Origin of the sequence: Pseudomonas khavaziana, from assembly GCF_019145205.1 — a bacterium.
GTDB lineage: Bacteria > Pseudomonadota > Gammaproteobacteria > Pseudomonadales > Pseudomonadaceae > Aquipseudomonas > Aquipseudomonas khavaziana.
In genome coordinates, this window is sequence record NZ_JAHSTT010000006.1 from 1 (window position 1) to 115,051 (window position 115,051).

The following is a 115,051-nucleotide window of genomic DNA, read 5'->3' on the forward strand; positions in this document are numbered from 1 at the left end:
GAAAACGCCACAGTCTCCGGTAGTACTCCCCATCATTAAATAACCCACCGCTGGGCAAATCGATACAAAGTGTTTCTACATTTTTGGTATGGTGCAGCACATTTTCACAAGGATTGATCTTTATCCGCAGGAGGCGGCGTCGACCTTTTTCAACGAGATGCTGTAGAAATGCCTGAACCTATACCTATCAAAGATCATGAAAAAGAAAACCGCCTAGTCAACAAGCGCTTGCTCGCCTGTGCGCTGTTGGTGATTGGGATCACCTGTGCCCTGGTAGGGCGCATGTATTTCCTGCAGGTGGTGCAGTACGACTATCACTCCACGATTTCCGAAAACAACCGGGTCCACGTACTTCCCATCACCCCGACTCGGGGCTTGATCTATGACCGCAATGGCGTAGTGCTGGCCGACAACCGTCCGAGTTACAACCTGACCATCACCCGCGAGCGCACCACCGACCTCAAGGGCGAGCTGGATGCAATCGTCAATATGCTGCACCTGCCTGCCGAAGACCGTGCCGTATTTGATAAAGCGCTCAAGCAGGCTCGTCATCCATTTGTTCCCGTCACCTTGTTCTATGAGTTGACCGAAGAACAAATCGCCGTGTTGGCCGTCAACGAGTTCCGTCTACCTGGCGTGGACGTCGAGCCTCAATTCGTCCGCCACTACCCACTGGGCGCGCACTTTGCGCACTCCATTGGCTACGTCGGTCGCATTAACGAAAAAGAATCCAAGACCCTCGATTCCGTGGAGTACCGGGGTACCCAATCCATCGGCAAGACCGGGATCGAGCGCTTCTACGAGTCCGAACTACACGGCCACGTCGGTTACGAAGAGGTCGAGACTAATGCCCAGGGCCGCGTATTGCGGGTGCTCAAGCATACTGACCCGATCCCAGGCAAAAACATCGTCCTGAGCCTCGACGTCAAGCTGCAGGAGGCCGCCGAAGAAGCCTTGGGCGATCGTCGTGGTTCGGTGGTGGCCCTGGATCCGCAAACCGGTGAAGTACTGGCGATGGTCAGCAAGCCGAGTTTCGACCCTAACCTGTTCGTCACTGGCATCAGTTTCAAGGAATACGCTGCGCTGCACGATTCCATCGACCGCCCACTGTTCAACCGCGTACTGCGTGGGCTCTATGCGCCGGGTTCCACCATCAAGCCGGAAGTGGCCATCGCCGGCCTCGACAGTGGCGTTGTCACCCCACAAACCCGGGTGTTCGACCCTGGTTATTACCAGCTGCCCGACTTCGATCACAAATACCGCAACTGGAATCACAGCGGCGACGGCTGGGTGGACATGGACGGGGCTATCATGCGTTCCAACGACACTTACTTTTACGACTTGGCCCACAAGCTGGGCATCGACCGCCTGCACGACTATCTCGCCGAGTTCGGCCTCGGTCAGAAAGTATCCCTGGACATGTTCGAAGAGTCTGCCGGCCTGATGCCTTCCCAGGCCTGGAAGCGTGCGACCCGTCGCCAGCCATGGTTCCCGGGTGAAACCGTGATCCTCGGTATCGGCCAGGGCTATATGCAGGTGACGCCGCTGCAATTGGCCCAGGCCACCGCATTGATCGCCAACAAAGGTGTCTGGAATCGGCCACATCTGGCCAAAACCATCAATGGCGTGCCCCCTGTGGATGAAAATCCGATGCCCAACGTGGTCCTCAAGGATCCGCGTGATTGGGAGCAGGTCAACCACGGCATGCAATTGGTGATGCACGATCCACGCGGTATTGCCCGGGCCGCAGCGCAAGGCGCGCAATATCGCATCGCCGGCAAGAGTGGTACCGCCCAGGTAGTGGCGATCAAGCAGGGTGAGCGCTACAACCGCAACAAGACGTTGGAGCGCCATCGCGATAACGCCTTGTTCGTCGGCTTCGCGCCGGCCGAACATCCGAAAATCGTGATTTCAGTCATGATCGAAAACGGTGAGGCCGGCGGCCGTGTGGCCGGGCCCGTGGTGCGGCAGATCATGGACGCTTGGCTGCTCGACCAGGAAGGTCATCTCAAACCGCAATATGCGACACCCGCCAAGGCGCCAGGCGACCCACGCGTCTGACTCAGGCCTTCCATTCGTCCCAGCGCTCAACGCCGTCATAGGCAAGCCAGGGTACCTCATGGGACGTCCAGATATGCGAGGTGGGCCGGGTGCCTGGGTCATCATCCAGCGTCGCCACCCGCACAATCACGTGAGGCTGATGCCCACGTTCGGCGATCAGATGTGAGCCGCAGCGCGAGCAGAAATGCCGGCGTTTGCCCGGTGAAGATTCAAAGGACGACAGCAGCTCTTCACCCTGCGTCCAGCGAAAATGCTCGCGCATCACCCCTGCCGTGGCGACAAACGCGGCCGCGTGCGCCTTGCGACAGCTTTCGCAGTGGCAGTGACTGATGGGCATGTCCAGGCTGTCCACCTGATAGCGCACCGCTTTGCACAAGCAACTTCCATTCAATGGGTCAGTCATAACCTATGGCCAGGTCAAGGATGGGGTCATCATCATCGCGTACAACTGAAGGTTGCGCATTGGTCGATGTCGCCTACTGTTCAATGGAGGAGGTGACGCATGCACGTATCAGATCGCATCGAACGAAAAGTCCTGCTCAACGCATCACGCAAGCAGGTTTGGGAGGCACTGACGCAGGCTGAGCAATTTGGTCATTGGTTCGGTATCGCGCTCAAGGGCAAAACCTTTGTTGCCGGGGAAACTATCGAAGCGCCGATTACCTACCCAGGCTACGAACATGTGGTATGGAAGGCCAGGGTCGAACGTATCCTGCCGCAAACGCTGTTCTCTTTCTGGTGGCACCCTTACGCGGTAGAAGCGGGCGTCGACTACGATGAGGAGACACCGACCCTTGTTGAGTTCACCATTGAGGATCGTGCGCCGGGCATCTTGTTGCGGGTCGTCGAATCGGGTTTCGATAACGTGCCCATAGCGCGGCGCCAGAAAGCCTTCAAGATGAACTCCCGTGGCTGGGATGAGCAGATGGGCAACATCGAAAACTACCTGAGCGAAACCCCACCGAAGTGATGGGATGCAGGGGGGGAGTTCAGCCCCCCATGTTTTCACACGTTTAGAAATCAATCGTCGCCGACAACTTCGCCACGCGCGGATCACCCTGGCTCAGGAAGCCGCCCTGGGCCGATTCCCAGTACTTCTCGTTGGCGACGTTCTCCACCGTTGCGCCCACTGTCACATCGCGCTCATCCAAAGTGAAGGTGTAGCGCGCACCCAGGTCGAAGCGGTTCCAGGCCGGCAGGCTCAGGTTGTTGGCTGCATCGGCGTACTGGCCGCCGGTGCGCAGCATGCGTCCGCTGAGGGTCACGCCTTGCAGGCCGGGTACATCCCAATCCACGCCGGCGTTTAGCTGGAATGAAGGCACGCCAATGGCACGGTTACCGTCATTGGCGCCGTTGAGGGTGCCCTTGAGTTCGGTCTTCATCAGCGTCACCCCGCCCAGCAAGCGCAGGCCGCTGACCGGTTCGCCGAAAACGTTCAGCTCGACGCCCTTGTTGATCTGCTGGCCTTCACGCACATAACGCGCCGTGGTGGCGTCGATGGCCTCGGCATAACCTGCGCCAGGCTGCTCGATACGGTAGACACCCAGTGTCGCGCCATAGGTGCCCATGTCCACCTTGACGCCTGCTTCGATCTGCTTGGAGCGAGCGGGCGCATAGGCTTGCCCGCCACCGATGACCGTCAGTTCGCCTGATTTGAGCGGCGACGTCGGGCCCTGGGCCAGGCCTTCGATGCGGTTGGCATACAGCGACACATGTTCCCATGGCTTGAACACAATGCCGTACACCGGCGTGGTGATCGATTTGTCATAGTTGGCGGTACGGCTGCCGCTCATGTAGTTGAAACTCTGTACCACCATCTGTTGGCGGCGTGCGCCCAGGGTCACCAGCAGGCGGTCGCCGAAGAAGCCCAGGGTGTCGGACACTGCTGCGCTGCGCACGAAAGTCTTGCCGGTGATGGTTGGATCGCTGAAATCGGTGCCCGGCGTGTTACGCGGGCTGTTCAACGTGGGCGGCGCGCCGGTCACCGGGTTGTAGATATTGGTTGGGGTAGACGTTGCTGCGGCGTTGAACACATAGGCATTGCGCGCTTCTGTCCAGATACCGGCCAGACCGAAGTTGAGTCGATGACTGACGGCGCCGGTCTGGAATTTGCCGTTCAGGCCGCCCATTGCGCTGCGATTGTTCTCTTCATGGGCGATGGTCGAGCGGCTCGCCAGGGCATTGCCGAGATTATCGCTCAGGGTCACTGACGAGTAGCGTCCCATCTCACGGCTGTGCTTGGCACCGGCTGCCGCGTAGGCGGTCCAGTTTTCGTTCAGATCGTACTCGGCGCGCAGCATCCCCAAGGTATCTTCAAGGTTGGTACTGCTCCAGCTCGGCGCATAGTTGGTATCTGCCGATGGCGCATCCGGCACGTGGGTGATCTTGCCGAGGAATACCGAGTTGCGTCCGCCGTTGATACGTTGCTTCTGATACACAAAATCACCGGACAGGCGCAACGCATCGCCGCGGTAGTCGAGGCCGACGGCAAACAGCTTCGAACGCTGGTTTTCATCCTCAATACCGGTATCGCCTTCGCGCTGCGACAGGTTGACCCGTGCGCCAAACTGGTTGTCTTCGCCGAAGCGCTGGCCAATGTCCAAGTGTTCGCCAATCCGACCATCGCTGCTGATATCGGTGCTGAACCGGCGCAGCGGCACATCATCGGCACGCTTGGGTTGCAGGTTGACACCGCCGCCGATCCCCGAGCCAGTGGGGGTGACGCCGTTGATAAAGGCGTTAGGGCCCTTGAACACTTCTACGCGCTCCAGGGCGTCGGTGGAGATGATCTGGCGCGGCAGGATGCCATACAAGCCGTTATAGGAAATGTCGTCGCCATTCAACGGCAGGCCACGGATCATGAAAGTCTGTGACTGGTTCGCATACCCCGAGGCCTGACGCACGGAAGAGTCATTGAGCAACACGTCGCCAACGGTTTCCGCCTGCTGGTCGCGAATCAGTTTCTCGGTGTAGGAGGACATGCTGAAGGGCACATCCATGATGTCCTGGTTGCCCAGTACACCCAATTGGCCACCGCGTGCCACCTGGCCACCTGCAAACTCGGGTGGCAATGCAGTGGGCGCGGGCGCTTCGGCATTGATGCTGGTCGCACCTAGCTCCAGTGCGTTATCCGCACCCGCTGGCGGTGCCGCCTGTGCAGCAAAACTCAGGGAACAGCAAAGGGCGAGCAGGGTAGGGCGAAACGGCACAGCGGGAGCGTTACAGATGGGCATGATCGATCCTGACGGCGAACCGTCAACGGTGAGGGAGTGGACAACGACGTTGCGCTTCCTCACTGCGCGAATACGACTCCGGCGCAGATGATAGTAATTACTATTAACGATCTGCAACAAATTTGTGAGGTGAACGTCTGGATGCGCGTTAACCTGCCGCGTTTGCACGGATGCCGAGTAGAATCACGCCCTTAACGCGATTCCTGAGGTGCGGTACGGTGGATTTACAGCAGGGTTTTGTTTTGACCCGGCATTGGCGCGACACCCCGGCGGGCACGGAGGTCAGTTTCTGGCTGGCCACCGACCATGGGCCTCGTTGCATTCGCCTGCCCGCGCAGACCTCGGTGGTGTTCATCCCCGAGGCGTACCGCAAGCCGCTCGATTGGCTGCTCAAGGGCGAGCGCGATCTTGAACTGCGCCCGTTGCAGCTGTGCGACTTCCACCATCGCCCGGTCTTGGGCCTTTATGCCCGCCAGCACCGCCAGTTGATGGACATCGAAAAGCGCCTGCGCACTGCCGGGGTCGATGTCTACGAAGGCGACATACGCCCACCCGAGCGTTACATGATGGAACGCTTTATCACCGCCCCCGTGTGGTTCGGCGGCACGCCCGACGCGAACGGCACCTTGCTCGACGCGCAGATGAAGCCCGCGCCTGGCTACCGTCCGCAATTGAAGCTGGTGTCCCTGGACATCGAGACCACCGCCCAGGGCGATCTGTATTCCATTGCCCTCGAGGGTTGCGGCGAGCGCCAGGTGTACATGCTCGGCCCGCCGAACAAACCCGACGCGGTGGACTTCAAGCTCGACTACTGTGACACCCGTGCCCAACTGCTCGAGCGCCTCAACCAATGGCTGGCCACTTTCGATCCCGACGCGATCATCGGTTGGAATGTGGTGCAGTTCGACCTGCGCGTGCTCCACGAACATGCCCAGCGCCTGAACGTGCCCCTGCTGCTGGGGCGTGGCGGTGAGGCCATGACCTGGCGCGAACACGGCAGTCGCAACCATTACTTCGCCGCGGCGGCGGGACGGCTGATCATCGACGGCATCGAAGCCTTGCGCTCGGCCACCTGGAGCTTCGAATCCTTCAGCCTGGAAAACGTCGCGCAAACCCTGCTCGGCGAAGGCAAGGACATCTCCACGCCGTACCAGCGCATGGACGAAATCAACCGCATGTTCGCCGAGGACAAGCCGGCCCTGGCGCGCTACAACCTCAAGGACTGCGAACTGGTCACGCGGATTTTCGCGAAAACCGAGCTGCTTAAATTCCTGCTGGAGCGCGCCAGCGTCACCGGATTGCCAGCTGACCGCAGCGGCGGTTCGGTCGCCGCCTTCACCCACCTGTACATGCCGTTGATGCACCGCCAGGGTTTCGTCGCACCGAACCTGGGCGACAAACCGCCTCAAGCCAGCCCAGGCGGGTTTGTCATGGACTCACGTCCGGGCCTCTACGAGTCGGTGTTGGTGCTGGACTATAAAAGTCTCTATCCATCGATCATCCGCAGCTTCCTGATCGACCCTGTGGGCTTAATCGAAGGCCTCAAGTATCCCGACGACAGTGAGTCGGTGGAAGGTTTTCGCGGCGCGCGTTTTTCCCGCACCCGTCATTGTTTGCCGTCGATCGTCACCCGCGTTTCCGAGGGCCGCGAAGTGGCTAAGCGCGAACATAATGCGCCGCTGTCCCAAGCCCTGAAGATCATCATGAACGCTTTCTATGGCGTGCTCGGCTCCAGCGGCTGTCGCTTCTTCGACACGCGGCTGGCGTCCTCGATCACCCTGCGTGGGCACCAGATCATGCGCCAGACCCGCGAGCTGGTGGAGGCCCAGGGTTACGAAGTGATCTACGGCGACACCGACTCCACCTTCGTCTGGCTCGGCAGCGCCCATTCCCCGCAGGACGCCAATCGCATCGGCCTGGCGCTGGTGCAGCACGTCAACGACTGGTGGCGCACCCACCTGAACAATGAATACGGTCTGCAAAGCGCCTTGGAGCTGCAATACGAAACCCACTTCAGCCGCTTCCTGATGCCGACCATCCGTGGCGCGGAGGAGGGCAGCAAAAAGCGCTACGCCGGTTTGGTCGTGCGCGACGATGGCAGCGAAGAGATGGTCTACAAGGGCCTGGAAACCGTGCGCAGCGACTGGTCGCCCCTGGCCCGGCAATTCCAGCAGGAGCTCTACCAGCGCATCTTCCATCGCCTGCCCCATCAGGATTACATCCGCGACTACGTGCGACGTACGTTGAGCGGCGAATTCGACGAATTGCTGATCTACCGCAAGCGCCTGCGCCGGCCTTTGCACGACTACGAACGCAACGTCCCGCCCCATGTACGAGCCGCGCGCCTGGCCGACGAATACAACGACCGCCTGGGGCGCCCGCGCCAGTACCAGCGCGGTGGCTGGATCAGCTATGTGATCAGCGTCAACGGTCCGGAGCCGCTGGAAGTACGGCAGGCACCTATCGATTATGACCATTACGTCACCCGTCAATTGCAGCCAGTGGCCGATGCGATCCTGCCGTTTGTGAATGACGATTTCGGCACCCTGGTGGGCGGGCAGATGGGCTTGTTCTAAACTTGATTCGGGATGGCCGCTAGCCAGGCCTGGCTGGTGCAAATCAAAATGCTGCGATGAGGAGCAAAGGTCCATGTACACACTCTACGGCACTGACGAGTCCGGTTCCTGCATGGTCGAAATTGCCCTGCAGCGTTGCGCGGTGCCCTGGCATCGCGTGGACGCCAGTTCCTGGCAGGAAGGCGAGGGCAGCGACGCGCTCGCACGCATCAATCCGCTGAAACAGATCCCCACCCTGGTCACTCCCGACGGCCACGTACTGACTGAAAGCGCCGCTATCCTGATCCACCTGGGCCTGGAATATCCCGAAGCCGAGCTACTGGCCGGTAATCGCACGCAGATCCTGCGCGGCCTGCTGTACATCGCCGCCAATTGCTATTCGGCAATCGGCATCATCGACTACCCGCAACGCTGGCTGGGCAACGCGGATGAGGCGCTGCAAGCACAATTGATCACGGGCACTCGGCGCTATCTGCACCAGGCGTGGGTGGTGTTCGCCGAGCAGTTCGCCGACCAGCTGTTCACGCCCACCGGTGTGCCGAATGCACTGGGAATCATGGCGGCGGCAGTGTCACGTTGGGATGAGGCGCGTGAGCAGCTCGCGAGGCTGGCGCCGGGCTTTGCCCTGACCCTGGAACGAGTGGACGCCGACCCTGTTGTTGCTCCCGTTTTTGCCCGGCATTGGCCGCATTGGAAGGTCTCGTAACCAGAAGAAACAATGGCCCTGGTCAGCTTCCAAACCCTTGCGTAGCGGGCGTCCTGACCTACGCTACTCAAATTGATGTAGGAATCATCCTTGAATTTGGCTGTCGCAGACATGAAACTCAAGAACCCTGCATGGAATTCAAAGGAGGTGCGCATGCTCATCCGGTCGCTGACCCTGGCAACCTTGATGGCTTTTACGGGGCCGTTGCTGGCCGCTGATGATATCGATCCGCTCAAGCAGGATTTGGGCAAGGCCCGGCCGCTGGTGGTGGTGGAGCTGGACTCCGGCAACGACACTTTGGCGACTATCAGGAAGCAACTGGACGAGCCTGCCACTAAACAGTCCTTCGAAGAGCGCAGCATGGTGTTGTACACCGTGAAGTTCGGCAGCATCGGTGCCGAAGGTGAGAAGTTCGCCAAGGAAGCCAAGGACAACAAGAAACTTACGCCACCGGAAACCAACGCACTGATCCGTGCCCTCAAGCTGGGTGCCGGCAGCGGCACCAAGGTGATCCTGATCGGCAAGGACGGTGAGAAGAAGCTCGAGAAGACGGTGCCACCGGACACCCTCGACCTGAAGGCGTTTTTCAGCGCTATCGACCAGATGCCAATGGCCGAGAAAGAAGCGGCTGCGCCGACCGCGCCCGTTGCGCCAGAACCTGCACCTGGCAAGAACGCTCCCAAAGCGGGTAAGGCAGCCAAGCAGGCTGCTCCTCAACAGCTGGATGACTGAATCTGAGCAGGAGCTGGCTTACCAGCTCCTGCGCAGGCAGTTGCAGCGGTGGTTCTACTTCACGCTTTTCCATGGTTTGAACCACCCGGCCAATCCCCCCAATACCAGTGCACCCGTCAAGGTACTCAAGCCCAGTTGCCAGCCGGCATTGTGCAGCGGGTGCAATATGACGGCTGCAAAGCCCAATAACACTGCACTCAGCCCCCATTGCAGCGGCCAGCCCAGTTGCCCAAGCAATTGCTGGCGTTGCATCAGCAGTAGATTGATGACGACAACCCCGCCCAACGCCGCCAGTGCAATACCCGGCAGACCAAAAAAGTACGGCAACAGCAGCAGGAGTACGGCGTTGATCACACTGCCCAGCAGTTCGCACCGCAACGGCAGACGTGTGTCGCCGCTGGCATAGGCATAGCGGGCAAGCATGGCGTTCCAGGCGCCGAACACCAATGGCGTCGCGAACCAGGCCAGCAGCGCCGGCAATGGGCCGTCGGCGCTTTGGGCGGGCATCAGCAGATGAATCAGCACGGGGCTGGCGCCGACCAGGCCGAGGGCGGCGGGCAGGCTGAGCAGGGTTGCCGCATCGAGGCCCCGGCGCAGCAGAGCCAGGCGCTGCTGGCCTTGTTCGCCGCTCATCATGCCCAGCAGCACCTGGTTGAGGCTCATCAGGGCGATCAAGGGCAGATTGATCAGTTTGCGTGCCAGGTTGACCCAAGTGACTGCGCCTTCCCCCAGGTAACTGGCGATCAATCGCTCGAGCAATGCCAGGCCCTGGCTGGCGACATTGCTGGCCAGCAATGGCCCGATGCGCCCCAGCAATTCGCGGCCTGCCAGGGCGTCGCCAGTGACCTGCCACGGCCGCCAACCGAAGGACCACACCGGCAACAGCAATGGCAGGCACATCAATACACTGCCGGCAAAAAAACTCATGGCCAGTTCGCTGCTGTCGCTTGCGCTGCCACGGATGAACAGGTACAGCACGGGTGGCAGGTTGAACAATAACGAGCCCAGCCCTGGCAGGACAAAACGTTGGCGTGCCTGCAACGGAATACTGAACAAGCCATGCATCACCAGGCCCGGTGCGCAGGCGGCCAGCCAGCGCAAGTTGGCGGCGGCTTCGGCGTGGGCCGCAGCGTCCAGGCCGGGACCGATCAGGCGCACCCACAGCGGCGCGCCCAGCGCCAGCACGGCAAACAGGCCCAGGCCCACGCCCAGCAGGCGTGGAGACAGGCTGGCCAGCCAGGCTTGCTGGCGTTGTGGGTCGCGTTGTTGATAAAGGGGCAGGGCTGCCGCTGCGAGCAAGCCGGCGGCCAGGGTCATGCGCAGCGCTTCGGGCAAAAACACCGCCACCAGAAACCCGTCGCTGCGACTACCGGCGCCCCAGGCCGCCACCAGCAGCCATTCGCGGGCAAAACCGGCCACCAGCCCGGCGAGGGTCGCCAGGGTCAGCCAGAGGGTGCTGCCGAACATCAGTGGAACAGGGTGAACAGGCCCTTGCCACCCACCTTATAGTTCAGATCATGGCAACGTTCACCCATGATTTTGGCGCCTGTACCGCCAATGATTTTGTAGGGGGCCACGGCCTTGGCCACCACGGTATTGGCGCTGATCACCGAGCCATGACCCAGATGGGTGCCGAAACCGATCAAGGCACGGCTGCCGATCCACACGTAATCGTCGATGTAGATTGGCCCGGAAATCGACCAGAACTCCGGCGCCTGCAAATCATGACTGCCAGCGATGATCAGCACGTGAGAGGCAATCGCCACGTGGTTGCCGATCACCAGCCCGGCGCGTGCGTCCACCTGGCAATGCCAACCGATAACCGAATCGTCACCGACCACCAGATTGTGGATGCCCAGCACTTCGGTGTTACGCCATAGGCTTGAGCCCTTGCCGATCTTCGCGCCGCCCAGGCGCAGCCAGGCAATGCGCACATGGTGGCTGGGGATTTTGTTGATCAAGATGTTGTAGGCCATGTCCCAGGCGTTGCGCCAGCGATCCTTGATAGTTGCCCAGTTTTTGCCGTAGCGCGGCAGCAGCTGGCACGGCAGGTCCTGTTTCAGACGGTGGAACAGGCGGCGGGCCACCGGATGCTCAAGGGCGGGTTCCAGATCGATGGAGCTGATCCAGAAGCGCTTGTTCTCGCCTTCGCCGTCTTCAAACACAACGTCGTTGGCCAGGCACCAATCCAGCGCTTCTTCCAGGTCGGGCAGGCTTACGCCGAGTTCACCGGCCAGCATAGGGAGGCGGTCGCGCAAATCGGTAGAGTGAATTATCCGGTGCTTCATGGTTGGTCATCCTTTGGCGCAATAACGGGAACAGTCGCGGTCACGGTGGGGCGCAGTCGCACCTGTTGCAGGCTCATGCCCATCAACAGCCAGAACAGTGCGATCAGTACAAAGGTGAAGCTGAAATAGTGGTCGAAAATCCCCGTCAACAGCGCTGCCAACACGCCACAAATGCATCCCAGCCACAGGGCGTTGTCGGCGGTGACCTTGCGCACCTGCCCCAGGGGCCGTACTTCCCGCCACCACAACACTGTGACGGTGATAAACAACAACATCCCTGGAATGCCGACCTTGTAGATGAAGTTCAGCCACAGGTTGGAGATCCCCAACAGGTTGCTGCCGGGTACGGGCGGGTCGATCTTGAAGCCGATCCCCAGGGGGAATTTCGACATGGCGTCGGGGAACCTGGCGTATTCGTCGAAGCGGATTTCGGTACTGGCGTTGGTGGTCGAGAAGATGGTCATCAAGCGCTCCTGCAGCGGCGGGTAGAACATCACCAGCGCGATGCCAAACGCCAACCCGATACCGATGATGCGCCCGCTGTTAGGCACGCGCTTGTAGGTCAGCCAGATCAAGACCAGCGCCAGGGCCACGATGGCGCCACGGGAAATGCTCAGCAGCAGGCCGGCGCAACCCAGCACCGCCACCGCCAGGCCCAGCGCCCGACGCCAGCCGCTGCGGGTCCAGCCATAGAACAGCGCCAGGGGAATAAACAGCACCAGCACGCCACCGGTCAGGTTGGGGTGCACCCAGGGCGAAGCCATGCGCGTGTAGTTGGCGGAGAAAATATCCTTCACCGCTTCCGGGTGGGCGTACTTGAGGTCGGTGAGGATATCGATCATCGACATCGCGTTGCGTGTCTTCAGGAACATGAAAATCGACAGCAACAGCATCGCCAGGTTACCCAGCAGCAGGGCGACCACGATCTTGTCGCGGTCGGCGTCGGTGCGTAGCAGCAACGGCACGATAAACAGCAACGACAGGTTCATCAGCCAGCGCACCCAGTTCACCGGTCCATTGCCTTCGGCATGGATGATGACCATGCCCCAGATAAACGGAATGGTGCTGAACAGCATCAGCCACATCAGCGCGCGCTCGGTCGGACGCCACAGTATCAAGCCACGGGTCTTGCCGATAAACGACTGCCAGAACACCCCGACCCAGGTCAGCCCCAGCACCGCTTCACTCACGGTGGTGCGGATCCCCAGTTCCAGGGTGGTGTACGGAATGCTGGTGGCCAACACGGCGAAAATCAGCAACCCCCACAGGGGAAAGCGGATCAGGGTCAAGGCCACGCCCATGCCGGCCACGACCAGCAGGACCTTTATCGGCGACAGGGCCAACAGCAAGCCGCCGAAGACCAGGCCCAGGAGCAGACTAACGAATTTTCCTGGCAGCATTAGCGGTCCAATTCCTTGAGCAAAGTGTCCAGACGCGAGCGATAGGCGGGCTCGGAAAATTGCCGGGCCCAGTCGATTTGCGGTTGCGGGTCTAACGTCGCCCCGGGGGCTGCCAGTTGCCGCATGACGTCGTGCAGTTGCCCGGCATTGTGTGGGTCGAAACGCGGGGCGCTGGGCGGCGCGACTTCATCGAGGGCGGAGCCGCGTGCCACCGCTACTGGCGTGCCAACACTCAAGGCCTCCACCACCGGCAGACCAAAGCCCTCGGCATAGGAAGGCTGCCATAGGCATGCGGCATGCCGGTAAAGTGCTTGCAGTTGGCCGTCGGATAAACCGCTGCACCAATGCAGGCCCGGCAGTGCACCGAGGTCCGCCGGTACATCGCTGGCGTGGCCCACCAGTACCATGTCCGGTACATCTGGGTCCGCCGCACGACAGGCCTGCCATTGGCGCAGGAAAAACACCATGTTCTTGCGCGGCTCCCGGGTGCCCACCACCAACCAGTATCGCGCCGGCAGGCTTTCCGGCAGCGGCTCTGGCGCTGCGTTCAATTCGGGTACCAGGTTGCTCAGCACCCGGAACTTCGCCCGGGCCCAGGGGAACACGCGAGCGGCTTCATTGCAGGAAAACTGCGAAGGGCACCACACCCGGTCAGCCTGCCACACCGACCAGGCAATCGACGCGCCGTCGATCAAGCGATAGGCCAGGGCCTTGAGCCTGGAGCGATGAAAGTTACGGTGGGTCAGCTGAAACAGGTCATGCAGCACCAGCACATAGCGGGTGCCGGCGGGTTTGCGGCATAGCGGCAAGCCCATATTGGCGGTGGCGATGTAGAGGTCGATCTGCTGCGCGTGCAAGGCCTTGGGCAAAAACCTGCGCTCGAAACCCAGGCGCACTTGTGGGCGCTGCAGGCCGTCCAGTGGGCTGGCCCAGGCCGGGCAAACGGCGGTCTGGCGTTGCGGGTGGTCCAGGGGGGCTTCGCTGAACAGCAGCACCTCGGTATTGGCCCGTGCGCGCAGGGCGTGCTCCAGGGCCAGGACCTGGCGGGCGATGCCAGACGACGGCGCAACCGTGGCGGGGCGATAGTCCAGGGCTACGCGCATGGCTGCGGTTCCTTAGAAGTGAGCAAGGTGCGGTAGATGTGCTCCAGTTCGTTACCGGCCACCGCCCAGTCGTGATATTGACGCGCATAGACGCGTGCCGCATCGGCCAGTTGCCGGGCCAACGACGGTTCATCCAGCAGGTGCACTATGGCGTCGGCCAGGGCCTCAGCGCTTTCACCCGCCAGGTAATGGGCCTGTGGCTGTACTGCCAAACCGGAGACGCCCTGGGCGGTGCTCACCAGCGGCAAGCCGGCGGCCATCGCCTCCAGCACCTTGAGCTTGGAGCCGCCGCCGTGGCGCAACGCGGCGACAAACCCGGCACAGCGGCGTTGCAAGGCGCACAGGTCGGGAACGAATCCCAGCCACTCGATACGCTCATCCGGCCAGCGGTTGCACCAGTGTTCGGGCAAGCCGTAACCGGCCACCGCCAGGCGCGCGTTCGGGCACTGCCGCCAGACCCTGGGGAAAATCTCCTCGAGCAGCCACTGCACCGCGTCCAGGTTCGGTGCGTATTCGTAGTTGCCGACAAACAACAGGCGCTGGCTTTGCGCGTCGGCATTGACCTCGGCGAAGGCGCGGCTGTCGACTCCATTGACCACCACGCTCACCGGCGACGAGGACAACGGCCGCATGGCCTGGGCATCCGCATCGGTCACGGCGATCACATGGGCGGCGGCCTCGAACGCCTTGCGCTCCCACTGTCGGCAACGCCATTGGTCGTACTGCACGAACGGTTCGGCCCACTTGGGGAAGCGGTCGTAAGTGGCGCCGCCGAGGCTTGATTCCAGATTGTGCTCGGTCAGCACAAACGCGCGCCGACGCTGCTGCAAGGTACGCATGAACGGCTGCAGGCTGTAGCTGTGCTCCACCTGAATCACGTCCCAGTGTTCGGTCAACAGTTGTGCAAATTGCGCCTGCAACGGTGCCGACAAGCCATTGACCGTGGTCAACAGCGGCCACGGCGCGAACACGCCAGCGAGCAGGGTCAGCGGGTGTTTCAGCGGCCGGCGCGGCACCACGATCAAGCGCTCGAGCAATGGCTCAAGGGCTGCACGCGCCGCGTCATCGGCCGGCGTTTTCGATTGCGCCAGCAGCGTGATGCGATGTCCGCGCTCACTCAGGGTGCGCAGCAAATGGTACTGCCGGGTCTTGCCGCCGCTGGTGGTCGGCCACGGCAGATAGGGCACAATCCATAGGATTCTCATGTGTCGTTCTCCATGCCCGGCGCTACCACACCAGTATCTGCAAACTCGGCTTCACCACGGGGCGAATACCGTTGTCGTCACTCAGGGTCTGTCGGGCTCCGGTCAGCGGGTCCAGCAGTTCTGCGCGTTTAATCCCGGGCAGGCGGATGTTGCTGCCTTCGGCACTCCAGTACATCAACAGGCGCTTGCCGTCAGGCCGGGTCCAGGCCACGCTGTAGAAACTGTCCGGTATATCCTTGAGCTGCGGCGTGGCGCCGGGTTGAAGAGTGGGGCCGGTGATCTCGAGGAAGCGGGCGAGGGCGGTGTACACCGGCTTCGGCTCGCCATTGAGGTCCAGCAGGCCGTAATGCTGGTCTCGCGGCGAGGCACGTTCGTCGAGGTCGGAGAGGGCGAACAGGAAAATTTTCTGGTAGTCCTGGGACGCCATCAAGGCCAGGCGGCGCAAGGTGTAATCGGCTTGCCCGTCGATACCGATCAGGTCCTGCATTTCCTTGGGGCCGGCATAGCTGGACCAGCCCCACTCAGTGGCCCATACCTGCTTGATCCCGGCGCCATGCAGCATTGCATTGAGTTGATCGCCGCGCAGCAGCACTTCGTTCTTGCCCGGCTCATCGGTTTCCGGGGTCATCGAATAGGGATGATAGGCCGCGACCATGCCCAGGCTTTGCACACCCAAAGCGCCGAGCGCTTCAAACATCAGGGTTTTGCCACGGGGCGGCATCTGGCTGTAGTACGCCATGCCGCCCATGACTTGCAGTTTACCGGGCGCGGCAATATTCAAGGCCTGGTGACTGGCCAATAACAATTGCCCGTACTCCTTGGCGTTGACTTTAGGGCGCCAGTTGTTCGGCAGGTTCTGTTCGTTCCACACCTGCCAGGCATCAATATTCGGGTAGCGTTTGGCCAGGAGCGCCAGACGCGCTGCGTAGATGCCGGCGTCCCGTGGCCGATACTGGTCCTGGAACGGCGCGCCCTTGGGGGCGGTGGTGATAAAGGGCGCCGAACCCACCAGGTAAAACACCGAGCGGATTTTTTCGGCAGTCAGGGTGCGCTCCAGTTCATCGAAAGTGCTGAGCTGATAACCCTCTTCCTTGGGCTCCAGGCGATCCCAGTGCAGGTCGACCCGCACCCATTGCAATCCAAGCTTCTTATATTGGTTGATCTGCTTGCGGTACTGCTCGGGCTTGAACCACAGAAAATGCGCATTCACGCCAAGAAAGTCCTTCCATGCCACGCTGCGCTCCGGGGCCAGGTTCACCGGTTGCGCATCGACTTTTTCACTCGACAGCAGGGCGCCCCCGACGGCGATTGCCAGCACCAACGGCAGATAGCGCCACATCGGGCGAACGGATGAAATTTTCATCGCAACGGCTCCTCACAAGCATCCCGAAAGAGTTCGGCAAAACGTTGGGCCGTGTTGGCCCACTGGCGTTGGCGGCCGATTTCCCCAGCCTGGGCGGCCCATTGCCGGGCCTGTTGCGGGTCGAGGATCAAGCGGTTCAAGGCGTTGCTCAAGGAATCGATATCGCCCTGCTGATAGGTGATGCCATTGCCGCCGGCCACTTCTTCGGCAAAGGCACGGGCGTTGGAGGTGATCACCCCGCGCCCGCAGGCATTGGCCCACGACAGCGCGCCGCTGGTGCCACGCATCTGCCCCAGAAAACTGAGTTTTTTCGATTCGCGGTAAGGCAATACCATCACATGGTGCGCCTGGATCGTAGCGGGGATCTGCGCCGATGGCAGGTCCAACTGCCAGTCCACCACATCCTCCAGGTGCAGCGCGCTGATCTGTTGGCGCAGGCCATCGAGGTAGTTGCCGGCCGGGTCAAAGGTCATTTCCGGGGCGGTGCCGCCGGCCAGGGTCAGGCGTATTTGGCCTCGGCATTGGGGGTGGGCGGCCAGTGACCGGGCCAGGGCCTGGAGCAGGTCCTCAATGCCCTTGCCGCGATAGATAAAGCCGAAATACAGCAGACGCAACGGTGCAAGTGGCGGCAAGTCCTGAGGCGCGATGGGCAGGTTGCCGTGGGCAATCACCGCCACTTGTTGCGGGCGCAGGCCCATGCGTTCGCGCAGGCAGTCGCCGCCCAGGCGGGTGAGGGTGATCAGCCGGCGCATGCCTTTGGCCAGGCGCCGTTCTTCGCGCAAGGTCAGCGGGTCGGCCAGCAGTGCCGCCGCCTGGGGCAGCGGGTGAGGCAGGCGTTCGAGCAGGGTCAAGGGGAAAAACAGTTTGGCCCGGCGCCAGATCAGACGCTCCGGATCATGCACCGTGGCGGTCAAGGGCAGGTGCGGTTGCGCCCGGCGCAGGTAACCCAGCGCCTGGAATTCACCGAAGCGTCCGCCCCCCAGCTCGGCATGGACCAGGTCCACGCCGCTCCAGTCAAACGCCTGCAGGCGCCGCAATTGTTCAGGCAGGTCCTGGCAGCCCGCCAGCGGGGTCACCACCTCAAGGCCCAGTTCGATCAGCGCGTTACGCAAGTGTGCAGCGTAATCGGCGATCCCGGTCTGCTCCGGTGGCAGCGGTGCCAGCAGCGCGATACGCATCAGGCCGCACCGCGCCAGCTGTTGATTCGTGCCAGGACCTTGGCCGGCACCTCAAAGCGGCGGCGGTTGAGGATCATGCCGTCCACTTTGCCGAACGCGGTGGTCAGCAGCGACACAGCGTTTTCGATGGTCGGCACGGTGCTGGTGCGGGCTTCGATCACCAGCACGATCTGGTCGGCGCGGCGCAGCGTCAGGAAGGCCTGGGGGTTGGACGACAAGGCCGAGGCATCCAGCAACAGCACTTCACCCGGCGTGGGCGCGTTTGCCCCATCGACCGAGACGCGGTGGCCACGCTCCTCCAGCAGACGCTTGAGCTGCTCGACGATAAACGTCACGCCCTCGCCATGTCGCGCTGAGGTCAGGCCCAGGGCAAAGCCTTCACTGGCGATGCGCTCCAGGGGCAGCAGGCTGTACAGGCGATAGAGGCTGGCGGTGACGGCTGCCGGCGTTGCGTCTTGCACATCGGGGATGCTGCTCCACAGCGGCACATGGAACATCTCCTGCAACCGGGTGCCATCGTGAATGCGCTGGTCCAGCAGGTACAGCACATAGATGGTCAACAAGCCCACGGCCACGCCGGCGGGAATGGCGAACAACAGAATCAGCAGGCTCTTGGGAAACACGCGTGACGGGTTCAGGGTGGCGTGTTCGATCAGGGCGATGTTGCTGATCTGGCTGTTGTCCAGTTCGTGGTCGATTCGCGCCTGTTCAAGATTGTCCGAGTACAAGGCGTAGCTTTTTTCGGCGGCGCGCAGTTGTTGGCTCAGCTTGTTGAGTTCCGGCTCATCGGTCATCGCCTTGTCACGCTGGTCGCGCAGCTCGGCGAGGGTCTTGTCGTAGTTCTCGATTTCGCCGGCCAGTTTGCGCTCTTGCAATTGGGCGTCGATCACTTGCTGCTTGATGTTGATCACCAGGCTGTTGGGCGCGGTGTTTTGCGAGCGCTCCAGGCGTGTGGCTTCCTGGGCGCTGAGGGCTTCCATATCGCGGATGTTCTGCTCAATCTGATTGACCTGCGGGGTGCCCGGCAGGTAGGTGCGCAACAGGCGAGCCCGCTCTACTTGCAGCGCATTGAGCTGGCGCTTGAGGTCCAGTTGGGTGGGGTTAAGGCTGGTTTCGCGCATCGTCACCACGTCCGCCGGCTGGTTCTTGATCTGCTGGCTGGCGTTGGCCAGGAGGCTGCGGATCCCCGAGATCTGGTTTTGTGCGCTGACCTTGGCGTCGGTGACGCGGTCGATCTGGCTGGTGAGGTTCTTCAGGCGCGCATCGACACTGATCGAATCGATCTGCTTCAGACGGCCTTGCAGTTGGTCCTTCAGGCTTTGGATATTTTCCGCCACCTTGGCGCGCTCGGTTTCGTAGAAGGTATGCAGGCTTTTGCGCCCGAGGATCCGCGCACGTTCCTCAAGGTAGGCATTGACCCATTCCTCGACGATTTTTTGCGCCACCGCCGGGTCGTCCCAGGTGAAGGAAATCTCGATCACCGAAGAGCCCGGCTCGTGACCGGCTTTGAAGTTCTTCTCCAGCGAGGTCGCCAGGCGCTCAAGCGGGCTTTGTTTCTCGGCAAGGCCTACGAACTGCAGCACGCTGCGCACGCCATTGATCACTTCGCCAACGCCTTTTTTGACGTAGAACTTGGTGATCTTCCAGAAGCCTTGTGGCGGTTCGGATGTCATCGCCATATAGCGCTCGGCAACGATATGCACAATGGGCCGGCCGGTGAGCATTTTTTCCTCGTCGACAATCGGGTCGTGCTGGGTGCTCGGGGCAATCAGCGTCTGGCGGTTGGCGGCTTCGATCGGCAACGTGGTGTTATCCCGCCCCGGCTTGACCAGCAAGCGCGCGTCGGACTCGTAGCGAGCCGGCAACAGGAAGGCACCCAGCACCGCGACGACGATCGTGGTGATCACTGCCAGTTTGAATTCGCGGCGGTAGATGAAAAACAGCCGCAGCAGGTCGCGAAGAGAGCGGATTTCGATCACAGGATTACTCCATTGAAAATTGTTTAACGCTGAATGCGAAAATTGCAGTCAACTCAATCAGGTAACGATCAAGGAGTTGTGCCTTGGGGAAAGACATTTATAGGGCCATTAGTCGTGTTCCCGCTGTTTTTCACGCCGCTGTCATTGAGGTCATAATTCAAACCAATACCAATCCCCTTGTTGATCGGAAACAGCCTTGTGAAGTACATATCCACAGCCTCCACCGTCGCGCCGATGCCCGACTGCGGCACGAAGATCAAATCGCCGCGCTGCAACGCCACCCGCGGGTGATTGGCGTTGGTCAACATGCTTTCCAGGCTGATGAAATACGTCCTGTACTTGCCATCCGGGCCGGTGCGCATCAAGGCCACGTTGGAGGCATCCGCCGAGGGCAATACACCGCCGGAACTGAGCAGCGCCTGCTCGACGCTGACGTTTCCGGCCAGGTCGAAAAACGCCGGGTTGGGCACCGCGCCGCCGATAAACACCTTGTTGCTCGGTGCGCTGGCGATGTTCACCGTCACCGCCGGTTCGCGGTAGATACGCTTGTACTTCTCGGTGATTTCCTTGCCCAGGTCTTCGGGCGTGCGCAGGGCCGCCTTGACCCGGCCAATGTTGGGCACCGAGATCACGCCGTCGGGGCGTACCACGAACACCGTCATGTCATCGGCCGCCGCCGGTTCCTGGGCATCGCGCACGATCCGCAGCGAGTCGCCGCTCTGGATCAGCACCTGCGGCGGCGGCAGGTCGGCCAGGGTCAGCGCTGCTTGATGGCCGGCCTTGAGCGTATTGTCGTCAGGAAGCGGCACCCGCGCGGGGGTCGAACAACCCGCCAGCCAGATTGAGGCACTCAAGAGGCTGAACAGGGTAAGACGGGAACGTCGGTTAATAGTCTTCATGACGGCTCAAGTCCAGTAGGTGGAAAACATGCCCACGCGCCGTTTAAGCGAGTTGGGCAAGTAGCGTTCAAGGTGGCCGAGGCGATAACCCAGCAATTTAAAGGCACTGCGCACCACCACTTCGGGCGCGCGATACAGCGCGTTGGCCTCGCGCAATGCGCGCAGTTCGGCCAGAACATAACGTTTGCCTTCACCGCCGGCGTCGCCAAACGCCTGGCGAATCCACGGCTCGCGGCCGTAGAACACACCGATATCGAAGTAGCGGCGAAACTCTTCCAGCAAGCGGTAATCGTGGGAGTGATACACCTGCGCGCTGGCGGCGTAGCGCACCTGGTAGCCGGCCAGCAACATGCGTGCGGCGACGTAGGCGTCTTCGCTGCCGATCACATCCTGGGGGAAGCCACCCACCGCGCTCAGGGCGCTGCGCCGGTATACCGAAAACGAGTCGGAGCTGAAGCAGGTCTTGATGCCCAGTTGCGCTGCATCGTCCAGGCGTTTGGTGCGGCTGGTCGCCGGGTAATTGAAGTGCCTCGACTGCGCGCCGAGCACGCCGGCGCCGGGGTGCGGCAGTTGTCGGCCATAGGCCACGCCATTGAGCGGGTCCAGTTGCAGCTCGCTGATCAGGTTGGCGAAGGTCTCGGCGGTGGCGGGGATGGCGTCCTGGGTCATCACGATCAAGGCGTCGCCGCCCACCTGTTCACTGGCCCAGCGCCGGGTGCCGCCGTGGTTGAAATCACCGGCATCAATCACTTCCACGCGTGCGCCGAATTCGCGCAAGCGCGCCACGGTGTCATCGCTCGATGCGCTGTCGACCACCAGCATCTCGTCCGGCTGCAAGGTCTGCATGCGCAGCGCTGGCAACAGGCGGTCCAGATGGCTGGCCGCATTGCGGGTGGGGATGATCAGGGAGGTACGCATCAGGGTTTCACTTCAACCGGCGCGCGGCCGTAGATGTCGTCATAGCGCACGATGTCGTCTTCACCCAGGTACTCACCGCTCTGTACCTCGATCATCACCAGGTCGATGATGCCGGGGTTGGTCAGGCGGTGTTTGTGCCCGGCAGGAATGTAGGTGGACTCGTTCATATTGAGCAGGATTTCCCGCTCGCCATTGGTGATCATCGCCGCGCCGCTGACCACCACCCAATGCTCGCTGCGGTGGTGGTGCATTTGCAGGGACAGCGAGCCTTTGGGCTTGACCACGATGCGCTTGATCTTGAACCGCGTGCTTTCTTCCAGCACCGTGTAGGTGCCCCATGGGCGGGTGACGGTGCGATGCAGGCTGAACGCCGGGTGATTCTGGCGCTTGAGTTCGGCGACGATATACCGCACATCCTGGCTGCGATGGGCGTCGGCGATCAGCAGTGCGTCCGGGGTGTCGACGATGATCAGGTCGCGCACGCCCACTGCACCGAGTACGCGCTTGGGCGAATCGATATAGCAGTTATGCACGTCGTGCAGGATCGCCTCGCCATTGATCTGGTTGCCATTGTCGTCACTGGGGGTGAGTTCGCGCAGGGCTTCCCAGGAGCCGATATCGCTCCAGCCAATGTCGCAGGGCACGACCGCGACCTGCGCGGATTTTTCCATCAAGGCCACGTCGATGGAGATGTCCGGCGCGGTGCCGAAACCTTCCGGGCTCAGTTCGCGCTGGCGACTGCTGCTGTTTTGCAGGGTCTGGCTGTGCTCGAGTGCGGCCTTGGCTGCGTCCAGGACTGTCGGTGCGTGGCTGGCCAATTCTTCCAGCAGGCTGGCAGCCTTGAAGCAGAACATGCCGGCATTCCACAGGTGCTTGCCGCCGTCCAGGTAGCCTTGGGCGGTGGCCTGATCGGGCTTTTCGACAAAGCGCTGGACCTGGAACCCAACACCCAGCGGCGCCCCTTGTTCTATATAGCCAAAGCCGGTTTCTGCTCGGTCAGGCTGGATGCCAAAGGTCACCAGGTAACCTGCTTCGGCCAATGCGCGGGCTTTTTCCACCGCCTGGGCAAAGGCGCCTTCATCGAGGACCAGATGATCGGCCGGCATCACCAGCAACTGCGCGTCTGCGCCAAAATGCTCTTGCACGTGCAAGGCGGCCACGGCGATGGCGGCGGCGGTGTTGCGGCCAAACGGCTCCAGCAGCAGGTCGAGGCCCAGGCGCTGGGTGTTCACCGCGCGGTAGTCGTCCAGGGTGCGAAACAGCAGGTCGCGGTTGGTTACCGTCAGGATGCTGTCCACCCCCGGCAAGTGACTGGCCCGCAGGAAGGTCTTCTGCAGCAGGCTCTGGTCGTCACGCATGCGCATGAAGGGCTTGGGCATGTTCTGCCGCGAAACCGGCCACAGCCGCGTGCCCGAACCACCGGAGATGATGCACGGGATCAATCCGTTAAGAGGGTTCATCAATAGACTTCCTTGGTGGAAAGGACGGCCGGAACCGTCATGAAAACGATGTACAGATCCAGCCACACCGACCATTTGGCGATGTATTCCAGATCGTATTCGACCCGCTTCTGGATCTTGAACAGGGTGTCGGTTTCGCCGCGGTAGCCGTTGATCTGCGCCCAGCCGGTGATGCCGGGCTTGACCCGATGGCGCGAGCTGTATTCGCTGACCGCTTGCTCGAACGGAATCCCGGCGGCCTTGGTGGCCGTGGCATGGGGGCGCGGGCCGACCATCGACATATTGCCCAGCAGCACGTTGAACAGCTGTGGCAGCTCATCGATGCTGGTCTTGCGAATGATCCGGCCGACCCGGGTGATGCGCGGGTCCAGGCGCGTAGTCTGGTTCTCGGCATTGAGGTCGGTCTGCTCGACGTACATCGAGCGGAACTTGAACACCCGGATCAGGTTGTCGTTGTAGCCAAAGCGCTTCTGGCGAAACAGCACCGGGCCCTTGGAATCGAGTTTGATCGCGATGGCCGTCACCAGCATCAGCGGTGACAGCAGCAGCAGGCCCAGGCTGGCCAGCAGCAGGTCTTCGCAACGCTTGATAAAGGGCGACCAGCCGCGCAGTGGCAACTGCGACGTGTTGAACATCAGGATGCCGCCCACATCGGTGATGCGGTTATGGCCATAGCGCAAGGCGGCCATGTCCGGCACCAGCATGACGTTCACCGACATCTGCCGCAGGCGCTTGACCAAGCCATTGATGCGCTGTTCGGCGGCCCAGGGCAGGGTGATCATCACCTGGTTGACCTGTTCGGAGCGGATCAGCTTTTCCAGGTCGCGGGTATTACCCAACAACGGCAGGCGGCTCAATTCCTTGGGAATGCGCTCGGTACGGTCGTCGATAAAACCGATCAGGCCGGAACGGATATCACTATTGCGCGACAGGTGTTCGGCCACGTGGACCGCCGTCTCGGTAAAGCCCAGGATCACCGTGCGCTGCAAGAACTTGCCGTTCTTCATCAAATGGCGATACAGGCGCAGCATCAATATCCGCTCCACGCCAAACAGCACCAGGCTCATGGAGAACCAGGCCGCCAGGTTGCGTGGGCTCAACTGCGGGAATAGCAGCAAGATCTGGTACATGAACAGCAGGATGCAGAACGCCGAGACCCAGGCCACCAGCATCACGCGAAAACGCAGGCGATTGCTGAACAGATCCTCGGAGTACACCCCCAGGGCCTGGAATAGAATGATGGTCAGCAGCGCAAAGAACACCAGCAGGCCCAGGTAGTGGTTGCGCATGTGCTCGGCGACAGGTTCCGGATAGAACAACAGGATAATTGCCGGCACCACAGCAGTGAGGCCGTGGATCAGTTTTACAAAGACGACAAAAAACTCAACGAAACCGGGACGAGTCAAAAACAGGCTATCGACCGACGATTTACCGCGCATAGATCAGATCCTCAATACACCACCAGAACGTTCCTGTTCGTTTGCTCATCCATAAGGCAGGTTTGCTTTACAAGTGGTGCAAAATCGAACGACTGCTGTCGCTGGGTAATACGTAACGCCTGTTCGTGCGCAGGAATTTACGGAGTGATGGCTAAATAGTGGCTTCCTTGAGGTTCCGTGTCAATGATTTGGCTTTTTTCGCCGTTGCCGTCAATGGCTCTCATAAGGCCCCCATGATATGACGTTTTATTGACATTGGCGGGAGTCTTTCAGAATAATCGAGAATTGATGCTGGCTTTTTGGAGTGTAGGAACAAACATGGGGATTTGCCTGCCAGCGAAAAAAGCTCTCTGACGATGGTAGGAGGGGGGAGGGCAAGGCTTTTTAGTAGGAGCGAGCTTGCTCGCGAAAAACGTCAACAATAACGCGTGTTTCCTGGATAAACGCGGCGTCCGTGAGTTTTTCGCGAGCAAGCTCGCTCCTACAGCGGGTGATGTGCAGTGCTTAGAAGTTACCTTTGAGGCTCAGCGTCAGGTTGCGCGGCTCTCCGTAGAGATTACCCCAACCCGCTGTGCCCACGGTCTGGTAGTAGTTTTTATCAAACAGGTTGTTGCCGTTGAGCGCCACGGTCCAAGTGTCGTCCACCTGATACGCCAGGCGCGCATTCCACAACGCATATCCAGCTTGTTCAAGCTTGATGGTTTGCAGTCGGTAGTTGCTGCTTTGGGCGTTGACCCCTGCACCGACTGTCCATTTCGACAGCGCACCGTCCAACTGATAGTCGCCCCACAACCTGAGCATATGCCGTGGCACGTAGGTGTTGGATACCGCGCCTTCGGCTGTGCTATCGATGTTTTTCAGGTTCTTGGTCTGCGTGTAGGTATAGCCGCCGAACACTTGCAGGCGTTCGAGCAATTCACCACTGAGCTCGGCCTCCACCCCTTGGGCGCGAACTTTGCCTGTGTCGGTGTAGCAGTAGCCGTCTGAGGAGCTGCCGCAACGGGTCTCGAAGTCGGTTTGGGCGGCATTCTTTTCGATTGCGCGGAACACTGCCAGGGAGCTGTTCAAGCGCCCGTCAAACCACTCACCCTTGATGCCAAGCTCATAGTTCTCGCCCATTTTTGGCTTGAGGGCCGAACCGCTGACCGTGGCGTAGGAGCTTTGCGGCTGGAAAATATCGGCGTAGCTGGCGTACACCGAGAGATTGTCATTGAGGTCATAGATCAACGCGCCAAACGGCGTTACCACGCCGGTTTCCTTGGTGCGTGCGTCTTGATCGGCCCACTCGCCCCACGCCAGGTTCAGGGACTTGCGGCGGTTTTCGTACCAGCTGACGCGACTGCCGAGCACCAGCATCAAGGGCTCGGTCAGGCGCAGGCGCAAGGTGGCGTAGGCGCCGTATTGCGTGGCGGTCTCGTTGACGGTGCCGCCTCGGTACATGTTGGGCCAGAACGTGTCGTCGGCAGGTTCCGGGAAGTGGTGATTGGGGTTGAAAACGCTTTGGCGCTGGGGCAGGTTGCGGATCGCGTAGACATCGTCCTGGGTACCGCGACTGCCGTTGGCGCCGAGGATCAATTCATGTTGCAGGCCAAACGCCTCGAACTGGCCGTCGATATAGGCATCCAGGCCGTAGTCCTTGTGATCGTAGTCCAGCAGTGCGGCGTAGCTGGTGAGGGTGGGCGCCGGGTCGCCATAGTCCACGGTGCTTTCACTGGCGGCGTATTTGATATCTTGCAGGTTGCGGCTATGCACGGCGCTGACTTTGAGCTTCCAGGCGTCATTGAAGTGATGGGTCACATCGGCGAACAACGTGGTGCGCTGGCTTTGCCAGTCGTTCCAGGCCTGGCCCAGGCAGGTGGAGCGGCTCAGGCCGAGGCTTTTGCCGTCGCGGTAGCGCGGCAGGCCGCTCCAGCACGGCGTGGCGTCGACATCCTCATGGCTGGCACCGAAGCCCAGGGTGGTGTCGGGTGTGACATCCATGTCCAGGGCTGCGTAAAACGCTTGGTCCTGGCGCTTGGCAAGGTCCATGTAGGAACCGCGATTCTGTTGGCTGACTGCCGCGCGGCCACGCACCGTGCCGCTGTCGTTCAGCGGGCCGCCAGTGTCGAGTTCGGCTTGGTAGTTATCCCAGGTGCCTGCCGACAACCCGAGGCTGGTGGTGGGAGTGGCCTGGGGCCGCTTGCGCACGAAGTTCACCGCACCACTGGCGGTGCCGGCGCCCTTGAGCATGCCGGCGGCCCCCTTGAGCACTTCCACCCGGTCATAAATCGCCATGTTTGCGCTGAAACTGTCGGCCTGTATGTAATCCTTGCCGATGTCCAGCGGCACGCCATCGAACTGGTACTGGCCGAGCATCTTGAAGCCCCGGGAATAGAAATACTTGCCGCCCATGGGCGATTCGTAGCTGGTGATGCCTGGCGTGCGCTCCAGCAATTGGTCGATGGTGGTGATGTTCTGGTCATCCATCAGCTTGCGGGTCATCACGCTCACCGATTGCGGGGTGCGTCGCAGGCTGTGTTCACCCTTGCCGATGGTCACCGCACCGGTGGTGTAGGAGCCGCTGCCTTCGGTGGTGGCGCCCAGGCGATCGCCGGTGATGGTGGTGGCGCCCAGGTTCAGCGCCGAGCTGTCTTGATGCTGAGGCAACAACAACCAAGCGTTCTGGCCCTGGCTTTGAGCCTGCAACCCCTGGCCCTGAAGCAACCGGCTCAGGGCCGATTGTGGGTCCAGGGTGCCGTTCAGCCCCGGGCTGTTTTTGCCCGCCACGCTGCCCGCGTCATATGAAAGGCTGATACCGGCCTGCCGCGCAAACTGATCAAGGGCGCCGGCCAGAGGGCCAGGGGCAATATCCCAGGCGCGGGCCGGGCGCTCGTTGCCGGGCTCTTGGGCACTAGCGGTATAGGGCAGGGCGCTGGCCGCCACGCTCGCGCCCAGGAGAAGGGCGTTGACGGCGTGTCTGAGAGGTGAACGTTTGGAGGGGAACGCTTGCATGACCGCGGGATGCTCCTGAGGAAAGTGAATGAAACCGGCCTGTTGATCGGCCTTTCCTTACAGGTCGAGCGGCAATGAGAATTCACCTCATTTATTTTCAGTCGGTTAAACCCGAGCGGAGACGGTCACCCAGTAACGGCTGCGGTAGGTCACAGCGACCGGCAACGATTGGGCCACGAGTTTGAATACCTGGTCGGTGTCATCCAGTTGGTAGGTGCCCGAGACCCGCAGCCCGGCCACCGCTTCGCCGCAACGCACCAGCCCGTTGCGGTAACGGCCCAGTTCGGCGAGGAAGTCATCCAGGCGCATGTTGTGGGCGCTGATCACGCCGTCACTCCAGGCCCAGGGGTCGAGGCCATTGGCGGGGGAGGGGTGGACGCCGCTACGGTTGAGCAGCACCTGTTCGCCGGGCTTGATCACTTGGCGTGCAGTGATGTCATGGCTGTCGGAAAATACCGCCACCGCGCCCTGTTGCACGGCCAACAACGTGCCTGCCGGCTCTTCGCGCACCAGCAAGCGCGTGCCTAGGGCGCGCAGGTAACCGTCGCGGGTGTGTACCCAGAACGGGCGGTTGTCGGCGCCGGTATCGACCAGCACCTCTCCCTGGCGCAGGTTCACCAACCGTCGCTCGGCGTTTAACGCGATATCGATGGCGCTGGCGCTGTTGAGCTGGACTTTGCTGCCATCGCCCAATGCCACCCAGCGCCGCTCGCCGGTGGCGGTGCGGTAGTCGGCCAGCAGGGCGGGCAGCGGTGTGTAGTCACGGCCCAGCCAGGCCAGCCCGGCGGCGCCGACACACAACCCCAGCACCTTCAAACCTTCACGCCGACTGATGCGCTGGCGCGCGCCATCGAGTGCATGGCGACTGACATGCGCCGGCAGGTGCTTGAAATCGTCATCCATGGCCGCTACCCGCTGCCAGGCCTGCTGATGTGCGGCACTGCGTTGCAACCACTGCTCAAAGGCCGCAGTGCTGGCGTCGTCGGCGGTGTTGAAACGCAGCTTGATCATCCACTGGATGGCCTGGTCCACCAGGCGCGGGTCAGAGTTCGGCATAGCGCAACCGATAACAGGCGTGCAGCGCCTTGGACAGGTCACGTTCCACCGTGGCCCTGGATACGCCCAGGCGCAGGGCGATCTGCGGGCAGGTCAGGCCGTCCAGTTGCGCCAACAGGAACGCTTCGCGCACTCGCGGCTTGAGTTGGTCGAGCAAACGGTCGATGCGCTCCAGGCTGTCGAGGATCAGCAAGCGGGTTTCTTCGCTCGGCACCTCGACTTGGGGGAAGTGCGCCAGGCTTTCCAGATAGGCGCGCTCCAGCTCGCGGCGCCGGTATTGGTCGATCATCAAGCTGCGCGCAATGCTGCTCAAATAAGCCCGCGGCTGCTGCAAGGTCTGGTGCTTGCGCGCGTTGAGCAGGCGCACGAAGGTTTCCTGCGCCAGATCGGCGGCGTGTTCACGGCAGCCGGTGCGCCGGCTCAACCAGCCGCGCAGCCAGGAGTGGTGGGCCTGGTAAAGCTGGCCGATGGCGGCAGGGTCCAGAGGGTGATCGCTCGACATGGTCATCCCGGCGCAGCAAACTTAATTGATAATGTTTCGCATTCTAGACGTTGATCGTGGCATTCAGCAATCACCTGGTTTTCTGCGCAGCAATGTATCCAGCACAATTTTTTGTGCGCCCTGTATTCGCCGATTAATCTGGGCTTTTCCAGGCGGACGGTTCACCCATGATCAGCCTCGTCACTCTTGCGGTTTTTTCCGGCGCTGTTTTGCTGTTGCTGCTGTCACCGGGGCCAAATATGGCGTTTGTGATCAGCCATGGTGTGACCCATGGCTGGCGTGGGGGCTGTGCGTCGGCCCTGGGCATCGCTGTGGCAGACCTGTTACTGACGGCGTTGACCGCCATGGGAGTGACGGCATTGGTCGCCAGTTGGCCGCCAGCGTTTGACTTGATTCGTTACGCCGGTGTGATCTACCTGCTATGGCTGGTGTTCAAGACCTTGCAGACGCGCTCCGGGCCGGATACTGCGCACGTCGGCCGCGTGGCCCTGGGCCGGGTATTTCTACAGGCCATGCTCAACAGTTTGCTCAACCCCAAGGCGCTGTTGTTTTTCATGGTGTTCCTGCCGCAGTTTGTGCAACCGGAGGCTGGGCCCATCGCCGTTCAATTAATGGTGCTGGGTGGCGTGCTGACGCTGATTGCAGGCGTGTTTCACGCGCTGCTGGGGATGTTTGGCGGTACGCTCCGTCGCTTCTTCGCCAAGCGCTCAAAAAGCGCCTGGCTGCAGAAGTGGGGTCTGGCGACCGTGCTGATGGTGCTGGCTGTGCGTTTGGCGGTGATGTCTCGTCCTGCCTGAAGACACGCTGGACGCCAAGCAAGCTTTTTTGTGGCGAGGGAGCTTGCTCCTGTGACGGCCCGACAGCCGATGCTCATCTACCTGATACCCCACGATCCAACTGTGGGAGCGGGCTTGCCCGCGAAGGCGGCCTGACAGCCGACACAGTTATACCGAGTACATATCCATTCCTGCGGTAACGGATATGTACTCGGTCTGATCCGGCATCTTGGTCGGCCCTGAAGCAGCCATCGGGAGCAAGCCCCCTCCCACAGGTAAAGCGCCATACCAGGAGATGTGTAGATACTGATGCTGAGATGCCCGTCAGTTAAGAAGCAGCGCTGTACCGTGGCGGGGGAGCAAGCTCCCTCGCCACGGATGAACATTCAACCCAACCGCGCAGCCGCTCGGGCCACGATCTCCCCACGCACTCTGCGCGACTCTACCGTGCGCTTGTTGGCTTCCTCCAGCACATGCCTGGGCGCAGTCTCCGGGCTGCCGGAGTCGAACGGCGGCGCCGGCGCATATTCGATCTGCAACTGCACCAGTTGCGCCGCCTCCTCGCTGTACAACTCCGCCGCCAGGGTCAGGGCAAAGTCGATCCCGGCAGTGATCCCGCCACCGGTCAACAGGTTGCCGTCACGTACCACACGCCCTTGTACCGGGATTGCACCGAGCGGCGCGAGCAGGTGATGGTAGGCCCAATGGGTGGTTGCCCTGCGGCCACGCAGCAATCCCGCAGCTCCGAGCACCAGCGAGCCGGTGCACACCGAGGTCATATAGCGCACGGTTTGCGCCTGGGCCTTGAGGAAGTCCAGAGTTTGCGGGTCTTCCATCAGCGCGCCTACGCCTGCACCGCCGGGCACACACAACACATCCAGGGCCGGACAGTCGGCATAGGTCATGGTCGGCGTGAACATCAGGCCGGTGCTCGAGGTAATCGGTGCCAGGTCTTTCCACACCAGGTGCAGCTTCACGTCGGGTAGTGAACCAAGCACGTCATAGGGGCCGGTAAGGTCCAGTTGCTGGATGCCGGGGAACAACAGAAAACCGATGTGCAAGGTCATGAATCAAGCTCCGATAAAGGGGGTGGACGACCTCACTGTAGAAGCCTAGGCTTTGGCGCATACGCCATTGAGCCCACTAATCACGCCAATCATGCCCAGAATCATTAATGTGCTCGCCTTTGAGAATGTCCAGGTGCTCGATGTGACCGGCCCCCTGCAGGTGTTCGCGTCCGCCAATGACCTGGCACGCCAGCGTGGCTTGCCATTGCCCTACGCGGTGAGTGTGATCGCCGCCCAGGCTGACCCGGTAAAGACCTCTGCCGGCCTGGCGCTGCTGGCCGAACCGCTGCCCGCCAACGACACGCCTTGCGACACCCTGGTGATCGCCGGTGGCTGGGGCGTCTACGGCGCAGCCGAAGACCCGGCGCTGGTGCAATGGGTGCGGGAAAAAGCCCGGCACACGCGGCGCATGACTTCGGTGTGCACCGGAGCTTTTCTGTTGGCCGCCAGTGGCTTGCTCGACGGCTGTCGGGTGGCCACGCACTGGACGCGCTGTGAAGAACTGGCGCGCAAGTTTCCCGCGCTGACGGTGGAGGCCAATCCGATTTTCATCCAGCAAGGCGCAGTGTGGACGTCGGCTGGTGTGACCGCCGGGATCGACCTGTGCCTGGCCCTGTTGGAAGAGGATCTGGGGCGTGCCTTTGCCCTGGAAGTAGCGCGTCACCTGGTGGTGTTCCTCAAGCGCCCCGGCGGGCAGGCGCAATTCAGCGTGACGCTGGCCCTGCAAAAGAGCGACAGCCGCTTTGCCGAATTGCACGCCTGGATCGCCGAGCACCTGACACTGGATCTGAACATCGCCACCCTGGCGGCGCAGGCCGGCATGAGTGAGCGCAGTTTTGTGCGTCACTACCGAGCCGAAACCGGCCAAACCCCGGCGCGCGCTGTTGAACTGATCCGTATCGAAAGCGCACGCCGACAGTTGGCAGACAGCACCACCTCGATCAAACGCATTGCCCTGCAATGCGGCTTTGGCTGTGAAGAGACATTGCGCCGCAGCTTCCTGCGCGCCCTGTCGGTGACGCCCCAGGCTTATCGGGAGCGTTTTTCAGCGCTGCAGTAATTCCAGCAAGGCCTCCAGCGTGACCTTGGGCGCTTCCTGGAAAACATTATGGCCCACGCCAGGCAACACGTGCCTTTGATAAAAACCGCTGAAGAGCCCCACATCCTCATCTTCTTGAGAGGGCGGGCCCACGCCATCGTCGGCACCGCACAATGAGATGCTCGGCACCGAGATCACCGGTTGCGGCACCAATGCCTGCTCGATGAATTCCAATGCGGGATCGCCCGGCGCATACATGAATCGATGGCGATAGGAGTGAATCACCACCGCGACAAAATCCGGGTTATCAAACGATGGCGCGGTGTTGGCGTACAGGCTTGGGCCTTCACGCCACGTCGGTGACCAGAGCCGCCATAACAATTCGCAGAGTTCACGGCGGTTGACGGTCAAACCGTCGACCCCGCGCTGGGTATGAAAGTAATACTGGTACCACAAACGATGCTCAGTTTCCGCAGCCCGAGGCGCGAGTGACTTGGCGATGTCCTGGATGTTGTAGCCATCGCCGGTCACCAGGCCGCGTACCCGTTGCGGCCACAGCGCCGCGACAATACACGCGGCGCGCCCACCCCAGTCAAACCCGGCAAGGGTTGCCTGGGGGATTGCCAGGGCATCCATGAAATCCAGCAGGTCCTTGGCCAGCGCCGCCTGTTGGCCGGAGCGCATCACTTGATCATTGATAAATCGCGTCGGGCCATAACCGCGCAGATACGGTACCAACACCCGGTAACCACGCTCGGCCAGCGTTGGCGCGATCTCATCGTAGCCGCGTGGGTCGTAGGGGAAGCCATGCAGCAGGATCACCGGCTCGCCTGCGATGGGACCATGGGTCTCGTAAGCTACATCCAACACGGAGGTGCGCACATAGAGCAATGGGGCAGGGGCATTCAGGGTTGCCATACGGTCTTCTCCCCGCTGAGCTTGCGGTCCAGGAAGGTCGCCGCACTGATCAACGCCAAATGGCTCAAGGCCTGGGGCGTATTGCCCAGGTGCCGGGCCTGGCTGTCGAACTCTTCGGCGTATAACCCCAGGGGGTTGGCGTAACGCAGCAACTGTTCGAATTCCAGATGGGCTTTTTCTACTTGGCCGGCGCGAGCCAGGCATTCGACATACCAGAACGAGCAGGCGGCAAATGCGCCCTCGGTGCCTTGCAGCCCATCGATCTGGCTGTCGTCGTTGCGATAACGGTAGACCATGCCGTCGCGCACCAGGCTTTTCTGGATCGCTTCCAATGTCGACAGCCAGCGCGGGTCGGTCGCTGCGACGAAACGCACCAGCGGCATCAACAGCATCGAACCGTCCAGCGCAGTGCTGCCGATATGCTGCACAAAATGCCCGCGTTCTTCGTTCCAGAAGTTGCTCCAGATGTCGGCGTAGATCGCCTGGCGCGTCTCGTCCCAGCGGGCGAACGGTGCCGGCAGCGAGCGTTTGGACGCCAGGCGAATGGCGCGGTCCAGGGCCACCCAGCACATCAGGCGCGAATGCAGGAAGTGGTGCTGCTCGCCGCGCATTTCCCAGATACCCACGTCCTTGCGGTTCCAGATCTCACACACTTGGTCGACCACTTCCACCGTGTGTTTCCAGCCTTCGTGGGAGATGGCTTCGCCGTATTTGTTGACCAGGTACACCGCGTCCATCAGTTCGCCGTAGATATCCAATTGGATCTGGTCGAACGCTTCATTGCCCACACGCACCGGTTGGGCGCCGCCGTGGCCGCTCAGATGGTCAAGTGCGGTTTCCGGCAGTTCCTGGCGACCGTCGATGCCGTAGAGGATGTTGATCTTGGTCGGCTGCCCGCAGCAGTCGCTGACCCGCCCTCTGAGCCAACGCATATAGGCATTGGCCTCCTCGACAAAACCCAGGCGCATGAACGCGTAGACGGTGAACGAGGCGTCGCGGATCCAGGTGTAGCGGTAATCCCAATTGCGTTCGCCGCCGGGGGTTTCCGGCAGGCCGAAGGTCGCGGCGGCGATGATTGCGCCGTGCTTGCGCGAGGTCAAAAGCTTCAATGCCAAGGCCGAGCGGTTGACCATTTCGCGCCAGCGCCCACGGTAATTGGACTGGGAGATCCAGCCGCGCCAGAACTTCAGGGTGCGCTCCAGGTACAGGTCGGTGCAGTCATTGACCACCCGCGGATCGTCCTGGCCGCCGAGCACGAATTCGGCGCCTTCGTCCTGGGCCAGTGTGAAACGGGTGACGGCTGCATGGTCTTCGAGGGTCAGCGGGTGGCTACCGACCAGGCGTAGGCTTGGCTGGCCGTCGGCGCTGAACAGCACGCCGCTATCGTCAGCTGTGGCCCGAGTCTTGGCACGCGCGTAGTCGTGGCGCACGGCGCAGCGCAGGTGCAGGGTGGCCTGGCCGCTGACCACCCGTACCCGGCGAATCAGCAACGGCAGCTCGTCGACCTCCTCGCTGACCGCCAGCAGGTCGGTAACTTCTACCACCGCCGCATCGCTGAGCCAGCGGGTTTGCAACACGTTGGTGTCGGGCAGGTAGATCTGTTCGCGGCGGGCGTTGGGCAAGTCCGGGGTGAGCTGGAACGTGCCGGCCTCGGGCGTATCGAGCAGCGCGCAGAAGATCGATGGGCTGTCGAATTCGGGCCAACAGAAAAAGTCGATACTGCCCTGGTCGTTCACCAGTGCTGCGCTACGCATGTCGCCGATGATGCCGTGAGCGTCGATGGCGCTTTGGGGTTCGCTTTTCAATTCAACCATTGCCATTAAACTCCGGATAAAGGCTCATGCCACCATCGATAAACAGCGTACTGCCGACGACATAATCAGACGCATCGCTGGCCAGCCACACCACCGCATTGGCCACGTCCTGCACATCACCGACGCGGCCATATGGGATCAACTTGAGTAACTCTTTTTCTGCCGCACCTTCGGTGGCAGCACGATTAATTGCCGTGCGAATGGCCCCCGGCGCAATGCCGTTGACGCGGATGCGCTGCTCACTGACTTCCTGGGCGAGGCTGCGCATCAGCATTTCCACACCGCCCTTGGACGCCGCGTAGTTCACGTGCCCGGCCCACGGAATGAGTTGATGCACCGAGCTCATATGGATGATTTTGCCGGCGGCGCGCGACACACCTTCGCGAACACCCTGGCGATTGAAAATACGCACGGCTTCGCGAGCACAAAGGAACTGCCCGGTGAGGTTGACGCCAATCACGGTGTTCCAGTCCTCAAGGGTCATGTCGACCAGATTGGCGTCTTTTTGCAGCCCGGAGTTGGCCACCAGGATATCCAGGTAGCCGAAGGCGTCGAGCGTCTGGGCAAATAGGCGTTCGACGTCAGCTTCCTTGGACACATCGCCACCGATGGCAAGCGCCCGGCCACCGGCGGCATTGATCTGTGCGGCGAGGGCCTCGGCCGGTGCCGCCTGGGAATTGTAGTTGAGCACCACCGCCGCACCCGCTGCGGCCAGGGCTTTGGCGGCACCGGCGCCAATGCCGGAGCTGGCGCCGGTGACCAGGGCCACTTGTTGCTGCAAGGAAATCTGCATTGCCCACCCACTGTGATTATGAGAGTCCTTTCAGCTGACTGGCGGCGAGCAATGGAAGTTCACCGTTTGGCTCATATGCCCAGGCCGTGGGCAACAACGGTATGCGTGCCGATATACATCTGTCGGCTGACCCTGGCAGCGCTGTCAAACCGGGACAGGTGTTGGAACAGGGGATCGGCCAGGTAGGCATCAATCGCCGAGTCCGGAGCATGAGGGCTGGGAGGAGGTCCTTCGCGGGCGGCCGCCGGCTGATGAATGATTTGCCCCTCGACCATGCCGATTTCGACTGCAGCCCTACCGGCCACCAGGTTCACGAACGTGTGCATGTCATAGAGCAGGATGCCGTTTTGAAGTGACCACATGTCCATGCTGCCGACATTGTGCAAGCCTACCGGGATGATGCGCTCGCATTCGGCCGGTGTGAGCCCGTTGCCGATCAACACCGCCCGAGCCTTCTCATCGTTGCGGGCAACCAGCACCAGGTTTTCCAACTGTCGGACCAGGTTACCCAACCCACTTGCCGGCTCTCTGAGCAGGCTGAGCCATCCCAGTAGACCGCTATGGGAGCGCTTCTTGAGGTGTTTGAGCTGAACGCCATAAATCTGGCCGTGCAGGTTGTCCCGGATGAAAAAATCGACATCCACTTCCACGGCACTGTCTTTTGTATGGTGTTGCAGCAGCTCGAAATCCAGCACTTCAATATGGGCGCAGCGTTTGAGCCGACTCAACAGGTAGGCTTTCTGTGCATCAGAGGTGGCCTTGCCGTGCCAATTGGCGCCGAGCTTTATTTCTGCAAGTTTTTCGGCTGTCTCGATGGCGCCACTCGCCAGGTTGCGCGTTCCCAGGATCAGGCCGCCTCCAGAGAAATCGAACAGCCGGTCAACCACGGGGAGTTGCGCTTGAATCTGACAGACAAGTTCGTAGACCGGCGTGATGCCCTTCTGCGCGGCGTGGCGATGATCGAAGGGTGGGGTTCCAGAATACTGTGCCCCATGGACCGCGTGAATAATCATCAGCAGCAAGGGTTCAAGTTGATCGAATAACAGTCCGGCCACGGGACCGTAGTCTACCGGTAGCCGCCAGTGCTGGGGAAATACAGTCAGTGCCGATACCCTGGCGTTCTGCAGCTGATTTCGTCGAGACGGGTCGGCGGCCACAATGGCAAGGCTCTGGATAGCCAGGGAGGCAGACGCAAGGGATGCCTGCTCCAGGGCTGAACCAAACCACACTCGTCGTAGGTGCATGCGCATGGCGTCTGAGGACGGCGTGATGCTGCAACGGCCGGTCTCATCAAGGGCTGCCCTGGCGATACCCAGTATGACCAGCGCCAGTAGCTCAGAAAGCCAAACGCAGTGGCACGCCAGGCTAACAGTATCCTGCGAGGACGGGGCGCCCTGGGCTTCGCATGGCATGGTCGAGAGTACGGTTTCCAACAGCTGCAGATCGAGCAGCCGCGCTATATCGGTCAGGGTGCCGTCGGGTAAAGGTGCCGTGTCGACGGTGGTGTGTATCTGGGTTTGCTGCAGATGCGCCTCGCGGGATTTCCACAGTGCGCTCGTGCCGGTGAGTGGCAGCTTGGGTGCCAGCAGCGCCTGCATCTGGCACAGTTGCTCGACCAGTCTCTGCACGCCCGGGCACTCATCCATCAGGGAGCTGATGAGTTTTCGATTGGGTTGGCTCAAACAGAACTTGTGCGGGTAAGTGCTGATGTTGCAGGCAAGGCGTAAGGCGTGGTGGCAGCGGGTGTCGATAAAAGGCGTGTGCATAGGTGTAGCGCTCGGCCGGAAGGTGAATGTTATCGTATGGTGCTTAGAATAAAGGGAATGGAGAGGGCACGATGGAATGTGTATGCCGACAGGCACCGCACGCATGAACAAAATACTCATGGTTCTATCAGCAGTATTGTCACTGGCTCAAACGTCGGGGGCCTTGGCAGAAAACATCAATGGCAAGACGCTTTACCTCCAAAGGTGCGCGGTGTGTCATGGGCCCGATATCAGAGCGACCGGGCCATTGGCCAAAAAAAGCAATCCGCCAACGCCAGACCTTACAACCACAGCTTTCAAGCAGCGGCTCAAGGATTATCCGGGTGTTATCGTGTCGTCGATCATCCTTCGTCCCAATGGCGACCTGATTCCAAGGACGTTGCGCGAGAACGGCGTAAAGATAGCGCCGCACGCCTGGAGCATTAAGGATCTACGCGACCTGCATCAATATATGAGTGCGGTTATTTCAAAAACATAAATGCTCTCGGGAACAGAAGTGGCGCACTCGATCAGCAGCAATTGCCCTGCTTAATAGGAAGCATTACTATTCACGCCCCGCCTCCCCAGTGCATCCGCGATGACCCCTCAGCCGCCCCGCAGAACAGGCTTTTTCGAGCACTACGAAGAGTTGATCGGAACCTGGACGCGCCGCCTGAGAAGCCGTCAGCAGGCCGAAGACCTAGCGCATGACACCTTTGTGCGTGTGCTTGAGTCCCGCGCCAGCGAGGTAGTACAACCGCGCGCCTACCTGCATCAAACCGCACGCAATATTGCGGTGGACGCCTACCGCCGCGAAGACCGCCGCGAAGCGCTGACGCTGCGGGTCATGGATCAAAACACGCCCCACGGCGGCGACCCGGAGCATCACATGCATGCGATCCAGTTGGCCGACTCTATCGAGCGCGCCTTGGCTGAGCTGCCGCTCAACTGTCGCAGGATTTTCATCTGGCAGAAAATCGAGGGCCTGACCCAGCAGGAAATCGCCCAGCGCCTGGGGCTGTCTAAAAACATGGTGGAAAAGTATATGATCCGCACCCTGCGGCATCTGCGTGATCGTCTGGATGCGATGGCGCCATGACCCGCTTTGAAACAGGATCTTGCTCGATGGATAACCGTGTCCGTGATGAGGCCGCGCAATGGTTTGTACGCTTGCAAGACGGCCCATTGAATGCCGAGGAGCGGCAACGTTTCGATGCCTGGCGGGCGCAGGCGCCTGAGCACCAGTATGAATTCGATGTGCTGCAAGGGCTGTGGGGTGCCACCGATCTGCTGCCCAGGGCGCGCTTGCAGGCCCTGTGCGATAAGCCGGTCGAGCCTCCAAAACGCCGCGTGGTGTTGCGCTATGCCGCAGCTGCCAGTGTGGTCGCCATTGCAGTGGGGCTGGGGTTACTCGGTGGGCTGGGTCAGCCAACGCTTTACAGTGCCGAGTTCAGTACGCAGGTGGGGGAGCATCGCCAGGTGACCTTGCCCGACGGCTCGGTGATGGACCTCAACAGTCGCAGCCTGGTCGCGGTTCACTACGAAAAGGGCCGCAGGGGAGTGGAGCTCAAGCGCGGCGAGGCGATGTTCAGTGTCGAGCACGACGCGGGACGCCCCTTCGTGGTGGCCGCCGGGTCAGGTCAGGTAACGGTTACCGGCACGCGTTTTGATGTGCGCCGCGATGAAGACCAGACCCGCGTGGCGGTCGAGGCCGGTACGGTCAAGGTGCAGGGACGCATATCGAACCAGACAGTGACGCTCACCGCCGGCCGTGGCACCCATGTCGATACCCAAGGCCAAGTGGCAGCGGCCTACGCGGTGAACCCTGAAGAACTGACAGCGTGGCGTACCGGCAAACTGGTGTTCAACAACGCCACCTTGGGCGAGGTGGCCCGGGAAGTCTCGCGCTACCGTGAGCAACCGCTGCGTGTCAGTACGGCAGCGGTGGGCAAACTGCGTCTGACCAGCGTATTCAAATCCAGTGACACCGACGCCTTGCTCAAAGCCTTGCCACACATCCTCCCCGTGGCCTTGCGCACCTTGCCGGACGGCAGCCAGGAAATTATTTCACGCTGACATTCAGGTTTTTTTTGAGTTGTTCGTCTTCTCCTGCAACTGCAACTGGTTTGCATTAACAACCGCACACTCTTGCGATCACAGGATTAGGTTCGACGTGAAAAAACTCGCCCTCAACAACAATAAAACCTCCCGCTGGGCGCCCCTGGCCCTGGCCATTGCAGTCAGTACCGCGCTGCCTGCCGCGTATGCGGCCGATGGCATACATATCCGCGCCCAATCACTGGGTGCCGCGCTTAGCCAACTGGGCCAACAGACTTCGCTGCAAGTGTTCTTCAGCCCCGACATGGTGGCCGGCAAGCAAGCGCCGGCGGTGGATGGCAACCTCTCGCCCGAACAAGCCCTGCGCCAACTGCTGCAGGGTAGTGGGCTGGATTACCACATCGACGCCGGTTCCGTGACCCTGCGCCCGGTGAGCAACGGTACCGGTGAAGCGGGTTCACCGCTGGAGCTGGGAGTCACCGATATCAAGGTGGTGGGCGACTGGCTCGGCGATGCCGATGCCGCCGTGGTGCAAAACCACCCAGGCGCGCGTACCGTGGTGCGCCGCGAAGCCATGGTGGAGCAGGGCGCGATGAACGTCGGTGACGTACTGCGCCGCGTGCCTGGCGTGCAGGTGCAGGAAGCCAACGGCACCGGCGGCAGCGATATTTCCCTCAACGTCGGTGTACGCGGTTTGACCTCACGCCTGTCGCCGCGCTCCACCGTGCTGATCGACGGGGTACCGGCGGCCTTCGCCCCGTATGGCCAGCCGCAACTGTCGATGGCGCCGATTTCTGCCGGTAACCTTGAAAGCATCGACGTTGTCCGCGGGGCCGGCTCCGTACGTTATGGGCCACAGAATGTGGGGGGTGTGATCAACTTCGTGACCCGCGCAATTCCGGAGAAATTCTCCGGTGAGGTCGGCACTACCCTGCAGACCTCCGCCCATGGTGGCTGGAAGCATGTGGAGAACGCCTTCATTGGTGGCACGGCAGACAACGGCATCGGCGCTGCATTGCTGTACTCCGGAGTCAACGGCAACGGCTATCGCAACAGCAATAATTCCAACGATATCGACGACGTGATCTTCAAGACCCACTGGGCGCCCACCGATCAAGACGACTTTTCGCTGAACTTCCACTACTACGACGCCAGCGCCGACATGCCCGGCGGCTTGACCCAGCAGCAGTTCGACGCCAACCCGTACCAGTCGGTGCGCGACTGGGACAACTTCAGTGGTCGCCGCAAGGATGTGTCCTTCAAATACATCCGCCAGATCGACGATCGCACCCAGGCCGAAGTGCTGACCTACTATTCCGACAGCTTCCGTGGCAGCAATATCGCCAACCGCGATCTGAAAACCCTCAGTTCCTACCCGCGCACCTACTACACCTTTGGTATCGAGCCGCGGGTGTCCCATGTGTTTGATGTGGGTCCGAGCACCCAGGAAGTCAGCGTCGGGTACCGCTACCTGAAGGAAGGCATGCACGAGCAAGCCACCAGCCTGAATCTGGTCAACAACGTACCGACGCCGGGTGGGCAGAGCGATGGTCATGTGTATCAGGATCGCACCGGTGGCACCGAGGCCAATGCCTTCTACATCGACAACAAAATCGATATTGGCAAATGGACCATCACCCCGGGTATCCGCTTTGAAGATATCCGCACCGAATGGCATGACCGTCCCGTCGTGGCCCTGAACGGCAAGCGTACCGAGGAAAAACGCCGCGAGATCCACAACAACGAACCGTTGCCGGCGCTGAGCGTGATGTACCACGTCTCCGACGCCTGGAAACTGTTCGCCAATTACGAAACCTCCTTCGGCAGCCTGCAGTATTTCCAGCTGGGCCAGGGCGGCACCGGCAACCAGACCGCCAATGGCCTTAACCCGGAAAAAGCCAAGACCTACGAGATCGGAACGCGCTACAACGACAGCGTCTGGGGCGGCGAAGTGACGCTGTTCTACATCGACTTCTCGGATGAGCTGCAATACGTCAGCAACGACGTAGGCTGGACCAACCTCGGCGCTACCAAGCATGCCGGTGTCGAAGCCTCGGCGCACTACGACCTGTCCAATCTCGACCCGCGCCTTGACGGGCTGACGGCTAACGTCGGCTTCACCTATACCAAGGCCACCTCCGAAGGTGATGTACCGTTCAAGGGCCGCGACCTGCCCCTGTACTCCCGTGAAGTGGCGACCCTGGGCCTGCGCTACGACGTCAACCACTGGACCCACAACCTTGATATCTATGCGCAATCCAAGCAGCGTGCGCCAGGTACCGGCACCACTTACATCACCCAGGGCACCGACGATGGCCAATATGGCGACATCCCAGGTTATGTCTCCGTCAACCTGCGTAGCGGCTATGACTTTGGCGCGCAACTGTCGAACCTCAAGCTGGGCGTGGGCGTAAAGAACATCTTCGACCAGCAGCATTACACGCGCTCCAGCGACAACAACGCCGGGATATACCTGGGTGAGCCGCGTACGTTCTTCGTCCAGGCGAGCGTCGGGTTCTGATATTCAGTTGATAGGAAAAATCGCAACCCACGGCAGACTGTGTGAAAACCTAGCAATCTGCCGGCCGGTTAAAGAAAATGCCCGTATCGCAAGATACGGGCATTTTGCTTATGCGCTATATCCAAGGTGAAGACCGCTCCCAGAGCGCTCTGTTTCCACTTTCGTTGGACGAACTTATCCCCGATGACCATCTGGTTCGGGTGATCGAGGCCTACATTTCCCTGCTGGACCTTGAGCAGTTGGGTTTCGACAAAGCCAGCCACGGGTTGCGATTTTTTGTTTGCTTGGGCTCGCCGCCGCTTTGCCTGGGCAGCAGCTAAAAGACCATTGCCCGCTCGATCCGTTTCCTACACTGGCTCAGCATATATTGTTGCTGGCACAGGAACTGATTCCGACAAAAAACCACACATGGGAAAGCTGATGGGCTTCGACACTACGTTGGAGCGACAAGCTGAAAATCGCGCCCACTGTAATGGAGAAACGCATGTCGGTACCGATGTTGGATCCATCCCCCGTCCCTACCTCGTCAACCTCTGATCCTTCGCTGGCCAATGCCACCGCCAAGCCGGAGGTCAAAACCACTCGTGAAGCGCCTGCTGCGCCTTCCTTCAATGGTCAGAGCACTGCCAATGTAAATTTTCAATCCGGGGAAAGTAAGGCTGGGCCAGTGTTCGGCAACCATCAGTCGACAAGCACTGGCGCAGATGTGTCTGGCCACCACCACCTTCACCATCATCACGCTCCTGCGATGCAGGATTTCATGAACCAATTCAAACAGTGGATGAGCCAATGGTTTACCGGGCATCGCCCGCATCCCTATCCAGGTTGCGGCGGCCCACCACCAAGGCCGAACCCAGGTTGCGAGGGGCCGCCACCAAGGCCGAATCCTGGAGCAAGCAACCCGCCGCCACGACCAGACCCTACCGAAGGAGGCAGGCCCTATCCGGTCGCACCCGGCAGGCCGGATCCACAATACTCGCTGAAGAACAATGAAGAGTTGGCAGAGCAATTGCGCGACAACTTCCATGCTTTCAGGGACCCCAGGAATCCCGGGTATATCAGTGTTGACAGCATTCTTGCGATGGCGAGAAGAGGGTGGTCGCCTAACCCTGCCATGCGGGAGAACATTCGTTTGGCCAATGAGCTGTTGCGGCGTCCGGAATTGATGGCGGCGCTTGACCGACACACGTCTACCGGTGCGTTGGATAATCTCATCGGCTTTCAGAACGTGAACGCGGTCATCAAGGGCGAAAACTACTTCAAGTACAAGTCTGACAAGGAGTTGGCCGCCGAGATGCTCGAGCACTTTGACGAATTGAAGGGCTGGCCCTGGGGCCCGGACCTGAGAATCCGCGACCTGAAAAATCTCGCCCGCCAGCCTCTCACAGGCGACGCTGAAAAGGACCACCTTATCCAGTTGGCCCAGGCAGTAATCAAGCGAAGTAACCTGCTCAAGCTGATGGATAACCTCGCCAGTACAGACGGAGACGGCAAGATCAATTGGAGAGCATTGGTCCTATTGTCCAAGTGACCAACCTACAGGCGCTGCACGGCGAATGCGGCGCCTGACTCAATGGTTCGAGGAACGGATTACGCTCATTTGCCACATAGCTGATAGCTACAGTAATGATTCACCCGCCGCTTTTCAGATTCCGAGTGAGGGCAAACTCATGACTTCAACCTCGTTTAACTCCCCCCAATCCCATCGCCTTGAACTCTTGCGCAGCGCCCAGGACGCAAATCTTGCGGTATCAGAGGAGGGCGCAGCTACGCGAAGTTTGCACACTCCTGCCAAGGAATATGCGGCCCAAGCCCTGCGCATGAAAGCGTTTGCCGGACAGCGCCAATTCCAGGCGCCCGTTTCGGACGACTTTTCCAGGGGCATGCTTGCGGACGGACAGACCTCGGGAGATGGCGCTGATTCGATAAAAAATGTCGGGCTGATTCATACCCTCGCGGGTTGGTGGCGCAGGCGCAAGTTGGGCTGAGCGTCGTTGGTTGCGGTTTTACATATTGTCATTGGTATTCGTTGCTCCCACGGAACTGCCGGGTTCATCCAGCCACACATGAGGTGCATGTCCGAGTGGAATCCATTCGTTGATTTTGGCCATCACCGAGCCGATCACCAAGCGGATATGCATCTCAAAGAGTTGGAGAAAACCCATGTCAATCGATGGTGTACTACCTCCCGGCCGGTCTCTCGCCCCTGGTGTACCAGTCACGCAACCAATGGCGCCACCATCGGTCGAAAACGCTGGCGCCTGGGGTGAAACGCCCTCCGAGCCCGCGACTGGTGGGCCTCGCAAGCCCTTCTTGCTGCGCGGTGCATTGTCTGCCCTGCGTCATCGAAATTTGCAGAACTTGCCCATGGAGCGGGCGCAGTTTTCCCCGCCGGGCCCGAACTACATGGACAAGCAATTGGCGGGTGCGCTGGAGAAAGCCTTCGGGCTGCTGCACCCGTATCTGAATGATGGGCGCTTGACCTGGTTGTCATTGCAGCGGATTGCCGCTGAACCCACTGGAAAAAACGAGGAGTTGGACGCCGCGATCCAAGTCGTCAGGGAAATTCTCGAGCGCCCGCGGCTAAGCGATACGATCTTCAGTCGTGACGGTGATATCACGCGAGATAGTCTCAGGGCGGCGGCCCGGGCATTGCAGGGCAACAGTTCCCCGAGCGTCTTCAGCCAGGATCCCTTTCATGCCCAGGGCAACGCTGAAGTGGTTGAGGCGCTGCAAGGGCAGTTCGAGCACTTGAGAGATGAAACCAAGGATCGGACTTTTCTTTTCGAACAGCACCAGTACGTTGAAATCGCCAAGCTCAAGGCAGTCATGCAGGATCCGTATGAGGTCGATCAACAGGGTAACCCAGTGCTGGACCCGTTCACCGGGATGCCCCGATCCAAGTACAGCGAACTGTGCGTCTACACGGCGAAGAACATCGTTGAGCGGCCGGGTCTGCTACCTGCGCTGGAGCACGCGAATACCCCACGCCTGTTTGGCCCGCCGCATGTAGAAGGCCACCTGTGCGACAAAAACCTCGAACGTTGGCAGGAGCAGCAAAAAGCTCGCAAAGCACGTTGACGTCGTGGACTACACCTTGAGAATTCTGCCGCTGATAGCGACTGCCGCCAGCAACACCGCAATCAGCACGAAGGCGGTACTCAAGCTGCTGCCATGGGCGATAAAACCGATCATGGCGGGACCGGCGAGAATACCGGCGTACCCCAGGGTGGTGATGGCCGGCACCGCAATATGTTCAGGCATGACCTTTTGTTTACCGACGGCGGTGTACAGCACCGGCACGATATTCGAACACCCGGCACCCACCAATGCGTACCCGAGCAACGCCGTTTCCCAAGCCGGCAATAATGTCGCCAGGAGCAAGCCGGCACACGCCAGCGCGCCACCGATCACGATCACTAGCGTGGCGCCCAGGCGTCGGACAATGGCATCACCGGTCAGGCGCCCAGCGGTCATGGTCAAGGCAAATGCCGCGTAGCCAAGACCGGCGTAGGCCTCATCCAGGCCACGCTCAGCGCTCAGGAATACCGCACTCCAATCCAGCACGGCACCTTCAGCCAGGAACACGATAAAACACAGGCAGCCGATAAACAGCACCACTCCGTGGGGCACTGCAAATGCAGGACCTGAGCTTTCACTGCCATACGGCAACAGGTGCGGCGCGGCCTTGAACAGCGCAACGGCCATGATAATGACCACCACCAGGGTCGCCTGCAGGGGCGACAGGCCCAGCCCCAGCAAACCGGAAACTCCTGCCGCGCCGACAATGCCACCCAGGCTGAAGAGGCCATGAAACCCTGACATCATGGTCTTGCCACTGGCGCGCTCAACGATGACGGCTTGCAGATTCACGGTGGAGTCCACGGTGCCCAGGCCCGCACCAAACAGGAATAACCCGGCGATCAATAATGGGATCGAACTGACAGTGGCCAACATCGGCAGGGCCAGGCAGATCATCAGCGTCCCGGCAGTAAGCACGCGCCGGCAACCGTAGCGAGACGCCAAAGCGCCCGCCGCCGGCATTGCGATGATCGAACCTACCCCCAGGCACAACAACAATAGACCAAGCGTGCCTTCGTTCAGGTTCGCGCGCGCCTTGGCATACGGCACCAAGGGCGCCCACGCGGCAATACCAAAACCGGCGATAAAAAAAGCGATACGGGTCGACATTTGTTCCAACCGCCCGGGAACCACGGGGGCTGGAGTGGGAATGGCAGTCATGAAGAATCCTTGGTTTTGCGTTCAGCAAACGATGTCCGGCGTGACATCCTTGCACATCAGGCCTTTTCGAGCGAGCAGGGTTCCCTTCGCGTGCGGGGTAAAAAGAGAAGGGCGCCAGTGCGTTTGCGGGCGCAGGCTAGGAGCTCGTTGAGTGTCAGTCTGGGTGGGCCACCCGATTAAGAACCTGTACCTGTGAAAACCTCGGGCGGCTTAAAGTAATGTCAGCTGTTTCCTGAATGATTAGTTGTGAAACTGCAATTCAAAGTAAGAACTTACTTGACATTAGCGAAGGCTATTTTTTTTGCAGCATTTTGCATTGTTTAGAAAGATATTTACAGCCGCGATGTACGAAATTTCTCTTTTGTTTTTCAACATCCAAAACGCTGCCGAAATCGCTAAGCTTTAGCGTGTTCAGGTGCTTTTTTCGCAAGCCATAGAAGGTGGCGAGGAAGAGTATTTCAATCGAAAAAGTTGATGGCGGGTAACAACGGATGGTTCACGCGTTTTCTTTCTCACGTTTTAAACTGTTTCTTCCGCAACTTGATGCGGACTTCCAGGTGTTGGCCTTCAACGGTCACGAGGCCCTTGACCAACCGTACTTCATTCACATTCAGTTGGTCAGCGAAGACCCGTCCCATGACTTGGAGGCCTTGCTTCGTCAACCTGCCTACCTGGATTTCGGCGAGGAGGGGAAAGGCCTGCATGGACAGGTCTACGCTATCGGCCGAGATGACCCAGGTATACGACTTACCCGATATCACCTGACGCTGGCCCCCCGCCTTGCATGGCTTGCCCATCGCCGCAACCAGCGGGTTTTCCAGCAGCGCAGCGTGCCGCAGATTATTGCGACGATCCTTGAGCACCACGGCATTCTCGCCGATACCTATACCTTCGAGCTCGGGCCGGTGGTGTATCCCCCGCGGACATTCTGCGTGCAGTACATGGAGTCCGACCTGCACTTCATCCAGCGACTGTGTGAAGAGGAGGGTATTCACTTCCATTTTCGCCACAGTACGGACAATCATCTGCTGGTGTTTGGTGATGACCAGACAGTATTTCGACGGTTACCGGTGCAGCGTTATTGTTCATCGCCTGATCCGGCGCTCGAGACCCGCGTCGTCCAGCGTTTCGACCGGCGCCTGCAAACCCGCAGTCAACGCACCGTACGCCGTGACTTCGACTTTGAGCATCCTTCGCTACACCTGCAAGCCCAGGCCGGAGCCACGGATCCTTTGGAAGACTATGGTTCCCCCGCTGGGTTCACCGGCCGTGCACGAGGTGCTCAACTGGCGCGCCGCGGCCTGGAGCGCCATCAGCGTGATCGTCATCGAGTATTGGGCAAGAGCGATCAACCGGCGTTATGCAGTGGTCACTTTCTCGAGTTGTGCGATCACCCCGATCCAGTCTGCAACGACTTGTGGCTACTGACGTCGGTGCGTCATGAGGGCTACCAACCGCAGGTGTTGGAGGAGGCCGCATTTGAAGTCGACAGGTTTCAAGGCTATCGCAACCGCTTCACTGCGACACCCTGGCGCGCAGTGCATCGACCGCCGCTCAAGCACCCCAAGTCGACGATCAGTGGCAGCCAAACCGCGACGGTGACCGGGCCTGCGGGTGAGGATATCCATTGCGATGCCTATGGCCGTGTGAAGGTGCGCTTTCATTGGGATCGCCTGGACAAACTTGACGATACCAGCAGCTGTTGGCTGCGGGTGGCGTCCGGTTGGGCGGGGGATGGGTTTGGCGCCATGGTCATTCCACGGGTGGGCATGGAAGTGCTCGTGAGCTTCCTGGAGGGCGACCCCGACCAACCCCTGGTCAGCGGTTGCCTGCCCAACGCGCTGCACCTGCCCGCCTACCCCTTACCGCAGCACAAGACGCGCAGCGTTCTGCGTAGCCGCAGTTCTCCCCACGGAGCAGGGGCCAACGAGTTGCACCTTGAAGACAGGCGCGGCGAAGAACTGATCTACCTGCGCGCACAACGCGACCTGGAGCAACAGGTGGGCCGTGACAGCCGCCTGGAAGTCGCCGGGCAGAGGCATGAAATCATCCGAGGGGTGAGCACGCTCCGGCTGGAAAGCGAGGAGCATCGCCACGTCGACGGTGATCGCAAGGTAACGCTCAAGGCGCATGACTACCTCGACGTGCAGGGCGACAGCCTGACCCGAGTGGGCCAGACCCTGGTGATCGAAGCCGGCAAGCAGATTCATCTCCAGGCGGGTGCCAGCCTGGTAATCGACGCGGGTGCGCAACTGATCCTGAAGGCGGGCGGGGAGCACCTGATGATTCAAGCCGGCAGTATTTTCAGCAGCCGTGCGATCAGCCTTGGTGGCACACCGTCGGCAACCCATCCGGTGGGCCCTGTGCGGGTTGACGCGCCAATATCTGCGGTGCAAGGCGTCATCATGGACTTGGCCAAGCAACTGGGCGCGGATTTTTGCCCCCTGTGCGAAGGCTGCCGAGAAGGCGGCTGCGATATCGTGGGGAGGGCGGCTTGATGGACAGCTTGCCCAATCGATGGATGGCTCAACAGCGGCAGAGAGGGTACGCGCTGTGCCTGATGCTGGAGGGCCATAACACGGCTCGCCAACCTCTGTTGGCAGGGCGCGGCCCATTGCACTATTGCGAACTCTACAGCGAGACCGATGCGGCGCAATTGGCGAGCTCAGGCCCGGTCATAGTGTTGCTGGAGCAGATGCAGGAACCTGCATTGGTCGAGCTGCTGCAACACCCCGAGTCGAATTGGGGGTGGATGGGTAGTTTGCCTGCTGCCGATCTGGACGATGTGACGCGACATTGGCGCGCGCGATTGCTGCTGGGCCCCAAGGGCCAGCAGGTGCTTTATCGCATTCACGACAACCGCACCCTAGGCCGTGCCTTGGCCCATTTATCGAAAGCGCATTGGCCGCACTACCTCGGGCCGCTCATCAGCGTGTGCTATTGGCATGAAGGCCGTTGGTGCCAGGCCGAGAATCCCGCACCAGGCGACTACCCGGTACCCGACCCGCCACCCTGGCTGGGCGCACCCAATCCCCAGGCCGAAGCAATCCTGCACGCCAATATCCTGCGCTACCTGTTGGCCGAGCACAGTGAAGACCTGGCCGCATTGGTTGAATTTCAAGACCCGAGGGTCTGGTTGGCCCAGGTATTGGAGCAGGCGTGCACCTGGCAATGGCGCACGCCGGAGCAATTGGAGTTTTTGGTGGTGCGTCGGTTGGAAGAGGCGACCCGCAACAGTTTTGTCCATTGGCAACCGAGGGTAGGCGAGGCGCCAGGGGCGCATTTTGAACGGGTGGTGTGGCAGTGGCGCAGGAAGGACGGGAAGGGTGAATAAATGGATGAAAGTGGGGTTGCTCGTGGTTGCGGTAGCAGGCCTTTCGGGCTGTACGGGGAGGGCCGTGGAGCATTTCACGTTGGAGGTGGATTTGCCGCCGCAATTCGAACTTAAGACGGCAGCTAATTATCGACCTGCAACGGGTGAGATGTGCGCCTTGCCGAGACGCCGAGGCAAGAGACCAGAGCGGAAAGTCTTTTTTACGGACTACAAACCTGTCGCGAGCACGGTGAGTTATGAGTTGCCGCTGACTGAAACGGTAGAGGGGTGTCCGTTGGTGCTACGTAGTCTGGAGTTTGATTTCTATGCGAAGTGGGGAAAGCGGAGTACGGATGTGGGTGGAAACTTTGCAAGTATTTCCATTCAAGATCGTGTGGAAGGTGAGTTGCCTGAGTCGGGCATACAGAAAGTACTGGGGCAATGTAGGTGGCATTTTCGGACGGTGGGGCCGTTGCATGCAATCAGGAAGCTACTGATTTGCAATTCACTGGATTCAATGGGGGCATTGCGAAAGTCGCGGGTGGGGGGCGTTGCGCAACGGTCGCAATTATCAGGGAAAAAGCTGAGGCTGGTGCTATCTGTCAGCAAGGATGAGTTGCCTGCGTTTGATGACAGATGGATACCTGTTCCGGGGGGGTGGAAACGTTGCAGAGGGAAGAGTTTCGAGGACCTATATGGGTATTGCGCAGGTAACTACACGGACTTCAAACCCATAAAAATGCCTGACGGACGCGTATGTGAGGTCTATCCAACGTGCCAATAACAAGGATGAAGTCATGAAGCTAGAGGCATGGAAGCAAGCTTATTTTGATGAACAGATGCCTGCTTGTGCATCGCAAGGTCACTGGGCAAGTTTTCGGTTGGTCGATGAAACGGGCAGTGGAACGGCTTATGGCGGGCTTCAATTCACGGTGCATGACAGTGCTGGGCGACAATACGTCGGCCAATTGAATGGTGACGGGTTCGCCAATCTGCGAGATTTTTACTGCGGGCCTGTCGTTTTGATGCTGGATGATTTGTACGCCGGAGTTGAGGAGCCGTATTACCAGCTTAGAACACGCCAAACGTACAAATTACCTATTACCGAACTTCAAATTCGTGCCGAAGGAACATTTTTTTCTGGCAATCACGCTAGACATGCTAAACGCAGCCCTACACAGCACCAAGGGGACAGGTTTTATCAAGTTGAAGTAAGGGATTTAGTCCGCCATAACGCCCACTTGCCGCCCCTGGCTTCGTCAGCTCACCGCCCCAAGCGGCATGCATTAAAGATGATGGCCGATCTCGGCTTCGGTCCACCTCAACCCTCCTTGTCAGGAGTCGTATTGTTCCCAAATCAACATTCCGTACTTGAGGTGCGTCCGTTGCGTGCCCTACGGCCATTGTTTTCCACTGCTGACCAGTTGTGCGCTTTGAACCTGTACCAGTTGGCTCTGATGTCTGCCCTCAGTTACCTTGATTTTGGCCAGCAGCCTTCTGAGAGTCCCGTTGATCAGGTCATCTTCCCGCAGGAGCCCAGCATTGGACATTTGTTCTCCGTGCTGCTCTCGAGCTGCGACGAAGCCTGGCAAATCGATCCGAAGCAAACGCAGCGTTTCTATCCGCTCTATGAAGAAGTCCCATACTCCCAGCGTTTTGAAATCCTGCCTTTCGATCCTGACTTGTATCCCCAAAATCGCCCGGAACTGAAGGACGAGCAGGAACACCCCGCACGCCTGCATTTTTTCGATGACGAAAAATTTGGCACTGACACCCAGGCGTTCATCACTCACCACGACGAGGTCATTTTGATCTCCGTGCGAGGAACCGTCAGTGGTGCTGATGCGCTACGCGACGCGGACGCCCATCAAGTGGCTTTCGTCGAGGGCGTTGGTAAAGTCCACGAGGGCTTTTACCAGGCTTACCGGGCTATGCGTGATTTCGTATTGCAATACCTTGACCAATTCCATATCGGCCAGCGCATTGTGATTTGTGGTCACAGCCTTGGCGGCGCCATTGCGTTGCTGTTGGCCGAAGGACTGCGCCGAACCCCGGATGCTAACTACAACATTCTCCTCTACACCTACGGCGCCCCTCGCGCCGCCGACTCCGAGTTCATCGCCGGCGCCTCATCTTTGGTCCACCACCGCATCGTCAACCACAACGACCCCGTCCCCAGCGTTCCGGCGCGCTGGATGAACACCACCGCCAAACTCTGGATTCCTGGGGCCGTCACATTATTCAGTGCCCCCGCGCCCGGTGGCCTGCTGTTCGCCGCCGGGTTGATACGGGTGGGCGGCAATCCCTATCAACATCACGGTGAGCAACATCACTTCATGCCGATCACGCTCCCGGACGGCACTCATTCTTCGGTGCTATGGAAACCTGGCTGTGAGTCCATTCAGGAGGCGGGGTGTCATCGCGCATTGCAACTCCAGGGCGATATGCCCGCCCGTGACAATCTGCTGCGGCAGCTTTTTCAGGCCGGCCAACACTTCATGACCGCCAGCTACATCCCCGCAGCCTGGGCCACACTGCGGCGCTGGCAGCAAGCCCTGGATCGCCAAGTCCCCCTGGTGACCTTGAGGGAGTTTGAGCTGCTCGACCGCGCCCTCGAAGACATGCGCGAGCAATTGAGAGCCAAACGGCGGGAACTTGCCCGCCAGCGTCCAGTCAATGATCGCAGCTATGAACCTACCGATGCCTTGAACGCCGAGATCGACCGTTTGCACACCAGCCGCGAGCGCCTGGAAACCCTGCGCTGGCGTCGCCTTGAAGTTCGCGACGTCTACGGCAGTCATGCACAGTCTGCGCCCCTGCAATCGAGCCTCAAACGTTGGTTCAGTCACCCTGAAAACCGCGAGTTTGCCCAATTTGCCAGCATTCCGCCGCCTGCACACCATGATCAGGCAAAGGCGCAAACGCTGGACATCGACTCAATCGTCTAGCCAGCCGGATTACATAAACTCGACTTGCGCCGGCTGTCGTTTCATCAGCACCTTACCGTTGCGGATTGAGTACAGCGGCAGGCCCTGGCTGCGAATGACTTCATAGTCACTGTCGGCGGACAGGATCAGCAGGTTGGCGGGGCGACCGGCCTGCAGCCCATATCGGTCGCCCAGAGCCATGGCCTTGGCGCTGTTGTCGGTCACCAGGTCAAGGGCACTTTGCAGGTTGCGGTAGCCGAGCATATGGCAGATGTGCAGGCCCGCTTCCAGGACTCGCAGGATGTTGCCGTTGCCCAGGGGGTACCAGGGATCGACGATGGAGTCCTGGCCGAAGCACACGTTCATGCCGGCCTCAAGCAGTTCGTTGACACGGGTGACACCGCGGCGTTTCGGGAAGCTGTCGAAGCGGCCTTGCAGGTGGATGCTTTCAGTGGGGCAGGAGACAAAGCTGATGCCTGAATGCCCGAGCAGACGGAACAGTTTGGCGCAGTAAGCGTTGTCGTAGGAACCCATGGCCGTGGTGTGGCTGGCGGTGACCCGCGCGCCCATGTCGCGGCTGCGGGCTTCCTCGGCGAGAACTTCGAGGAAGCGTGAGTGCGGGTCGTCGGTTTCGTCACAATGCACGTCCACCAGGCAACCCGTGCGTTCGGCCAGGTCCATGAGGAATTTCACCGAACTGACCCCTTGGTCGCGGGTGTATTCGAAGTGGGGGATACCGCCGATCACGTCGGCGCCCAGGCGAACGGCTTCTTCCATCAGTTCGCGGCCATTGCGGAACGACTCGATGCCCTCCTGGGGGAAGGCGACGATTTGCAGATCGACCAGGTGCGTGCTTTCTTCGCGCACCTCCAGCAGGGCCTTGAGTGCCGTGAGATCCGGGTCGGTGACGTCGACATGGGTGCGCACATGCTGGATGCCGTGGGCGGCGAGGGCCTGGATGGTTTTTTTTGCGCGGGTCTTGGTGTCTTCCAGGGTAATAGTGGCCTTGCGCTCACCCCAGCACTCGATGCCTTCAAACAGCGTGCCGCTCATATTCCAGCGCGGTTCCCCGGCGGTGAGGGTGGCATCGAGGTGGATGTGGGGTTCGACGAAGGGCGGTATGACCAGGTTACCGGCGGCGTCCAGGTCGCCGCTCGTGAGTGTCGGCATGCCGGTTTGCGCAGTAATGCTGGCGATCCGGCCGTGTTCCAGGTGCAGATCATGCAGGCCTTCACGGTTGCGCAGGCGGGCATTGATGATGTGCATGGTCAAGTTCCTCTTGGCTAAAAACAATCAGGCAGACAGCCGCCTGATACTCAGGGCGATAGCGATGTCCAGGCGGTCATGGCACGTAGTATGGCGCTGAGCAGCATATAGGTCAGCGACGCGGCAACAATCCCCACCAGTGGTGCGACCCACGGCGAGTTGAACGCCAGCACGGTACCCACCCCATACGCTACCAGACCGGGCCAGTTGAACGCCGGCAGGGGAGCATCCGCCAGGCGTGGGTATTGACCACGATAGCGATAGAAGAAGTCCGCCATGATTACCCCGCCAATCGGCGGGATGACCGTGCCCAGCAGGATCAGGTACGGCACCAGCATGTCGTACATGCCAAGCAAGGCGAGCAGGGTGCCGATCACCGCACCGGCCAGGGTCACGGTCTTGCGGCGCCGGGTTCGCAGCAGGTTGCAGCCGGCGACGGCAAAATTGTAGATGGTGTTGTCCTGGGTGCTCCAGATGTTGAGCAGTAACATGGCCATCGCCGCCATGGCGAAACCCTGCAGCAGCAAGACTTCCACCACATCCGGTTGCTGATAGACGATGGCGCCATAGGCGCCGATCAGCACCATCAGGCCATTGCCGATAAAAAAGCCGATCAGGCTGGCCAGCACCGCGACCTTGGCCGAGCGTGAAAAGCGCGTCCAGTTGGTGGCTTGGGTCGCACCGCTGACAAAGGTGCCGAATACCAGGGTGATCGCCGTGGATAAGTTCAATTCACCGGTTGGCACCACCGCCAGCAGGCCATCCAGGCCGCCGACTTTCACGGTCGCTACCCACATCGACAGCACCAGCAATATGCCCATGGCCGGCACGGCGATGTAGGACAGGATTTCCAGCCCGCGATACCCCACGTAGGCCGTGGCGCAGAACAGCAAGCCAAACACCACCATCAACCCCAGCACGCTGCCATGGCTCAATTCGAAATACTTGCCCAATACCACGGCCGCCGTGGCAGTACCCCAGGCATACCAGCCAATCTGGGTAAAACCCAGGATCAAGTCACTGAGCTTGCTGCCGACTTCGCCAAAACAGAAACGTCCCATCAACACCGAGTTCAAGCCGCTCTTGAAGGCGATGTAACCCAGGCCTGCGGCGTAGATACCCAGCAACAGGTTACCCAGGGCCACGACGCCGAGCATTTCGGTGAAACTGAACGCCACTCCAAGCTTGCCGCCGGCAAACATTGTCGCGGTAAAAAACGTGAAGCCCAGCAGCACCATGGCCGTGGATGCCAGGCCCTTGCGCGCATGCAAGGGGACTTCGCTGAGGGGGTAATCGTTGCCTGGTTCCTGCTGCGTCATGTGGGTTGCTCCCTGAATGAGTGACGCAGGCCTGTTGCAGCGTGCGTGCCAAGTCAGAGGCAGTGATGCGCCCAGGTTGTGCAGCCTATTTATAGTCAAATCAGGACGCGTCGCAGAGAAGGTCATGCGCGGGTTGCCGGTCAAGCGCGAAAACGGTGCAGCAAGTGATACAAGTTGGATCTGTTAAATTGCCTGTAGAAATTTGCTCATGTACACCCGGCGTAGACCGTTCTCCACGGCCCGATGGGTTTGTGCATACCCTCGACGAGTGTATAGCGCGATGTTCTCGGTCATGGCCTCATTGGTGTACAGGTAGATGTGTGTGTAGCCCGAGTCGGCTGCTTGTTGCTCGGCGAAATCCATCAGCACGCGCCCTAGCCCCAGGCCTTGGGCATCCGGTGCCACGGCCAGGTTATCCAACAGCAGGCCAGTGTCGGTATCGAGCAGGATGATAAAGCCTTGGACCTGCCCCGCATGGTCCAACACATGTACGCCACCGGCCTCGATTCGCCGGCGATAGTCTTCCAGCATCGGCGCGGGTTTGCGGCCGATGCGCGAGAGGTAAGGCGAGTAAGCAGCCTGGGCGATGGCCTCAATGGCAGCAACATCATCGACAGTGGCGGGGCGCATCATTGCAATGAACTCCTCTGAAAGATTCCACTGGCACTTCGGAAAAACCACCCGCAGGTGGTTTCCGACACGCGATCGGCTACTCGCCGCGATAGATGCAACCGCTGGTGCAGGTTTCATGGATACGAATCGCACTGAGCTCGGGCAGCAAGGGCTTCAATTCATTCCAGATCCACTTGGCCAGCACTTCGCTGGTGGGGTTTTCCAGGCCGGGGATGTCATTGAGGTAGTTGTGGTCGAGGCGTTCGTAGAGCGGCTTGAAAATCGCCTTGATCTCCGAAAAGTCGCGGATCCAGCCGGTATGGGGATCGAGGTCGCCGCTCAGGTGGATCGCGACCTTGAACGAATGCCCATGCAGGCGCCCGCATTTGTGGCCCTCCGGCACGTGGGGCAAGCGGTGGGCGGATTCGAATGTAAATTCCTTGAAGATTTCCACAGTGTTTTCAGCTCGGTCAGGTGTCTGGCAGTCGGCGAGTTTAACAGTTTGATCAGCCCCTGCGCACACCGCTCCTACCGTTAAAGGGCAAGCAGTCGGCCGCCCAGCGCGCCGTTATCCGCCAAGGCCAAAAACTCATCCCCCAGTCGCCGGCTCTCGCTCATTGCGGTTTGCCAATACTTGTTACGGCTTGGGTCATCGCCCATGAAGCGCTTGAAATCACTGCGGTCCGGCAGTTTGCCGTAGGGCAGGCGTGCCAGGTAGTCCCTGGAGGGCGCCAGCAGCACCACATCCTGCAAGCCTTGCGGATTGCTGCGTCGCCATGGCAAGCCCTTGTCAAACCAGCCGGGAATGACACGGTCGGTGAAGTGCGGGTACAGCACGATGTCATCGCCGTGGTAGGGCAGGTCGAGGTGATAGTCGAGCAGGCCGCCGTCGCGATAGGTGCCGGCACCTGCTCCGGGCAGGTCGCGTACGCCTTGCATGACCATGGGGATCGAGCCGGACGCGAGCAGCGCCTGGCGCAGGTTGCCCAACTCAAGGCTGAGGAAGCGCGACGGGAAATCCTGAAGGGGATGCACCGGCGGTGCCTGGCGCGGGTCGTGGATGATCAGCCGTTCAAAGTGTCGCGACAGCCGTGCGCGGCCCCGCAAGTTGTCGGCGATCACCGAGGACAGGCCCAGCCCCAGTCGCCCACGGTGGTCGTCGGCGAGCAGGCCGTGGCTCTTGACCACCATGATGTTCAGGCGATAGTCGGGATTGTCCAGTATGCGTGCATCACGGCCAGCCAGCAGGTCATCGAGCATGCGCTGGCAACTCTGGCTGACGTCGGCCATGGTCACGCCTTTGGCAAAGCGCTGTTCGTTATACAGGCGGCCCAGGTCAAGCAAGCCTTGCACAGGGTCGGGCAGGCAGGCGCTGGCGAACCGCCAGGAACCGATGGACGCGCCGATCAGCGCACGCTCGCGCGGCACGCGGGGTAGCCAGTCACCAAACAGCGCCAGGTCCAGGCCCTGGATGCCCAAGGCCTTGGGGCCGCCAGCCGCTCCCGGAAGGATGCCGACGTCGGCAGGCGCAAGACCCCGCTCGCGAATGCGGGCGAAGGCACGTTTGCCGGCCTTGAGGGTCAAGGCAGGGAACTTGATATGGATGGCTGTCATACCGGCCTCTGATTGGGCGAACGGGGCATTATAGAAAATATCGCAGACGGTGGGAGAAACGGCTTGCGTGCAATTGCCATGGTGGCAATTCAGTTTCAGTTAAGTTGCAGCAGGTAGGGTGACCTGCGTAGGAAAACATCCTGTAACGGAGACTTATCATGACGCGCCTCACTGTTCTGGGCGCCGCCGCTATCATCATTGTTACGGCGGCCCCGGCCGCAGCCGTGGACCCGGACAAACCACTGATCGTCCCCGCCACTGTTACTATTGTCGCCTTCGACCAATTGGATGCCACAGCCCTGGCCCTGCACCCCGGCTCGACGCTGCTGGACAGCGACCTGGATGAGGAATACGGCAAGTACGTCTATGAAGTCGAGCTGGAAGATCGCAACGGTATTGAATGGGACGTTGAATTGGACGCGCTCACCGGGCAGGTTCTCAAGAATCATCAGGATACGTAATGAAGTTAAATTTACGCGTCGGCAGTCGAGTGGCGCTGGTGCTCATGGTTTTTTGCTCCAGCCTGGCTGCCCGGGACCTGAATCAGGATGAGGCTTTGGAGCTGCGCCAGCAGGGCGTGATCCTGCCGTTGGAGCAACTCTTGCAGCAGGCCATGGCACGGTATCCCGGCTCACGGTTGCTGGAAGCTGAGCTGGAAAAGAAACACGGCGAGTACGCCTATGAAGTGGAATTGGTGACCACCGAAGGCGTGGTACGCGAGATCAAGCTCAACGCGACCGACGGTGCGCTGATCAAAGATGAGGAAGACTGATGCGCCTGCTCCTGGTGGAAGACAACGTACCCCTGGCCGACGAGCTGCTGGCCGGCCTGCAGCGTCAGGGCTATGCCGTCGACTGGCTGGCCGATGGCCGCGACGCCGCATATCAAGGTTGCAGCGAACCCTATGACCTGATCATCCTCGACCTGGGCCTGCCCGGTTTGCCCGGGCTTGAAGTGCTTGCGCAATGGCGCGCCGCTGCGCTGGCCATCCCGGTGCTGATCCTTACCGCCCGCGATTCCTGGGCCGAGCGTATCGAAGGGCTCAAGGCCGGCGCCGATGATTACCTGAGCAAACCCTTTCACCCCGAAGAACTCTACCTGCGCATCCAGGCGCTGTTGCGACGTTCCCACGGCCACGCCAACCAGCCCACCCTGCAGGCCGCCGGCCTGCATCTGGATGAAGGACGCCAGTGTGTGCTGCGCGATGGCGCCGAGATTCAGCTGACGGCGGCCGAATTTCGCTTGCTGCGCTACTTCATGCTGCATCCCGAACAGATCCTGTCGAAAAGCCATTTGGCCGAACATCTGTACGACGGAGAGACCGAGCGTGACTCCAATGTGCTGGAGGTGCACGTCAACCATCTGCGCCGCAAGTTGGGGCGCAGTGTGATCGAAACCCGGCGCGGCCAGGGCTATCGGTTTGGCGCCGCCCCGGCATGAGGTCGATCCAGCGGCGCTTGAGCCTGGGCCTGATCAGCGTGATGGTGGGCGTTGGCGTGGTGCTGGCACAAACCAGCCTGTGGCTGTTCGAGGCCGGTTTGCAACGCTATCTGGAAGCGGGCCTGCGCAATGACAGTGAGAACCTGCTGGTGGCGTTGGTGCGCGGGCCCAACGGCGTACAGCTGGATGAGCAACGCCTGTCACCGGCCTATCAGCGACCGTTCTCCGGGCATTATTTTCGGATCGACTTTGCCGATACCCATTGGCGTTCCCGTTCACTCTGGGACCAGGAACTGCCCCGGCTGCCCGAAGCGGGGCTCAAGGGCAACCTGCAACTGGGGCCGGAAGGCCAGCAATTGCTGGTGTTGCGTTCGGACTACAAGCGCTTCGGCCTGCCGATTTCCATCAGCGTGGCCCAGGATTACACGCCCGTGCGGGAGAGTTTTCGCCTGATGCGCCAGATTGGCCTGGTGATGGGGCTGGCGGCGCTGCTGCTGGTGCTGGTCCTGCAGCGGGTTACCGTGCGCCGCGCCCTGCGCCCATTGGAGACGGCGCGCAACCAGATCGCCCAACTGCAACAGGGCCAGCGCTCGCAGCTCGATACCCAGGTGCCGTTGGAGCTGGAGCCGTTGGTGGCGCAGATCAACCATCTGCTGGCGCACACCGAAGACAGTCTCAAGCGTTCCCGCAATGCGCTCGGCAACCTGGGGCATGCGTTGAAAACCCCAATGGCGGTGTTGCTGAGCGCAGCTTCCAGTGAGGCGCTCAAGAATCACCCGCAGTTGAGCCAGCTATTGCGCGACCAACTGGAGCAAATCCAGCAACGCCTCAACCGCGAGCTCAACCGGGCACGGCTGGCTGGCGAAACCCTGCCGGGCGCCTTGTTTGATTGCGAAAAAGAATTGCCCGGCCTGCTGGCGACCTTGAACATGATCCATGGCGACCATCTTGACCTCAGCTATCACGTTTCGCCGGGCCTGCAATTGCCCTGGGACCGCGAAGACTTGCTGGAATTGCTTGGTAATTTGCTGGACAACGCCTGTAAGTGGGCGGATGCCGATATTCGGCTGAGCGTCAGCGAAACCCAGCAAGGCTACCTGTTGGTGGTGGAGGACGATGGTCCCGGCGTTCCCGAAGCCCAGCGTAACCAGGTCTTGGGTCGCGGCGCGCGACTGGACGAGCAAATTGACGGACATGGCCTGGGGTTGGGGATCGTGCGGGACATCGTCGAGGTGTGGGGCGGGACGTTGCAGTTACAGGAGAGTGAGCTGGGTGGGTTGAAGGCACTGGTCGAGTTACCCAAGCGTTAATGCCCGGCTAAATCTCTAAAAGTATGGGCGCTTGCTTCCGTGGCGGCCTGACAGTCAACGGCTGCCCAACTGAGGTGTCGCGATCCAAATGTGGGAGGGGGCTTGCCCCCGATGAGGGCGTGTCAGTAAATACATCTGGGGCTGACCCAACGCGATCGGGGGCAAGCCCCCTCCCACAGTAGATCTCCATTAGGCTTACACCCTGAACTGATCCATCAACCCCTGTTGTTGATTCGCCAGGCTGTTCAACGCCTGGCTGACCCGCGCCGATTCATTAGCCTGCTCCGATAATGACTCGGTCACATCGCGAATGGTCGCCACATTGTTATTGATCTCTTCGGCCACCGCGCTTTGCTCTTCGGCGGCGCTGGCGATCTGCAGGTTCATGTCGCTGATCACCGTGACCGCATCGCCGATCTGGCGCAAGGCTGTTACCGCTTGGCCGACCTGTTCGACGCTGCCTTGGGCCTGGCGATAGCTGTTGCCCATGGAGCCGACCACCTCGGTGGTGCCGCTTTGCAGTTGCTCGATCACCAGGCGGGTTTCTTCCACCGATTCCTGGGTGCGCCGCGCCAGGTTGCGCACCTCGTCGGCGACCACGGCAAAGCCCCGACCGGCTTCACCGGCACGGGCGGCCTCGATGGCGGCGTTGAGCGCCAGCAGGTTGGTCTGTTCGGCGATGCCGCGAATCACTTCGAGCACCGAGCCGATTTTCTCGCTGTTGGCGGCCAGGCCTTCTACCTGGGCCATGGCGGTGCTCATGTCGGCGGCGAGGTCGCCAATGTTGACGGTGGTGCGGTCGATCACGGTCAAGCCTTCGCGGGTGGCCTGGTCGGCGTCGCGAGCGGCCTGGGCCGCCTGGGCGGCGCTGCGGGCGACGTCCTGGGCGGTGGCGCTCATTTCGTGGGAAGCGGTCGCCACCTGATCCACCTGGCGGTACTGCTGCTCCATGCCGGCACTGGTTTGCGTGGCAATCGCGGCGGACTGGTCGGCGGTACCACGGGCGTCCTGCACCGAGCGTTTGACCTCGGCAATGATCGGTTGCAGCTTGTCGAGGAAGCGGTTGAACCAGCCGGCCAACTGGCCCAGTTCGTCCTGCTTGTCATAGGCCAGGCGTCGGGTCAGGTCACCTTCGCCACTGGCGATATCTTCAAGCATGTGTGCCACGCCGAGGATCGGCCGGGTCACGCTGCGCGCCATCAGCCACACCAGTATCAGGCCTACCACAGCGGCCAGCAGGCCCAGGCCAAGCTCCAGCAGGGTGCCTTTGGCATTGTCGGCGTCCAGCTGGGTTTTCAACGCCTCGGCGGGCGCCACCAGGACTTTTTCCGGTACATCCAGCAACACGCCCCACGGCTTGCCCCCAGGGATCGGCGCAAACGGTGCCAGTACCTTGAGCTGATGGCCGGCGCGCAGGCGGTGGGTTTGAGTACTGCTGGCCAAGGCGTTGACCAGTTGCGCGCCGCTGACCGTGTCGACCTGCGCCAGGCGCTGGCTGAGCTTGCTGGCATCCGGGCTATAGCCGGCAAGCAAACCGGTCGGGCTGAGGATGCTGACCTGGGTCTGGCCGTCGTACAGCTTCTGGCTGGCCTGTTGGCTCACGGCCTGCAGGCTGTTGAGGTTGATGTCCACCGACAGTGACGCGATGACTTTGCCATTGACCATCAGCGGGAACACGATGCTGGTCATCAGCACGTTCTGGCCGTCGATCACATAAAAGTAGGGTTCGATCACACACGGCTTGAGCGTGGTACGCGGGCAGGTGAACCAGGCATTGGCTTTTTCGCCGCTGGGGCTGATGGAAGTGTCGGTCATGTCGCTTTCGGGCAGCGCCATCGAAGTGATCTTGCCCGGCGTCGGCTGCGACCAGTACAAGGCGAATCGGCCTTTGTCATTACTGCCCAGTTCCGCCTGGTTGGCGAACAACTCGTCCTTGCCATCCAGCGCATTGGCTTCGAACACCAGAGACAAACCCAACAGGTCGGGGTTGGCTTGCAGCGCGGCCTTGACCTGGCGGGTCAGGTCTTCACGGGTATCGAAGGCGTCGAGAAAGCGTTTCTCTGCCTGCTCGCGCAAAAACAGCACCTGGCGGGAAAACCCATGGCCGTATTGGTAGGCATCCATGAACTTCTGGCGGATGCCCAGCGCCTGCACTTCACCTTGAGCCTCGATGCGCGCCTGGGCGGCTTCGTCCAGCATCTGCATACTGGAGGCCTTGACCTGCTCCGAGCTCTGCGCCATGCGATATAGCGACAGACCCACCAGCAGGGTCACGATCCCCAGCAGGCACAGGCCCGCGAGCAGGGTGATTTTCCATTGAATGGAGAGCTGCCTGAGCGACATCGGGACATCCTTACCTGAAAGCACATGGAAACAGCTTATCGGCCGGCGTGCGTGGTTCTTTATTCAAACGATCAATTTAACCCCCAAAGCGGCGTCGTTTTTTGACATGCGCGCCTGCCTGCTGCAAAGTGCGCGCCCTCTAATAAGACCTCTTTCAAGCCTGCACGCCGGCAGCTGTTCCCATGGGCCGTGCGCGGGCATGCCGGTCTTTTTTGTTTTTGCTTGAGGTAACCATGATTAACGCAGTCATCGCCGCGGTCGGCACCATGCTGGTACTCAGCCTGTCCCGCGTGCATGTGGTCATCGCCATTATTGTTGGCGCCCTGGTGGGCGGTTTGACGGGTGGCCTGGGGATCGACGCCACGCTCAAAGCCTTCAACGGCGGCTTAGGTGGCGGCGCAACCGTGGCTTTGTCCTACGCATTGCTAGGCGCTTTCGCGGTGGCAATTGCCAAGTCCGGCTTGGCCCACGCGCTGGCGGACAAAGCCTTGCTGCTGGTTGATCGCCAGGAAGCCAGCGGTGGCAGCCACGTCAAATGGTTGTTGATTGGCCTGTTATGGGTGGTGGCGATTGCTTCGCAGAACATCCTGCCGATCCATATTGCGTTTATCCCGTTGCTGGTGCCGCCGCTGCTGTATGTGCTGACCAAGCTGCAACTGGACCGCCGCCTGATTGCCTGCGTGATGACGTTCGGCCTGATCACGCCGTACATGTTCCTGCCGGTGGGTTTCGGCAATATTTTCCTCAACCAGATCCTGCTGGCCAACGTAGCCAAGAGCGGGGTGGATATCAGCCAGGTCAACGTCACCCACGCCATGGGCCTGCCGGCACTGGGCATGGTGGTCGGCCTGCTGGTGGCAGTGTTTATCAGCTACCGCAAGAAGCGCGTGTATGACCTGGAAAAAATCGAGCGCGTCGAGCAAGTGGCGGTGCAGTACAACCCGCTGACCCTGCTGGTGGCCGGCCTGGCGATTGCCTCGGCGTTCATCATCCAGCTGTGGCTGGACTCTATGATCATCGGCGCCCTGGCCGGATTCCTGATCTTCTCTGTATCGGGCATCGTGCGCTGGCGCGACACCGATGACCTCTTTACCGAAGGTATGAAGATGATGGCGATGATCGGCTTCATCATGATCGCCTCCTCGGGCTTCGCCGAAGTGCTCAAGGCCACCGGTGACGTGCGCTCGTTGGTGGAAGCCTCGGCGGCGTTCATCGGCCATAGTCGTGGGGTAGGGGCGTTGCTGATGCTGCTGGTGGGGCTGCTGGTGACCATGGGCATCGGCTCGTCATTTTCCACGGTGCCGATCCTTGCGGCGATTTTCGTGCCGCTGTGCGTGCAGCTGGGCTTCAGCCCGTTGGCCATCGTGTGCATTGTCGGCACCGCCGGTGCATTGGGCGATGCCGGCTCGCCTGCGTCGGACTCAACCCTCGGCCCCACCTCCGGTCTGAATATCGACGGCCAGCACCACCATATCTGGGACACCGTGGTGCCGACCTTCCTGCACTACAACATCCCGCTGCTGGCGTTTGGGTGGCTGGCCGCGATGACGCTCTGATGAATTCACTGTAGGAGCGAGCTAGCTCGCGAAAAAAACCAACGATAATGCGAACAGCCTGACACCCCGCAGAGTTCTAAGGTTCTTCGCGAGCAAGCTCGCTCCTACAGAAATTACTCACCTGGCCGTTAACCTCTCAAGCCGCCACTAATAAGAGAGAAAAGCCATGCGTCTGAGTTTGAAGGCCAAAGTCCTGGCCCTTGCCGTAGTGCCTGTATTGTTGTTTGCCGTGGTCATCAGCCTGACCACCGTGTGGATTCTCCAGGGCCAGGCGCGCAACGAAGTGGATGAAACCCGCCAACGCCTGCTCAACGACGCCAAGGCTACCCTGCAAAGTTATGTCGAAGTGGCCATGAGCACCATCAAGCCGCTTTACGATGCGGCGGCCCCGGGCGACACCGCAGTGCGGGCCCAGGTGGTCAAGCTTTTGTCCAACACCAGCTACGGCAAGGACGGCTATTTCTTCGGCTACGACTCCGAGACCATCCGCCTGTTCAAGGGCAACAGCCCCGACGGCGTGGGCAAAAGCTTCAAGGACAACCGCGACCCCAACGGCGTCTACGTCAACCGCGACCTGGTCAAGGTCGGCAAGGACGGTACCCACTACCTGCAATACAGCTCGACCCAGCCCGGCCAGACCGAACTGGTGCCCAAGCTCGGCTATACCGAATACCTGCCCAAGTGGGACATGGTCATCGGTACTTCGGTGAACCTGGACGGTATCGAGGCCCAGGTGGCGGTGGTCGAAGCCAAGGTCGAGAAACGCATGGAAGGCGTGCTGCTGAGCATCCTCGGCGTCGCCGTGGTGGTACTCCTTGTGATTGCCGCGGTGGGCATGCTCGTGGCCAATACCATCCTGCGTCCGCTCAACCTGATGAAGGCCAACCTTGACGACATCGCGGCTGGCGAAGGCGACCTCACTCGGCGCCTGGCGATTACCAGCCAGGATGAGCTGGGCGACCTGGCCGGTGCGTTCAATCGCTTTGTCGATAAAATCCATGGGTTAGTGCGCCAGATAACCGAAATGACCGCCCAGCTCACCGGACTGGTCAGCCAGGTATCCGACCAGGCCCAGCGCTCCGAGCAAGCCATGGAACGCCAGCGCCACGAGACCGACCAAGTGGCCACCGCGATCAACCAGATGTCGTCCGCTGCCCATGAAGTGGCGCGCAGTGCCCAAGGCGCCGCTGTCGCCGCGCAACAGACCGACGCCGAAGGCCAGGCCGCCAAACGTGTGGTGGACGGCAGCATCGCGCAGATCCATGCGCTGGTGAACGATATCCGCAGCAGTGGCGTATCCCTGGACAGTCTGCAGCAGGATGTGTCGTCGATTGTCAGTGTGCTCAGCGTGATCCGCTCCATCGCCGAACAAACCAACCTGCTGGCGCTCAATGCTGCCATTGAAGCCGCACGGGCCGGGGAAGCCGGGCGCGGGTTTGCCGTGGTCGCCGACGAAGTGCGCGCTCTGGCCAGCCGCACCCAGACCAGCACCCAGGAAATCCAGGGCATGATCGACCGCCTGCAAAAAGGCACCGAGGCTGCCGTGGACGCAATGCGCCGCTCCAGCGATGCTGGCGACGGCACCTCGGCGCAGGCCAACCAGGCCGGGGCGTCCCTGGACACCATGGCCCAGTTGATTGGCACCATCAATTCGATGAATGCACAGATCGCCAGTGCCGCCGAAGAGCAAACCGCTGTGGCCGAAGAGATCAACCGCAGCGTGCATCAGATTGCCGTGGCAGTGGACAGCGTGGCGGATGAAACCCAACTGGGTGCCCAGACCTCCCGCAGCTTGGCGGATCTGGGCCAGCGCCTGGGTAAGTTGGTTGGTCAGTTCAGGATCTGATCGTTCACAGGTCGCGCATCAGCAGGCCAAAATGCAGGTCCATCTCGGCCGGCAAGGGCACATACACGGTGTGCCCGTCCCCCGGTGCCACCTTAATGGCTTCATCCTTGGCGTTGCGCAAGGTGGCCAGGTCAAAGTGAAAGTTGCCGGCCGGCGTCATTAATTCCAAGTGATCGCCAACGGCAAAACGATTCTTCACCTTGACCTCTGCCAACTCGCCACGACGCTCGCCGGTCAGCTCACCGACAAACTGCTGTCGCTCGGACACCGAGCTGCCGTTCTGGTAGTTCTGGTATTCATCATGCACATGACGGCGCAGGAAACCTTCGGTGTAGCCGCGCTGGGCCAGGGACTCCAGATTGGTCATCAAGCTGCGATCAAAGGCGCGCCCGGCCACCGCGTCATCGATGGCCTGGCGGTACACCTGGGTGGTGCGTGCGCAATAGAAGTGGGATTTGGTGCGGCCTTCGATCTTTAACGAGTGCACGCCCATCTGCGCCAGGCGCTCCACATGCTGCACGGCGCGCAAGTCCTTGGCGTTCATGATGTAGGTGCCATGTTCGTCTTCGAAGGCAGGCATTGACTCATCGGGACGATTGGCTTCCTGCAGCAGGAACACCTGGTCGGTGGGCGCGCCGATTCCCAGCGTCGGCTGATATTGCTGGACGATGTCGCCGGTCGCGTTCTCCACCGCGGGCGTGGCCTGGTACTTCCAGCGGCAGGCGTTGGTGCAGGTGCCTTGGTTGGCGTCGCGCTTGTTCATGTAGCCCGACAGCAGGCAACGTCCGGAATAGGCCATGCACAAGGCGCCATGTACGAACACCTCCAGCTCCATGGCCGGTACGTGCTGGCGGATTTCATCGATCTCTTCCAGGGACAGCTCCCGCGACAGGATCACTCGGCAAATCCCTTGTTGTTGCCAGAACTCCACGCTGGCCCAGTTCACCGTATTGGCCTGCACCGACAGGTGAATCGGCATCTGCGCAAAGTGTTGGCGCACCAGCATGATCAGCCCCGGGTCGGACATGATCAGCGCATCCGGGCCCATGGCGATCACGGGCGCCAGGTCTTTGAGGAAGGTTTTGAGCTTGGCGTTGTGCGGCGCGATGTTCACCACCACATAGAAGCGCTTGCCCTGGTCATGGGCTTCCTGGATACCCAGCGCCAGGTTGGCATGGTCGAACTCGTTGTTGCGCACCCGCAGGCTGTAGCGCGGCTGGCCGGCATAGACCGCATCGGCGCCGTAGGCGAAGGCGTAGCGCATGTTCTTCAAGGTGCCGGCAGGGGCGAGGAGTTCGGGGGCAATGATAGGTGGCATGGGTGTGGGTCGCAAAAAGCCGCGAGGGTAGTACAGGGGCGGGCGCGGTTCATTGATCCAAGTCTAAACAAGGCGGTCTATGCTTGTTCGATAAACAAGGGCACTCCCGGGTTTCGCTGCGGACTAAGCAACAGGGCCGACACCGGTCCTCTGCTTTTTTGACATGGATCGGACATGAATCAAACCAACCTGCAATTCAAGACCCTGTTGCTGCTGCTGGCCCTGGTGACCATCGCTTTTATCTGGATATTGCTGCCGTTCTACGGCGCGGTGTTCTGGGCAGTGATCCTCGGCATCATCTTTGCGCCCATGCAACGCCGCCTGCAGCAGCGGTTCAATTGGAACCGCAACCTGACCTCCCTGGCCACCTTGATGGTGTGCCTGGTGATCGCGATTCTGCCGGTGATCATTACCAGCGCGTTGCTGGTGCAGGAGGGGGCCACGCTGTACAAAAACGTTGAGAGTGGCAAGCTGGATGTGGCCGGTTATATCGAGCAATTCAAGCACTTCCTGCCGCCATACTTCCAACACCTGCTCGACCGCTTCGGCATGGGCAATCTGGATGGGCTGCGGGAAAAAGTGGTCAAGGGCGCAATGCAGGGCAGTCAGTTCTTTGCCTCCCAGGCGTTCAGCTTCGGCCAGGGCACGTTTGATTTCCTGGTGAGCTTTTTCATCATGTTGTACCTGCTGTTTTTCCTGCTGCGCGACGGCCCGGAACTGGTACGCAAGGTGCGCACGGCGGTGCCGCTGGCAGAACCGCAAAAGCGTCGCCTGCAGCTCAAGTTCAACCGGGTTGTACGCGCCACGGTCAAGGGTAACGTGCTGGTGGCCGTGACCCAAGGCGCATTGGGTGGCTTTATATTCTGGTTCCTGGATATTCCCAGTGCATTGCTCTGGGCGGTATTGATGGCGTTTCTGTCCCTGCTGCCAGCGGTGGGCGCAGGGATTGTTTGGGGCCCGGTGGCGGTTTACTTCCTGCTCAGCGGCTCGATCTGGCAGGGCGTAGTGCTGGGGCTTTTCGGTGTGTTCGTGATCGGCCTGGTTGACAACGTGCTGCGTCCGATCCTGGTGGGCAAGGACACCAAGATGCCGGACTACCTGATCCTGATCTCGACCTTGGGTGGCCTGTCGGTGTTCGGCCTCAACGGCTTCGTCATCGGGCCACTGGTGGCGGCGTTGTTCATGTCGTGCTGGGCGTTGTTCGTCGAAACCAAGCCACGGGTCAAATTGCCGTTGCCCTAGGCTTGAAGCCTGAAGTTGGCTACTCGTTGGCGCTGTGTCTCGGCGTCGGACAATGAAGTGAGCGGGCCGCTGATCGGCTCGCCATCGCGGACCACGTACCAACAGGCAAGCAAGCCAAGCTTACGTAAAGGGGCTGGGACGGCGCTGCCGATGACAGACATGATTTGAACAGTGGGCATAAGTACCTCCAATCGTTATGGAGGTCACCTTACGGTGCGCCGGCGTTGGGGAAAAATCACCTGGCTCGATAGTCGACATCGACACCAGGCGTTAATCCACCACTTGGTCAAGCATGCTCACCACTTCGTGCTCACTGAGCAGCCCCTTGCGCACCAGGTTTTCGGCCATCAATGCGAGGAACTTCGCACTGCGGTGGCCCTCGAGGTGCTTGAGTTCGGTCAAGGCACTGTAGACCTTGCTGGACGTGCAAAGCCCGGCGGTGCGGTGCGGATTTTGTGTGGGCATGGGCAATCGTCCTTAATTGTTATTGGGTGGACTGGGTCGATAGTGAGACTGTTTTATGACGCAACCATGACAGTTCGCGCCTGGGCCGATCAAGAGGATACTGCGCCCTTATGATGTGGGATAGACGCTTGGGCATTGTTCTCACAGCGACATTGGCAAGATAAATCCGGACTTTTCCGGCAAAAAAAGGCCTCGCTTGGGAGCGAGGCCTGTTCCAGTCAACTCAATGGAACCTTACCAACCGCGGCCGTAGTAGCCGTGGGGATGGCCGTAGTAGCCGCGAGGCGGGCCATAGTAGCCACGTGGTGGGCCGTAATAGACCGGTGCCGGGCGGTAATAAACCTGCTGTTGCACATACACCGGCGGTGGCGGCGCGTAATAGACAGGCGGCGGTGCGGCATACACTGGCTGCGGCTGGACGTACACCGGTTGTTGCACATAGACCTCACGAGGCTGGCTGGCAACTACGGAGCCAACTACTGCTGCGCCAACAAGTGCGCCCAACACTGCCGGGCCACCCCAACCACCACCGTGGGCGGAAGCTTGGCCGGCCATTGCGAGTGCACCGATCAGCAAGGCGATTCTGGGGATTTTACGAATCATGGTCATTCCTCGGTTAGCCCCTGCGCTTGTGGTCTGCAATCAATAGACTCAAGGATTGTCGCGGGGATACTTTTAAGACAACGTGTTTCAAAAAAACAGCACTTCCATTAGGTAAAGGTTGTGTAAGGTCTGTACCGATTTGCTTACTTCAAGGAGTTACCCATGCAGATGCACCCCAACAAGGACACCCAGCTGTGCATGTCACTGTCGGCGCGCCCCGGGAACTTTGGCCTGCGTTTTCATAACCACTTGTATGAACAACTGGGTCTGAATTTCTACTATAAGGCCTTCAGCAGCCAGGACCTGCCCGGCGCGATCGGTGGTATTCGCGCCTTGGGCGTGCGTGGTTGCGGAGTATCGATGCCGTTCAAGGAGGCCGCCATTGCCTTAGTGGACGAACTTGACGATTCAGTTCAAGCCATTGATTCGCTCAATACCATCGTCAACACCAACGGCCACCTCAAGGCCTATAACACTGACTACATTGCCATCGAGCAACTGCTGAAAAAGCACGCGGTGCCGACTGATTCCACGTTCGCCCTACGCGGGAGCGGCGGCATGGCCAAGGCGGTTGCCAGTGCCTTGCGTGATGGCGGTTATGCCAACGGCGTGATCGTGGCGCGAAATGAAGCTGCGGGCCAGGCATTGGCGCGCAACCTTGGGTATGAGTGGCAGGCGGACCTGGGCGACTTGCGCCCGCAGATGCTGATCAATGTGACGCCCATCGGCATGACAGGTGGGGCCGAGGCGGATGCATTGGCGTTCGAGGCCGACGCGATCGATCAGGCGGAAACTGTCTTCGATGTAGTGGCGATCCCGGCTGAAACACCCCTGATCGTGCGTGGGCGCGCCAAGGGCAAGCGGGTGATTACCGGGCTGGAGGTGATTGCGATCCAGGCGCTGGAGCAGTTTGTGTTGTACACCGGCGTGCGTCCGACCCAGGAGCAATTCCAGGCGGCGGTGGCCTTCGCCCGCAACTGAAGGCCCAGCTAATGTGGGAGGGGGCTTGCCCCCGATGGCGGTGTATCAGCCCCAGACACACTAATTGAACGCCCTCATCGGCGCATGGGTATCTACACAACTTCTGGTATGGCGCTGTACCTGTGGGAGGGGGCTTGCTCCCGATGGCGGTCTCAGGGCCGACCAGGATGTTGGATCAGACCGAGTACATATCCATTGCTGCGGTAACGGCCACTTAGGGTTCCGCTCTTACAGCGGCTCACTTTTGGAAGGACCGGAATGCCGGCCCAGCCAAAAGTAAGCAAAAGGTCCTCGCCCCACCACTCGGCACCTCGCCCAGGCTCGGTGTGCCCGTAATCCGCCATGGATTTGGGGGCCGCCGCCACGCGCCATCCATGGCGCGGGGCGGCTAAACCGGCATCCCTGCCGGTTTACCCCCCAAATCCCTGTCGAATTCCGGCCAGCGTGGTTTAACGGGGCGCCTGAGATCAAAAGCAGATCAAGATCAAGAGCGACTCGCTGCGCATCGTGGTTTCTGGCTGCACAGTTGTGTAGATACCCATGCTCATCGGGGGCAAGCCGAATCGTCGCACCGCCCCTCTCTCATTTTTTACTGTGTCAGGCCTGTTCCAGCTGTGCCAGGCGTTCTTCCAACGCTGCAATCCGGGCTTCCAGTTCTTCGATACGTTCCAAGGGGACTGAGCTGCCAGGCCCACGCTCCACCGGACTGCCCCGCGCCGTGAGTATCGCCTCGATATCCGCCGGGTCCCCCAATGCATGGGTATACCGGTCTTCCCGCTGCCCCGCCTGACGCGGTACCAGCAACGCCAACCCACGCGCAATCAGGCGTTCCAGCTGATGCACGACCTGCTCGGCATCCTCGAAATCATGCATGCGCCCGCTGCGGGTCAGCAGCTCATTGACCGTCTGCGGCCCGCGCAGGAACAATAGCCCGGTCAAGATCACCTGGGCCGGCACCAGTTCCAGGGCCTTGTCCACACGGTGTTCCCAGCGGTCGGCGCGGCTGCCCATCACCAGGCGGGTAAAGCCTTGGCCTTCCAGCGCGCGCAGGCTCTGGCCGACCTGGCCTTGGCTGAGGTTCATCACCGGCTCGCGGCTGGTCTTCTGGTTGCAGGCCAGCACCAGGGCGTTGAGGGTCAGGGGGTAGGTTTCCGGGTTGGTGGCCTGTTTCTCGATCAGGCAGCCCAGGACGCGGATTTCCGTGCTGTTCAGGCGCGGCTCAGGGGTGTCGGTGTGGTGCTCGGCGGTCATCGCGCTTTCCCTATGCAGTGAAGGTCACCAGCGTAATCCTCAAAAAATAAAAGACAAGCGCCGGGCATGGCTATAATCGCCGCTGGTTCAAACCCCGCCATTACCAGAGACAGCCATGACTATTTCCCTGTACGCCGCTTCTATCCCAGTCTTCAAGCAAATGCTCACTGCCCTGAGCGGTGTGTTGACCAAGGCCGAAGCCCACGCCGCCGCCAGGAACATCGAGCCGAACGCCTTGCTGCAAGCGCGTCTGTTCCCTGACATGTTCCAACTGGTGCGCCAGGTGCAGATCGCTGTCGACTTCGCCAAGGGCGTTTCCGCCCGCCTGGCCGAGATCGAAGTACCCAAATATGAAGACAGCGAAGTGACCTTCGCCGACCTGCAAGCGCTGATCGCCAAGGTCCTGGCGTTTGTCGACACCATCAAACCCGAGCAGATCGACGGCAAGGAAGGTATCGAGATCGTCACCCGCCCAGGCACGCCGAAGGAGAAGCGCTTCAGCGGCCAGTCCTACCTGTTGACCTACGGCCTGCCGCAGTTCTTCTTCCACGTCACCACCGCTTACGCCTTGTTGCGTCATAACGGTGTGGACGTGGGCAAGCGCGATTACATGGGCGCTTTCTAAACTCAGGGTTTAAAAGAAACCCAGGGCTGTTCCTGAATAAACAGTCCTGGGTTTTTTTATGCGTGGTTTTTTTAATGATCATCTCATGCTTCGTTACACTGTTAGATGCAACTAATATTCAGGCAGTTCTCACTTAGGAGTGTTTATATAACTTTCTAGAATTCACTGGAGACTACAAACGATATGAATTTATCTTTCGTCGTGCCGGCTGCGCCCCCCAGTAATGTTCATTTTGACGCAACGCAAAATACGTCTGAAACTCGAGAGTTAACTTCCCATCCATCCGTGGCGACTATTCGAAGCCGGCGCGAGGTGCAAGATAATCAAGTATCTCCTCACGTTTCTCCGCGTGAGCAAGGTAACAGCGAACTGGTCGCCAGCTATTCAGTAGCCTTAGCGTCGCGAACCCGCGATGAAGACACGGTCATTGCGAAAGTCCCGGACGCATCCTCTTTTGGTCAGTGGCGAACACAGTTGCGTAGTGTTCTGGCTGACCCGGAATTTTTAACATGGCTTAAAGCCAGCGGTTATGATCCTGCCACTCTCTGCATAACTTCTAACGGAGCCTTGAGTGTCGCGAAAAACGCGCGTCGTACGCTGTTTACGTTAAAAGATAACTCTCCCTGGGCAACTTTCGCGCCACCGATTCTGGCAGCGGTTAACGCCTATTCGCCGGATGGCATTACCTGGACTGCCCTGCATACCGAGAGCGCGCCGCTCAAGCTGGTCGCTCAGTTCTATGGCGAAACGATTCATGACGACTCCAGCGAAGATCGACAGCGTGCCCGAGAGTTACAAGGCAGAAGCACTTTTGCCACCACGGGTGTTGGCCAGGCCCGCACTGAAGAGATGCTGTTGGTGCAAAAACAACAACTCGCCAATAATCGCGACCTGCAGGTTTTCAGTCGTGCTCTAGCCGCGGCGTTTGTGTGGGCAGATGACTATCTGGATAATCAAGCGTCATTGCATGCCTACAATCACCGCCTGTTACCTCGCCCGCCAGCTTATGATCGCGATGCTGGCTTGCAAGCCTACCTGCAATCGCAACAAATCAAGCTTGATCCCGACTCTGGTTTTCATCTGGATAACCAGCCAATGGCCGGTCGGCAGGTGAACCTCTTGCAGTTCATGACGGGCAATGGTTGGGATCACCCGCTTGATAAAGCCCAACTCAAGAACATGCTTGATGAGGTGTCACGCCCCGTCGAGTATCGGCAACTGTATGGTGATCTGGGAGGAGGCTTATCGTGGCCCACTCCGCTCGATACACAGCAACAGCAGGCCATCTACGATGCCGTTGCCTATAACTCGATGAAATTGCCTGAGTTTGACCCCTTGACACTGAGCCAGAACGCCTTTGGCTATCTGACGCAGACCATCATGTGGTCTGCCGAGGAGCTCAAGGATCCCCGGCAAGCGATCCTCACGCTTTTGCAAAGCCCCGCTGCGCAAGCCTTGGGCAAAGCGTTACGCAGTCAGTTCGAAGGCACGGGCAGTACGGAGGATTGGATACTGTCGGCTCTTCACGTAGGCCTCAATCAGGATGCAGTGAGCAACCCAAGCGAAAAGAACAAGGTGGCTGGATATGACCTGTCGGCGCGCGAGAACTGGGGCAAACCGCTGTCTATTGTCCTTGATGGGCTAACCGAGCATCTGCGCAAGTCATACGGGCACAACGCCCCGGTCGCCGCCTATCTGTTGTTGTCGCACCACGCACCGGAATTACTGGTAAAAGGCGTTCCGGACAATGTGACTTATGGCTCACCGGCCTGGATCAGCTTGAAGTCCATCGTTGCCAAAGCCGAGATACGCACTCCGGGCCTGGCGGCGACGCGAACTTATGAGCAGTTGCTGGCAGCCGATCTTCGCCCCATTACCACCGCTGAAAAACAAGTGGAGGCACTGGCGGGTCGGGAGGGGGTGATTCATTGGGCCGTGGCGGATGGCGCCATTGAAAAGCGGGCGGACAATAATTACACCGATCAAGAAATTGAACGTGCCAATGCCCTCGCCGTTGAACGCTTCGATGCCTTGACAGACGCTTCAGAAGCACAACGCCAGACTTTATTAAAACGCAGGGAACTGGCGCTCAATGTGTTGACGGAGCGATTCCCCGAAAAAGAGTACGGGGTGATAGATTTTGAGAAAAAAACAATCTATCCGACGATAAAAGACCGAGACTTATTAGGTCCCTACTCGATACTGGATATCTATTTGCAACCGCAGCAGCATGCACTGTGGTTTTCCAATGATCCAGCCGTACCTATTGAAAAAATACATCACGAGTTGAAATTTATTCCTCCGATAAATGAACTGTTTGAAAAGCACGTTACTGGTTATTACGACGGGCTTGAAGGCGCCATGAGCGTGACGGTCAAACACCTCGTATCACAGCTGCCTCAGGAAGATCAGGAAGCCCTGCAGTTGGGGCAGTTGAAAATCTATGGAGAAGAGAGCGTCACTCAGACCATTACCTCGGCAGGCTATAGGATTCAATACGACGTTTCGACATCCGAGGAAGTTACAAGTACCTCTGCGTTTGTCGAGTCCCTGCATAAAGGCAAGAGGCGAATTTATGAGGTCAATCCCAGGGCCGGGGTGTTGCGACATCGAGCAGATCTAACTGACGGGGTGAAGGTGGGGCTACAAGGGGGGTGGACCCCCGTTGCGACGAATAAACGAAAGGTCAGATCCAGAACGAACGGCAAAATTACTGAAATAAGCGCTCGTGACTCGAAAGAAAGTAAAGAGCGAGAACCAAAGCCTCAGCCTTCATCCCCTATACAAGGCTTCACCTCACAGCGGACACAGCACCTGGCCGATACCGTCACACGCCATTTTTTCAGGGCTGAGGAGCGAGAAAAGGTGGTGAGTGCAGCCAGAGGTGTCACCACCTTTGATACTGAAGTGACTGAGTTCGAAAAAATACAGGCCGTGACCCGTGCGATGATACCGGGAGCGTCGGCGATCCATAGCTTTCAACAGGGGAGGATTGGTGAAGGGCTTACTTTCCTTGCATTTGACATATTTGGTTTTGTTGTCGCGGGTGCAGGCGCCGTCGGCAAAATTTCGAAGATAGCGAAGGTAGGCGGGCAACTAGGGCGTGGCGGCGTAGCCGGCAGGTTGGGGCGCGCATTTATCAGTGCCGCCAACCCGTTTGCAGGGGGCGCGGCCATCGGCACCAGAGGGCTGTCAACGTTCTCTTCGGTGGTGGGCAAAGGCAGCCTTGGTTGGAAGGCCATCTCGGCTAATCGCAGTGTAAACAGGGTATATCAACATAAGCCCAAAGATGTGGTGGTGGGCACTTCCCTGGGCGCCGATACGGCGAAGGTCTCGGCTCAGTTAGATGATATTACGGGCAAGTGGTACCGATTCAATCCGAGAACAAACGAAAAATATGGAGTGCCTCTAGAGGGCTTCACCGCCGACAATTCGTCGTCTTGACCCGCTAAAGATTCAGCTATCGTAGAAAGTGCCCGAGCGAATGGCCCGGGCTTTGTTTTGCTCATTCAGGCCGTTCGTTCTTCCTTGCCCAGACACGCCGCCGCAGTAAACAGCACATCGGTCGACGAGTTGAGTGCAGTTTCAGCCGAGTCCTGCAGTACACCGATGATGAAACCGACGGCCACTACCTGCATGGCGATTTCACTTGGAATGCCGAACAGGCTGCACGCCAGTGGAATCAGCAGCAGCGAACCACCCGCCACCCCCGATGCACCGCAGGCACACACCGCGGCAACCACGCTGAGCAGCACGGCGGTCGGCAGGTCCACGGCGATCCCGAGGGTGTGCACGGCCGCCAGGGTCAGTACGGTGATAGTGATCGCGGCACCGGCCATATTGATGGTGGCGCCGAGTGGGATTGATACCGAGTAGGTGTCTTCATGCAGGCCCAGGCGTTTGCTCAGCGCCAGGTTGACCGGAATGTTCGCCGCCGAACTGCGGGTGAAAAATGCGGTGATGCCGCTTTCACGCAGGCACATCAGCACCAACGGGTAAGGGTTGCGGCGTAGCTTCCAGAACACGATGGCAGGGTTGATCACCAGCGCCACGAATAGCATGCAGCCGATCAGCACCACCAGCAGATGGGCATAGCCGAGCAGGGCGCCAAAGCCGGAAGTGGCCAGGGTCGAGGCCACCAGGCCAAAGATGCCCAGCGGGGCGAAGCGGATCACCACGCGCACAATCAGGGTCACGCCGTTGGACAGGTCGTCCAATACCGTGCGGGTGGTTTCGCCGGCATGACGAATGGCGATGCCCATGCCGATGGCCCAGGCCAGGATGCCGATGAAATTGGCGTTCATCAGCGCGCTGATCGGGTTATCCACCACGCTGAGCAGCAGGCTTTGCAACACTTCGCCAATACCGCCGGGAGCGCTCACGGTGGCGTCATGGGGGGCGAGGACCAGGGAGGAGGGGAACAGGGTGCTGGCCAACACGGCAACCACGGCAGCAGCGAAGGTACCGAGCAGATACAGGAACAGGATCGGGCGGATATGGGTTTCCTGGCCGTGTTTATGATTGGCGATCGAGGCCATCACCAGCACAAACACCAGGATCGGTGCGACCGCTTTCAGTGCTGTGACAAACACCTTGCCAATAAAACCGGTGGCGCGGGCAGCCTCGGGAAACAGCAAGGCCAGCACGATCCCGGCGATCAGGCCGATGACGATTTGGGTGACCAGGCTGACGCGCATTAGACGTTGCAACAGGGAAGGGGCAGCAGTCATAAAGAGTTGTCTCTAGTTTTTTTAGTTGGGTACAGCATTGCAGGCAGAAAGTACTGTAGGAAGTAGGCGCGAAGTCTAACATGCTGTACGAAGCGTCTCGTTCGCTGCGGCATTCCGTCACCCGCGTCCGTCGGGCTTGGCCAAACCCGGACATATCCTGTTAATATTCACCCCTCTCATCTTTCCTCTCCGTCAGCGGGCCCCCAGGGCTGTCGTTGATGTTGTCGTTTCTGGAGTTTTCATGTTGTTCCCTATCCTGCTGCTGTCGGCTGCCGGTTTTACCGTGCTGACCACAGAATTCGTCATCGTCGGCCTGTTGCCGTCGATCGCCCGGGACCTGAATGTCAGTGTGTCCCAGGCTGGGCTGCTGGTGACGCTGTTTGCATTTACCGTGGCGGCGTTCGGTCCCTTTCTGACCGCGTACTGCGCACGATTCCAGCGCAAGCGCCTGTTTATCAGCATCCTGATCATGTTCGCGGTGGCCAATACCGTGGCGGCATTGGCGCCCGATATCTGGATAATGTCCCTGGCCCGTTTGATTCCTGCCTTGGGGCTGCCGGTGTTCTGGGCCCTGGCCAGCGAAACGGCGGTGGATATCGTCGGCCCGGAGTTCGCCGGGCGTGCGATTGAAAAAATCGGCTTCGGCATCGTCTGCGCCACGGTGTTCGGCATTCCGGTGGGTACGCTGATTTCCGATATGTTCGGCTGGCGCAGTGCGTTCGCCGTGCTCGCGGTAATTGCCCTGGCCAAGGCGTTGCTGCTGTTTATATATTTGCCGGTTACCCGGGCGAAGAACGAGCAGGTCACCTTGCGCTCACAATTCAAGATCCTGCGCAGCCCGGTGATGCAAGGGCATATCCTGCTGTCGATCCTGGTGTTCAGCGGCATGTTCACCGCTTACACCTACCTGGCAGACATCCTTGAACGTCTGGCCGGGTTCGACGGTACGCTGGTGGGTTGGTGCCTGATGGGCTTTGGCGCAGTCGGGCTGATCGGCAACTCCCTGGGCGGGCGCGCCGTGGATCGTCACCCGTTGATCGCATCCATGGTGTTCTGCGGGTTCATGATCGCGGGCATGGTGGCAGTGGTGCCAGCGATTCACTCGACCATCGGCCTGGCGGCGGCGATGGCGGTGTGGGGCGTGACCCAGGCGGCGATGTTCCTGGTCAGCCATGTGCGGCTGATGAAGGCTGCGCCCCAGGCGCCGGCGTTCGCCGCATCGCTGAATATCGCCGGGGCCAACCTCGGCATTGGCCTGGGCGCGATGGTCGGTGGGCATGTCATCGATACCCTGGGCCTGGGCAGTCTGGGGTTTGCCGCTTCGGGCTTCATCCTGGTGTCGATCCTGCTGGCACTGTGGCTGATGACGGCCAAGCAATCGGTCGCTCCCAGCACCTGAGGGGTCAAGGCAGGGCGGTAAACAACTCCCGTCGGGCACCTTCGGTAATCGCCACGATGCCAGGGTGCTTGACCTTGCGCTCTACCGAGATCGCATAGAACGACTCGGTCACTGCATCGGTCTGGCCGATCAGGGCTACGCCGTATTGGCGTACCACTTCGTCGGCGATCACGCTGGGGGCAATGAAGATCCCGCTGCCGGATTGCCCGAACGCCTGCATCAGCGCACTGTCGTCGAACTCACCGATGATCCGGGGCTGAATCTGCTGCTCGGCAAACCAGCGCTGCAAGCGGCTGCGCACCACTGTCTCCGCACCGGGAATCAATAGCGGCGCGCCCTGCAAACACTGTGGGAAATCACCGCCATATTGGTCAGCCAACGCCTGGGTGGCGAAAAAACTGATACCGCATTCCCCCAGCTTCTGGCTGTAGCCCTTGATGTCCAGGTGCGTGGGCATGGGGCTGTCGGAAATCACCAGGTCCAGGCGCTGGATCGCCAGGTCGGCCAATAAACGTTCCAGTTTATCTTCACGGCAGGTGATGCGGATCGGTTCGCTCAGCTCCATGGTCGGTGCGATCAACCGGTAGACAATGGACTTGGGTACCACATCCGCCACCCCGACCCGGAACGGAATCTGTTGTTCATCGGGCTGGGCTCGCAGCATCGCCTCCAGTTCATTGCCGGTCTGGAACATCTGCTCGGCGTAGGGCAGGGCCTGGCGCCCGGCTTCGGTCAACTCAAGCTGGCGCCCTACACGCTGGAACAGCGCAATGCCGAAGGTCTGTTCCAGCAGGCTGATCTGCCCGCTGATGGTCTGGGGCGTGAGGTTCAGTTGCTCGCAGGCGCGCACGATGCTGCCGGTCTTGGCCACCACCCAGAAGTAATGCAGCTGTCGATAATTGAGCATGACGGTCTACACTTCGTGAAAACCGAAGTATACGCGAGAAAAATACGAATTTTCCTGAACTGTTTGCCTGCATAGAATGCCTCGCTATCGCGGGGCCACTATTTGGACCCAATGGTTCTAACGAGGAATACAGCATGAAACTCAATTCCCTGGGCGCGGCGTCGGTGCTTGCGCTTTCATTGGTAATGATCAGTGGCTGTGATCAGGTCGAGAAAAGCGCGCAACAGGTGTTGGGCAAAGCCACCGAATCGGCCAAGCAGGCCATCGACGACACCCACAAGGCCGCCGAACAGGCATTGAGCGAAGCGACCCAGGGCTTGATCAGTCCTGAGAAGCAGGAAAAAGACGCCGAAAACAACGCTGAATCCGACACAAAAGAAACCTAATTTTCCAGCACCACCACGTCAGGACTGACCTATGGATTACCTTTTACAACTGGCCGCCAGCCCCACCGCCTGGGTGGCCCTGGCCACCTTGATCGTCATGGAAATCGTGCTGGGCATCGATAACCTGATCTTCATCTCGATTCTCACCAACAAATTGCCCGAGAAGCATCGGGCCAAGGCGCGACGCATCGGTATCAGCATGGCGTTGATCCTGCGCCTGGGCCTGTTGAGCACCATCGCCTTCATCGTGCAGTTGACGGCGCCGGTATTCGAAGTGTTCGGCCAGGCGTTTTCGTGGAAAGACATGATTCTGATCGCCGGTGGCCTGTTCCTGGTCTGGAAGGCGACCACCGAGATCCATCACAGCATGGACCCGGAACCCGAAGAAAAGGCCACCGTCAGCAACGGTGTGACCATCGGTTTTGCCGCGGCCATCGGCCAGATCCTGATGCTCGACCTGGTGTTCTCCATCGACAGCATCATTACTGCCGTGGGCATGACCGAGCACTTGCCGATCATGATCATTGCCGTGGTGGTCTCGGTGATCGTGATGCTGGTGGCGGCCGAACCTTTGGCCAAGTTCATCAATAACAACCCGACGGTGGTGATGTTGGCCCTGGGCTTCCTGATCATGATCGGTATGACCCTGATCGCTGAAGGCTTCGGCGCCCATGTACCTAAAGGCTACGTGTATGCGGCCATGGCGTTCTCGGCGGCGATCGAATGCCTGAACATCGCCCGGCGTAACCGGCACGCACGATTGCTTGCTGCCCGGCAGTAACGCTTGACCTCAAAAGCCAGCCGCGTTCATTAGAGCGCGGTTGGCTTTTGGCTATCTGGTAGAATTCACCTACACGATAGTAAGAGGTTTTCCATGAGCGAGCAGATTCGACTTACGCAGTACAGCCATGGTGCGGGTTGCGGTTGCAAGATCTCGCCCCAGGTGTTGGAAGTGATTCTGGCCGGCAGCGGCGCACAAAACCTCGATCCCAACCTCTGGGTGGGCAACGCCTCACGCGATGACGCGGCGGTATACGCCATCGACGACGAGCGCGGCGTGGTCTCCACCACCGATTTTTTCATGCCGATCGTCGATGACCCCTTCGATTTCGGCCGCATCGCCGCCACCAATGCCATCAGCGACATCTACGCCATGGGCGGCGACCCCTTGATGGCCATCGCCATTCTCGGCTGGCCGGTCAATGTGCTGGCGCCGGAAATTGCCCGCGAAGTAATCCGTGGTGGTCGTACTGTATGCGACGCTGCAGGCATTCCGTTGGCGGGTGGGCATTCGATCGATGCGCCGGAACCGATCTTCGGACTGGCCGTGACCGGCATCGTGCAAAAGCGCCATATGAAGCGGAACGACACCGCCACTGCCGGCTGCCGCCTGTACCTGACCAAACCCTTGGGCATCGGCATCCTCACCACCGCCGAAAAGAAGGGCAAGTTGCGCGAGGCCGATATCGGCCTGGCCCGTGACTGGATGTGCACCCTCAACAAACCCGGCAGCCGCTTTGGCAAGTTGGCGGGTGTGATGGCCATGACCGATGTCACCGGTTTCGGTTTGCTTGGCCACTTGGTGGAAATGGCCGACGGTAGCGGCCTGACGGCCCGCATTGAATATGCAAAAGTCCCACGCCTGCCGGGGGTTGAGTACTACCTGGACCAAGGTTGCGTCCCGGGCGGCACCTTGCGCAATTTCGACAGCTACGCCAGCAAGCTCGGCCGTGTGCAGGAGTTGCACAAGCGCGTGCTGTGCGACCCGCAGACCAGCGGCGGCCTGCTGATCGCTGTCACTCCAGAAGGCGACGCCGAGTTCCACGCGGTGGCGGCCGAGCTCGGCCTGGCCCTTGAGCCTATCGGCGAATTGTTTGAGCGACAGAGCAACGCGGTAGAGGTGGTTTGATGGCGGCTGACATCACCGATTACCGCGACATCTTCCTCAACGACCGGCCCATGATGGATACCCGCGCACCGGTCGAGTTCAACAAGGGTGCCTTCCCAGGGGTGCTTAACCTGCCGCTGATGAACGATGATGAGCGTCAGCGGGTCGGCACCTGTTACAAGCAGCAGGGCCAGCAAGCGGCGATTAGCCTTGGGCATCAGTTGGTCAGTGGCGCGACTCTTGAAGAGCGGCTGGCGCGTTGGACCGCATTTGCCAAGGCCAATCCCCACGGTTACCTGTATTGCTTCCGTGGCGGTTTGCGCTCGCAGCTAGTCCAGCAGGTGTTGAAGGATGAGTCGGGTATCGATTATCCCCGGGTCAGTGGTGGTTATAAGGCTATGCGCACGTTTCTGCTGGAGACGGTGGATCAGGCCGTTGAGCAGTGCGACTTCGTCTTATTGGGGGGGCTGACCGGCAGTGGCAAAACTGAAGTTATCAATCAGTTGAACAATGGTTTGGACTTGGAAGGTTATGCCAATCACCGGGGCTCCAGTTTTGGCAAGCGTGCTACGGGCCAGCCGTCTACCATCGACTTTGAGAACCGCCTCGCGGTGGACGTTTTAAAAAAGCGCGCGCAAGGTATTGAGCAGTTTTTGCTTGAAGATGAAAGCCGCATGATTGGTAGTTGCGCCTTGCCGCTGAATTTACACCGGGGCATGCAGACTTATCCGATGGTGTGGCTGGAAGAAAGCCTGGAAAACCGTGTGGAGCGTGTGTTGCGCGAATATGTCATCGAACTGTATGCAGAGTTCAATGCAGCGTTTGGCGAGTCGGGCTTCGAGCTGTTCGCTGAGCGTCTGACCCAGAGTCTGGCAAACATCCACAAACGTTTGGGCGGGGAGCGCTTTCAGCGTTTGCAGCTGCTGATGCAAGAGGCTTTGATCGAGCAGGCCCGAAGTGGAAGCGTGGATTTGCATCGGGGTTGGATTGCCGGGCTGCGCGAATACTACGACCCGATGTACGCGTTCCAGCGTGAAAAGAAAGGCGCACGGATCGAGTTCGTCGGCGAGCAGGCAGCAGTGGTGGAGTATTTGCGTGAGCGCAGCGGACGACGAGGTTGATAAATGAATTTCAAGGGTCTCTTCGCGAGCAAGCCCGTTCCCACATGTTGATTGGTGAACACGGTCAAAATGTGGGAGGGGGCTTGCCCCCGATAGGGCACTCAGCCTCAGCGCCTCCCTAAAGAATCACCGCCCCAATCAACCCACACACCACCCCCACCAGCATGGTCAACCCGGCCACCGTCACCAGCACCCGCGCATCGAAATCCTTGCGCAGCATCAACAGCGACGGCAGGCTCACGCTTGGCAGGGTCATCAGCAACGCCACGGCCGGGCCGGTGCCCATGCCCAGGGTCATCATGGTTTGTACGATGGGAATTTCTGCCGCCGTAGGAATCACGAACAGTGTGCCGACAATTGCCAGCGGCACCAGCCATACCAGGCTGTCGGTCATCGCCCCGTCCACGTGAGGGAACAGCCACACCCGTGCTGCGCCGAGGATCAGCACCGCCAGGATGTACACCGGGATGGTGCTCCAGAACAACTGCCATAGGGTACGCAGCCAGCGCACCAGGAACGGTTGCGATTCCACGGTACTGACTTCGGCGACGGCTTCCAGTGCCGCCTCCGGTACCTGCTCTGGGCGCGCAATACGTTGCGCCACCAGAGACACCCCGACCACCAGCACAACCCCCGCCACCAGCCGCAGCGCGGTGAAGTCCCAGCCCAATACAAAACCCATGAACACCAGGGTCGCCGGGTTCAACACCGGGTTGGCAATCCAGAATGCCAGCGCCGCGCCGACCGACACTTGCTGGCGACGCATGCCTGCCGCCACCGGGGCTGCACAGCAACTGCACATCATCCCCGGCAGGGCGAACAGCCCGCCGCGCAGGGTCGAGCCCAGGCCGGCGCGGCCAAACAGGCGCAGCAGCCAGTCTCGGGGGATTAGCACCTGCAGCAACGAACCGAGGATCACCGCCAGTACGGCGGCTTTCCAGATCGCCAGGAAATACACCTGGGCATAGGCCAATGCCGCCGCCACGGGCGAGCTTTGCTGGTCATTGAGAATCGAGGCACCGATGCTGTGGTTGTCGGCTGCTGCAAACGCCTTGAGGTAGTAGGGCGACCATTTAACGTAGTAGAGGCCGATGCAGGCCACCAGGAGAAACAGCGCTGGTTTCCACCAGAACGACCAGCCCCGGCGGGGCTGGGTGGAAGCGAGGTTGGACATGGAGATGATCCGCAGGTGAGTCAATAGCCGGGCATCATACGCCCCTGCGGCTCAAGCTTCAGATATCTGCACTGACCTGGGTCGGGTCCGGACAGCTTTCCTCGCCGTTATTCAGGCCCTGCTTATAGTTGCGGCTGAGCAGCGAGGCCTTACCGTTGTGCCAGGTCAGTGTCAGTACATACAGCGAGTCATAGTCATTGCCGGACCAGTCGTCGGTGATGGTGTGCTTTTCGCCGGCCGCTTCGCTGGCGACTTTGTTGATCAGTTCCGGCAAGTAACCATGGGACCAGGCCGTGTAGATCGTCGCGTTGCGGTATTTGTCCTCGACCAGTTCTTCGGCCAGGGCACTGGTGTCATTCGCTGAAAACTCGATGTTCACCGGCAGGCCAAGCTTGATCGCGCTGGGGCTGATGGTAATCAGTGGGCGAATGTAGCTGTAGGAATTGTCCAGTTCACCTTCCTCGACATTGCGTGTCGGGTTAGCGGCAAACACGTAGTTGGCCTTGCCGAACTTTTCCGGCAGTACCGTGGCCAGGTTCATGGCGCGGTTCAGGCCCTGGCAGTTTAGTTGGCCCAGGCCACCGGCCGGTTTTTCGCCGTGGCGCAGGAATACCAGGGTTTGCACGCCGTCCACGGGTTGCGCACGGCTTTCACGGGCATCAAGGGCGGTGACAATGGCCGCGCTGACCAGTACAAGCGGCAACATCATGTATGAATAACGTTTGAGTCGTTGCACAAGGCGCAGAGGCTTGATCTTCATTATAGGTTCGAGTCTTCATGCGTCGGGTTAAGGCGGACAAGCCCGGCCCCAGCGACGCCTTAAGCGTCCTGCGGTGTTCCCTGTCGATATAGCAAGGTGCCTCCATTTACCCTTCGGGAGCACTTAAGAGTGTATTCAGGCGCTTTGGTTCGCCACTCTGGATACTAACCGGGGAATGTTGCGCAACGATGACCCATGCACGACAACGGGTGGATGACTATCATGAGGCTTTTTCCGTCCAGGGGGTCTTCGATGAACGCACTTGCCGCTTTCCCGATCAACAGCAAATGGCCCGCCCAGCATCCGGAGCGTTTGCAGCTATATTCATTGCCCACGCCCAACGGCGTCAAAGTGTCGATCATGCTCGAAGAGCTGGGTCTGCCCTATGAAGCGCATAAGGTCAGTTTCGACACCCAGGACCAGATGTCCCCCGAGTTCCTGTCCCTTAACCCCAACAACAAGATCCCCGCGATCATCGATCCCAACGGCCCGAGCGGTCAGCCGTTGGCGTTGTTCGAGTCCGGTGCGATCTTGATCTACCTGGCGGAAAAAACCAGCCAGTTGCTGTCCGAAGACCCAGCCACCCGCTATGAAACCCTGCAATGGCTGATGTTCCAGATGGCCGGGGTCGGCCCGATGTTCGGCCAGCTGGGGTTCTTCAACAAGTTTGCCGGCAAGGCCTATGAAGACAAGCGTCCGCGTGACCGCTACGCCGCCGAATCGCGGCGTCTGCTGCAAGTATTGGAAAAACGGCTGCTGGGCCGCACCTGGGTCATGGGGGACGACTACAGCATCGCCGACATCGCCACCTTCCCCTGGATCCGCAACCTGATAGGCTTCTATGAGTCCGGCGACCTGGTGGGCATCGCCGATTTCCCTAACGTACTGCGCGCGCTGGACGGCTTTGTCGCACGTCCAGCAGTGATCCGTGGCCTGAACATTCCGAGCTGAAGCATGCCGACTTTCGATTTCAAACAACTGGACGTCTTCAGCACCGTGGCCCTCAAGGGCAACCCACTGGCCGTGGTGCTCGGCGCTGACAGCCTTACCGACCAGCAAATGGCCGACTTCGCCAACTGGACCAATCTCAGTGAGACCACTTTTCTGCTGACGCCCCGCGATCCGCGTGCCGACTACCGAGTAAGAATTTTCACCACCCTCAAGGAACTGCCATTCGCCGGGCATCCCACGTTGGGCAGTTGTCACGCGTGGCTGCAAGCCGGCGGCGTGCCGCGCGGGGAAGAGATTATCCAAGAGTGCGAAATCGGTCTGGTGCGCATCCGCCGCCAAGGTAACGAGTTGGCATTTATCGCACCGCCGTTGTTGCGTGCCGGGCCATTGGAGGCACCGTTATTGGAGCGCGTGCGCCTGGCCTTGGGCCTGGTGCCCGAGGCCATTGTGCGCAGCCAGTGGGTCGACAATGGGGCGGGTTGGCTGGCGGTGATGCTGGCTGATCGTGAGGCGGTGCTGGGCCTGCGACCTGACTATTCGCAACTGCAGGATCTCGCAGTGGGAGTGATCGCCCCCTGTGACCCGGCACGTGACGCAATGGACGCACACTTTGAAGTGCGTGCCTTTGTCGCTGGCGACGGCGCACCTGAAGACCCGGCCACTGGCAGCCTGAATGCCGGCGTGGCGCAATGGCTGCTGGCCGAGGGCCTGGCGCCCGACCGTTACGTGGTCAGCCAAGGCACGGCCATGGGGCGGGCGGGGCGTATTTATATCGAGCGCCAGGGTGATGAAGTCTGGGTAGGCGGCGCCGTGGCAGTGTGCATCGAAGGGCGTTTACAGCTTTAGATCAATGAATTGTTACGTGCCCGGCAATACACTATTGGCCCCTTGGCATTTGTGCTGCCGGGACTTTGGGGCATAAGCTTTGGCCCCAAAGATTTCAGCCATTTTTTCAGGAAAGCCATGACCAGTCAGTTCCCCCAAGCCCGTCCACGCCGCCTGCGCCGCTCCCCGGAGCTGCGTGGCTTGTTCCAGGAAAGCGAATTCACCCTTAACGATTTGGTGCTGCCGATTTTCGTCGAAGAAGAAATCGACGACTTCGTGCCGATCACCAGCATGCCGGGTGTGCTGCGTATCCCTGAGAAGAAACTGGCCGGCGAGATCGAGCGTTACGCCCGTGCCGGCATCAAGTCGGTGATGACCTTCGGCGTGTCCCACCATCTGGACGCCAGCGGCAGCGACACCTGGAAGGAACATGGCCTGGTTTCGCGCATGTCCTCGATCATCAAGGACGCGGTGCCGGAGATGATCGTGATGTCCGACACCTGCTTCTGCGAATACACCGACCACGGCCACTGCGGCGTGATGCACGGCGCTCATGTGGACAATGACGCGACCCTGGTCAACCTCGGCAAACAAGCCGTGGCCGCCGCCCGCGCCGGTGCCGATGTGATTGCCCCATCGGCCGCCATGGACGGCCAGGTCCAGGCCATCCGTCGCGCCCTGGATGACGCCGGTTTCACCCATATCCCGATCATGGCCTACTCCACCAAATTCGCCTCGGCTCTCTACGGCCCCTTCCGCGAAGCCGGTGGCAGCGCCCTCAAGGGCGACCGCAAGAGCTACCAGATGAACCCGATGAACCGCCGCGAAGCCGTGCGCGAATCGCTGCTCGACGAACAGGAAGGCGCCGACGCACTGATGGTCAAGCCAGCCGGTGCCTACCTCGACATCATCCGCGACATCCGCGAAGCTTCACGCCTGCCGGTCGCGGCGTATCAGGTGAGCGGTGAGTACGCGATGATCAAGTTTGGCGCACAGGCCGGGGCGATTGATGAGGACCGGGTGGTGCGCGAGACCTTGGGGTCGATCAAGCGGGCGGGGGCGGATTTGATTTTTACGTACTTTGCGATGGATTTGGCGGTGTCGGGGATTTAAGGGCATCGTTTCTCCCTGTGGTGAGCTGGCTTATCACAGGGGGAGGGGCACTCATAACTTAGTTGAATTTTTCGTAATCTTGTGCACCTAGTGACACCAACCATTTCCTGAAGAAATCAATTTGTTCCTGTGGATCGTTTGTTAGGTTCTCCTCTTCGTAGTCAAACAAATGGACTATGTCGTCGTTGGTAGCTTGCTGACCTAAAGTCATTTCGTATGCGACGAGCCCCGCGCTCATCTGAGAAGCCATTCTTGAAGGTTTAACGTTTATTTTTGCCCCTTTGCATAAAAAGGTTATATGCGGGAAGTCTGCTCTGATTTTTGCGAAGCAAATATATAAGTCATGCCCTTCATAAACTTTTTTAAAGTTGTCAGCCTCTGAAAATTTCATGATGAGCTTCCTTGGGTCATATTTGACGGTGACCTCCTTGTGCTCGTTTTTGATTATTACCTTTATATTTTTAGTTTTCATTTTATTTCCTGTTGGGGTTTGGTATGGAATATCCAACGTAAGTTCCATCAGATTTTACTGGGGTGGCGCCTAATATATCCTCTGTGTCGATTTTGTTATGGATAGCGAATTCTAGTTCTTTAGGGTATGGCGCCTGCTTGCCCAGTTCTGTATTTATATCATGCCCCTCAATACTCTTAAGCGTGTACAAATAGCCTTTTTTATCTCCGTAGCTGGTAGCAAAAGTGATCCCGACTGCTCGTGATGGCGATGTGCTTATAAAGTTGCTGGGAGGGTCACTACTGTCAATTGCGTGTAGATACAAATCTTCGCTATCACCTTTGCTTTTAAAGCCATTTTTGAATACCTCGTTTGGAGGGGTTTTGTCTCCGCGAAAAAGATACTCTTCGTCATTATGATAAATCGGAAGGTTGGGTTCTGATTTCTTACTTGATGCTGGAGTTGAAGGATCTTCAACCCCTAAGGATGGCTCGCATCCTACCGTACCTGGGCATCTGTTCAGTCCCAGCGGATCTACCCACCCCGTAGGGTTAGGCACATACCGGTACCCATTGACCCCACCCGTCAACTTCACTGGGTCTGGTGTGAGGTAGCGACCAATATCCGGATTGTAGTAGCGATGGCGGTTGTAGTGCAGTCCGCTTTCCTGATCGAAGTACTGCCCCTGAAAACGCAGTGGATTGTCGATCTTGCCTACGTCGAGTCGGGCGATCTGGCCGTAGGCGCGGTAGTGGGCGGACCAGACGATTTCGCCTGCGGTGTCGGTGAGTTCTTGTGGGGTGCCGAGGTGGTCGAGTTGGTAGTGGTAGGGCGTTGTGGCTTGTGGGCCGAAGCCTTCCAGCAGTGCCAGTGGGCGGAAGCTGTTCGGTTCGTAGATGTAGCTGCGGTGACACTCTGCATGGTGCTCGGCAATCAGCTTGTCGCCTTGCCAGAAAAACTCGGTGGTCTTGCCCTCCACGGTCTTGCTGATGCGCCGCCCAAACGGGTCATAGCGATAACTGGCGGTTTCGCCGTTGGGCTTCGTCACGCTGATCAGCCGATGCTGGCAGTCGTAGCGGTACTCAGTGACGAGCAGATGGCCTTTGCGGCGTCGTTCGCGGATCAGGTTGCCGAAGGCGTCGTAGTCGTAGTGGCGGTCACCCTGGATCACCAGGCGGTTGGCGGCGACGATGTCCGGGCCGGGGCGGTCTTGCATGAGCAGGTTGCCGGCCGGGTTGTGGGCGAAGCGTTCCTGCACGTCTTGGGAATGGTCGGCGCGGGTCAGGCGGGCGAGGGGGTCGTAGTGGTAGCGGTGTTCGCCTTTGCGGGTGTCGAGCAGGCGGGTGAGGTTGCCGCTTTTGTCGTAGTCGTATTGGCGCTGGTAAAGGTAGTTTTCCTGCTGTGTGACGGCGTGGGCGTGCAGGCGATTCTGGTCGTCGTAGTGGTAGTGGCTGAGCAGTTGGCCTTGTTGGCGCTGGTGTTCGCGACCGTTTTTGAACAGGTGCGAGGTGAGCACTTCGCCGTTGAGTTCGACGGTGGCGAGGTGGCCGCCTTTGTCGTGGTTGAAGGTGAGGCGGTTATTGTCCGGCAGGCGCAGATTTTTCAGCTGGCCGCAGGCGTCGTAGCCATAGCGCAAGGTGCCCCAGCCTTGGTGCTCGGCGGTGAGGCGGTTTTGGCGGTCGTACTCGTAGGCCAGGGCCCAGTGGCCGTCTTCGACGCTGAGGAGGTTGCCTTGGCGGTCGTAGGTGTAATCGACCACGCTGTTATCGGGCAGGGTTTTTCTTACAAGACGCCCGGCGTGGTCGCGCTCGTAGCGGGTAATGAGCTGACTGCCGTCGTCGCCGTATTCGGTCTTTTCCTGCAGGTTGCCGTTGAGGTCGTAGGCGTAGGCGGTGCGTTGGCCGTCGAAGCCGGTTTCCTGTTGGAGCAGGCCGTTGGGGTGGTAGGCGAGCTGGTAGGTTTCGCCGACTTCGTTTTCGATCTCGGTGAGCAACAGCCGGGCGTTGTCGTAGCGGTATTGGACCTGGGTGCCGTCGGCGTTGAGGCGGCGGCTGATCAGGTGTAGGCCGTCTTCGTATTCGTAGCGGGTGACGTGGCCGAGTTCATCGCGCTCGGCGATGATTTTTCCATAGGGGTTGTAGCTGAATTCGCGAGTGGCGCCGCCTGGCAAGACGAGACGAATCAAGCGACCGACGCTGTCCCACTGATACTGGGTTAGTGCGCCGTGTTCATCCTCACGGACAATCTGCCGCCCTAGATCGTCATAGCGATAACGCTTGATCCCGCCATTGGGCAGTTGTTCTTCGAGCAACTGCCCACGCTCGTTCCACACCAGCCGATGACAACTGTGATCGGGGTACCAAACCCCCGTCAGTTGCCCACGTTTGTTGTAGCTGTAGTCCGTGACCTGTCCATCGGGATCGGTCCTACGCGTAACATCGCCCTGGCTATTACGCTCATATTTCCAGACCGCCTCGCCACGCCTGACAACCCGTACGAAACCGTTGTCATGCTCGTAGGACGTCGGCTCGTCATCCCCCGGAAACAACGCCACCAAGCGTCCGGCTTCGTCGTACTGATAGGCTGTCACCGCACCCAGCGGGTCTTGCTCGACGGTCAGTCGGCCCTTGTCATCGTAGGATTTGAAGTGCTGGGCACCGTCCGGATCGATGCGCTGCACCAGGCGTGCACGCTGATCGTGGACATACACTTCCTGGCTACCATCGGCGTTGTGCACGGTGACACGGCCGTCATCCCCCCAGGTATAGCGCGTGTCCATCTGCGAAAAACTCGCCCAATGCCGGACACAGCGTGCCGCCTTGCCGGAGCCTTCCCACGCCCAAAAGAAACTCGCCCCACCGGCCAACTGCCGCTCAAGAATGACGTGCTGCTCGTCGTAGCGATAACGCTCGCTTTCCCCGACGGCATTGGTCGCGCAAACCAGTCGTCCATCTTCGTCATAGGCGTAGGAAACGACGTTCTGCTCGGTCTCCCAGACGTAGGGTTCACGACCTTTGGCACGATGAACCTGGTAGTCCACCGCGACGATACGGTCCAGCTCATAGCGCAACAAAAGCGAACGGCCACAACCGTTATCCAACCGCTCAATCCGCCCGGAGCGATCACGCACAATGCGCAGGCGGTTGTCATATGCATCACTGATCGAAACCAGCACCCCGTCGCGAAAGTGATAAAACCGCGACGCCTGGGCCAGCACCAGTTCATCAGGCGCCGAGCCCAGGTAGATCGCCGCTTCGGCCAGGCTATTGGTGATCGCGGGTCGAGAATCGGTGGGCAACGGAAACTGCGTACGGCGATTCTCATGGTCCGTCCACACCACCGAATCGTCAGAAACAACCAGCCTGTGCGCCAGCGCATGACTCCAGCCAAACCCCAACCCACACTCCACTTCCACCGCACTGGTGCGATACAAGCGCGTCCACTCAAACGGTAAAACCCCGTCCAGGGCACCATCGGTGAGGGTCAGCAATTCCTCCCCAGTGACCATCGACACCGGGCAGCCATTGGTAACGGTCTTGTCCGCTGGCGCCGTCGCATCCCCCTTCGGATTCGAAGCCATGGCCGGCGCATCATCGACATGCTCCTGCCGCACCAGCACCGTCTGCCGTGCCTTGCTGCGCACCGCCGGCACCGGGTTCGAAACCAGTTGATCCCTAGCCTTCAACGGTACAGCCGGCACCACCTTGACCGGCGTCGCCGCACTGCTCAGCAACACAGGCTTGGCCGCCTCCACATGCGGCCCCAACCCCGGCCCCACAAGCTGCTTGGCGAGCATCTCCAACAACACCCGCGCCCGCCCGGACCTGATAGGGCTGAGCACCTGAGCCCCCAACCGTGCCGCCACGCCCATCGCCCCCAGGACGCGAATCAGCAGCAACCCGATCAGCACCTCACCGGTGATTTCGCCCCACAGCTCACTCATGTCCGGCGGCGGCAACATGCGCATCCAACTGACCATCGCCGCCACATAGATAAACAACAGTGGCTCGTCACTGAGCACCAGCAGGCCCTGGGCAATAGTGTCCTTACCCAGCGTCAGCAGCTCATCCAGTTGCGCTTGAGAGAGGTATTGCAGCAGCTTCTGGCTGTTGGGCTTGAGGTCGGCCAGCAAGTCGTACAGCTGGGTGACGTTGTCCCACAGGCTGTAAAGGGCCTTGCCCATACCGCTGAGAAATGCGGTTTCCAGCAACCGACGCCGGTCAAGCGGTGTCGCGTTGGTGTAGCCTTTCCATTGCGCCTGGAACCTGCTGTCCCACGCTTCACGCAAGCCCACTTCCAGCCCGTCGATCACTGACTGATAAGACGCATACAGCGCCTTGACGTGATCGGGGGAAACGTTGGGGTAAAAACTGACCCGATATTGCTGGTTGCGATCACACTCGGTGATCTCGAGAATGCCGCTCGGGCCGATGGTCTTGTGGATGGGGTCGCCCAGTGCGCCGCCGTCTGGGTCAATGCGTTGCAACATCACCGGCGTGTTGCCGATAGGGATGAACCGGGTGCTCTGGAACATATGCACCAGGGTCAACGTACCGCTGGCCGGGCATGTGGCGACGGTGCTGCTGGGAAACAGGGACCGGTTGATCGGTGCAACGAGCGCCACCTCATCCCCGACCTTGAACACCTGCTCCACATCCAGCGCCGAGAAGCTCCAGAAACTCTCGGCCCAAGCGTCAAACGTATTCAGGCAATCGCGAAAGTCTTGCAGAACCCCTTCAGCATCGGGCGTCTGCACATCCATCGGGGTCAGGGCCAGCCTGCCGATGGCCGGGCTCAAGCAACAGCCCCGGCAATCGGGGCTCTAACGAAAAAAGCCATCTGCAATCCCTCGCACTGTTCAATCAGGCGAGGGACTTTGCAGCGGTTCCCGGGGCAGGGGAGTAGAGCTTATCCGGCAGTTATGTGGGATGTTTCAGCTACGGCCAGGCACCGGGTTCTGCATACCGACGAACCCCGGTTAGACTTATCTGTCGATATCTGCACTGTCCGGCCCGTCGTTCATCAAGGAAGCCCCATGTATTCAAGCCGTCTGCTTCTCTGCCTCATGCCTTTGCTGGTGCTCGCCGGTTGTTCCACCTCACGCGGTCCCCAGCAACCCGAGCGCAGTGAAGCCGAGGTGAAGGCGCAGATCGTGCGTCTGCTGCCGGCCAAGGTGGCGGACCGCAACGGTTGGGCCCAGGACATCTACACCGCCTTCGACACCCAAAAGATCTACCCCAGCACTGAAAACATCTGCGCCGTACTGGCGGTAACCGAGCAGGAGTCCACCTTTCAGGTCGACCCACCAGTGCCCGGCATGGGCAAGATCGCCCAGGATGAAATCCTGCGCCGTGCCGGCAAGGTGCATGTGCCCGCATTCGTGGTACGCAGCGCATTGCAATTGCGTTCGCCCACCGGCAAGACCTACGCCGACCGCTTGAATGCCGCTCGCACCGAGAAGGACCTGAGCGCGATCTTCGATGACTTCATCAGCATGGTGCCCCTGGGCAACACGCTGTTTGGCGGCTTCAACCCGGTGCACACCGCAGGCCCGATGCAGGTCAGTATCGACTTCGCACAAAAACAGGCACGGGGTTATCCCTACACGGTGGACGGCACGATTCGCCGCGAAGTCTTCACCCGTCGTGGCGGCATGTACTTCGGTATCGCCCATCTGCTCGGCTACCCGGTGAGCTACGATCAGCCGCTGTACCGCTTTGCCGATTTCAATGCCGGTTGGTACGCCAGCCGCAACGCGGCGTTCCAGGCGGCCGTCAGCCGCGTCACCGGCAAAGAGCTGGCACTGGACGGGGATCTGATCCGCTATGGCTCCTTGCTGCCCGGCACCACCGAGCTGGCGGTGCGCTCACTGGGGGCAAAACTGGACATGCGCAACCCGAGCATCCGCAGCCAGCTGGAGCAGGGCGAACAGTTGGATTTCGAAGATACCACCCTTTACAAGCGCGTCTTTGCCCTGGCCGATCAGGCCACCGGTAAGCCGCTGCCACGGGCGATCCTGCCGGGCATTGTGCTCAAGAGCCCGAAGATCACCCGTAACCTGACCACAGCATGGTTCGCCAAGCGCGTGGATGAGCGCTATCAGCGCTGCATGAAACGCTGACGCAGCAACCCGCCACGCATGGCGGGGAATTTGCGCGGTTGATGGTAATGGCGGCTGCGTAACGCTTGGCGTACATCTTGGGGCTCGTTCCAGGGAAGAGCCGCCATGACCACCCACACCGTTCCTCAAGGTTTTGTTCCATTACCTCGCAGCAGCCCACTGCTGGACCTGCTCGGCCCGGCGTATTGCCGGGGCGAAGGCTTGCAGCTGGAAATCGGCCTGCGCGCCGATAATCGTCACGCCAATGGGCGCGGTACGGTGCACGGTGGGGTGCTGGCAACCCTGGCGGATATCGGCATGGGTTACGCCATGGCGTTTTCCAGTGAGCCGCCGTTACCGTTGATTACCGCCAGCATGACCGTGGACTACCTGGGCGCTGTGCAGGTAGGGGAGTGGATGGTGGTGCGCTTGGACAGCCACAAGCGTGGGCGGCAGATGGCGTTTGCCACGCTGAGTTTGCAAGTCCAGGAGCGCATCGTACTGCGGGCGAGTGCGGTGTTTGCGGTGCCACAAGCCGGAAGGCAATGAGATCAATGTGGGGGCATGCTCCCACAATTTGATCGATGGTGTGCTTGAGTCAGGCGCCAGGTAGTGCCAGCTCCACCTGCAACGGGGCGAGGCCAGCAGCCTCGGGCCACTGAAAGCCAAAGGTTGAAATGCAATCAAACTGTGGGAGGGGGCTTGCTCCCGATGAGGGTGTGTCAGTTACAAATTTATCAACTGACACGCCCTCATCGGGAGCAAGCCCCCTCCCACATTTGGATCGGGTTTTTCTGCAAGAATGGGTCAAAGAAAAGGCCCGGCTTTTCGTGGAACCGGGCCCTTCCATGTTGCTCTTTGAATCAGCTGCGTTCGAGGGCCAGGGCCACGCCTTGCCCGCCACCGATGCACAGGGTTGCAAGACCTTTCTTGGCATCTCGCTTGATCATTTCATGCAGCAGGGTCACCAGCACGCGGCAACCTGAGGCACCAATCGGGTGGCCGATGGCGATGGCACCGCCGTTGACGTTGACCTTGTCGGCGTCCCATTCCAGCTCTTTGCCCACTGCCAGGGATTGCGCAGCGAAAGCTTCGTTGGCTTCGATCAGGTCCAGGTCAGCCAACTGCCAGCCGGCCTTGTCCAGGCAGCGGCGGGTGGCCGACACCGGGCCGATGCCCATGATGGCCGGGTCAACGCCCGCATTGGCGTAGCTGGCGATCCGCGCCAGTACCGGCAGGCCAAGGGCCCGGGCTTTGTCGGCGCTCATCAGCAGCACTGCGGCGGCGCCATCGTTCAAGCTGGAGGCGTTGCCGGCGGTGACGCTGCCGTCTTTCTTGAATGCAGGCTTGAGCTTGGCCAGGGACTCGGCGGTGGTGCCGGCGCGGGGTTGTTCGTCCACTGCGAACGCCACCGGGTCGCCTTTGCGCTGGGGAATCAGGATCGGTGTGATCTCATCGGCGAAGCGCCCGGCTTCGATGGCGGCGGTGGCTTTTTGCTGAGAGGCGGCAGCGAAGGCGTCCTGGGCCTCACGGCTGATGCCGTACTTGTCCACCAGGTTCTCGGCGGTGATGCCCATGTGGTAATCGTTGAACGCATCCCACAGGCCGTCGGTGATCATGCTGTCGATCATCTTCGCGTGGCCCATGCGCAAGCCGGTGCGCGCGGCGGGCAGCACGTACGGGGCCAGGCTCATGTTTTCCATGCCGCCGGCAATGATCACCTCGGCGTCGCCGCAACGAATGGCCTGGGCGCCCAGGTGCAGGGCCTTGAGGCCCGAGCCGCAGACCTTGTTCAGGGTCAGGCTCGGCACGGCATGGGGCAGGCCGGCGAGGATCGAAGCCTGGCGCGCCGGGTTCTGGCCTGAGCCTGCGGTGAGTACCTGGCCGAGGATCACTTCATCGACTTCGGCCGGGTCCAGGCCGGTCTGTTCCAGCAGGCGGCGGATCACCGCGGCGCCCAGTTCCGGGGCCGGGACGTTCGCCAGCGAACCTTGGAAGCTGCCCACGGCGGTGCGGGTGGCAGCAACAATCACGACGTCTTGCATGGAATCTGTCCTCACTGGAAGTGCATTTCTGGAACGTGGTCCGGGACGATCAGTTTACCGGCGGTCTTGCTCATAATCTCTTCAACGCTGACGCCAGGTGCGCGTTCCTTGAGGACAAAAGCGCCATTTTCGATTTCCAGGTACGCAAGGTCCGTCAGTACACGCTTGATGCAGTTCGCGCCGGTCAGCGGCAGGCTGCATTGGCTGAGCAATTTGGACTCACCGTCTTTGGATGCGTGGGTCATGATCACGATGATATTTTCCGCGCCGGCCACCAGGTCCATGGCGCCGCCCATGCCCTTGACCAGCTTGCCGGGGATCATCCACGAGGCGATGTTGCCTTGTACGTCCACTTCAAATGCGCCGAGCACGGTGAGGTCGACATGCCCGCCGCGAATCATCGCGAAGGACTCGGCGGAAGAGAAGATCGAAGCGCCGATGCGCGCCGTGACGGTTTGCTTGCCGGCGTTGATCATGTCGGCATCGATGGTGTCTTCGGTAGGAAACGGGCCCATGCCGAGCAGGCCGTTTTCCGATTGCAGCATCACTTCCATGCCGTCGGGGATGTAGTTGGCCACCAGGGTCGGAATGCCGATGCCCAGGTTTACGTAGTAGCCGTCCTGCATTTCGCGGGCGACGCGTTGAGCCATTTGTTCGCGGGTAAGCGCCATGGTGATTTCCTCTTATTGTTCTGGACGGATTATTTGCGGACGGTGCGCTGTTCGATGCGCTTTTCGAAGGTGCCGCAGATGATCCGGTCGACGTAGATGCCAGGGGTGTGGATCTGCGCCGGGTCCAGCTCGCCCGGTTCGACGATTTCCTCGACTTCGACCACGGTGATCTTGCCGGCGGTGGCGGCCAGCGGGTTGAAGTTCTGGGCGGTGTGGCGGTAGATGACGTTGCCGAAGTGGTCGGCCTTCCAGCCTTTGACGATGGCGAAATCACCGGTGATGGACTCTTCCATCAAATAGGGGCGGCCATTGAATTCGCGGGTTTCCTTGCCTTCAGCGACTGGGGTGCCGACGCCGGTGGCGGTGAAGAAGGCCGGGATGCCGGCACCGCCTGCGCGCATTTTTTCGGCCAGGGTGCCTTGGGGGGTGAGGACTACCTCAATCTCGCCGCTAAGCAGTTGCTTCTCGAACAGGGCGTTTTCGCCCACATAGGAGGCGATCACTTTGCTGATCTGTTTTTCTTCCAGCAGCACACCCAGGCCGAAGCCGTCGACGCCGCAGTTGTTGGAAACCACTGTCAGATCACGGGTGCCTTTGCGCTTGATTTCGGCGATGAGGTTTTCCGGAATGCCACACAGGCCAAAACCGCCGGAGAGCACGGTCATGCCGTCTTCCAGGCCTGCCAGCGCTTCTTCATAGGACGCCACGCGTTTATCGAAACCTGCCATATGCACCTCTTTTATTGTTTGTGGTCCAGCCAGTGAACCGAGTGTTGCGCTGATGGATTGATTTGTTAAGTTGTTTTTTAAGGTTGATTGATTTAGAAAACAGCATAGTCGATCCTTCGTCCGGAGCAGCTCCATGACCGTTAAACAGATGCGTGCCTTTCTCGCCGTGGCCCAGAGCCTGAGCTTTGCCGCGGCCTGCGAGCGCCTGCACCTTTCTCAATCGGCGCTGAGCCTGACGATCAAGGGCTTGGAAGAGGGCTTGGGTGGCCGCTTGTTCAGCCGTAATACGCGCAATGTCGCGCTGACCCCTGAAGGTGAATCGCTGTTGCCGCTGGCGCGTCGCTTGATTGCCGATTGGGACAATGCCGAGGACGAACTGCGCCAGCGATTCACGCTGCAACGAGGGCGGGTAACGGTAGCGGCGATGCCATCGTTCGCCGGCAACCTGTTGCCGCCGATCCTGAAGATATTCCGCGCCCGTTACCCCCAGGTGAATGTGACGGTGCATGACCTGATCAATGAACAAGTGCTGGAGATGGTGCGCGATCGCCAAGTCGAGCTGGGCGTGGCATTCGAGCCGTCCGAAGGTTCATCGTTGGCCTTCACGCCGCTATATCTGGACCGCTTTATTGCCGTGGTGCCGGGAGATTCACCCTTGGCGCAATGCGCTGAAGTCGACTGGAAAACCCTGTTGGAGCATCCGTTCATTACCTTGCAGCGGCCATCTACAGTGCGGGTGATGCTGGAGGAAAACCTAGGTGCCTTGCAGATGAAGTTGCCCGTGGCGCTGGAAAGTCATCAACTGGCGACGGTGGGCAAGATGGTTGCCAGTGGCTTGGGGGTCAGCGCCGTGCCGGCGTTATGTGCACGGCAAATGGAGGAAGCGGGGGCGCATTGCATTACCTTGAGCGGCCCGGTGATCGAGCGGCCGATTGGCGTTTTGACCAAGCCCGGGCATGAACTATCGGCGGCGGCCCAAGTATTGTTTGATATCTTTTGCGATGAAGCGGGAAAGGGCAGGTTTCCAACTTTTTGAACAGGTCACAAAAAAGCATGGGAGCTGGCAAGCCAACTCCCATGCTTGATCGAGTGATGCTTATTAGTAGTAGCGGTCGATCACTTTAACCTGCGAGTTATCCTTGAAAGATGCCCAGGCATTGTTAAGTGTATCGAACACCTGCTCGATAAAATTGCGGTCGGCCGCGGCTTTCTTGCCGACATAACCCTGGCCTCGGCGGTACATCTTCAGGCGCGCCGCCAGCTCACGGTTATTGCGGTCGAACTCGGCCTCTTTGGTGTTGGGAGCCAGGCAGTCAATTTGCACTTCGCCCGATTTGCCAATCCACAGGATATGGTCGTCGAGTGTGTCTTTCTGCGCTGCGAACATCTCAGCCAATTCATCGATAGTTGGTTGGTTGTTCAGATTCATGTGTAAGCCCCTTGACCAGTTGGCGATCTATCAGTTGATTCGTTAAAACGCTTTAGTTGTCTCCGGTTCCGAAAACCGGGCGTCAGCGACGGTCTGCCGAATACGGGCAGGGTCTTGAACCTGATGCATGTAGTCTTGCTGATGAACTGCTACGCAATGCTTTCATAACGAAGACAAGCAGCGGTCAGGCTCCTTGTACCGGTCCCTTTCGGGGCTGGTCAGCTTCATCAATCTGCCTTGTGGGCAGTGCACATCCGGAAAAACAGCTCGGCGGTCAGACGAGCCTGTTCAAAACGCGGGTTACCAACGCTCCCGATCCGGGAGACGTCTAGATCATGCAAGGACAAAAAGCTTACGTCAACGATTATGTAGTGATTATTTTTACTCACTACATAAATCGTTGTAGGGGCGGGAGAATGCGGGAAAACGTGACTTGGGCGTCATTTTTGGAGTTGCTGGTCGAGCGTTTAACTCCCTGTAGGAGCGAGCTTGCTCGCGAAAATCGTCAACGATGACTCGGAACACCTGACACCCACGCGGTGCGCTCAGGTTTTTCGCGAGCAAGCTCGCTCCTACATTCGTTCGACAAGCAACGGCAGTAGCTGCTCGCAGGAGGCCTGGATTTTAACCTGCAGCAGTTCGTCCCCTCGGGTCTTGCCCAGGTTGATCGCAATCACCGGCTTGCCCTGTTCGACCATCGCCTTGCACAAGCGGAACGCCGAATAGGCCATCAGCGACGAGCCCACCACCAGCAGGCCCTCAGCGTGGTCTATCGCGGTCATCGCCTTGAGCGCCGTCGCCGGTGCGACATTCTCGCCAAAGAACACCACGTCAGGTTTGAGACGTTCGCCATTGCAATGGGGGCAGCGGGGCATCTGGAAGCGCTGTTCGAACGCGGTGTCGAGCAAGCTGTCGCCATCCGGCGCTTGCACGGCATGCACCTGCGCCATGTGCGGGTTATCGACCTCCATCTGCCGCTGGATCCCATCGCGTGCGCTGCGCAGTTGGCAATCCAGGCACAGCACCCGATGCAGGCTGCCATGCAGCTCAATCACATCGTGGCTGCCGGCCTGGTCATGCAGGGTGTCGACGTTTTGGGTGATCAGCCCACTGATCTGCTCGCGCTGTTGCAGCGTCGCCAGCGCCCGGTGGGCCTTGTTCGGCTGGGCAATGCGCACCTTCGGCCAACCCAGCATCGCCCGTGCCCAGTAACGGCGTCGTGCCTCTGGGGTGGCGAGGAATTCCTGGTACATCATCGGGGCCTTGCCCCGGCGCACACCTTCACTGTCGCGGTAATCAGGGATGCCCGACGAGGTGCTGATCCCTGCACCGGTCAGCACCACAAAGCGTCGTCCGGCCATGGCCCGGTGCAGGGTATCGAGGTGGTCTTCCTGATGTTCCAGGGTGTCGAGCATGGGTTCCCCTATTCGCCGCGGATGTACTGCTCCAACTGCTGGATCAAGGCGGCTTGTTCGGCAATGGCTTCCTTGACCAGGTCGCCGATGGACAGCAGGCCAAGCAGTTTGCCGTCTTCGACCACCGGCAGGTGACGCAGGTGACTGTCGGTCATGATGTTCATGCATTCCTCGACACTTTTATGGGTGTCGACGGTGATTACCGGCGAACTCATGACATCGGTGACCCGGGTAGTCACCGACGACAGGCCCTTGAGTATGAGTTTGCGTGCGTAGTCCCGTTCACTGATGATCCCCACCACCACGCCTTCCTTGACCACCGGCAAGGCACCAACGTTTTTTTCCGCCATCCGGACCAAGGCTTCAAAGACGGTGTGATCCCATTTGATCGTGTGGACGTCCTGGTTTTTTTGGTCCTTGGCTTTCAGCAATTGTGCGACGGTCTTCATGGCGGCCACTCCGGTGTTGTTGTAGGTAGTCCAGATCCCCTACAGAATCCTAGACGGCCCACGGCAGGGCAAGACCCAAAGCGGCGTTAAACCCGTCGAAAAACGTCATTTGCCGGATTTTTTCCGGTTTTACCCCACCGTTGTCGGTTTTTTCGCCCGCTTGGGGCTGGCTGCCGTCTTGCGTGGGGCGCTCTTGCGTTTCTTCTTCCAGGGTGTGGCGCCTCGGCCTGCGGGGCTGGCGGGGCCGGTGATGGTCATGCGCATGCCGTTGCAGCGCGCTACCTGCTTGCTCATCCACGCCGCTTGCTTGGCGACGAATTCCTCAAGGCTCATTTCGCCGCTTTGCACCATGTCCAGCGCCTGCTCCCAGATGGCGGTGGTACCAGGGTCGGCGATGGCGCGGGGCACTGCGTCGATCAGGCTGAACGCCGCCGGGGTGGCTGACAGGGCCTTGCCGTTCTTCACCAGGTAGCCACGGTCGAGCAGGCCCTGGATGATCCCGGCGCGGGTGGCTTCGGTACCGATGCCGGTGGTGTCCTTGAGCTTTTGCTTGAGCAGTGGGTCTTCCACCAGCTTGGCGACGTTTTTCATCGCCTTGATCAGGTCACCTTCGGTAAAGGGCTTGGGTGGTTGGGTCCACAGGTCCTTGAGATTGACCTTGGCCACGCCGCAGTCCTGGCCCTGCACCAGCGTCGGCAAGGCCTGTGGCGCGGGTGTTTCTCGGCCTTTGGCGGGGGCCAGGGCTTCGGGCAATGCGCGTTTCCAGCCTGGCTCGACAATGACTTTGCCTACCGCGCGCAATGCCTGGCCCGCACAGTCGAAGTCTGCCTGGGTGCGGTCATATTCATGGTTGGGCAGGAACTGCGCCAGGTAGCGCGCACGTATCAGGGTATAGACCGCACGGTGCTTGCCGGTCAGTTGGCTCACATCCTTACCCGCCCCGGTGGGGATGATGCCGTGGTGGGCGCTGACCTTGGCGTCGTTCCAGGCCCGCGAGCGGCGCTGGGGATCGATGTGCGGCATCAGCTCATTGACTGCCGCATCCGCACGGCCCAGGGCCGCGAGAATCTTCGCTGCTTCACTGTGCTGGCTCAACGGCAGGTAGCCGCAATCGCTGCGCGGGTAGGTGATGACCTTATGGGTTTCGTAGAGGGATTGGGCGATATCCAGGGTTTCCTGGGCACCCAGGCCGAGCTTCTTCGAGCAGATTTCCTGCAGGGTGCCAAGGTCGAAGGGCAGGGGCGCCACTTCGCGCATGCGTTCAGTACGAAGCTTCTCCAATCGCGCAGTGGCGGCGTTAAGCATGGCGTCGGCGGCGTCCCGCGCCAGTTGCGGGTTGAGGCAACGGCCCTGGTCGTCGCAGACATCGTCATGGGCGCGCCACTGGGCGGTGAAGGTCATGCGCTCGTGGCGCAGGTCGACATCGATAGCCCAATACGCCACCGGTACGAAATCGGCGATGCTGCGGTCGCGGTCCACCACCAGGCGCAGGGTCGGGGTTTGCACCCGGCCTACCGGCAATACGCCCTGATAACCGGATTGGCGCCCCAGCAGGGTAAACAGGCGGCTCATGTTCATGCCGATCAGCCAGTCGGCGCGGGAGCGGCCCAGGGCCGAGTGATACAGGCTGAAGGTTTCGGTTCCGGGCTTGAGCGCAGCCAAAGCCTTGCGAATGGAGGCGTCGTCCAGTGCCGACAGCCACAAGCGCTGGATTGGCCCGCGATAGCGACAATGCTCCACCAGTTCCCGGGCGATCATCTCGCCCTCACGATCGGCATCGGTGGCGATCACCAGCTCCTGGGCTTCCCCCAGCAAACGCTTGACGGCCTTGTATTGGCTGGCGGTCTTGGGCTTGACCAGCATCTTCCATTTTTCCGGCACGATCGGCAGGTCGGCCAGCACCCAGCGCTTGTACTTGGCGTCGTAGGCGTCCGGCGGGGCGGTTTCCAGCAGGTGGCCGATACACCAGGTGACGGTGACCCCATTGCCCAGCCAGCAACCGTCGCCGCGGCGACTGGCGCCGAGCACGGCCGCGATATCCTTGGCCTGGGAGGGTTTTTCACAGAGGTACAGCCGCATGGTCATCCCATCAGATTGGATTGATGCCTTGCAGGATGCTCAGTCAGAGGGATTTGAGCAACCATTATCTGTATGGATGTACAGCAATATGTGTGAGCAACAACAACCGAATGTGGGAGGGGGCTTGCTCCCGATTGCGGTGTGTCAGCCATGAAGATATTGACTGAACCACTGCTATCGGGAGCAAGCTCGCTCCCACATTTGCATCTCCAGTGTTCAAACGAACTCAGTTATTGTCGATATCCACATGCCGGGTTTCTTTAAGGCAGAACAACCCAACGACCAGGCTCACCCCTGTCACCACCACCGGGTACCACAGGCCATAGAAGATATCGCCGGTGTACACCACCAGGGCAAACGACACCGTCGGCAGGAACCCGCCAAACCAGCCGTTGCCGATATGGTAGGGCAGGGACATCGAGGTGTAGCGGATGCGTGTTGGAAACAGCTCCACCATCAACGCCGCCAATGGCCCGTAACACATGGCTGCGATCAGGATAAGCACCACGATCAGCACCACCACCATGACCTTGTTGACCTGGGCCACGTCCGCCGACGTCGGGTAGCCGGCCAGGGCCACGGCGCCGCGCAGGGCGGCCTCATCAAAGCCGTCGATACGCACATCGCCCACGCTCACCTGCACCGGGCTGCCCGCTGGAGCGGCGGCGCTGCTATAGGGCAGGCCCTGTTTGACCAGGAAGGTCTTGACCTTGTCGCACGGGCTGTCAAAACGCGCCTTGCCCACCGGGTCGAACTGGAAGGTGCAGGTGGCCGGGTCGGCCAATACGGTAATCGGGGCTTGACGGCTGGCCTGGTCCATCGCCGGGTTGGTGTAGTGCGCCAGGCCCTTGAAGATCGGGAAGTACAGCGCGGTCGCCAGCAGCAGGCCAAGCATCAGCACCGGTTTGCGTCCGACTTTGTCTGACAGCCAGCCAAACAGGATAAAGAATGGCGCGCCAATCACCACGCTGATGATCAACAGCATATTGGCCAGGGCCGGGTCCATCTTCAGGAACTGGGTGAGAAAGAACAGCACGTAGAACTGTGCGGCGTAAAAGGTCACGGCCTGCCCGCCGTTAATGCTGAACAGCGCGATCAGCACCACCTTGAGGTTTTCCCATTTACCGAATGACTCGCGGATCGGCGCCTTGCTGGCCTTGCCTTCTTCTTTCATTTTCAAGAAGGCCGGCGACTCGTGAAGGCTCATGCGGATCCAGGTCGAGATGCCCAGCAGCACGATGGAAAACAGGAACGGAATGCGCCAGCCCCACACTTCAAACTGATCGCCCGTGAAGTAACGACAGGCCAGCACTACCAGCAACGACAGCAACAGGCCGAGGGTGGCGGTGGATTGGATCCAGCTGGTATGCAGCCCGCGCTTGCCCGGCGGCGCGTGCTCGGCCACGTAGGTGGCCGCGCCACCGTATTCGCCGCCCAGAGCCAGGCCCTGCAGCATGCGCAGCACGATCAGGATGATCGGCGCGGCGATACCGATGCTGGCGTAGGTGGGCAACAGCCCGACGCAGAAGGTCGCCACGCCCATCAGGATGATGGTGACGAGGAAGGTGTACTTGCGCCCGATCATGTCGCCCAGGCGGCCGAACACCAACGCACCGAACGGCCGCACCACAAAACCGGCGGCAAAGGCCATCAAGGCGAAGATAAACGCCGTGGTGTCGTTGACGCCTGCAAAGAACTGCTTGCTGATCACCGCCGCCAGGGCGCCATAGAGGAAAAAGTCATACCACTCGAACACAGTCCCCAGGGACGAGGCGAAGATGACCTTTCTTGATTCGTTGGCGGTGCTTGCACTGGCCGCCGAGCCCAGGGGTTGAGCATGTTCTGACATCGGGTGTCCCTCACAGTGATTATTTATTGTTGTTCCACTGTCGGCGCCAGCCTCAGCGCCGCTATTTCTCAATTTCCATGTAGGAGCGAGCTTGCTCGCGAAAATCGTCAAGTGTTACGCGGGGTGCCCTGTAGTGCGCGGTGCAGATGGGTTTTTCGCGAGCAAGCTCGCTCCTACAGTAGTCGGTGAAAGGATCAGCTGCGCGGCCTTCTCCGCGATCATCAGCGTGGGTGAGCAGGTATTGCCGGAGGTGATGCGCGGCATGATCGAGGCATCGGCAACGCGCAGGCCGGGAATGCCATGCACGCGCAGTTGGCTATCGACCACGGCGTCCTGGTCATTGCCCATGCGGCAGGTGCCAACCGGATGGAAGATGGTAGTACCGATACGTGCGGCGGCTTCGTGCAGTTGTTCTTCGGTTTGCAGCGCATCGCCGGGCAGGTATTCCACTGGTTTGAACTGGCTGAGGGCCGGCGCGGCGACGATGCGTCGGGTCAAGCGGATAGCATCGGCGGCTACGCGCAGGTCCTCGGGATGGCTGAGGTAATTGGGTTGTATCAGCGGCGCATCCGCCGGATTGGCCGAGCGAATATCCACGCGGCCGCGGCTTTGCGGGCGCAAGTCGCAGACCGATGCGGTAAACGCCGGGAAGCCGTGCAACGGCTCGCCAAAGCGCTCCAGGGATAGCGGCTGCACATGGTATTCAAGGTTGGCCGAGGTCTGCTCCGGACCGGAGCGAGCAAACGCGCCAAGTTGGCTCGGCGCCATCGACAACGGGCCGCTGCGGTCATACAAGTAGCGCAGGCCCATGCCCATTTTGCCCCACAGCGTGCCGGCAATCTGGTTGAGGGTGCGGGCGTTTTCGAGCTTGTAGATCAGCCGCAGCTGCAGGTGATCCTGCAGGTTGCCGCCAACCCCAGGCAGTTCATGCAACACCTCAATGCCCAGCGGTTTAAGCACCCTGGCGGGGCCGATCCCTGAACGTTGCAGAATGCCCGGCGAGCCGACGGCGCCGGCGCACAGTACGATTTCCTTGCGTGCTTTCCAGCTTAGCTGCTGGCCGTGTTGACGGCCCAGCACCTGCGACGCGCGGCCGTTTTCCAGCAGCACCCGGTCAACCTCCACGTCAGTCAGCACGGTCAGGTTGGGCCGCTGGCGGACCGGCTTGAGAAACGCCTTGGCCGCATTCCAGCGCACACCGGCCTTTTGATTGACCTGGAAGTAGCCGCAACCTTCGTTATCACCCTGGTTGAAGTCATTGATATTGGCGATGCCGCTTTGGGCTGCCGCTTCACGAAACGCATCGAGGATCGGCCACGACAGGCGTTGTTGTTCGACCCGCCACTCGCCGCCATCGCTGTGGAACTCAGAACCGCCGGCAAAGTGGTTTTCGCTGTGCTTGAACAACGGCAGTACGTCTTTCCAGGCCCAACCCGGATTGCCTTCTGCCGCCCAGCAGTCGTAGTCCTGGGCCTGGCCGCGCATGTAGATCATGCCGTTGATCGACGAGCAGCCGCCCAGCACCTTGCCCCTTGGGTAACTCAAGGCGCGCCCTTGCAGGCCGGCCTGGGCTTCGGTCTTGAAGCACCAGTCGGTACGCGGGTTACCAATGCAGAACAGGTAACCGACGGGAATGTGGATCCAGGGGTAATTGTCGCGGCCACCGGCTTCCAGCAGCAGGACGCGGTGGGCGGGGTTGGCGGACAGACGATTGGCCAGCAGGCAACCGGCGGGGCCGGCGCCGACCACGATGTAATCGTATTCAGCAGTTGCAATGGGCATCTGGGGTCTCGCTTGTTTTTCTTATTGCCCCCATCCTAGTTGTTAGTTTTCGTCTTAAAAATGTTAGTTTTTACCCAGCTGCTGTGCGTTTTTAAACAGCGGCGGCCGGTTCAGGTAAGGGAGGCGACATGTTCGACTGGAATGACCTGCGGTTTTTTCTTGAGTTGCAGCGCAGTGGCCGCCTGCTCACCGCCGCGCAACGCTTGAAGACCACGCATGCCACCGTGGCCCGGCATATCGAGGCTATCGAGAAAAGCCTCGGCACTGCGCTGTTCGTGCAGCATGCCCAGGGCTATGAGCTGACGCCCTCGGGCGAAGCGCTGCTCAAGCATGCCGAAGCCATGGAAAACGTAGCGTTGCTGGCCGAGGACGAACTCACCCACTCCGCTGCGCCCCTGGGCAAGATCCGCCTGGGTGTGGCCGAAGGCTTGGGCGTGATGTTCCTGGCCGGTCGTATGGAGGGATTGTTCGAACGCTACCCGGGCTTGGAAGTGGAGCTGGTCGCGGTGCCGCGCTTTGTCAGCATCCTCAACCGCGAAGCCGAGATCAGCATCCATCTGGAACGCCCCAGCGTCGATCAACTGGTGACGCGCAAACTCACTGACTACCGCCTCGCGCTATATGCCAGCCGCGCTTACCTTGCGCGCAACCCGCCGATCGAAAAGCGCGAAGACCTCGCCGCCCATGCCTGGATTGATTACGTGGACGACCTGTTGTTCAGCCAGGAGCTGAAATTCCTCAGCAGCTTCTGCCGTAACCCCAAGGTGGTGTTCCACAGCACCAGCGTGATTGCCCAGCACCAGGCGGCGCGTTCGGGGTTGGGCATCGCCGTGCTGCCGTGCTTCATGGCGGTTGGCGACGCGGACTTGGTGCCGTTGCTGCCGGGGGAGAGCATCCAGCGCAGTTACTGGATCAGCTCGCGCCGGGAGCTGCACAAGTCGGTGCGGTTGCGGGTGTTGTGGGATTATGTGGTGGAGTTGTGTGCCCGGGAGCAGGGATTGCTGCTCGGCGAATCCGGCTAACGGAACGGGGAACAAAATGTGGGAGGGGCGGTGCGACGATTCGACTTGCTCCCGATGGCGGTCTGACAGCCAACCTGGATGTTGGATCAGACCGAGTACATATCCGTTGCTGCGGTAACGGCCACTTAGGGTTACGCCCTTACGGCGTGTCACTTTTGTAAAGGCACAAAAGTAACCAAAAGGCCTTCGCCCCAACACTCGGCACCTCGCTTAGGCTCGGTGTGCCCGAACGCAGGCTTGAATCCGTGGGCCGCCGCCACGCGCCATCCATGGCGCGGGGCGGCTAACCCGGCGTCCTGCCGGGTTACCCACGGATTCAAGCCTGCGTTCGGCCAGCGTGTTTGACGGGGCGCCTGAGATCAAGATCAAAAGCCAGAGCAACAGCAACAGCGCAAGAGCAAGCAGTTGTGTAGATACCTATGGCCATCGGGGGCAAGCCCCCTCCCACATTTGATCTGAGTTTGACTTTAGAGCTTCACTACTTGATGCACCTGCTCGGCACAGGCCCGAGCCTCTTCAATCATCTTGCCGAACCCATCACTGGCCACTTCCTCATGGGTCAGCCAGCGCTTTTTCTGGCTCAGGCGATAGTGATAGCGCAGCGAACCTTCCTCCAGCTTCCCATCCAGGTCGAGGTCGTACCATGGCGAGCGGACTTTGCAGCCGGGGACGGCTTTTTCCATCTTCCCGCCTGCCAGGGTATAGGTGTAGTCATAGGTTTCAGGGTTGCCCAGGTAGAGGTCGGCCTGTTGTCCGTGACGGCGATAGTTGATGTAGCCCTCCCAGCGGTCTTTCAACGACGGGTCGGTGTAGACGTAGTCATTGCCCAGTTTATCCAGGGCGCGCTGGTCGTTCATGCGGGCGTTGACGCTGTAACCGTCATGCACCACAAACCCGGTGGGTTCGCGGGTGATCTGGCAGTCGCTGATGTCATTGCCGAAGTTGGCGCAGATGTTCTGGTCGGTGGCGGTGGTGCCTTGCTGGCGGTCGGCGACGCTCAATTGCATCAGCCACAGGCGGCTGAAGGTGACGGTGGCCTTGACGGCGCCATCGCCCTCCTTACCGAACTGCACATGTTTGTCCAGGCGCACCGCGACCTCGGGGCGCTCCAGTGGGATGTGTTCTTCGCGCACCTGGCCCTGGGCATCGTTGACCAGTACCCAGCGGTCCTGGATATCCGGCATGGTCTGGCCGGGGGCGAAGACCGGGTTGGTCGGGTCGAGCCACCACACCTGGCCGTCCACGTCGGCACGCACGATGGCGTGGTTTGGCGCCTGGGGGCCTGGGATCAGCAAGGCGGCTGCCACATCGCCACGGCTCACCCACGCGGTTTCGGCCTTGATACCACTGGCCTTGAGCATGGCGGTCAGCAGGATTGCCAGGTCTTTGCAGTCGCCGTAACCGTGCTGCTCGATTTCCGCCAGGCTAAATGGCACGTAGCCACGCTCGGTGGCGCGCCAGTCACCCAGGTAGCGGTAGTGATCATTGATGTGCTGCATCAGCGCAGCCACTTGTTCGGCCGGCGCCAGGCTGCGTGCGGCGGACACGGCGGCGGCGGCTTGCGCCGGCAGGCTGGCCCCGAGGATCTGGTTGTAGCGCTGTGCAAAACCACCGAAGTAGGCTTGGCGTTCCACGGCGCTGCCCACTTCCAGGCGTGGGATTCGCAGCAGTGCGGCGGCGGAAGATTCATTGATGTAGTTGACGTAGATCGGAGCTTTAAGCACCACATCCAGGGTCTTGCCGTTGCTCGAAGGAGTGACCTTGAAACCGTCGAACATTTCACTGCGCCACTGGATCGGCCGTTCGGCGGTGAAGCGCGCCTTGAAGCGATCGCGGCGAGCCGCGCCGGGGCCGAACTTGAGCACATAGTGGAACTGGGTCACCAGCGGCTTGGCCGGGTAGTGCTGGCGTATGGTGTAGCGGATCTGCGTGCCCACCCGCAGGTTGGGGAAGGCCAGCGAGGTTTGCTTGTCACGGCTGAAGCCCTGGTCCGGGTTGGGGGCGGTGCGGGTGTCGATTTGCGTGTCGGCCAGGGCCACCGGCTTGGCGCCGGGCTGGGTGGACTGCGCGCTGATCACTTTAAAGGTGTCACCTTCGGAGTAATCGAAGTCGATACGCGAAAGCATTTCGCGGCCGCTGGGCTTGAGGATGGTGTAATGCTCGGTGGTGGTGCAGTCGGTGCTGGCGTCGCGGTTGAAGTGGCAGTGCAGCTCGGTGTCGCTGGCCAGCGGAGCTTCGGCCATGGGCTGCAGTGCAGCACAAACAGAATGGCTGACCAGCCCCAGGCTGATCGCAATCAAAGGGCGGTGAAACGAAAAACGGTACATGGGCGCCTCGGGTGACACATTGAAACAACTACCCTGCGGGTAGCGAGAAGGCGCCGGATGATAATGGGTCTCAAAGACGAAAGCCAGGATTGTTCGACAATTTATCCGGCTGAAAGGCCCGTGCTAGAGCCTTTTGTTTGATTCAGGTCAAGGTTTTAACAGTTCAAATTCCGCGCTGGCGAGGCGCTCGCCGTTGATCAGCACATGCACCCGGTGCGTGCCGGGATAGTGCTTGCGCGTGGTCAATTCGCGGATGTGCTGCTCGCGGTTGATACGCTGCCGTGCGCCTGCGCCCAGGGTAAAGGCTTTGAGCTTGAATACTTTGGACGCGCTATGGCCGGCGCTCTTTATGTAATCGATGGCGTAGTCCACCACCAGTTTTTGCGCTTGGGGAGCGGTGGATGTCAGGTTGAACGACAGGTTGATGCGCTCGCCCAGGCGAATCGCCGCCGGGGTGACGCTCAACTGGTCAATGGTCACCTCGGCCTTGGCCCCGGCGCCCATGATCGTCAGTGCGCGGGTGTTGCCTTGCTTGATCAGGCTGCGTAACGCATGGCGGGCGATCCAGGCGCTGTGCGGGTTATCCAGGTGCCAGCCTTCGATCAGGCTGAGCACCCACTCCGGGTGGTCCTTGGTGATGTCGTTGAGATGGTTGGCCACCGACTTGCGTACATAGAGGCTGCTGTCGGCCTTGAGGTTATCCAGGATCGACGCGCACAGCTCGGGACTGGCTTGCACGTTGGCCAGGCGAAATGACCAGGGCAGGCGAGGGCGTGAGCCTTCGCTGGCCAGGCGGCGTACGTGTTCGTTGGCATCCAGCGACCATTGTTGCATCACCGCCAAGGTAGGCTCGAAGTCGTGCAGCAAGAAATGACGAATGGCGAACTCGGCCGAGCCAAAGGTGGTGAAAAATTTCAACGCGGCCATGGAGCGCTTGAAATCACCCAGGCCATAGCTCGCCACGTAATGCGGCAAAAACAGACTGACAAAGCCGCTGTTGATGCGCGGCGCCAAGGCGTAAAGGTGCTTGAGGGTTTGCGCGTAATCCAGCGGGATGACCGCGTGCAGGCTCTCGCTGACCCGCGCCATGCGTTGCATCACCGACAGCTCGGCCAGCCCGGCTGTGGCGTGCGTGAGAAAGCCCCTGGCATCGAATGCCGGGTACACCGCGCTCATCTCGGTGGCGATGTGTTGCAGGCGTTCGACGTTGAAGAGTTCCTTGAGGGCCGGGGCGCTTTGGTCGGTCATCGGTGCTTCCATGGGGTTGAGTCAAAGAAACCAGCGGTATTCCCGCGCATTAATTTCCTGCTGAAAAGCCAGGTGATCCTGGCGTTTGTTTTCGCAATATACATCGACAAATTCCGCACCCAGCTTATCGCGCACTATCGGTTGCTGTTGCATGGCGCGTACGGCGTCGAGCATTTCCACCGGGAAGTCGGCGCCGCTGCTGCGGTCCTCGTTCAGCGGTGCGATGGGTTCACGCTTGGCTTCGAGCCCGTGCTCGAGCCCCGCCAGGATCGCCGCCAGTACCAGGTACGGGTTGGCATCGGCGCTGGCCAGGCGGTGTTCGATGCGCAGGTTGCGCGGGTCGGACTCGGGGATGCGCACGCAGGCGTCACGGTCTTCAAAGCCCCAGCTGGCACGTGTCGCGGCGTTGACGGTGCCACCCAGGCGGCGGAAGGCGTTGTGGTTGGGCGAGAAGATTGGCATGCAGTGGGGCAGCAACTCCAGGCAACCGGCCACCGCATGGCGCAACGCCTGCTGCTGATGGGCCGCAAGCAGGTTATTACCCGCAGCGTCGTAGAGGCTGACATGCACATGCATGCCGCTGCCGGGAAATTGCATGTAGGGTTTGGCCATGAAGCTGGCGCGATAACCGTGCTTGAGGGCTACGCCACGGGTGCTGCGGCAGAACAGGGCGGCCCAGTCGGCGGCGCGCAGGCCATCGTCGCAGTGGCCGAAATTGATTTCGAACTGGCCAGGGCCGATTTCCGCGGTGATCACCGTGATGTCGATGCCCTGGGCCTTGGCGGTCTGCGCCATGTCGTCCAGCACTTCGCTGAAACGCGAGAGCCGTTCGATATGCAGGTTGGGCTGGTCATCGGCGTCATCGCTCAGCGGGTCACGGGCAAATTGCGGCAGGCCGTTGTCGAGCTTTTTATCGAACAGGTAGAACTCCAGTTCAAACGCCACCACCGGGTGAATGCCCTTGTGCTGCAAGCGTTCCAATACCTTGGCCAGAACTTCGCGGGGTTCGAATTCAATCGGTGCCTCGGTGCCGTCCGAGGTGATGAGCATTTGCCCCAGCGGCTGCGCTTCCCAGCTCACCGGCTTGAGCGTGCCGGGCACCAGTCGCCGATTGGCGTCCGGGTCGCCGTCGTTGAAGCAGTAGTCGCCAATCTTGAACAACCCACCCTGGGCCCCCAGCAACACGGCGTTCTGCGGCAACTTCAATGGGCTGCCGGCGGCGACTTTCTCAAGCATCTCCACCGGGTAGCGCTTGCCGTAGAAATGCCCGGGGATGTCCAGGGCAATGAGGTCGACATAGCGCACGTCGGGGTGGTTCTGGCGAAAGCTCCGTACTTCGGCCAGCAACGTGGAGGAATGGCTTTTCACGGGTGCAGCTCCTAGTTGTAGACCCACAGGATGCGGGCGGGCAGGTCGGTCAGGTTGGCGTAGCGACAGTGGGCGAAACTGGCCAGGTGGAAGCTGTCGCCGGGGCCGAGGGTGACCGGGTCGGCCGCATCGTTCACCCACAGGGTCAACTCGCCCTCCAGCACAAAGCCGGCCTGTTCGGCGCGGTCGCTCATGCTTTGTTCGCCGCTGTTGGCGCCGGGGGCCAGCAGGCTATCGAGCATGGAAAACGCGCCGTTCATGCTCGGCGACACCAGGATGTCGGTGATGCCGTTGGCGTAATACACCGTGCGCCGCTCGTTAGGGCGGGTGACCCAGTCCACGGCCTTGGGTTTAGGCAGGCTGTAGAAATAGGTGGTGGGCACATCGAGGGCGTGGCTGATGGCGGTCAGGTCGGCCACGGTTGGGCGCGACAAGCCGCGTTCGACCTGGGACAGGAAACCCACCGACCGCTCGATTTTTCGCGCGAGTTGGGCCAGGGTGAGCTTCTTGTGCTTGCGCAGATCGTGGATCAGCGCTGCGAGGGCGGCGAGTTCTTCTTGTGGAGTCATGAAATTTGTATCGGATAATTTCATGAAAAATTACAGGATTAATTTCATGGAGGCAATGGGATGGAACTTGAGGCGCATTTCTTCGCGCTCGAACAGGAGCTTCAGGGGGGCGCGACCCGCTCTAACGCCAACCGGCTGGCGCAACTGCTGGCAGATGATTTCGTGGAGTTTGGTGCCAGTGGCAATGTATGGGGCAGTAAGGCCCAGGTGATTGCCGGGCTGCAAGATGAGGTGTTTTTACCGCGGCGCATGTCCGGGTTTGCGGTGAAAAAACTGAGTGACGGCGTTGCGCTGGTGACCTATCGCGGTCATCGGCAAGACGTGGGCGATTCATTGCGCAGTTCGGTGTGGCGCGAAGAGCACGGGCAGTGGCGGATGGTGTTTCACCAAGGCACACCCGCTTAGTCGCTGGCGCGAGATAAGTCAAACAGCTCTAATGGCGCTATAGTGACAAGAGCGTTTTTTTACTAGATTTCTACACACATCATGCTTTCCAACGCAGTCGGGTCCGCAGTAATGCCCAGTCACCAAGATAGAGGCTTATTGCTATGGAGCAATTTTCTGCTGGCCAGACTTCGGTTATTTCGCCCTTTATTGTGCGTACGCTTCGTTGTCCTACCCCCACGCGTATAGATGATGCATTGGGGCGAGAGGTCAACAATCGGTTGATGAGATGGATCAAGCGTATTGGCATCTTCGCTGGAAAACTGGACAAGATCCGAGCTTCGGATTTTGGTCGCTACGCAATGTTGTGCCATGTAGACACCGACGATCCTGACCGCCTCCTGCTGCAAGCACAGTGCCTGGCGGCCTTGTTTGCTGTTGATGACCATTATTGCGATGACCGTTCATTGGGCTGCGATCCCAGGCACGTTGCCCCCCGTTTATCATTCGCGATTGCCGCGATGGATCCCTCTTACCTGCCTAAACCCTTTGATGCCCAATTGGAGAGCCAGCTCAACGCTGATCCGGTTCTGGTGGGGCTGAGTGCCTACATGAGGCGAGTCAGCAAGTTTTGTACCCCCTCCCAGGTTGCCCGGGTTCGCCAGGTCAGCATCGCGATGTTTGTCGCCATGGCCGCCGAAGGCGCGTGGCGTGTGTATGGTACGCGGCCGACCGTGGCTGAATACCTTGGCAGCCGACAAGTGAACAGTTTCTGGCCATGCCTGGTCTTGATCGACCCCATCGGCGGTTACGAAGTACCGGCCAATGTGTATTCCCAGCCGGACGTACACCGAGTCACTGCCTTGGGGGCCCTGGCGACCACGCTGGTCAACGATATGTACTCTGCCTACAAGGAGCATTTGAATGAGGTGGGTACGTTTAAGTTGCCGTATTTGTTAGCGTCACTGCACCAGTGCTCCCTTCAACAAGCAATAGACATGATTGCCGATATTCATGACGACGTAATGCTCCAGTACGAACAGGCGGAGCATGCTTTGCTGGTTGGGGCGACCCCGCTGTTGCAAAGCTATCTTGCAGGACTTAAGGCATGGATTGCGGGGAATCTGGAATGGCACAAACACAGTGCTCGTTACCGGGCTGACTTTACGCGGTGAATGATTGCACGCCGCCGCGGTCGGACATTGGGTACGCACCATTAATTGAAGGAGCACCCATGAAGTCTAAAACCCTAGCCGCTTGCCTGCTGATCACCGCCGGCCTGTCCACTGCCAGCTTTGTCGTGCAGGCCGGTGATACCCCTCAGGAAACCGTGCAACCTTCAAATATCAATGCCCGGGACCTGAAAGAAGGTGATCGCGCCCCGGATATGCTGATGCGCAAGGAGTCGGCGGTCAGTGACTGGAAAAAACGCGGCCTCAAACAGCCAGAGGAAGACAGCCAATGGGCGCGGGTGGGCGACAAGTTCGTGCTGCTCAAGACCACTAACGGCACGATCCTTGAGATCACCCCGGTGAAGAAATAATCCACCACCACCACCTGCTGCTTTGCAGGTGTTCTATTTCATTGCCGCGTCGATGAAGGCAAATCATCGAGGGTGAGCTTGCCGACGTTGTTGCTCTGCAGCTCGTAACGCAGCTCATCCACCATCTTTTCCACTTCTTGTGGGGTCTGCAGGCGGTTAGTGCTGATGCCGGTGACCACCAGGTCGACCCGGCCGGTCTCGGCGTCGTAGACCTTGAGGGTCAATGACGCATCCCGGCACAAGGT

The 115,051-nt window shown here is 60.1% G+C and carries 97 protein-coding genes and 2 pseudogenes (1 of these 99 cut by a window edge); 44 read left to right on the forward strand and 55 right to left on the reverse strand.

Annotation, left to right across the window (positions count from 1 at the left end):
• Positions 1-168: 168 nt before the first annotated feature.
• Positions 169-2,061, forward strand: a complete 1,893-nt coding sequence (gene mrdA, locus KVH01_RS15960) for a penicillin-binding protein 2 (RefSeq protein WP_217882037.1) — start codon at positions 169-171, stop codon at positions 2,059-2,061.
• Position 2,062: 1 nt separating this feature from the next.
• Here the strand turns inward: mrdA and KVH01_RS15965 are convergent, their stop codons facing one another.
• A complete protein-coding gene (locus tag KVH01_RS15965; protein ID WP_217882038.1) occupies positions 2,063-2,464 on the reverse strand; it encodes a GFA family protein in 402 nt (133 codons plus the stop codon).
• A gap of 99 nt (positions 2,465-2,563) precedes the next feature.
• Here KVH01_RS15965 and KVH01_RS15970 point away from each other — a divergent pair, with 99 nt between their 5' ends.
• Positions 2,564-3,031: an SRPBCC family protein gene (locus tag KVH01_RS15970; protein ID WP_043050968.1), complete on the forward strand. Its 468-nt coding sequence runs from the start codon at positions 2,564-2,566 to the stop codon at positions 3,029-3,031.
• A 43-nt stretch (positions 3,032-3,074) separates the two neighbouring features.
• Here KVH01_RS15970 and KVH01_RS15975 read toward each other — a convergent pair whose 3' ends face one another.
• Complete coding sequence (locus KVH01_RS15975; RefSeq protein WP_217882039.1) at positions 3,075-5,294, reverse strand: TonB-dependent receptor; 2,220 nt, start codon at positions 5,292-5,294, stop codon at positions 3,075-3,077.
• Between the two features lie 218 nt (positions 5,295-5,512).
• On the opposite strand from KVH01_RS15975, the gene KVH01_RS15980 reads away from it, so the two are divergent.
• The 3 genes from KVH01_RS15980 to KVH01_RS15990 all read left to right on the forward strand — a co-directional run bounded on the left by KVH01_RS15980 (position 5,513) and on the right by KVH01_RS15990 (position 9,308).
• Entirely contained in the window at positions 5,513-7,870 is a 2,358-nt protein-coding gene (locus KVH01_RS15980) for a DNA polymerase II (RefSeq protein WP_217882040.1), read from the forward strand.
• Between the two features lie 73 nt (positions 7,871-7,943).
• Entirely contained in the window at positions 7,944-8,576 is a 633-nt protein-coding gene (locus KVH01_RS15985) for a glutathione S-transferase N-terminal domain-containing protein (protein ID WP_217882041.1), read from the forward strand.
• 153 nt (positions 8,577-8,729) lie between these two features.
• Positions 8,730-9,308: a DUF4174 domain-containing protein gene (locus KVH01_RS15990; protein WP_217882042.1), complete on the forward strand. Its 579-nt coding sequence runs from the start codon at positions 8,730-8,732 to the stop codon at positions 9,306-9,308.
• 54 nt (positions 9,309-9,362) lie between these two features.
• Here the strand turns inward: KVH01_RS15990 and KVH01_RS15995 are convergent, their stop codons facing one another.
• The 15 genes from KVH01_RS15995 to KVH01_RS16065 form a co-directional block, all read right to left on the reverse strand.
• Positions 9,363-10,775, reverse strand: coding sequence for a lipid II flippase MurJ (locus KVH01_RS15995; RefSeq protein WP_217882043.1), 1,413 nt, complete (start codon positions 10,773-10,775; stop codon positions 9,363-9,365).
• Positions 10,775-11,596, reverse strand: coding sequence for an acyltransferase (locus KVH01_RS16000; protein ID WP_057014453.1), 822 nt, complete (start codon positions 11,594-11,596; stop codon positions 10,775-10,777). Before KVH01_RS16000 ends, KVH01_RS15995 begins: the two co-directional genes overlap by 1 nt.
• Positions 11,593-12,996, reverse strand: a complete 1,404-nt coding sequence (locus KVH01_RS16005) for an O-antigen ligase family protein (protein ID WP_217882044.1) — start codon at positions 12,994-12,996, stop codon at positions 11,593-11,595. Before KVH01_RS16005 ends, KVH01_RS16000 begins: the two co-directional genes overlap by 4 nt.
• Complete coding sequence (locus tag KVH01_RS16010; RefSeq protein WP_217882045.1) at positions 12,996-14,099, reverse strand: glycosyltransferase family 4 protein; 1,104 nt, start codon at positions 14,097-14,099, stop codon at positions 12,996-12,998. Before KVH01_RS16010 ends, KVH01_RS16005 begins: the two co-directional genes overlap by 1 nt.
• Entirely contained in the window at positions 14,090-15,304 is a 1,215-nt protein-coding gene (locus tag KVH01_RS16015; RefSeq protein WP_217882046.1) for a glycosyltransferase family 4 protein, read from the reverse strand. Before KVH01_RS16015 ends, KVH01_RS16010 begins: the two co-directional genes overlap by 10 nt.
• Before the next feature lie 22 nt (positions 15,305-15,326).
• Positions 15,327-16,667 (reverse strand): glycoside hydrolase 5 family protein, encoded by a 1,341-nt coding sequence (locus KVH01_RS16020; protein WP_217882047.1) that lies wholly within the window; start codon positions 16,665-16,667, stop codon positions 15,327-15,329.
• Positions 16,664-17,845 carry a glycosyltransferase gene (locus KVH01_RS16025; protein WP_217882048.1) on the reverse strand — a complete coding sequence of 394 codons (1,182 nt, stop codon included), beginning with the start codon at positions 17,843-17,845 and terminating at the stop codon, positions 16,664-16,666. Before KVH01_RS16025 ends, KVH01_RS16020 begins: the two co-directional genes overlap by 4 nt.
• Positions 17,845-19,824: a GumC family protein gene (locus KVH01_RS16030; RefSeq protein WP_217882049.1), complete on the reverse strand. Its 1,980-nt coding sequence runs from the start codon at positions 19,822-19,824 to the stop codon at positions 17,845-17,847. The genes KVH01_RS16025 and KVH01_RS16030 overlap by 1 nt, the downstream gene beginning before the upstream one ends.
• A 68-nt stretch (positions 19,825-19,892) precedes the next feature.
• Positions 19,893-20,723, reverse strand: coding sequence for a polysaccharide biosynthesis/export family protein (locus tag KVH01_RS16035; RefSeq protein ID WP_217882050.1), 831 nt, complete (start codon positions 20,721-20,723; stop codon positions 19,893-19,895).
• Positions 20,724-20,729: 6 nt separating this feature from the next.
• Positions 20,730-21,641: a glycosyltransferase family 2 protein gene (locus KVH01_RS16040; RefSeq protein ID WP_217882051.1), complete on the reverse strand. Its 912-nt coding sequence runs from the start codon at positions 21,639-21,641 to the stop codon at positions 20,730-20,732.
• Positions 21,641-23,101 (reverse strand): mannose-1-phosphate guanylyltransferase/mannose-6-phosphate isomerase, encoded by a 1,461-nt coding sequence (locus tag KVH01_RS16045; protein ID WP_217882052.1) that lies wholly within the window; start codon positions 23,099-23,101, stop codon positions 21,641-21,643. The genes KVH01_RS16040 and KVH01_RS16045 overlap by 1 nt, the downstream gene beginning before the upstream one ends.
• Complete coding sequence (locus tag KVH01_RS16050) at positions 23,101-24,540, reverse strand: undecaprenyl-phosphate glucose phosphotransferase (protein WP_043050952.1); 1,440 nt, start codon at positions 24,538-24,540, stop codon at positions 23,101-23,103. The genes KVH01_RS16045 and KVH01_RS16050 overlap by 1 nt, the downstream gene beginning before the upstream one ends.
• Before the next feature lie 504 nt (positions 24,541-25,044).
• Positions 25,045-27,531 carry a TonB-dependent siderophore receptor gene (locus tag KVH01_RS16055; protein ID WP_217882053.1) on the reverse strand — a complete coding sequence of 829 codons (2,487 nt, stop codon included), beginning with the start codon at positions 27,529-27,531 and terminating at the stop codon, positions 25,045-25,047.
• Positions 27,532-27,636: 105 nt separating this feature from the next.
• On the reverse strand, positions 27,637-28,587 hold the full coding sequence (locus KVH01_RS16060) for a FecR domain-containing protein (protein WP_217882054.1): 951 nt from the start codon (positions 28,585-28,587) through the stop codon (positions 27,637-27,639).
• On the reverse strand, positions 28,574-29,089 hold the full coding sequence (locus tag KVH01_RS16065) for a sigma-70 family RNA polymerase sigma factor (RefSeq protein ID WP_046072525.1): 516 nt from the start codon (positions 29,087-29,089) through the stop codon (positions 28,574-28,576). The genes KVH01_RS16060 and KVH01_RS16065 overlap by 14 nt, the downstream gene beginning before the upstream one ends.
• 167 nt (positions 29,090-29,256) lie before the next feature.
• Here KVH01_RS16065 and KVH01_RS16070 point away from each other — a divergent pair, with 167 nt between their 5' ends.
• Positions 29,257-29,886, forward strand: a complete 630-nt coding sequence (locus KVH01_RS16070; protein ID WP_217882055.1) for a LysE family translocator — start codon at positions 29,257-29,259, stop codon at positions 29,884-29,886.
• A gap of 365 nt (positions 29,887-30,251) precedes the next feature.
• On the opposite strand, the gene KVH01_RS16075 is transcribed toward KVH01_RS16070, so the two are convergent.
• The gene (locus KVH01_RS16075; RefSeq protein ID WP_217882056.1) at positions 30,252-30,932 is read right to left on the reverse strand and encodes a DJ-1/PfpI family protein; all 681 of its coding nucleotides are present in this window, start codon (positions 30,930-30,932) and stop codon (positions 30,252-30,254) included.
• 91 nt (positions 30,933-31,023) lie between these two features.
• Between KVH01_RS16075 and KVH01_RS16080 the strand changes: the two genes are divergently transcribed.
• The gene (locus KVH01_RS16080) at positions 31,024-31,992 is read left to right on the forward strand and encodes a GlxA family transcriptional regulator (RefSeq protein ID WP_217882057.1); all 969 of its coding nucleotides are present in this window, start codon (positions 31,024-31,026) and stop codon (positions 31,990-31,992) included.
• Here the strand turns inward: KVH01_RS16080 and KVH01_RS16085 are convergent.
• The 4 genes from KVH01_RS16085 to KVH01_RS16100 form a co-directional block, all read right to left on the reverse strand.
• A complete protein-coding gene (locus KVH01_RS16085) occupies positions 31,978-32,889 on the reverse strand; it encodes an alpha/beta fold hydrolase (RefSeq protein ID WP_217882058.1) in 912 nt (303 codons plus the stop codon). The two genes, KVH01_RS16080 and KVH01_RS16085, sit on opposite strands and share 15 nt — an antisense overlap.
• Positions 32,877-34,703 carry a glycoside hydrolase family 15 protein gene (locus KVH01_RS16090; RefSeq protein ID WP_217882059.1) on the reverse strand — a complete coding sequence of 609 codons (1,827 nt, stop codon included), beginning with the start codon at positions 34,701-34,703 and terminating at the stop codon, positions 32,877-32,879. The genes KVH01_RS16085 and KVH01_RS16090 overlap by 13 nt, the downstream gene beginning before the upstream one ends.
• Positions 34,696-35,496 (reverse strand): glucose 1-dehydrogenase, encoded by an 801-nt coding sequence (locus tag KVH01_RS16095; RefSeq protein ID WP_217882060.1) that lies wholly within the window; start codon positions 35,494-35,496, stop codon positions 34,696-34,698. Before KVH01_RS16095 ends, KVH01_RS16090 begins: the two co-directional genes overlap by 8 nt.
• Positions 35,497-35,567: 71 nt before the next feature.
• Positions 35,568-37,262 (reverse strand): hypothetical protein, encoded by a 1,695-nt coding sequence (locus KVH01_RS16100; protein WP_217882061.1) that lies wholly within the window; start codon positions 37,260-37,262, stop codon positions 35,568-35,570.
• Between the two features lie 82 nt (positions 37,263-37,344).
• On the opposite strand from KVH01_RS16100, the gene KVH01_RS16105 reads away from it, so the two are divergent.
• From KVH01_RS16105 to KVH01_RS16140, 8 genes and pseudogenes are all read left to right on the forward strand, one after another.
• Positions 37,345-37,740 carry a c-type cytochrome gene (locus KVH01_RS16105; RefSeq protein WP_225924237.1) on the forward strand — a complete coding sequence of 132 codons (396 nt, stop codon included), beginning with the start codon at positions 37,345-37,347 and terminating at the stop codon, positions 37,738-37,740.
• Positions 37,741-37,839: 99 nt separating this feature from the next.
• Positions 37,840-38,340: a sigma-70 family RNA polymerase sigma factor gene (locus KVH01_RS16110; RefSeq protein WP_217882062.1), complete on the forward strand. Its 501-nt coding sequence runs from the start codon at positions 37,840-37,842 to the stop codon at positions 38,338-38,340.
• Between the two features lie 26 nt (positions 38,341-38,366).
• On the forward strand, positions 38,367-39,317 hold the full coding sequence (locus KVH01_RS16115; RefSeq protein WP_217882063.1) for a FecR family protein: 951 nt from the start codon (positions 38,367-38,369) through the stop codon (positions 39,315-39,317).
• A 97-nt stretch (positions 39,318-39,414) separates the two neighbouring features.
• Positions 39,415-41,820, forward strand: a complete 2,406-nt coding sequence (locus KVH01_RS16120) for a TonB-dependent siderophore receptor (protein WP_217882064.1) — start codon at positions 39,415-39,417, stop codon at positions 41,818-41,820.
• 110 nt (positions 41,821-41,930) lie between these two features.
• A pseudogene (locus KVH01_RS16125) lies at positions 41,931-42,077 on the forward strand (IS5/IS1182 family transposase); the annotation flags it as partial.
• Positions 42,078-42,304: 227 nt separating this feature from the next.
• Positions 42,305-43,351 carry a type III secretion effector protein gene (locus tag KVH01_RS16130; protein WP_217882065.1) on the forward strand — a complete coding sequence of 349 codons (1,047 nt, stop codon included), beginning with the start codon at positions 42,305-42,307 and terminating at the stop codon, positions 43,349-43,351.
• A gap of 25 nt (positions 43,352-43,376) precedes the next feature.
• Positions 43,377-43,808, forward strand: coding sequence for a type III secretion protein (locus KVH01_RS29930; RefSeq protein ID WP_225924238.1), 432 nt, complete (start codon positions 43,377-43,379; stop codon positions 43,806-43,808).
• Between the two features lie 109 nt (positions 43,809-43,917).
• Positions 43,918-44,901 carry a type III secretion protein gene (locus tag KVH01_RS16140; RefSeq protein WP_225924239.1) on the forward strand — a complete coding sequence of 328 codons (984 nt, stop codon included), beginning with the start codon at positions 43,918-43,920 and terminating at the stop codon, positions 44,899-44,901.
• A gap of 9 nt (positions 44,902-44,910) precedes the next feature.
• On the opposite strand, the gene KVH01_RS16145 is transcribed toward KVH01_RS16140, so the two are convergent.
• On the reverse strand, positions 44,911-46,062 hold the full coding sequence (locus KVH01_RS16145; protein WP_124400105.1) for an MFS transporter: 1,152 nt from the start codon (positions 46,060-46,062) through the stop codon (positions 44,911-44,913).
• Positions 46,063-46,553: 491 nt separating this feature from the next.
• Here KVH01_RS16145 and tssI point away from each other — a divergent pair, with 491 nt between their 5' ends.
• Genes tssI through KVH01_RS16160 form a run of 4 tightly spaced genes read left to right on the forward strand, consistent with a single transcriptional unit; the run spans position 46,554 to position 52,323 of the window.
• Positions 46,554-48,560 (forward strand): type VI secretion system tip protein TssI/VgrG, encoded by a 2,007-nt coding sequence (tssI, locus tag KVH01_RS16150; RefSeq protein ID WP_217882066.1) that lies wholly within the window; start codon positions 46,554-46,556, stop codon positions 48,558-48,560.
• Positions 48,560-49,396 carry a DUF4123 domain-containing protein gene (locus tag KVH01_RS16155; RefSeq protein ID WP_217882067.1) on the forward strand — a complete coding sequence of 279 codons (837 nt, stop codon included), beginning with the start codon at positions 48,560-48,562 and terminating at the stop codon, positions 49,394-49,396. Before tssI ends, KVH01_RS16155 begins: the two co-directional genes overlap by 1 nt.
• Positions 49,397-49,400: 4 nt before the next feature.
• Positions 49,401-50,159 carry a hypothetical protein gene (locus KVH01_RS29935; protein ID WP_225924248.1) on the forward strand — a complete coding sequence of 253 codons (759 nt, stop codon included), beginning with the start codon at positions 49,401-49,403 and terminating at the stop codon, positions 50,157-50,159.
• 13 nt (positions 50,160-50,172) lie between these two features.
• Positions 50,173-52,323, forward strand: a complete 2,151-nt coding sequence (locus KVH01_RS16160) for a lipase family protein (RefSeq protein WP_217882068.1) — start codon at positions 50,173-50,175, stop codon at positions 52,321-52,323.
• Between the two features lie 9 nt (positions 52,324-52,332).
• On the opposite strand, the gene codA is transcribed toward KVH01_RS16160, so the two are convergent.
• The 5 genes from codA to KVH01_RS16185 all read right to left on the reverse strand — a co-directional run bounded on the left by codA (position 52,333) and on the right by KVH01_RS16185 (position 57,113).
• Positions 52,333-53,568 carry a cytosine deaminase gene (gene codA / locus KVH01_RS16165; RefSeq protein WP_043050979.1) on the reverse strand — a complete coding sequence of 412 codons (1,236 nt, stop codon included), beginning with the start codon at positions 53,566-53,568 and terminating at the stop codon, positions 52,333-52,335.
• Between the two features lie 50 nt (positions 53,569-53,618).
• The gene (codB, locus tag KVH01_RS16170) at positions 53,619-54,887 is read right to left on the reverse strand and encodes a cytosine permease (RefSeq protein ID WP_217882069.1); all 1,269 of its coding nucleotides are present in this window, start codon (positions 54,885-54,887) and stop codon (positions 53,619-53,621) included.
• 183 nt (positions 54,888-55,070) lie between these two features.
• Entirely contained in the window at positions 55,071-55,520 is a 450-nt protein-coding gene (locus tag KVH01_RS16175; protein ID WP_217882070.1) for a GNAT family N-acetyltransferase, read from the reverse strand.
• Positions 55,521-55,596: 76 nt separating this feature from the next.
• The gene (gene queD, locus KVH01_RS16180) at positions 55,597-55,953 is read right to left on the reverse strand and encodes a 6-carboxytetrahydropterin synthase QueD (RefSeq protein ID WP_003190259.1); all 357 of its coding nucleotides are present in this window, start codon (positions 55,951-55,953) and stop codon (positions 55,597-55,599) included.
• An 80-nt stretch (positions 55,954-56,033) separates the two neighbouring features.
• Entirely contained in the window at positions 56,034-57,113 is a 1,080-nt protein-coding gene (locus KVH01_RS16185) for a patatin-like phospholipase family protein (RefSeq protein WP_217882071.1), read from the reverse strand.
• Positions 57,114-57,271: 158 nt separating this feature from the next.
• Here KVH01_RS16185 and KVH01_RS16190 point away from each other — a divergent pair, with 158 nt between their 5' ends.
• The 4 genes from KVH01_RS16190 to KVH01_RS16205 are packed head-to-tail and all read left to right on the forward strand — an operon-like array spanning position 57,272 to position 59,863.
• The gene (locus KVH01_RS16190) at positions 57,272-57,574 is read left to right on the forward strand and encodes a PepSY domain-containing protein (RefSeq protein ID WP_043050975.1); all 303 of its coding nucleotides are present in this window, start codon (positions 57,272-57,274) and stop codon (positions 57,572-57,574) included.
• Positions 57,574-57,885 carry a PepSY domain-containing protein gene (locus tag KVH01_RS16195; RefSeq protein ID WP_217882072.1) on the forward strand — a complete coding sequence of 104 codons (312 nt, stop codon included), beginning with the start codon at positions 57,574-57,576 and terminating at the stop codon, positions 57,883-57,885. Before KVH01_RS16190 ends, KVH01_RS16195 begins: the two co-directional genes overlap by 1 nt.
• Complete coding sequence (locus tag KVH01_RS16200; RefSeq protein WP_043050973.1) at positions 57,885-58,553, forward strand: response regulator transcription factor; 669 nt, start codon at positions 57,885-57,887, stop codon at positions 58,551-58,553. The genes KVH01_RS16195 and KVH01_RS16200 overlap by 1 nt, the downstream gene beginning before the upstream one ends.
• On the forward strand, positions 58,550-59,863 hold the full coding sequence (locus KVH01_RS16205; protein WP_217882073.1) for a sensor histidine kinase: 1,314 nt from the start codon (positions 58,550-58,552) through the stop codon (positions 59,861-59,863). The genes KVH01_RS16200 and KVH01_RS16205 overlap by 4 nt, the downstream gene beginning before the upstream one ends.
• Positions 59,864-60,058: 195 nt before the next feature.
• On the opposite strand, the gene KVH01_RS30640 is transcribed toward KVH01_RS16205, so the two are convergent.
• Together KVH01_RS30640 and KVH01_RS30645 are read right to left on the reverse strand one after the other, a co-directional pair.
• Positions 60,059-60,814 (reverse strand): methyl-accepting chemotaxis protein, encoded by a 756-nt coding sequence (locus KVH01_RS30640; protein WP_404822072.1) that lies wholly within the window; start codon positions 60,812-60,814, stop codon positions 60,059-60,061.
• A gap of 102 nt (positions 60,815-60,916) precedes the next feature.
• Positions 60,917-62,206: pseudogene (locus KVH01_RS30645) on the reverse strand (HAMP domain-containing protein); the annotation flags it as partial.
• Positions 62,207-62,442: 236 nt separating this feature from the next.
• Between KVH01_RS30645 and KVH01_RS16215 the strand changes: the two are divergent.
• Positions 62,443-63,762 carry a Na+/H+ antiporter family protein gene (locus tag KVH01_RS16215; RefSeq protein ID WP_161793259.1) on the forward strand — a complete coding sequence of 440 codons (1,320 nt, stop codon included), beginning with the start codon at positions 62,443-62,445 and terminating at the stop codon, positions 63,760-63,762.
• A 166-nt stretch (positions 63,763-63,928) separates the two neighbouring features.
• On the forward strand, positions 63,929-65,608 hold the full coding sequence (locus KVH01_RS30845) for a methyl-accepting chemotaxis protein (protein ID WP_217882075.1): 1,680 nt from the start codon (positions 63,929-63,931) through the stop codon (positions 65,606-65,608).
• 4 nt (positions 65,609-65,612) lie between these two features.
• On the opposite strand, the gene trhP is transcribed toward KVH01_RS30845, so the two are convergent.
• Positions 65,613-66,926, reverse strand: coding sequence for a prephenate-dependent tRNA uridine(34) hydroxylase TrhP (gene trhP, locus KVH01_RS16225; protein ID WP_217882076.1), 1,314 nt, complete (start codon positions 66,924-66,926; stop codon positions 65,613-65,615).
• A 174-nt stretch (positions 66,927-67,100) separates the two neighbouring features.
• Between trhP and KVH01_RS16230 the strand changes: the two genes are divergently transcribed.
• The gene (locus KVH01_RS16230) at positions 67,101-68,168 is read left to right on the forward strand and encodes an AI-2E family transporter (protein ID WP_217882077.1); all 1,068 of its coding nucleotides are present in this window, start codon (positions 67,101-67,103) and stop codon (positions 68,166-68,168) included.
• Here KVH01_RS16230 and KVH01_RS29945 read toward each other — a convergent pair.
• From KVH01_RS29945 to KVH01_RS16240, 3 genes are all read right to left on the reverse strand, one after another.
• Positions 68,165-68,347, reverse strand: a complete 183-nt coding sequence (locus KVH01_RS29945) for a hypothetical protein (RefSeq protein ID WP_043051642.1) — start codon at positions 68,345-68,347, stop codon at positions 68,165-68,167. The two genes, KVH01_RS16230 and KVH01_RS29945, sit on opposite strands and share 4 nt — an antisense overlap.
• Before the next feature lie 91 nt (positions 68,348-68,438).
• Entirely contained in the window at positions 68,439-68,633 is a 195-nt protein-coding gene (locus KVH01_RS16235; RefSeq protein WP_217882078.1) for a hypothetical protein, read from the reverse strand.
• Between the two features lie 234 nt (positions 68,634-68,867).
• Positions 68,868-69,242 (reverse strand): hypothetical protein, encoded by a 375-nt coding sequence (locus KVH01_RS16240; RefSeq protein ID WP_043051641.1) that lies wholly within the window; start codon positions 69,240-69,242, stop codon positions 68,868-68,870.
• A gap of 156 nt (positions 69,243-69,398) precedes the next feature.
• On the opposite strand from KVH01_RS16240, the gene KVH01_RS16245 reads away from it, so the two are divergent.
• Positions 69,399-70,217, forward strand: a complete 819-nt coding sequence (locus KVH01_RS16245; RefSeq protein ID WP_124377241.1) for a shikimate 5-dehydrogenase — start codon at positions 69,399-69,401, stop codon at positions 70,215-70,217.
• Positions 70,218-70,814: 597 nt separating this feature from the next.
• On the opposite strand, the gene KVH01_RS16250 is transcribed toward KVH01_RS16245, so the two are convergent.
• Positions 70,815-71,468 (reverse strand): YceH family protein, encoded by a 654-nt coding sequence (locus KVH01_RS16250; protein WP_217882079.1) that lies wholly within the window; start codon positions 71,466-71,468, stop codon positions 70,815-70,817.
• A 115-nt stretch (positions 71,469-71,583) separates the two neighbouring features.
• On the opposite strand from KVH01_RS16250, the gene KVH01_RS16255 reads away from it, so the two are divergent.
• Both KVH01_RS16255 and KVH01_RS16260 read left to right on the forward strand, forming a co-directional pair.
• A complete protein-coding gene (locus tag KVH01_RS16255; RefSeq protein WP_217882080.1) occupies positions 71,584-72,093 on the forward strand; it encodes a DUF1993 domain-containing protein in 510 nt (169 codons plus the stop codon).
• Between the two features lie 183 nt (positions 72,094-72,276).
• A complete protein-coding gene (locus tag KVH01_RS16260) occupies positions 72,277-75,537 on the forward strand; it encodes a hypothetical protein (RefSeq protein WP_225924240.1) in 3,261 nt (1,086 codons plus the stop codon).
• Positions 75,538-75,602: 65 nt separating this feature from the next.
• On the opposite strand, the gene sstT is transcribed toward KVH01_RS16260, so the two are convergent.
• Entirely contained in the window at positions 75,603-76,823 is a 1,221-nt protein-coding gene (sstT, locus tag KVH01_RS16265) for a serine/threonine transporter SstT (protein WP_217882081.1), read from the reverse strand.
• A 241-nt stretch (positions 76,824-77,064) separates the two neighbouring features.
• On the opposite strand from sstT, the gene KVH01_RS16270 reads away from it, so the two are divergent.
• Positions 77,065-78,222 carry an MFS transporter gene (locus tag KVH01_RS16270; RefSeq protein WP_217882082.1) on the forward strand — a complete coding sequence of 386 codons (1,158 nt, stop codon included), beginning with the start codon at positions 77,065-77,067 and terminating at the stop codon, positions 78,220-78,222.
• 4 nt (positions 78,223-78,226) lie between these two features.
• Here KVH01_RS16270 and nhaR read toward each other — a convergent pair whose 3' ends face one another.
• The gene (gene nhaR / locus KVH01_RS16275) at positions 78,227-79,129 is read right to left on the reverse strand and encodes a transcriptional activator NhaR (protein WP_034119026.1); all 903 of its coding nucleotides are present in this window, start codon (positions 79,127-79,129) and stop codon (positions 78,227-78,229) included.
• Positions 79,130-79,263: 134 nt separating this feature from the next.
• Here nhaR and KVH01_RS16280 point away from each other — a divergent pair, with 134 nt between their 5' ends.
• The 4 genes from KVH01_RS16280 to mnmH all read left to right on the forward strand — a co-directional run bounded on the left by KVH01_RS16280 (position 79,264) and on the right by mnmH (position 82,524).
• Positions 79,264-79,515 (forward strand): hypothetical protein, encoded by a 252-nt coding sequence (locus KVH01_RS16280; protein ID WP_043051748.1) that lies wholly within the window; start codon positions 79,264-79,266, stop codon positions 79,513-79,515.
• Positions 79,516-79,546: 31 nt separating this feature from the next.
• Positions 79,547-80,296 carry a TerC family protein gene (locus KVH01_RS16285; RefSeq protein ID WP_034119028.1) on the forward strand — a complete coding sequence of 250 codons (750 nt, stop codon included), beginning with the start codon at positions 79,547-79,549 and terminating at the stop codon, positions 80,294-80,296.
• Between the two features lie 93 nt (positions 80,297-80,389).
• Entirely contained in the window at positions 80,390-81,424 is a 1,035-nt protein-coding gene (gene selD / locus KVH01_RS16290) for a selenide, water dikinase SelD (RefSeq protein WP_217882083.1), read from the forward strand.
• Positions 81,424-82,524: a tRNA 2-selenouridine(34) synthase MnmH gene (gene mnmH, locus KVH01_RS16295; protein WP_217882084.1), complete on the forward strand. Its 1,101-nt coding sequence runs from the start codon at positions 81,424-81,426 to the stop codon at positions 82,522-82,524. Before selD ends, mnmH begins: the two co-directional genes overlap by 1 nt.
• A gap of 118 nt (positions 82,525-82,642) precedes the next feature.
• Here mnmH and KVH01_RS16300 read toward each other — a convergent pair whose 3' ends face one another.
• On the reverse strand, positions 82,643-83,698 hold the full coding sequence (locus KVH01_RS16300) for a permease (protein ID WP_217882085.1): 1,056 nt from the start codon (positions 83,696-83,698) through the stop codon (positions 82,643-82,645).
• 58 nt (positions 83,699-83,756) lie between these two features.
• Positions 83,757-84,458, reverse strand: coding sequence for a hypothetical protein (locus KVH01_RS16305; protein ID WP_043051804.1), 702 nt, complete (start codon positions 84,456-84,458; stop codon positions 83,757-83,759).
• Positions 84,459-84,710: 252 nt separating this feature from the next.
• Here KVH01_RS16305 and KVH01_RS16310 point away from each other — a divergent pair, with 252 nt between their 5' ends.
• The 3 genes from KVH01_RS16310 (at position 84,711) to hemB (ending at position 87,347) form a co-directional block, all read left to right on the forward strand.
• Positions 84,711-85,409 (forward strand): glutathione S-transferase N-terminal domain-containing protein, encoded by a 699-nt coding sequence (locus KVH01_RS16310; protein ID WP_217882086.1) that lies wholly within the window; start codon positions 84,711-84,713, stop codon positions 85,407-85,409.
• A 3-nt stretch (positions 85,410-85,412) separates the two neighbouring features.
• A complete protein-coding gene (locus KVH01_RS16315) occupies positions 85,413-86,255 on the forward strand; it encodes a PhzF family phenazine biosynthesis protein (protein WP_217882087.1) in 843 nt (280 codons plus the stop codon).
• 117 nt (positions 86,256-86,372) lie between these two features.
• On the forward strand, positions 86,373-87,347 hold the full coding sequence (gene hemB / locus KVH01_RS16320) for a porphobilinogen synthase (protein ID WP_217882088.1): 975 nt from the start codon (positions 86,373-86,375) through the stop codon (positions 87,345-87,347).
• Between the two features lie 58 nt (positions 87,348-87,405).
• Here hemB and KVH01_RS16325 read toward each other — a convergent pair whose 3' ends face one another.
• Together KVH01_RS16325 and KVH01_RS16330 are read right to left on the reverse strand one after the other, a co-directional pair.
• Positions 87,406-87,819: a hypothetical protein gene (locus tag KVH01_RS16325; protein ID WP_046071973.1), complete on the reverse strand. Its 414-nt coding sequence runs from the start codon at positions 87,817-87,819 to the stop codon at positions 87,406-87,408.
• 1 nt (position 87,820) lies between these two features.
• On the reverse strand, positions 87,821-92,560 hold the full coding sequence (locus tag KVH01_RS16330) for an RHS repeat-associated core domain-containing protein (RefSeq protein WP_217882268.1): 4,740 nt from the start codon (positions 92,558-92,560) through the stop codon (positions 87,821-87,823).
• Positions 92,561-92,833: 273 nt separating this feature from the next.
• Here KVH01_RS16330 and KVH01_RS16335 point away from each other — a divergent pair, with 273 nt between their 5' ends.
• Positions 92,834-93,919: a DUF1615 domain-containing protein gene (locus KVH01_RS16335; RefSeq protein ID WP_217882089.1), complete on the forward strand. Its 1,086-nt coding sequence runs from the start codon at positions 92,834-92,836 to the stop codon at positions 93,917-93,919.
• A 105-nt stretch (positions 93,920-94,024) separates the two neighbouring features.
• Complete coding sequence (locus KVH01_RS16340; protein WP_217882090.1) at positions 94,025-94,447, forward strand: PaaI family thioesterase; 423 nt, start codon at positions 94,025-94,027, stop codon at positions 94,445-94,447.
• A gap of 314 nt (positions 94,448-94,761) precedes the next feature.
• Here the strand turns inward: KVH01_RS16340 and KVH01_RS16345 are convergent, their stop codons facing one another.
• Genes KVH01_RS16345 through KVH01_RS16355 form a run of 3 tightly spaced genes read right to left on the reverse strand, consistent with a single transcriptional unit; the run spans position 94,762 to position 97,342 of the window.
• Positions 94,762-95,943 (reverse strand): acetyl-CoA C-acetyltransferase, encoded by a 1,182-nt coding sequence (locus tag KVH01_RS16345; protein WP_217882091.1) that lies wholly within the window; start codon positions 95,941-95,943, stop codon positions 94,762-94,764.
• Positions 95,944-95,954: 11 nt separating this feature from the next.
• On the reverse strand, positions 95,955-96,614 hold the full coding sequence (locus tag KVH01_RS16350; RefSeq protein WP_217882092.1) for a CoA transferase subunit B: 660 nt from the start codon (positions 96,612-96,614) through the stop codon (positions 95,955-95,957).
• A 29-nt stretch (positions 96,615-96,643) separates the two neighbouring features.
• Positions 96,644-97,342, reverse strand: a complete 699-nt coding sequence (locus tag KVH01_RS16355) for a CoA transferase subunit A (RefSeq protein WP_010211319.1) — start codon at positions 97,340-97,342, stop codon at positions 96,644-96,646.
• Positions 97,343-97,475: 133 nt separating this feature from the next.
• Here KVH01_RS16355 and KVH01_RS16360 point away from each other — a divergent pair, with 133 nt between their 5' ends.
• Positions 97,476-98,378, forward strand: coding sequence for a LysR family transcriptional regulator (locus tag KVH01_RS16360; RefSeq protein ID WP_217882093.1), 903 nt, complete (start codon positions 97,476-97,478; stop codon positions 98,376-98,378).
• Between the two features lie 63 nt (positions 98,379-98,441).
• Here KVH01_RS16360 and KVH01_RS16365 read toward each other — a convergent pair whose 3' ends face one another.
• The 6 genes from KVH01_RS16365 to KVH01_RS16390 form a co-directional block, all read right to left on the reverse strand.
• On the reverse strand, positions 98,442-98,771 hold the full coding sequence (locus KVH01_RS16365; protein ID WP_046071979.1) for a hypothetical protein: 330 nt from the start codon (positions 98,769-98,771) through the stop codon (positions 98,442-98,444).
• 572 nt (positions 98,772-99,343) lie between these two features.
• Entirely contained in the window at positions 99,344-100,186 is an 843-nt protein-coding gene (locus tag KVH01_RS16370) for an NAD-dependent protein deacetylase (RefSeq protein ID WP_217882094.1), read from the reverse strand.
• An 8-nt stretch (positions 100,187-100,194) separates the two neighbouring features.
• Complete coding sequence (locus tag KVH01_RS16375; protein WP_043050205.1) at positions 100,195-100,635, reverse strand: CBS domain-containing protein; 441 nt, start codon at positions 100,633-100,635, stop codon at positions 100,195-100,197.
• Positions 100,636-100,764: 129 nt separating this feature from the next.
• Positions 100,765-102,714 carry a DNA topoisomerase III gene (locus KVH01_RS16380; protein WP_217882095.1) on the reverse strand — a complete coding sequence of 650 codons (1,950 nt, stop codon included), beginning with the start codon at positions 102,712-102,714 and terminating at the stop codon, positions 100,765-100,767.
• A gap of 226 nt (positions 102,715-102,940) precedes the next feature.
• Positions 102,941-104,563: an MFS transporter gene (locus KVH01_RS16385; protein WP_043050206.1), complete on the reverse strand. Its 1,623-nt coding sequence runs from the start codon at positions 104,561-104,563 to the stop codon at positions 102,941-102,943.
• Positions 104,564-104,677: 114 nt separating this feature from the next.
• Entirely contained in the window at positions 104,678-106,345 is a 1,668-nt protein-coding gene (locus tag KVH01_RS16390) for a GMC family oxidoreductase (protein WP_217882096.1), read from the reverse strand.
• Between the two features lie 128 nt (positions 106,346-106,473).
• On the opposite strand from KVH01_RS16390, the gene KVH01_RS16395 reads away from it, so the two are divergent.
• On the forward strand, positions 106,474-107,367 hold the full coding sequence (locus KVH01_RS16395; protein ID WP_217882097.1) for a LysR family transcriptional regulator: 894 nt from the start codon (positions 106,474-106,476) through the stop codon (positions 107,365-107,367).
• 467 nt (positions 107,368-107,834) lie between these two features.
• Here the strand turns inward: KVH01_RS16395 and KVH01_RS16400 are convergent, their stop codons facing one another.
• From KVH01_RS16400 to KVH01_RS16415, 4 genes are all read right to left on the reverse strand, one after another.
• Complete coding sequence (locus KVH01_RS16400) at positions 107,835-109,694, reverse strand: DUF3857 domain-containing transglutaminase family protein (protein WP_217882098.1); 1,860 nt, start codon at positions 109,692-109,694, stop codon at positions 107,835-107,837.
• Between the two features lie 147 nt (positions 109,695-109,841).
• Positions 109,842-110,942: a DNA alkylation repair protein gene (locus KVH01_RS16405; RefSeq protein WP_217882099.1), complete on the reverse strand. Its 1,101-nt coding sequence runs from the start codon at positions 110,940-110,942 to the stop codon at positions 109,842-109,844.
• A 21-nt stretch (positions 110,943-110,963) separates the two neighbouring features.
• Positions 110,964-112,310: a glutamine synthetase family protein gene (locus KVH01_RS16410; RefSeq protein ID WP_217882100.1), complete on the reverse strand. Its 1,347-nt coding sequence runs from the start codon at positions 112,308-112,310 to the stop codon at positions 110,964-110,966.
• A gap of 11 nt (positions 112,311-112,321) precedes the next feature.
• Positions 112,322-112,879 (reverse strand): helix-turn-helix domain-containing protein, encoded by a 558-nt coding sequence (locus tag KVH01_RS16415; RefSeq protein WP_217882101.1) that lies wholly within the window; start codon positions 112,877-112,879, stop codon positions 112,322-112,324.
• 60 nt (positions 112,880-112,939) lie between these two features.
• On the opposite strand from KVH01_RS16415, the gene KVH01_RS16420 reads away from it, so the two are divergent.
• The 3 genes from KVH01_RS16420 (at position 112,940) to KVH01_RS16430 (ending at position 114,806) form a co-directional block, all read left to right on the forward strand.
• Positions 112,940-113,284, forward strand: coding sequence for a nuclear transport factor 2 family protein (locus KVH01_RS16420; RefSeq protein WP_217882102.1), 345 nt, complete (start codon positions 112,940-112,942; stop codon positions 113,282-113,284).
• A gap of 143 nt (positions 113,285-113,427) precedes the next feature.
• On the forward strand, positions 113,428-114,438 hold the full coding sequence (locus KVH01_RS16425; protein WP_217882103.1) for a terpene synthase family protein: 1,011 nt from the start codon (positions 113,428-113,430) through the stop codon (positions 114,436-114,438).
• A 59-nt stretch (positions 114,439-114,497) separates the two neighbouring features.
• Positions 114,498-114,806: an RcnB family protein gene (locus KVH01_RS16430; protein ID WP_057012214.1), complete on the forward strand. Its 309-nt coding sequence runs from the start codon at positions 114,498-114,500 to the stop codon at positions 114,804-114,806.
• Between the two features lie 38 nt (positions 114,807-114,844).
• Here the strand turns inward: KVH01_RS16430 and KVH01_RS16435 are convergent, their stop codons facing one another.
• A protein-coding gene (locus KVH01_RS16435) for a DUF1652 domain-containing protein (RefSeq protein WP_043050215.1) crosses the window boundary here: on the reverse strand, positions 114,845-115,051 show its 3' portion. The gene runs 66 nt beyond the window's last position; 207 of the gene's 273 nt are visible here — the last part of the coding sequence; its start codon lies off the right edge, out of view — the gene reads right to left on this strand; it ends in the stop codon at positions 114,845-114,847.

What these genes read in the sequence shown, in the direction of transcription:
- KVH01_RS16365 (WP_046071979.1), bottom strand. Translation starts at nt 98,771, where the DNA reads ATGAATCTGAACAACCAACCAACTATCGATGAATTGGCTGAGATGTTC.
- KVH01_RS15990 (WP_217882042.1), top strand. Translation starts at nt 8,730, where the DNA reads ATGCTCATCCGGTCGCTGACCCTGGCAACCTTGATGGCTTTTACGGGG.
- nhaR (WP_034119026.1), bottom strand. Translation starts at nt 79,129, where the DNA reads ATGCTCAATTATCGACAGCTGCATTACTTCTGGGTGGTGGCCAAGACC.
- KVH01_RS16155 (WP_217882067.1), top strand. Translation starts at nt 48,560, where the DNA reads ATGGACAGCTTGCCCAATCGATGGATGGCTCAACAGCGGCAGAGAGGG.
- KVH01_RS16350 (WP_217882092.1), bottom strand. Translation starts at nt 96,614, where the DNA reads ATGGCGCTTACCCGCGAACAAATGGCTCAACGCGTCGCCCGCGAAATG.
- KVH01_RS16200 (WP_043050973.1), top strand. Translation starts at nt 57,885, where the DNA reads ATGCGCCTGCTCCTGGTGGAAGACAACGTACCCCTGGCCGACGAGCTG.
- KVH01_RS16095 (WP_217882060.1), bottom strand. Translation starts at nt 35,496, where the DNA reads ATGCAGATTTCCTTGCAGCAACAAGTGGCCCTGGTCACCGGCGCCAGC.
- codA (WP_043050979.1), bottom strand. Translation starts at nt 53,568, where the DNA reads ATGCACATCATCAATGCCCGCCTGCGCAACCGTGAAGGCCTGCATGAT.
- KVH01_RS16255 (WP_217882080.1), top strand. Translation starts at nt 71,584, where the DNA reads ATGACTATTTCCCTGTACGCCGCTTCTATCCCAGTCTTCAAGCAAATG.
- KVH01_RS16375 (WP_043050205.1), bottom strand. Translation starts at nt 100,635, where the DNA reads ATGAAGACCGTCGCACAATTGCTGAAAGCCAAGGACCAAAAAAACCAG.
- KVH01_RS16005 (WP_217882044.1), bottom strand. Translation starts at nt 12,996, where the DNA reads ATGCTGCCAGGAAAATTCGTTAGTCTGCTCCTGGGCCTGGTCTTCGGC.
- KVH01_RS16380 (WP_217882095.1), bottom strand. Translation starts at nt 102,714, where the DNA reads ATGCGGCTGTACCTCTGTGAAAAACCCTCCCAGGCCAAGGATATCGCG.
- KVH01_RS30640 (WP_404822072.1), bottom strand. Translation starts at nt 60,814, where the DNA reads ATGGAGCAGCAGTACCGCCAGGTGGATCAGGTGGCGACCGCTTCCCAC.
- KVH01_RS16025 (WP_217882048.1), bottom strand. Translation starts at nt 17,845, where the DNA reads ATGCGTATCGCGCTGCTGGCACCGCTGCCACCGGAGCAGACCGGGATC.
- KVH01_RS16000 (WP_057014453.1), bottom strand. Translation starts at nt 11,596, where the DNA reads ATGAAGCACCGGATAATTCACTCTACCGATTTGCGCGACCGCCTCCCT.
- KVH01_RS16185 (WP_217882071.1), bottom strand. Translation starts at nt 57,113, where the DNA reads ATGACAGCCATCCATATCAAGTTCCCTGCCTTGACCCTCAAGGCCGGC.
- KVH01_RS16065 (WP_046072525.1), bottom strand. Translation starts at nt 29,089, where the DNA reads ATGTCGAGCGATCACCCTCTGGACCCTGCCGCCATCGGCCAGCTTTAC.
- KVH01_RS16400 (WP_217882098.1), bottom strand. Translation starts at nt 109,694, where the DNA reads ATGTACCGTTTTTCGTTTCACCGCCCTTTGATTGCGATCAGCCTGGGG.
- KVH01_RS16020 (WP_217882047.1), bottom strand. Translation starts at nt 16,667, where the DNA reads ATGAAAATTTCATCCGTTCGCCCGATGTGGCGCTATCTGCCGTTGGTG.
- codB (WP_217882069.1), bottom strand. Translation starts at nt 54,887, where the DNA reads ATGACGCAGCAGGAACCAGGCAACGATTACCCCCTCAGCGAAGTCCCC.
- KVH01_RS16230 (WP_217882077.1), top strand. Translation starts at nt 67,101, where the DNA reads ATGAATCAAACCAACCTGCAATTCAAGACCCTGTTGCTGCTGCTGGCC.
- KVH01_RS16085 (WP_217882058.1), bottom strand. Translation starts at nt 32,889, where the DNA reads ATGGCAACCCTGAATGCCCCTGCCCCATTGCTCTATGTGCGCACCTCC.
- KVH01_RS16360 (WP_217882093.1), top strand. Translation starts at nt 97,476, where the DNA reads ATGACCGTTAAACAGATGCGTGCCTTTCTCGCCGTGGCCCAGAGCCTG.
- KVH01_RS16145 (WP_124400105.1), bottom strand. Translation starts at nt 46,062, where the DNA reads ATGACTGCCATTCCCACTCCAGCCCCCGTGGTTCCCGGGCGGTTGGAA.
- KVH01_RS16130 (WP_217882065.1), top strand. Translation starts at nt 42,305, where the DNA reads ATGTCGGTACCGATGTTGGATCCATCCCCCGTCCCTACCTCGTCAACC.
- KVH01_RS15985 (WP_217882041.1), top strand. Translation starts at nt 7,944, where the DNA reads ATGTACACACTCTACGGCACTGACGAGTCCGGTTCCTGCATGGTCGAA.
- selD (WP_217882083.1), top strand. Translation starts at nt 80,390, where the DNA reads ATGAGCGAGCAGATTCGACTTACGCAGTACAGCCATGGTGCGGGTTGC.
- KVH01_RS16270 (WP_217882082.1), top strand. Translation starts at nt 77,065, where the DNA reads ATGTTGTTCCCTATCCTGCTGCTGTCGGCTGCCGGTTTTACCGTGCTG.
- KVH01_RS16055 (WP_217882053.1), bottom strand. Translation starts at nt 27,531, where the DNA reads ATGCAAGCGTTCCCCTCCAAACGTTCACCTCTCAGACACGCCGTCAAC.
- mrdA (WP_217882037.1), top strand. Translation starts at nt 169, where the DNA reads ATGCCTGAACCTATACCTATCAAAGATCATGAAAAAGAAAACCGCCTA.
- KVH01_RS16035 (WP_217882050.1), bottom strand. Translation starts at nt 20,723, where the DNA reads ATGAAGACTATTAACCGACGTTCCCGTCTTACCCTGTTCAGCCTCTTG.
- KVH01_RS16310 (WP_217882086.1), top strand. Translation starts at nt 84,711, where the DNA reads ATGAACGCACTTGCCGCTTTCCCGATCAACAGCAAATGGCCCGCCCAG.
- KVH01_RS29945 (WP_043051642.1), bottom strand. Translation starts at nt 68,347, where the DNA reads ATGCCCACTGTTCAAATCATGTCTGTCATCGGCAGCGCCGTCCCAGCC.
- hemB (WP_217882088.1), top strand. Translation starts at nt 86,373, where the DNA reads ATGACCAGTCAGTTCCCCCAAGCCCGTCCACGCCGCCTGCGCCGCTCC.
- KVH01_RS16205 (WP_217882073.1), top strand. Translation starts at nt 58,550, where the DNA reads ATGAGGTCGATCCAGCGGCGCTTGAGCCTGGGCCTGATCAGCGTGATG.
- KVH01_RS16340 (WP_217882090.1), top strand. Translation starts at nt 94,025, where the DNA reads ATGACCACCCACACCGTTCCTCAAGGTTTTGTTCCATTACCTCGCAGC.
- KVH01_RS16160 (WP_217882068.1), top strand. Translation starts at nt 50,173, where the DNA reads ATGAAGCTAGAGGCATGGAAGCAAGCTTATTTTGATGAACAGATGCCT.
- mnmH (WP_217882084.1), top strand. Translation starts at nt 81,424, where the DNA reads ATGGCGGCTGACATCACCGATTACCGCGACATCTTCCTCAACGACCGG.
- KVH01_RS16070 (WP_217882055.1), top strand. Translation starts at nt 29,257, where the DNA reads ATGATCAGCCTCGTCACTCTTGCGGTTTTTTCCGGCGCTGTTTTGCTG.
- KVH01_RS16190 (WP_043050975.1), top strand. Translation starts at nt 57,272, where the DNA reads ATGACGCGCCTCACTGTTCTGGGCGCCGCCGCTATCATCATTGTTACG.
- KVH01_RS16325 (WP_046071973.1), bottom strand. Translation starts at nt 87,819, where the DNA reads ATGAAAACTAAAAATATAAAGGTAATAATCAAAAACGAGCACAAGGAG.
- KVH01_RS16395 (WP_217882097.1), top strand. Translation starts at nt 106,474, where the DNA reads ATGTTCGACTGGAATGACCTGCGGTTTTTTCTTGAGTTGCAGCGCAGT.
- tssI (WP_217882066.1), top strand. Translation starts at nt 46,554, where the DNA reads ATGGTTCACGCGTTTTCTTTCTCACGTTTTAAACTGTTTCTTCCGCAA.
- KVH01_RS29930 (WP_225924238.1), top strand. Translation starts at nt 43,377, where the DNA reads ATGCGGCGCCTGACTCAATGGTTCGAGGAACGGATTACGCTCATTTGC.
- KVH01_RS29935 (WP_225924248.1), top strand. Translation starts at nt 49,401, where the DNA reads ATGAAAGTGGGGTTGCTCGTGGTTGCGGTAGCAGGCCTTTCGGGCTGT.
- KVH01_RS15965 (WP_217882038.1), bottom strand. Translation starts at nt 2,464, where the DNA reads ATGACTGACCCATTGAATGGAAGTTGCTTGTGCAAAGCGGTGCGCTAT.
- KVH01_RS16430 (WP_057012214.1), top strand. Translation starts at nt 114,498, where the DNA reads ATGAAGTCTAAAACCCTAGCCGCTTGCCTGCTGATCACCGCCGGCCTG.
- KVH01_RS16060 (WP_217882054.1), bottom strand. Translation starts at nt 28,587, where the DNA reads ATGCCGAACTCTGACCCGCGCCTGGTGGACCAGGCCATCCAGTGGATG.
- KVH01_RS16105 (WP_225924237.1), top strand. Translation starts at nt 37,345, where the DNA reads ATGCCGACAGGCACCGCACGCATGAACAAAATACTCATGGTTCTATCA.
- KVH01_RS16195 (WP_217882072.1), top strand. Translation starts at nt 57,574, where the DNA reads ATGAAGTTAAATTTACGCGTCGGCAGTCGAGTGGCGCTGGTGCTCATG.
- KVH01_RS16390 (WP_217882096.1), bottom strand. Translation starts at nt 106,345, where the DNA reads ATGCCCATTGCAACTGCTGAATACGATTACATCGTGGTCGGCGCCGGC.
- KVH01_RS16300 (WP_217882085.1), bottom strand. Translation starts at nt 83,698, where the DNA reads ATGTCCAACCTCGCTTCCACCCAGCCCCGCCGGGGCTGGTCGTTCTGG.
- KVH01_RS30845 (WP_217882075.1), top strand. Translation starts at nt 63,929, where the DNA reads ATGCGTCTGAGTTTGAAGGCCAAAGTCCTGGCCCTTGCCGTAGTGCCT.
- KVH01_RS16405 (WP_217882099.1), bottom strand. Translation starts at nt 110,942, where the DNA reads ATGACCGACCAAAGCGCCCCGGCCCTCAAGGAACTCTTCAACGTCGAA.
- KVH01_RS16425 (WP_217882103.1), top strand. Translation starts at nt 113,428, where the DNA reads ATGGAGCAATTTTCTGCTGGCCAGACTTCGGTTATTTCGCCCTTTATT.
- KVH01_RS16355 (WP_010211319.1), bottom strand. Translation starts at nt 97,342, where the DNA reads ATGGCAGGTTTCGATAAACGCGTGGCGTCCTATGAAGAAGCGCTGGCA.
- KVH01_RS15975 (WP_217882039.1), bottom strand. Translation starts at nt 5,294, where the DNA reads ATGCCCATCTGTAACGCTCCCGCTGTGCCGTTTCGCCCTACCCTGCTC.
- KVH01_RS16235 (WP_217882078.1), bottom strand. Translation starts at nt 68,633, where the DNA reads ATGCCCACACAAAATCCGCACCGCACCGCCGGGCTTTGCACGTCCAGC.
- KVH01_RS16045 (WP_217882052.1), bottom strand. Translation starts at nt 23,101, where the DNA reads ATGAACCCTCTTAACGGATTGATCCCGTGCATCATCTCCGGTGGTTCG.
- KVH01_RS16040 (WP_217882051.1), bottom strand. Translation starts at nt 21,641, where the DNA reads ATGCGTACCTCCCTGATCATCCCCACCCGCAATGCGGCCAGCCATCTG.
- KVH01_RS16080 (WP_217882057.1), top strand. Translation starts at nt 31,024, where the DNA reads ATGCCCAGAATCATTAATGTGCTCGCCTTTGAGAATGTCCAGGTGCTC.
- KVH01_RS16305 (WP_043051804.1), bottom strand. Translation starts at nt 84,458, where the DNA reads ATGAAGATCAAGCCTCTGCGCCTTGTGCAACGACTCAAACGTTATTCA.
- trhP (WP_217882076.1), bottom strand. Translation starts at nt 66,926, where the DNA reads ATGCCACCTATCATTGCCCCCGAACTCCTCGCCCCTGCCGGCACCTTG.
- KVH01_RS16075 (WP_217882056.1), bottom strand. Translation starts at nt 30,932, where the DNA reads ATGACCTTGCACATCGGTTTTCTGTTGTTCCCCGGCATCCAGCAACTG.
- KVH01_RS16370 (WP_217882094.1), bottom strand. Translation starts at nt 100,186, where the DNA reads ATGCTCGACACCCTGGAACATCAGGAAGACCACCTCGATACCCTGCAC.
- KVH01_RS16315 (WP_217882087.1), top strand. Translation starts at nt 85,413, where the DNA reads ATGCCGACTTTCGATTTCAAACAACTGGACGTCTTCAGCACCGTGGCC.
- KVH01_RS16050 (WP_043050952.1), bottom strand. Translation starts at nt 24,540, where the DNA reads ATGCGCGGTAAATCGTCGGTCGATAGCCTGTTTTTGACTCGTCCCGGT.
- KVH01_RS16280 (WP_043051748.1), top strand. Translation starts at nt 79,264, where the DNA reads ATGAAACTCAATTCCCTGGGCGCGGCGTCGGTGCTTGCGCTTTCATTG.
- KVH01_RS16100 (WP_217882061.1), bottom strand. Translation starts at nt 37,262, where the DNA reads ATGCACACGCCTTTTATCGACACCCGCTGCCACCACGCCTTACGCCTT.
- KVH01_RS16335 (WP_217882089.1), top strand. Translation starts at nt 92,834, where the DNA reads ATGTATTCAAGCCGTCTGCTTCTCTGCCTCATGCCTTTGCTGGTGCTC.
- KVH01_RS16010 (WP_217882045.1), bottom strand. Translation starts at nt 14,099, where the DNA reads ATGCGCGTAGCCCTGGACTATCGCCCCGCCACGGTTGCGCCGTCGTCT.
- KVH01_RS16250 (WP_217882079.1), bottom strand. Translation starts at nt 71,468, where the DNA reads ATGACCGCCGAGCACCACACCGACACCCCTGAGCCGCGCCTGAACAGC.
- KVH01_RS16420 (WP_217882102.1), top strand. Translation starts at nt 112,940, where the DNA reads ATGGAACTTGAGGCGCATTTCTTCGCGCTCGAACAGGAGCTTCAGGGG.
- KVH01_RS16385 (WP_043050206.1), bottom strand. Translation starts at nt 104,563, where the DNA reads ATGTCAGAACATGCTCAACCCCTGGGCTCGGCGGCCAGTGCAAGCACC.
- KVH01_RS16175 (WP_217882070.1), bottom strand. Translation starts at nt 55,520, where the DNA reads ATGATGCGCCCCGCCACTGTCGATGATGTTGCTGCCATTGAGGCCATC.
- KVH01_RS16110 (WP_217882062.1), top strand. Translation starts at nt 37,840, where the DNA reads ATGACCCCTCAGCCGCCCCGCAGAACAGGCTTTTTCGAGCACTACGAA.
- sstT (WP_217882081.1), bottom strand. Translation starts at nt 76,823, where the DNA reads ATGACTGCTGCCCCTTCCCTGTTGCAACGTCTAATGCGCGTCAGCCTG.
- KVH01_RS16345 (WP_217882091.1), bottom strand. Translation starts at nt 95,943, where the DNA reads ATGCAAGACGTCGTGATTGTTGCTGCCACCCGCACCGCCGTGGGCAGC.
- KVH01_RS16415 (WP_217882101.1), bottom strand. Translation starts at nt 112,879, where the DNA reads ATGACTCCACAAGAAGAACTCGCCGCCCTCGCAGCGCTGATCCACGAT.
- KVH01_RS15995 (WP_217882043.1), bottom strand. Translation starts at nt 10,775, where the DNA reads ATGTTCGGCAGCACCCTCTGGCTGACCCTGGCGACCCTCGCCGGGCTG.
- KVH01_RS16260 (WP_225924240.1), top strand. Translation starts at nt 72,277, where the DNA reads ATGAATTTATCTTTCGTCGTGCCGGCTGCGCCCCCCAGTAATGTTCAT.
- KVH01_RS16285 (WP_034119028.1), top strand. Translation starts at nt 79,547, where the DNA reads ATGGATTACCTTTTACAACTGGCCGCCAGCCCCACCGCCTGGGTGGCC.
- KVH01_RS15970 (WP_043050968.1), top strand. Translation starts at nt 2,564, where the DNA reads ATGCACGTATCAGATCGCATCGAACGAAAAGTCCTGCTCAACGCATCA.
- KVH01_RS16115 (WP_217882063.1), top strand. Translation starts at nt 38,367, where the DNA reads ATGGATAACCGTGTCCGTGATGAGGCCGCGCAATGGTTTGTACGCTTG.
- KVH01_RS16015 (WP_217882046.1), bottom strand. Translation starts at nt 15,304, where the DNA reads ATGAGAATCCTATGGATTGTGCCCTATCTGCCGTGGCCGACCACCAGC.
- KVH01_RS16330 (WP_217882268.1), bottom strand. Translation starts at nt 92,560, where the DNA reads ATGGATGTGCAGACGCCCGATGCTGAAGGGGTTCTGCAAGACTTTCGC.
- KVH01_RS16245 (WP_124377241.1), top strand. Translation starts at nt 69,399, where the DNA reads ATGCAGATGCACCCCAACAAGGACACCCAGCTGTGCATGTCACTGTCG.
- KVH01_RS16090 (WP_217882059.1), bottom strand. Translation starts at nt 34,703, where the DNA reads ATGGTTGAATTGAAAAGCGAACCCCAAAGCGCCATCGACGCTCACGGC.
- KVH01_RS16240 (WP_043051641.1), bottom strand. Translation starts at nt 69,242, where the DNA reads ATGACCATGATTCGTAAAATCCCCAGAATCGCCTTGCTGATCGGTGCA.